Source organism: Sphingomonas sp. EC-HK361, assembly GCF_902498785.1.
In the GTDB taxonomy this organism is placed as follows: Bacteria; Pseudomonadota; Alphaproteobacteria; order Sphingomonadales; family Sphingomonadaceae; genus Sphingomonas.
On sequence record NZ_LR701493.1, the window covers coordinates 1,032,949 to 1,144,932 of the forward strand.

The 111,984-nt window shown below is 67.2% G+C and carries 111 protein-coding genes, 2 tRNA genes and 2 pseudogenes (2 of these 115 cut by a window edge); 39 read left to right on the forward strand and 76 right to left on the reverse strand.

Annotation, left to right across the window (positions count from 1 at the left end; translation table 11 throughout):
- The 3 genes in view from BOS5A_RS06365 to BOS5A_RS06375 are tightly spaced (each overlapping or abutting the next) and all read left to right on the forward strand, a layout consistent with a single transcriptional unit that may run on beyond the window.
- Positions 1–922, forward strand: the 3' portion of a protein-coding gene (locus BOS5A_RS06365; protein ID WP_151954309.1) for a TIGR03087 family PEP-CTERM/XrtA system glycosyltransferase. The gene continues 254 nt to the left of window position 1, outside the view; the window shows 922 of its 1,176 coding nt (coding positions 255–1,176); the start codon falls outside the window, past its left edge; its stop codon occupies positions 920–922.
- Entirely contained in the window at positions 919–2,448 is a 1,530-nt protein-coding gene (gene xrtA / locus BOS5A_RS06370) for an exosortase A (RefSeq protein ID WP_325058532.1), read from the forward strand. The genes BOS5A_RS06365 and xrtA overlap by 4 nt, the downstream gene beginning before the upstream one ends.
- Positions 2,449–4,341, forward strand: a complete 1,893-nt coding sequence (locus tag BOS5A_RS06375; RefSeq protein WP_151954310.1) for an XrtA/PEP-CTERM system amidotransferase — start codon at positions 2,449–2,451, stop codon at positions 4,339–4,341.
- Positions 4,342–4,482: 141 nt separating this feature from the next.
- Here BOS5A_RS06375 and dcd read toward each other — a convergent pair whose 3' ends face one another.
- From dcd to BOS5A_RS06405, 6 genes are all read right to left on the reverse strand, one after another.
- On the reverse strand, positions 4,483–5,037 hold the full coding sequence (gene dcd / locus BOS5A_RS06380; RefSeq protein ID WP_151954311.1) for a dCTP deaminase: 555 nt from the start codon (positions 5,035–5,037) through the stop codon (positions 4,483–4,485).
- Positions 5,038–5,073: 36 nt separating this feature from the next.
- On the reverse strand, positions 5,074–6,381 hold the full coding sequence (locus tag BOS5A_RS06385) for a sensor histidine kinase (RefSeq protein WP_151954551.1): 1,308 nt from the start codon (positions 6,379–6,381) through the stop codon (positions 5,074–5,076).
- A 32-nt stretch (positions 6,382–6,413) separates the two neighbouring features.
- On the reverse strand, positions 6,414–7,133 hold the full coding sequence (locus BOS5A_RS06390; protein WP_151954312.1) for a response regulator: 720 nt from the start codon (positions 7,131–7,133) through the stop codon (positions 6,414–6,416).
- Between the two features lie 102 nt (positions 7,134–7,235).
- Positions 7,236–7,574 carry a hypothetical protein gene (locus BOS5A_RS06395; RefSeq protein ID WP_151954313.1) on the reverse strand — a complete coding sequence of 113 codons (339 nt, stop codon included), beginning with the start codon at positions 7,572–7,574 and terminating at the stop codon, positions 7,236–7,238.
- Between the two features lie 127 nt (positions 7,575–7,701).
- Positions 7,702–8,478 (reverse strand): thioesterase family protein, encoded by a 777-nt coding sequence (locus BOS5A_RS06400; protein ID WP_151954314.1) that lies wholly within the window; start codon positions 8,476–8,478, stop codon positions 7,702–7,704.
- A complete protein-coding gene (locus tag BOS5A_RS06405) occupies positions 8,475–10,001 on the reverse strand; it encodes a class I adenylate-forming enzyme family protein (protein ID WP_151954552.1) in 1,527 nt (508 codons plus the stop codon). Before BOS5A_RS06405 ends, BOS5A_RS06400 begins: the two co-directional genes overlap by 4 nt.
- A 70-nt stretch (positions 10,002–10,071) precedes the next feature.
- Here BOS5A_RS06405 and BOS5A_RS06410 point away from each other — a divergent pair, with 70 nt between their 5' ends.
- On the forward strand, positions 10,072–10,857 hold the full coding sequence (locus BOS5A_RS06410; protein ID WP_151954315.1) for an SDR family NAD(P)-dependent oxidoreductase: 786 nt from the start codon (positions 10,072–10,074) through the stop codon (positions 10,855–10,857).
- On the opposite strand, the gene BOS5A_RS06415 is transcribed toward BOS5A_RS06410, so the two are convergent.
- Positions 10,831–12,069 carry an MFS transporter gene (locus BOS5A_RS06415; protein WP_199857236.1) on the reverse strand — a complete coding sequence of 413 codons (1,239 nt, stop codon included), beginning with the start codon at positions 12,067–12,069 and terminating at the stop codon, positions 10,831–10,833. The two genes, BOS5A_RS06410 and BOS5A_RS06415, sit on opposite strands and share 27 nt — an antisense overlap.
- 200 nt (positions 12,070–12,269) lie before the next feature.
- On the opposite strand from BOS5A_RS06415, the gene BOS5A_RS06420 reads away from it, so the two are divergent.
- The 4 genes from BOS5A_RS06420 to BOS5A_RS06435 all read left to right on the forward strand — a co-directional run bounded on the left by BOS5A_RS06420 (position 12,270) and on the right by BOS5A_RS06435 (position 19,030).
- Positions 12,270–13,484 (forward strand): acyl-CoA dehydrogenase family protein, encoded by a 1,215-nt coding sequence (locus BOS5A_RS06420; RefSeq protein ID WP_151954316.1) that lies wholly within the window; start codon positions 12,270–12,272, stop codon positions 13,482–13,484.
- 53 nt (positions 13,485–13,537) lie between these two features.
- Positions 13,538–14,605 carry an acyl-CoA dehydrogenase family protein gene (locus BOS5A_RS06425; protein ID WP_151954317.1) on the forward strand — a complete coding sequence of 356 codons (1,068 nt, stop codon included), beginning with the start codon at positions 13,538–13,540 and terminating at the stop codon, positions 14,603–14,605.
- Between the two features lie 140 nt (positions 14,606–14,745).
- Positions 14,746–17,559, forward strand: coding sequence for a TonB-dependent receptor (locus BOS5A_RS06430; protein WP_151954318.1), 2,814 nt, complete (start codon positions 14,746–14,748; stop codon positions 17,557–17,559).
- 175 nt (positions 17,560–17,734) lie between these two features.
- On the forward strand, positions 17,735–19,030 hold the full coding sequence (locus BOS5A_RS06435) for a spinster family MFS transporter (RefSeq protein WP_151954319.1): 1,296 nt from the start codon (positions 17,735–17,737) through the stop codon (positions 19,028–19,030).
- On the opposite strand, the gene BOS5A_RS06440 is transcribed toward BOS5A_RS06435, so the two are convergent.
- The 3 genes from BOS5A_RS06440 to BOS5A_RS06450 form a co-directional block, all read right to left on the reverse strand.
- Positions 19,027–19,608, reverse strand: coding sequence for a DUF1989 domain-containing protein (locus BOS5A_RS06440; protein WP_151954320.1), 582 nt, complete (start codon positions 19,606–19,608; stop codon positions 19,027–19,029). The genes BOS5A_RS06435 and BOS5A_RS06440 overlap by 4 nt on opposite strands.
- Positions 19,598–20,293: a guanitoxin biosynthesis heme-dependent pre-guanitoxin N-hydroxylase GntA gene (gntA, locus tag BOS5A_RS06445; protein ID WP_151954321.1), complete on the reverse strand. Its 696-nt coding sequence runs from the start codon at positions 20,291–20,293 to the stop codon at positions 19,598–19,600. The genes BOS5A_RS06440 and gntA overlap by 11 nt, the downstream gene beginning before the upstream one ends.
- 73 nt (positions 20,294–20,366) lie before the next feature.
- A complete protein-coding gene (locus tag BOS5A_RS06450) occupies positions 20,367–21,623 on the reverse strand; it encodes a TetR/AcrR family transcriptional regulator (RefSeq protein ID WP_151954322.1) in 1,257 nt (418 codons plus the stop codon).
- A 160-nt stretch (positions 21,624–21,783) separates the two neighbouring features.
- On the opposite strand from BOS5A_RS06450, the gene BOS5A_RS06455 reads away from it, so the two are divergent.
- From BOS5A_RS06455 to BOS5A_RS06485, 7 genes are all read left to right on the forward strand, one after another.
- Positions 21,784–23,067: an acyl-CoA dehydrogenase family protein gene (locus tag BOS5A_RS06455; protein WP_151954323.1), complete on the forward strand. Its 1,284-nt coding sequence runs from the start codon at positions 21,784–21,786 to the stop codon at positions 23,065–23,067.
- A gap of 103 nt (positions 23,068–23,170) precedes the next feature.
- Positions 23,171–24,253: a Zn-dependent alcohol dehydrogenase gene (locus BOS5A_RS06460; protein ID WP_151954324.1), complete on the forward strand. Its 1,083-nt coding sequence runs from the start codon at positions 23,171–23,173 to the stop codon at positions 24,251–24,253.
- Between the two features lie 40 nt (positions 24,254–24,293).
- On the forward strand, positions 24,294–25,340 hold the full coding sequence (locus BOS5A_RS06465; protein WP_151954554.1) for a phosphotransferase family protein: 1,047 nt from the start codon (positions 24,294–24,296) through the stop codon (positions 25,338–25,340).
- Positions 25,341–25,343: 3 nt separating this feature from the next.
- The gene (locus BOS5A_RS06470) at positions 25,344–26,108 is read left to right on the forward strand and encodes an SDR family NAD(P)-dependent oxidoreductase (protein WP_151954325.1); all 765 of its coding nucleotides are present in this window, start codon (positions 25,344–25,346) and stop codon (positions 26,106–26,108) included.
- A gap of 22 nt (positions 26,109–26,130) precedes the next feature.
- Positions 26,131–26,931 (forward strand): SDR family NAD(P)-dependent oxidoreductase, encoded by an 801-nt coding sequence (locus BOS5A_RS06475; protein ID WP_151954326.1) that lies wholly within the window; start codon positions 26,131–26,133, stop codon positions 26,929–26,931.
- Between the two features lie 71 nt (positions 26,932–27,002).
- Positions 27,003–27,671: a methyl-accepting chemotaxis protein gene (locus BOS5A_RS16240; protein ID WP_325058533.1), complete on the forward strand. Its 669-nt coding sequence runs from the start codon at positions 27,003–27,005 to the stop codon at positions 27,669–27,671.
- Positions 27,672–27,732: 61 nt separating this feature from the next.
- Positions 27,733–28,866, forward strand: coding sequence for a TonB family protein (locus tag BOS5A_RS06485; protein WP_234419227.1), 1,134 nt, complete (start codon positions 27,733–27,735; stop codon positions 28,864–28,866).
- Positions 28,867–29,059: 193 nt separating this feature from the next.
- Here BOS5A_RS06485 and BOS5A_RS06490 read toward each other — a convergent pair whose 3' ends face one another.
- The 7 genes from BOS5A_RS06490 to BOS5A_RS06520 all read right to left on the reverse strand — a co-directional run bounded on the left by BOS5A_RS06490 (position 29,060) and on the right by BOS5A_RS06520 (position 39,100).
- Positions 29,060–30,883 (reverse strand): DUF885 domain-containing protein, encoded by a 1,824-nt coding sequence (locus BOS5A_RS06490; RefSeq protein WP_151954327.1) that lies wholly within the window; start codon positions 30,881–30,883, stop codon positions 29,060–29,062.
- 11 nt (positions 30,884–30,894) lie between these two features.
- Positions 30,895–31,770, reverse strand: coding sequence for an acyl-CoA thioesterase (locus tag BOS5A_RS06495; RefSeq protein WP_151954328.1), 876 nt, complete (start codon positions 31,768–31,770; stop codon positions 30,895–30,897).
- Positions 31,771–31,917: 147 nt separating this feature from the next.
- On the reverse strand, positions 31,918–33,045 hold the full coding sequence (locus BOS5A_RS06500; protein WP_151954329.1) for an acyl-CoA dehydrogenase family protein: 1,128 nt from the start codon (positions 33,043–33,045) through the stop codon (positions 31,918–31,920).
- 103 nt (positions 33,046–33,148) lie between these two features.
- Positions 33,149–34,333 (reverse strand): acyl-CoA dehydrogenase family protein, encoded by a 1,185-nt coding sequence (locus BOS5A_RS06505; RefSeq protein ID WP_151954330.1) that lies wholly within the window; start codon positions 34,331–34,333, stop codon positions 33,149–33,151.
- On the reverse strand, positions 34,330–35,640 hold the full coding sequence (locus BOS5A_RS06510; RefSeq protein WP_151954331.1) for an amidase family protein: 1,311 nt from the start codon (positions 35,638–35,640) through the stop codon (positions 34,330–34,332). Before BOS5A_RS06510 ends, BOS5A_RS06505 begins: the two co-directional genes overlap by 4 nt.
- A 106-nt stretch (positions 35,641–35,746) precedes the next feature.
- Positions 35,747–37,780 carry a 3-hydroxyacyl-CoA dehydrogenase NAD-binding domain-containing protein gene (locus tag BOS5A_RS06515; protein ID WP_151954332.1) on the reverse strand — a complete coding sequence of 678 codons (2,034 nt, stop codon included), beginning with the start codon at positions 37,778–37,780 and terminating at the stop codon, positions 35,747–35,749.
- Positions 37,781–37,891: 111 nt separating this feature from the next.
- Positions 37,892–39,100: a serine hydrolase domain-containing protein gene (locus tag BOS5A_RS06520; protein WP_151954333.1), complete on the reverse strand. Its 1,209-nt coding sequence runs from the start codon at positions 39,098–39,100 to the stop codon at positions 37,892–37,894.
- Positions 39,101–39,292: 192 nt separating this feature from the next.
- On the opposite strand from BOS5A_RS06520, the gene BOS5A_RS06525 reads away from it, so the two are divergent.
- Entirely contained in the window at positions 39,293–40,999 is a 1,707-nt protein-coding gene (locus BOS5A_RS06525; RefSeq protein ID WP_151954557.1) for a class I adenylate-forming enzyme family protein, read from the forward strand.
- Between the two features lie 126 nt (positions 41,000–41,125).
- Here the strand turns inward: BOS5A_RS06525 and BOS5A_RS06530 are convergent, their stop codons facing one another.
- Both BOS5A_RS06530 and BOS5A_RS06535 read right to left on the reverse strand, forming a co-directional pair.
- On the reverse strand, positions 41,126–41,773 hold the full coding sequence (locus BOS5A_RS06530; RefSeq protein ID WP_442800503.1) for a 5'-methylthioadenosine/S-adenosylhomocysteine nucleosidase: 648 nt from the start codon (positions 41,771–41,773) through the stop codon (positions 41,126–41,128).
- Positions 41,737–43,194, reverse strand: a complete 1,458-nt coding sequence (locus tag BOS5A_RS06535; protein WP_151954334.1) for an FGGY family carbohydrate kinase — start codon at positions 43,192–43,194, stop codon at positions 41,737–41,739. Before BOS5A_RS06535 ends, BOS5A_RS06530 begins: the two co-directional genes overlap by 37 nt.
- A 73-nt stretch (positions 43,195–43,267) precedes the next feature.
- On the opposite strand from BOS5A_RS06535, the gene BOS5A_RS06540 reads away from it, so the two are divergent.
- Together BOS5A_RS06540 and BOS5A_RS06545 are read left to right on the forward strand one after the other, a co-directional pair.
- A complete protein-coding gene (locus tag BOS5A_RS06540) occupies positions 43,268–44,506 on the forward strand; it encodes an AI-2E family transporter (RefSeq protein WP_151954335.1) in 1,239 nt (412 codons plus the stop codon).
- 73 nt (positions 44,507–44,579) lie between these two features.
- Positions 44,580–44,656 (forward strand) — tRNA-Asp (locus BOS5A_RS06545).
- A 169-nt stretch (positions 44,657–44,825) separates the two neighbouring features.
- Here the strand turns inward: BOS5A_RS06545 and thiE are convergent.
- The 8 genes from thiE to gap all read right to left on the reverse strand — a co-directional run bounded on the left by thiE (position 44,826) and on the right by gap (position 50,491).
- Complete coding sequence (gene thiE / locus BOS5A_RS06550) at positions 44,826–45,512, reverse strand: thiamine phosphate synthase (RefSeq protein ID WP_151954336.1); 687 nt, start codon at positions 45,510–45,512, stop codon at positions 44,826–44,828.
- Positions 45,513–45,547: 35 nt separating this feature from the next.
- A complete protein-coding gene (locus tag BOS5A_RS06555) occupies positions 45,548–46,219 on the reverse strand; it encodes an O-methyltransferase (protein WP_199857238.1) in 672 nt (223 codons plus the stop codon).
- A 4-nt stretch (positions 46,220–46,223) separates the two neighbouring features.
- Entirely contained in the window at positions 46,224–47,132 is a 909-nt protein-coding gene (locus BOS5A_RS06560) for a class I fructose-bisphosphate aldolase (protein ID WP_151954338.1), read from the reverse strand.
- Positions 47,133–47,152: 20 nt separating this feature from the next.
- Positions 47,153–47,467, reverse strand: a complete 315-nt coding sequence (locus BOS5A_RS06565) for a type II toxin-antitoxin system PemK/MazF family toxin (protein WP_151954339.1) — start codon at positions 47,465–47,467, stop codon at positions 47,153–47,155.
- 8 nt (positions 47,468–47,475) lie between these two features.
- Positions 47,476–47,712: a ribbon-helix-helix protein, CopG family gene (locus BOS5A_RS06570; protein WP_151954340.1), complete on the reverse strand. Its 237-nt coding sequence runs from the start codon at positions 47,710–47,712 to the stop codon at positions 47,476–47,478.
- Positions 47,713–47,770: 58 nt separating this feature from the next.
- Complete coding sequence (locus BOS5A_RS06575; RefSeq protein WP_151954341.1) at positions 47,771–48,961, reverse strand: phosphoglycerate kinase; 1,191 nt, start codon at positions 48,959–48,961, stop codon at positions 47,771–47,773.
- Complete coding sequence (locus BOS5A_RS06580; RefSeq protein ID WP_199857261.1) at positions 48,958–49,368, reverse strand: MOSC domain-containing protein; 411 nt, start codon at positions 49,366–49,368, stop codon at positions 48,958–48,960. Before BOS5A_RS06580 ends, BOS5A_RS06575 begins: the two co-directional genes overlap by 4 nt.
- Before the next feature lie 112 nt (positions 49,369–49,480).
- Complete coding sequence (gene gap, locus BOS5A_RS06585) at positions 49,481–50,491, reverse strand: type I glyceraldehyde-3-phosphate dehydrogenase (protein WP_151954342.1); 1,011 nt, start codon at positions 50,489–50,491, stop codon at positions 49,481–49,483.
- A 191-nt stretch (positions 50,492–50,682) separates the two neighbouring features.
- Here gap and BOS5A_RS06590 point away from each other — a divergent pair, with 191 nt between their 5' ends.
- The 7 genes from BOS5A_RS06590 to efp all read left to right on the forward strand — a co-directional run bounded on the left by BOS5A_RS06590 (position 50,683) and on the right by efp (position 54,428).
- Positions 50,683–50,871 carry a hypothetical protein gene (locus BOS5A_RS06590; protein WP_151954343.1) on the forward strand — a complete coding sequence of 63 codons (189 nt, stop codon included), beginning with the start codon at positions 50,683–50,685 and terminating at the stop codon, positions 50,869–50,871.
- Positions 50,871–51,176 carry a cell division protein ZapA gene (locus BOS5A_RS06595; RefSeq protein WP_151954344.1) on the forward strand — a complete coding sequence of 102 codons (306 nt, stop codon included), beginning with the start codon at positions 50,871–50,873 and terminating at the stop codon, positions 51,174–51,176. Before BOS5A_RS06590 ends, BOS5A_RS06595 begins: the two co-directional genes overlap by 1 nt.
- Before the next feature lie 181 nt (positions 51,177–51,357).
- A complete protein-coding gene (locus BOS5A_RS06600) occupies positions 51,358–51,894 on the forward strand; it encodes a 5-formyltetrahydrofolate cyclo-ligase (protein WP_151954345.1) in 537 nt (178 codons plus the stop codon).
- The gene (locus BOS5A_RS06605) at positions 51,891–52,097 is read left to right on the forward strand and encodes a DUF2842 domain-containing protein (protein ID WP_151954346.1); all 207 of its coding nucleotides are present in this window, start codon (positions 51,891–51,893) and stop codon (positions 52,095–52,097) included. Before BOS5A_RS06600 ends, BOS5A_RS06605 begins: the two co-directional genes overlap by 4 nt.
- A 74-nt stretch (positions 52,098–52,171) precedes the next feature.
- A complete protein-coding gene (locus BOS5A_RS06610) occupies positions 52,172–53,179 on the forward strand; it encodes a L,D-transpeptidase family protein (RefSeq protein ID WP_151954347.1) in 1,008 nt (335 codons plus the stop codon).
- A gap of 19 nt (positions 53,180–53,198) precedes the next feature.
- On the forward strand, positions 53,199–53,792 hold the full coding sequence (locus tag BOS5A_RS06615; protein WP_151954348.1) for a M23 family metallopeptidase: 594 nt from the start codon (positions 53,199–53,201) through the stop codon (positions 53,790–53,792).
- Positions 53,793–53,864: 72 nt separating this feature from the next.
- Entirely contained in the window at positions 53,865–54,428 is a 564-nt protein-coding gene (efp, locus tag BOS5A_RS06620) for an elongation factor P (protein WP_151954349.1), read from the forward strand.
- On the opposite strand, the gene BOS5A_RS06625 is transcribed toward efp, so the two are convergent.
- The 7 genes and pseudogenes from BOS5A_RS06625 to BOS5A_RS06655 all read right to left on the reverse strand — a co-directional run bounded on the left by BOS5A_RS06625 (position 54,407) and on the right by BOS5A_RS06655 (position 60,918).
- A complete protein-coding gene (locus tag BOS5A_RS06625) occupies positions 54,407–54,964 on the reverse strand; it encodes a transporter (RefSeq protein ID WP_151954350.1) in 558 nt (185 codons plus the stop codon). The genes efp and BOS5A_RS06625 overlap by 22 nt on opposite strands.
- Positions 54,961–55,731: an exodeoxyribonuclease III gene (xth, locus tag BOS5A_RS06630; protein ID WP_151954351.1), complete on the reverse strand. Its 771-nt coding sequence runs from the start codon at positions 55,729–55,731 to the stop codon at positions 54,961–54,963. Before xth ends, BOS5A_RS06625 begins: the two co-directional genes overlap by 4 nt.
- Before the next feature lie 7 nt (positions 55,732–55,738).
- Positions 55,739–56,074 carry an iron-sulfur cluster insertion protein ErpA gene (gene erpA, locus BOS5A_RS06635; RefSeq protein WP_151954352.1) on the reverse strand — a complete coding sequence of 112 codons (336 nt, stop codon included), beginning with the start codon at positions 56,072–56,074 and terminating at the stop codon, positions 55,739–55,741.
- 62 nt (positions 56,075–56,136) lie between these two features.
- Positions 56,137–56,742: pseudogene (locus tag BOS5A_RS06640) on the reverse strand (M23 family metallopeptidase); the annotation flags it as partial.
- A gap of 239 nt (positions 56,743–56,981) precedes the next feature.
- Complete coding sequence (locus BOS5A_RS06645) at positions 56,982–57,776, reverse strand: ferritin-like domain-containing protein (protein WP_151954353.1); 795 nt, start codon at positions 57,774–57,776, stop codon at positions 56,982–56,984.
- Entirely contained in the window at positions 57,773–58,234 is a 462-nt protein-coding gene (locus BOS5A_RS06650) for a peroxiredoxin (protein WP_199857240.1), read from the reverse strand. Before BOS5A_RS06650 ends, BOS5A_RS06645 begins: the two co-directional genes overlap by 4 nt.
- On the reverse strand, positions 58,231–60,918 hold the full coding sequence (locus tag BOS5A_RS06655; protein WP_151954354.1) for a bifunctional [glutamine synthetase] adenylyltransferase/[glutamine synthetase]-adenylyl-L-tyrosine phosphorylase: 2,688 nt from the start codon (positions 60,916–60,918) through the stop codon (positions 58,231–58,233). The genes BOS5A_RS06650 and BOS5A_RS06655 overlap by 4 nt, the downstream gene beginning before the upstream one ends.
- 40 nt (positions 60,919–60,958) lie before the next feature.
- Between BOS5A_RS06655 and BOS5A_RS06660 the strand changes: the two genes are divergently transcribed.
- Positions 60,959–61,135 (forward strand): hypothetical protein, encoded by a 177-nt coding sequence (locus BOS5A_RS06660; RefSeq protein ID WP_199857241.1) that lies wholly within the window; start codon positions 60,959–60,961, stop codon positions 61,133–61,135.
- A 19-nt stretch (positions 61,136–61,154) separates the two neighbouring features.
- Here BOS5A_RS06660 and BOS5A_RS06665 read toward each other — a convergent pair whose 3' ends face one another.
- From BOS5A_RS06665 to BOS5A_RS06675, 3 genes are all read right to left on the reverse strand, one after another.
- Entirely contained in the window at positions 61,155–61,805 is a 651-nt protein-coding gene (locus BOS5A_RS06665) for a sigma-70 family RNA polymerase sigma factor (protein ID WP_151954562.1), read from the reverse strand.
- 115 nt (positions 61,806–61,920) lie between these two features.
- A complete protein-coding gene (locus BOS5A_RS06670; RefSeq protein WP_199857242.1) occupies positions 61,921–62,058 on the reverse strand; it encodes a hypothetical protein in 138 nt (45 codons plus the stop codon).
- 67 nt (positions 62,059–62,125) lie between these two features.
- Positions 62,126–62,926, reverse strand: coding sequence for a response regulator (locus BOS5A_RS06675; protein WP_151954355.1), 801 nt, complete (start codon positions 62,924–62,926; stop codon positions 62,126–62,128).
- 340 nt (positions 62,927–63,266) lie between these two features.
- Between BOS5A_RS06675 and BOS5A_RS06680 the strand changes: the two genes are divergently transcribed.
- The 3 genes from BOS5A_RS06680 (at position 63,267) to BOS5A_RS06690 (ending at position 65,342) form a co-directional block, all read left to right on the forward strand.
- On the forward strand, positions 63,267–63,356 hold the full coding sequence (locus BOS5A_RS06680; RefSeq protein WP_199857243.1) for a NepR family anti-sigma factor: 90 nt from the start codon (positions 63,267–63,269) through the stop codon (positions 63,354–63,356).
- Positions 63,357–63,365: 9 nt separating this feature from the next.
- Complete coding sequence (locus BOS5A_RS06685) at positions 63,366–64,952, forward strand: sensor histidine kinase (RefSeq protein ID WP_151954356.1); 1,587 nt, start codon at positions 63,366–63,368, stop codon at positions 64,950–64,952.
- A gap of 255 nt (positions 64,953–65,207) precedes the next feature.
- Positions 65,208–65,342 (forward strand): entericidin A/B family lipoprotein, encoded by a 135-nt coding sequence (locus BOS5A_RS06690; protein WP_151954357.1) that lies wholly within the window; start codon positions 65,208–65,210, stop codon positions 65,340–65,342.
- Between the two features lie 69 nt (positions 65,343–65,411).
- On the opposite strand, the gene tatC is transcribed toward BOS5A_RS06690, so the two are convergent.
- From tatC to BOS5A_RS06840, 31 genes are all read right to left on the reverse strand, one after another.
- Complete coding sequence (gene tatC / locus BOS5A_RS06695) at positions 65,412–66,206, reverse strand: twin-arginine translocase subunit TatC (RefSeq protein WP_151954358.1); 795 nt, start codon at positions 66,204–66,206, stop codon at positions 65,412–65,414.
- On the reverse strand, positions 66,203–66,652 hold the full coding sequence (gene tatB, locus BOS5A_RS06700; RefSeq protein ID WP_151954359.1) for a Sec-independent protein translocase protein TatB: 450 nt from the start codon (positions 66,650–66,652) through the stop codon (positions 66,203–66,205). Before tatB ends, tatC begins: the two co-directional genes overlap by 4 nt.
- A 106-nt stretch (positions 66,653–66,758) precedes the next feature.
- Complete coding sequence (locus tag BOS5A_RS06705) at positions 66,759–67,004, reverse strand: twin-arginine translocase TatA/TatE family subunit (RefSeq protein WP_151954360.1); 246 nt, start codon at positions 67,002–67,004, stop codon at positions 66,759–66,761.
- A gap of 29 nt (positions 67,005–67,033) precedes the next feature.
- Positions 67,034–67,621, reverse strand: a complete 588-nt coding sequence (gene scpB / locus BOS5A_RS06710) for an SMC-Scp complex subunit ScpB (RefSeq protein ID WP_151954361.1) — start codon at positions 67,619–67,621, stop codon at positions 67,034–67,036.
- A complete protein-coding gene (locus tag BOS5A_RS06715) occupies positions 67,618–68,346 on the reverse strand; it encodes a segregation and condensation protein A (protein WP_151954362.1) in 729 nt (242 codons plus the stop codon). Before BOS5A_RS06715 ends, scpB begins: the two co-directional genes overlap by 4 nt.
- Before the next feature lie 138 nt (positions 68,347–68,484).
- Positions 68,485–69,486 (reverse strand): glycoside hydrolase family 3 N-terminal domain-containing protein, encoded by a 1,002-nt coding sequence (locus tag BOS5A_RS06720; RefSeq protein WP_151954363.1) that lies wholly within the window; start codon positions 69,484–69,486, stop codon positions 68,485–68,487.
- A gap of 40 nt (positions 69,487–69,526) precedes the next feature.
- Positions 69,527–70,264 (reverse strand): SPOR domain-containing protein, encoded by a 738-nt coding sequence (locus BOS5A_RS06725; protein ID WP_151954563.1) that lies wholly within the window; start codon positions 70,262–70,264, stop codon positions 69,527–69,529.
- A 5-nt stretch (positions 70,265–70,269) separates the two neighbouring features.
- Positions 70,270–71,994, reverse strand: a complete 1,725-nt coding sequence (argS, locus tag BOS5A_RS06730) for an arginine--tRNA ligase (protein ID WP_151954364.1) — start codon at positions 71,992–71,994, stop codon at positions 70,270–70,272.
- A 249-nt stretch (positions 71,995–72,243) separates the two neighbouring features.
- Entirely contained in the window at positions 72,244–73,401 is a 1,158-nt protein-coding gene (locus tag BOS5A_RS06735; protein WP_151954365.1) for a DUF1501 domain-containing protein, read from the reverse strand.
- A gap of 5 nt (positions 73,402–73,406) precedes the next feature.
- Positions 73,407–74,924 (reverse strand): DUF1800 domain-containing protein, encoded by a 1,518-nt coding sequence (locus tag BOS5A_RS06740; RefSeq protein ID WP_151954366.1) that lies wholly within the window; start codon positions 74,922–74,924, stop codon positions 73,407–73,409.
- 219 nt (positions 74,925–75,143) lie between these two features.
- Positions 75,144–76,322, reverse strand: coding sequence for a deoxyguanosinetriphosphate triphosphohydrolase (locus tag BOS5A_RS06745; RefSeq protein WP_151954367.1), 1,179 nt, complete (start codon positions 76,320–76,322; stop codon positions 75,144–75,146).
- A gap of 22 nt (positions 76,323–76,344) precedes the next feature.
- Positions 76,345–78,369: an SPOR domain-containing protein gene (locus tag BOS5A_RS06750; protein WP_234419229.1), complete on the reverse strand. Its 2,025-nt coding sequence runs from the start codon at positions 78,367–78,369 to the stop codon at positions 76,345–76,347.
- Between the two features lie 189 nt (positions 78,370–78,558).
- Positions 78,559–80,028 (reverse strand): cell division protein FtsZ, encoded by a 1,470-nt coding sequence (ftsZ, locus tag BOS5A_RS06755; protein WP_151954369.1) that lies wholly within the window; start codon positions 80,026–80,028, stop codon positions 78,559–78,561.
- 120 nt (positions 80,029–80,148) lie between these two features.
- The gene (gene ftsA, locus BOS5A_RS06760) at positions 80,149–81,411 is read right to left on the reverse strand and encodes a cell division protein FtsA (protein ID WP_151954370.1); all 1,263 of its coding nucleotides are present in this window, start codon (positions 81,409–81,411) and stop codon (positions 80,149–80,151) included.
- A 13-nt stretch (positions 81,412–81,424) separates the two neighbouring features.
- Positions 81,425–82,375 (reverse strand): cell division protein FtsQ/DivIB, encoded by a 951-nt coding sequence (locus BOS5A_RS06765; protein WP_151954371.1) that lies wholly within the window; start codon positions 82,373–82,375, stop codon positions 81,425–81,427.
- Positions 82,372–83,322: a D-alanine--D-alanine ligase gene (locus BOS5A_RS06770; RefSeq protein WP_151954372.1), complete on the reverse strand. Its 951-nt coding sequence runs from the start codon at positions 83,320–83,322 to the stop codon at positions 82,372–82,374. Before BOS5A_RS06770 ends, BOS5A_RS06765 begins: the two co-directional genes overlap by 4 nt.
- Positions 83,323–83,452: 130 nt before the next feature.
- Positions 83,453–84,415, reverse strand: coding sequence for a UDP-N-acetylmuramate dehydrogenase (gene murB, locus BOS5A_RS06775; RefSeq protein WP_151954373.1), 963 nt, complete (start codon positions 84,413–84,415; stop codon positions 83,453–83,455).
- A complete protein-coding gene (gene murC / locus BOS5A_RS06780) occupies positions 84,412–85,842 on the reverse strand; it encodes a UDP-N-acetylmuramate--L-alanine ligase (RefSeq protein ID WP_151954374.1) in 1,431 nt (476 codons plus the stop codon). Before murC ends, murB begins: the two co-directional genes overlap by 4 nt.
- Positions 85,843–85,984: 142 nt before the next feature.
- Positions 85,985–87,130, reverse strand: coding sequence for an undecaprenyldiphospho-muramoylpentapeptide beta-N-acetylglucosaminyltransferase (murG, locus tag BOS5A_RS06785; RefSeq protein ID WP_151954375.1), 1,146 nt, complete (start codon positions 87,128–87,130; stop codon positions 85,985–85,987).
- On the reverse strand, positions 87,127–88,353 hold the full coding sequence (locus BOS5A_RS06790) for an FtsW/RodA/SpoVE family cell cycle protein (protein WP_151954376.1): 1,227 nt from the start codon (positions 88,351–88,353) through the stop codon (positions 87,127–87,129). Before BOS5A_RS06790 ends, murG begins: the two co-directional genes overlap by 4 nt.
- Entirely contained in the window at positions 88,350–89,651 is a 1,302-nt protein-coding gene (gene murD / locus BOS5A_RS06795; protein ID WP_151954377.1) for a UDP-N-acetylmuramoyl-L-alanine--D-glutamate ligase, read from the reverse strand. The genes BOS5A_RS06790 and murD overlap by 4 nt, the downstream gene beginning before the upstream one ends.
- A complete protein-coding gene (gene mraY, locus BOS5A_RS06800) occupies positions 89,648–90,718 on the reverse strand; it encodes a phospho-N-acetylmuramoyl-pentapeptide-transferase (protein ID WP_151954378.1) in 1,071 nt (356 codons plus the stop codon). The genes murD and mraY overlap by 4 nt, the downstream gene beginning before the upstream one ends.
- On the reverse strand, positions 90,718–92,094 hold the full coding sequence (locus BOS5A_RS06805) for a UDP-N-acetylmuramoyl-tripeptide--D-alanyl-D-alanine ligase (protein WP_151954379.1): 1,377 nt from the start codon (positions 92,092–92,094) through the stop codon (positions 90,718–90,720). The genes mraY and BOS5A_RS06805 overlap by 1 nt, the downstream gene beginning before the upstream one ends.
- A 1-nt stretch (position 92,095) precedes the next feature.
- A complete protein-coding gene (locus tag BOS5A_RS16225; protein ID WP_267903816.1) occupies positions 92,096–92,230 on the reverse strand; it encodes a hypothetical protein in 135 nt (44 codons plus the stop codon).
- Positions 92,227–93,642 (reverse strand): UDP-N-acetylmuramoyl-L-alanyl-D-glutamate--2,6-diaminopimelate ligase, encoded by a 1,416-nt coding sequence (locus BOS5A_RS06810; RefSeq protein ID WP_151954380.1) that lies wholly within the window; start codon positions 93,640–93,642, stop codon positions 92,227–92,229. The genes BOS5A_RS16225 and BOS5A_RS06810 overlap by 4 nt, the downstream gene beginning before the upstream one ends.
- Positions 93,643–93,652: 10 nt before the next feature.
- The gene (locus tag BOS5A_RS06815) at positions 93,653–95,368 is read right to left on the reverse strand and encodes a peptidoglycan D,D-transpeptidase FtsI family protein (protein ID WP_151954381.1); all 1,716 of its coding nucleotides are present in this window, start codon (positions 95,366–95,368) and stop codon (positions 93,653–93,655) included.
- Positions 95,365–96,051: a hypothetical protein gene (locus tag BOS5A_RS06820; protein WP_151954382.1), complete on the reverse strand. Its 687-nt coding sequence runs from the start codon at positions 96,049–96,051 to the stop codon at positions 95,365–95,367. The genes BOS5A_RS06815 and BOS5A_RS06820 overlap by 4 nt, the downstream gene beginning before the upstream one ends.
- Complete coding sequence (gene rsmH, locus BOS5A_RS06825; RefSeq protein ID WP_151954383.1) at positions 96,048–97,013, reverse strand: 16S rRNA (cytosine(1402)-N(4))-methyltransferase RsmH; 966 nt, start codon at positions 97,011–97,013, stop codon at positions 96,048–96,050. The genes BOS5A_RS06820 and rsmH overlap by 4 nt, the downstream gene beginning before the upstream one ends.
- Positions 97,010–97,513, reverse strand: coding sequence for a division/cell wall cluster transcriptional repressor MraZ (locus tag BOS5A_RS06830; RefSeq protein WP_151954384.1), 504 nt, complete (start codon positions 97,511–97,513; stop codon positions 97,010–97,012). The genes rsmH and BOS5A_RS06830 overlap by 4 nt, the downstream gene beginning before the upstream one ends.
- A 297-nt stretch (positions 97,514–97,810) precedes the next feature.
- Positions 97,811–98,149: a hypothetical protein gene (locus BOS5A_RS06835; RefSeq protein ID WP_151954385.1), complete on the reverse strand. Its 339-nt coding sequence runs from the start codon at positions 98,147–98,149 to the stop codon at positions 97,811–97,813.
- A 47-nt stretch (positions 98,150–98,196) separates the two neighbouring features.
- Positions 98,197–99,177, reverse strand: coding sequence for a cysteine synthase A (locus tag BOS5A_RS06840; protein WP_151954386.1), 981 nt, complete (start codon positions 99,175–99,177; stop codon positions 98,197–98,199).
- A 142-nt stretch (positions 99,178–99,319) separates the two neighbouring features.
- Here BOS5A_RS06840 and BOS5A_RS06845 point away from each other — a divergent pair, with 142 nt between their 5' ends.
- From BOS5A_RS06845 to aat, 3 genes are all read left to right on the forward strand, one after another.
- Positions 99,320–99,706, forward strand: coding sequence for a hypothetical protein (locus tag BOS5A_RS06845; RefSeq protein ID WP_151954387.1), 387 nt, complete (start codon positions 99,320–99,322; stop codon positions 99,704–99,706).
- Between the two features lie 106 nt (positions 99,707–99,812).
- Entirely contained in the window at positions 99,813–100,526 is a 714-nt protein-coding gene (locus BOS5A_RS06850; protein ID WP_151954388.1) for a ParA family protein, read from the forward strand.
- A gap of 71 nt (positions 100,527–100,597) precedes the next feature.
- Positions 100,598–101,281, forward strand: coding sequence for a leucyl/phenylalanyl-tRNA--protein transferase (gene aat / locus BOS5A_RS06855; RefSeq protein ID WP_234419258.1), 684 nt, complete (start codon positions 100,598–100,600; stop codon positions 101,279–101,281).
- Positions 101,282–101,316: 35 nt separating this feature from the next.
- On the opposite strand, the pseudogene BOS5A_RS16245 reads toward aat, so the two are convergent.
- The 5 genes and pseudogenes from BOS5A_RS16245 to BOS5A_RS06880 all read right to left on the reverse strand — a co-directional run.
- Positions 101,317–101,754, reverse strand: a pseudogene (locus BOS5A_RS16245) (DUF2155 domain-containing protein); the annotation flags it as partial.
- Positions 101,751–102,143, reverse strand: a complete 393-nt coding sequence (locus tag BOS5A_RS06865) for an NADH:ubiquinone oxidoreductase subunit NDUFA12 (RefSeq protein ID WP_151954390.1) — start codon at positions 102,141–102,143, stop codon at positions 101,751–101,753. The pseudogene BOS5A_RS16245 and the gene BOS5A_RS06865, both read right to left, overlap by 4 nt.
- Positions 102,144–102,216: 73 nt before the next feature.
- Positions 102,217–102,696, reverse strand: a complete 480-nt coding sequence (locus BOS5A_RS06870; protein ID WP_151954391.1) for a DUF192 domain-containing protein — start codon at positions 102,694–102,696, stop codon at positions 102,217–102,219.
- A 1-nt stretch (position 102,697) separates the two neighbouring features.
- Entirely contained in the window at positions 102,698–103,276 is a 579-nt protein-coding gene (locus tag BOS5A_RS06875) for a cold-shock protein (RefSeq protein ID WP_151954392.1), read from the reverse strand.
- A gap of 71 nt (positions 103,277–103,347) precedes the next feature.
- On the reverse strand, positions 103,348–103,899 hold the full coding sequence (locus tag BOS5A_RS06880; RefSeq protein WP_151954393.1) for a regulatory protein RecX: 552 nt from the start codon (positions 103,897–103,899) through the stop codon (positions 103,348–103,350).
- 134 nt (positions 103,900–104,033) lie between these two features.
- On the opposite strand from BOS5A_RS06880, the gene BOS5A_RS06885 reads away from it, so the two are divergent.
- The 6 genes from BOS5A_RS06885 to nusG all read left to right on the forward strand — a co-directional run bounded on the left by BOS5A_RS06885 (position 104,034) and on the right by nusG (position 109,955).
- Positions 104,034–105,788 (forward strand): fatty acyl-AMP ligase, encoded by a 1,755-nt coding sequence (locus tag BOS5A_RS06885; RefSeq protein WP_234419230.1) that lies wholly within the window; start codon positions 104,034–104,036, stop codon positions 105,786–105,788.
- Between the two features lie 239 nt (positions 105,789–106,027).
- On the forward strand, positions 106,028–108,403 hold the full coding sequence (locus BOS5A_RS06890) for a putative bifunctional diguanylate cyclase/phosphodiesterase (protein WP_442800504.1): 2,376 nt from the start codon (positions 106,028–106,030) through the stop codon (positions 108,401–108,403).
- 61 nt (positions 108,404–108,464) lie between these two features.
- Positions 108,465–108,541 (forward strand) — tRNA-Trp (locus BOS5A_RS06895).
- A 155-nt stretch (positions 108,542–108,696) separates the two neighbouring features.
- Positions 108,697–108,936 carry a hypothetical protein gene (locus BOS5A_RS06900; RefSeq protein ID WP_151954395.1) on the forward strand — a complete coding sequence of 80 codons (240 nt, stop codon included), beginning with the start codon at positions 108,697–108,699 and terminating at the stop codon, positions 108,934–108,936.
- A gap of 266 nt (positions 108,937–109,202) precedes the next feature.
- The gene (gene secE / locus BOS5A_RS06905; RefSeq protein WP_151954396.1) at positions 109,203–109,400 is read left to right on the forward strand and encodes a preprotein translocase subunit SecE; all 198 of its coding nucleotides are present in this window, start codon (positions 109,203–109,205) and stop codon (positions 109,398–109,400) included.
- Between the two features lie 18 nt (positions 109,401–109,418).
- A complete protein-coding gene (gene nusG / locus BOS5A_RS06910; protein WP_151954397.1) occupies positions 109,419–109,955 on the forward strand; it encodes a transcription termination/antitermination protein NusG in 537 nt (178 codons plus the stop codon).
- Positions 109,956–110,080: 125 nt separating this feature from the next.
- Here nusG and BOS5A_RS06915 read toward each other — a convergent pair whose 3' ends face one another.
- From BOS5A_RS06915 to BOS5A_RS06925, 3 genes are read right to left on the reverse strand one after another with little or no spacing between them, the layout of a single operon-like run.
- Positions 110,081–110,716: a heme exporter protein CcmB gene (locus tag BOS5A_RS06915; RefSeq protein ID WP_151954398.1), complete on the reverse strand. Its 636-nt coding sequence runs from the start codon at positions 110,714–110,716 to the stop codon at positions 110,081–110,083.
- Complete coding sequence (ccmA, locus tag BOS5A_RS06920; RefSeq protein ID WP_199857266.1) at positions 110,713–111,318, reverse strand: heme ABC exporter ATP-binding protein CcmA; 606 nt, start codon at positions 111,316–111,318, stop codon at positions 110,713–110,715. Before ccmA ends, BOS5A_RS06915 begins: the two co-directional genes overlap by 4 nt.
- Complete coding sequence (locus tag BOS5A_RS06925) at positions 111,315–111,728, reverse strand: metallopeptidase family protein (protein ID WP_234419231.1); 414 nt, start codon at positions 111,726–111,728, stop codon at positions 111,315–111,317. The genes ccmA and BOS5A_RS06925 overlap by 4 nt, the downstream gene beginning before the upstream one ends.
- 49 nt (positions 111,729–111,777) lie before the next feature.
- On the opposite strand from BOS5A_RS06925, the gene BOS5A_RS06930 reads away from it, so the two are divergent.
- Positions 111,778–111,984, forward strand: partial view of a 4a-hydroxytetrahydrobiopterin dehydratase gene (locus BOS5A_RS06930; protein WP_151954401.1) — the 5' portion only. Its footprint extends 99 nt past the window's final position; only the first 207 of its 306 coding nucleotides appear in the window; it begins with the start codon at positions 111,778–111,780; its stop codon lies off the right edge, out of view.

The window sequence follows — 111,984 nt, forward strand, 5'->3', positions numbered from 1 at the left end:
GATCGCCGCGTTCCGCGATGCCCGCGTTGCGGCGGCGGTTGCCGATATTCTCGCGCAACGACCGATCGACGCGATTTACGCCTTTTCGGGGCAGATGGCGCAGTATCTGCCTGCGGGAGGGCCGCGCGCGATCATGGATTTCGTCGATCGCGATTCCGCGAAGTTCGCGGCCTATGCGGACCGCGCGCATGGCCCGAAACGCTGGATGATGAAGCGGGAAGCGCGGTTGCTTCAGGCGTATGAGAATGACGTTGCGGCCCGAGTATCGCAGAGCCTCTTCGTCAGCGAGGCGGAGGCGGCGCTGCTGCCCGGCGCGAAGGCGATCGAGAACGGGATCGATTCCGCCCGGTTCGATCCGGCGGGTGCGTTCCCGCGCGTCGATCATCCGGAACCGCTGATCGTCTTCACCGGCCAGATGGATTACCGCCCCAATATCGAGGCGGTCGAGCATTTCACGCGGGATGTGCTCCCCGGCGTGTTGCGCGCGCATCCCGGCGCCCGCTTCGCCATCGTCGGTCGCGCCCCGGCGGCGGCGGTGCGTGCGCTGGCGAGCGACAGGGTGATCGTGACGGGCGAGGTTCCCGATGTGAGGGGCTGGATCGCGGTCGCGCGCGTGGTCGTGGCCCCGCTCGAACTCGCGCGCGGGGTGCAGAACAAGGTGCTCGAGGCGATGGCCATGGCGCGCCCGGTCGTCGCGTCACCCGCCGCAGCGGAAGGGATCGACCACGGCGGCACGATCCGCGTTGCGGGCGATGCCGAGGCGATGGCGGCGCAGATTTGTGCGCTGATCGCCGATCCTGCGACGGGTGACACGCTTGGAGAGGCGGCGCGTGCGCAGGTCATGCGCCGCTATGGCTGGGGTGCGCGGTTGGCACCGCTCGACGCGCTTCTCGGCCTGAACAGTGCAAAGGCGGCGGCGTGACGATCGCGGTGCCGAGCAGGTCCTTCGCCGGAACGTCGGTTCGCTGGAGCAGGCATCTTGTCGCGCTCGCGATCGTCGCGATAGTCCTGCTCGTAACGTTTCGCGGCGATTTCGCCGGGCTGGTCGATATCTGGTGGAACAGCACGACCTTCGGGCACTGCCTGTTCATCGCTCCCGTTATCGGATGGCTGGTGTGGACCCGGCGGCGCGAGCTTGCGCAGCTTCAGCCGGAAGCGTGGTGGCCGGGCCTGGCGCTCGTCGGTGCCGGTGCGGCTGCGTGGCTGGCCGGCGATGCGGCGAGCGTTGCGCTTGCACGGCACCTCGGGCTGGTGATGATGTTGCAGGGGGCGGTCGTGACATTGCTCGGCGCCAATGTGGCGCGCGGACTCATGTTCCCGCTCACCTACGCGCTCTTCCTCGTGCCGTTCGGGGACGGGATGGAGCCGTGGTTGCAGGGCGTGACCGTCGCGATCGTCATGCCGTTGCTGAACGCCGTCGGCGTTCACGCCTATGTCGATGGCGTGCTGATCCACACCGGCAGGCACGTCTTCGAGGTTGCAGAGGCGTGCTCCGGCGCGAAGTTCGTCATCGCGATGCTCGCTTATGGCGCGCTCGTCGCGAATGTCTGCTTCCGGTCGTGGCGGCGGCGCGCGATCTTCATGGGCGTCTCGTTCGTCGTGCCAATCCTCGCCAACGGCGTGCGGGCCTTTGCGACGATCTGGGCGGCGGAACTGACCTCGCTGGAGACGGCGACGGGGTTCGATCATATCGTCTATGGCTGGGTGTTCTTCGGGCTGGTGATGGCCGCCGTGATGGCAATCGGCTGGCGCTGGTTCGATCGTGCGCCCGACGATCCTGCGTTCGATCCGGAAGGGCTGCGAGGTCCGGTCGTTGGGCGCATCCCCGTCTGGCTCGCGGCGATCCTTGTGCTCGGCACCGCCAGCGTTGCGCCGGCGTGGAGCGCAGTCGTCGCGCGGCAGGTGCAGCCGATGAACGGCGCGGTCGCTTTGCCCCAAATTCCCGGCTGGACCCGCGCGCCGCTGAGCACCCGCGCGCCGTGGACGCCTTACTATCCCGGCGCGGATCATTTTCTGATCGGCCGTTATGTCGATGGGCAGGGCAATGCGGTGGACGTCGCGGTCGCCTTCTTCGCCGATCAGCATGAGGGCAAGGAACTGATCGCGTTCGGCACCGGGGTGCTGCGCGAGGAGGATGCGTGGGTGCGGGTCGCCGATCTCCCCCCGATCGCGGGCGGCGCGGCGATGCGGATCACGGCACCGGGGCCGGTGGAGCGCGTCGTCGCGACGTGGTACCGCGTCGGCGATATGGTGACCGATGACGATCTGGCGGTGAAGTTTGCGACGTTGAAGGCGCGGCTGTTGGGCGGCGATCAGCGGGCGGCGGCGGTGCATCTGTCGGCGGAGGCGGAAGCGGGGCATGACCCTCCGAGCGCGATCCGCCGGTTCGCCGCGGCGCTGGGGCCTATCGCGCCTGCGACAGACGCCATGATGCGGGCCGCGCGCTAGATGTGCGGGATCGCGGGGCTGTTCTACCCCGCCACGCCCAAGCCCGTGGATCCGGCGCGCGTCGCCGCGATGACGGACGTGATGGCGCACCGCGGCCCGGACGGATCGGGCGTGTGGACCGCGCCAGGCGTCGGGCTCGGCCATCGGCGCCTGTCGATCATCGACGTCGCGGGATCGCCGCAGCCGATGTCCTCCGCGGAGGGCGACGTCACCGTCGCCTACAATGGCGAAATCTATAATTTTGCCGAACTCCGCGCCGAATTGCAGGCCAAGGGCGCGATCTTCCGCACCTCCGGCGATACCGAGGTCCTGATCCACGGGTGGCGGCATTGGGGCGCGGCGATGCTCGACCGGCTGAACGGGATGTTTGCCTTCGCGCTCCACGATGCGCGGCGGCAATGCCTGGTCTTGGCGCGTGACCGGCTGGGCGTGAAACCGCTCCATTATGTCGAGCTTTCGGACGGCGCGTTCGCGTTTGCATCAGAGCTGAAAGGTCTGCTGGCGCACCCGCTGCTTCGCCGGGTGCCGGATTTGCGCGCGCTCGAGGACTATTTGGCGTTCGGTTATGTCCCCGACGATGCCTGCCTCGTCGCGGGGGTGAAGAAACTGCCCGCGGGGCATTTCCTGCTGATCGAGCGCGGGAAGCCGCTGCCCGCACCGACGAAGTGGTGGGACATTGACTTCTCGAGCCGCGCGCGAGGGTCTGCGAAGGCGCTGGAAGAGGAACTGGTCGAGCGGATGCGTGCCGCGGTTCGCTCGCGCATGGTCGCGGACGTGCCGCTGGGCGCGTTCCTGTCGGGCGGGGTCGACAGTTCCGCCGTCGTCGCGCTGATGGCGGAGGCGACCAAGGCGGCCGTGACGACCTGCACGATCGGCTTTGCCGAGGTCGGACATGACGAACGCGCTTATGCGGCGCAGATCGCCGAGCGCTTCGCCACCGATCACCGCACGCGAAGGGTCGCGAGCGACGATTTCGCGCTCATCGACACGCTCGTTGGCGCCTTTGACGAGCCGTTTGCGGATGCCTCTGCGCTCGCGACCTACCAGGTCTGTGCGCTGGCCCGCGAGCAGGTGACGGTCGCGCTTTCCGGCGACGGGGCGGACGAAGCGTTCGCGGGATATCGCCGCTACCGGTTCCAGGCGGCGGAAGAGCGCGTGCGCGGCCTGCTGCCCGCGGGTATGCGGCACAGTCTTTTCGGCACGCTGGGGCGGCTCTATCCCAAGGCCGACTGGGCGCCGCGGCCGCTGCGTGCGAAGACAACGTTGCTGGCGCTCGCCGAGGATGGGGCAGAAGCCTATGCCCGCTCGGTCGGGGTGACGATGCCGGCGACCCGTAGCGCGCTTTACTCGGACTCTGCGCGCACGGGTTTGCGCGGTTACCGGGCGGAGGATCGCTATGTCGAAATGATGCGGAATGCGCCGGCGCGCGACGCGATCGACCGGGCGCAATATGCCGACATGAAATTGTGGCTGCCCGGTGACATTCTGACGAAGATGGACCGCACCAGCATGGCGGTGAGCCTGGAAGCGCGCGAACCGCTGCTCGACCACCGGCTGATCGAATTCGCGGCCACGCTGCCCGCGTCGATGCGGCTGCGGCGGGGCGAGGGCAAGTGGCTGATGAAGAAGGCGATGGAGCGCTATCTGCCGCGCGATATCCTTTATCGGCCGAAAATGGGGTTCGTGACGCCGGTGAGCACGTGGTTTCGCGCGGCGCTTGCGGACGAGGCGGCAGGGTTGTCGCGGTCTCGGACGCTCGTGGATACTGGCTGGTTCGACATGGCCGCGATCGGGCGGCTCGCGGAGCAGCATCGTAGCGGACGCGCCGAGCATGGGCGGACGCTGTGGCAGCTGGTGATGCTGGAGCGGAGCGTGAAGCGGCTGTTCGCCTAGCGTGACATCCTCACTATGGCTTCACCACCTCCGTTTGCTTCGAGCGTAGTCGAGAAGCGTCTCCGAAAACGCCCTCAAATCCGTTTCTCGACTACGCTCGAAACAAGCGGGAAGGGTGCGTTCTGCCAAGCAAGAGCGGCGCTACAGCTTCGGCAGCGTCACGCCCTGCTGGCCCATATATTTGCCCGCCCGGTCGGCGTAGCTGACCTCGCACGGTTCATTGCCGGCCAGGAAAAGGAACTGGCACGCGCCCTCATTCGCGTAGATCTTGGCCGGCAGCGGGGTCGTGTTCGAAAACTCCAGCGTCACATGGCCTTCCCAGCCGGGTTCCAGCGGAGTGACGTTCACGATGATTCCGCACCGCGCATAGGTCGATTTGCCCAGGCAGATGACGAGGACGTCGCGCGGCACGCGGAAGTATTCGACCGTGCGGGCAAGCGCGAAGCTGTTGGGCGGGATGATGCACACATCGGTCTTGCGATCGACGAAGCTGTTCGCGGCGAAATCCTTTGGATCGACGACCGCGGAGTCGACGTTGGTGAAGATCTTGAACTCGTCCGCCACCCGCGCGTCATAGCCGTAAGAGGACAGGCCGTAACTGATACAGCCGTCGCGGCGTTGGCTCTCGACGAACGGTTCGATCATGCCCTGGTTGAGGGCGGCTTCGCGAATCCAGCGGTCTGACAATACGGGCATGACGTGGATGTTGCCGGGATCGCGCCGAAGGGCAACCTATTGCGCGCGCGGCAACACGATCTGCGCCTCAAGCCCGCCCTCGGCGCGGTTGGCGAGCGTGATGTCGCCGCCCGCTTCCCGCACGATCGCGCGGGCCAGCGCGAGCCCCAGCCCGATCCCGCCCGTCTCGCGATTGCGCGAGGTTTCTAGGCGGATGAACGGGTCGAACACATCCTCCAACCGATCGGCCGGGATACCGGGTCCGGAATCGGTCACGCAGATGACCACACGAGCCGCCTCGGCACGGATCGCGACTTCGGCCGAACCCGCATATTTTATCGCGTTCTCGATGAGGTTGCGGACCGCCCGGCGGACGAGCGTTGGCCGCAGCCGCATCAACACGCGTGGTGTCTCGGTGAAGGCGACATCGGCGTCGAGATCGCGGAAATCCTCGACCACCGCTTCGACCAGCGCGGAGAGATCGACCTGGGTCACCGCTTCGCTGGATCGGCCGAGCCGCGCGAGCGACAGGATGTCGTCGAGCGTGCGGTTCATCTCGTCGATCGTGCCGGCCATGCGTGTGCGATCATCCTCGTCCTCCACCGATTCGATGCGGACGCGCAGCGCGGCGAGCGGCGTGCGCAGATCGTGCCCGATCGCGCCGAGCATCCGGTCCTTCTCGTCGAGCATCGCCACCACGCGCAATTGCAGCGCATTGAATGCGTCGATGAGGACGCGGACGTCGTGCGGACCTTCGGCCTCCACCGGCGCCGTTTCAGCGCGTGGGTCGAACGCTGTCGCGGCCGCCGTAAGCGAGCGGAGCGGGCGCGAGATGCGGCGCGTGATCCAAAGAACCGGCAGAAGGATCATCGCGTAGATCAACAAGGTCTGGAACAGCAGCCGCCCGACGATCGGCACGCCGTTGCGCGGCCACGGCGTCGCGACGACGAGCCAGCCCTTGCCCGGCTGTTCTACCGCGATCAGCAATTCCAGCGCGCCGGGGCGCGGCTCGAACCGGCGGCGAAAGGCGCGCGGCAGATCGGACCGGTCGCCGAGCGCGTGCAGCCCGGTCACGATCCGGCCCGCCTTGAAGCCGGCGTCATCCAACGCATCGCGCAGACCGGCCTCGACTTCCGGACTGCGCGGGAGGTTCGAGGCAATTGGATTGGTCGTCATCCGTCGGACCCGCCCGCGGTCGGCCCTCAGCGCGCGCCCGGTCGAAATTTCGCGCTCGACACCATCGACGATGCGGGTGGCGGCCGGGTTGACCGCACTCGCCAGCCGAAAGGCGGTGCGTTCGCGCAGCAGCAGCCCCAGGTTGATCGCCTGCGCGACGAACAAAGCCATCGCGACAAGTAGCGCCATCTGGCCCGCAAGGCTGCGCGGCCACGGAAATCTCACAGGCGGGTCACCTCCGCCGCCAGCGTGTAGCCGCCGCCCCAGACGGTCTTCACCAGCTCCGGGTTCTTGGCGTCCGCCTCGATCTTGCGGCGCAGGCGGCTGACCTGATTGTCGATCGCGCGGTCGAAGGCGGCTGCCTCACGGCCCTGCGTCAGATCGAGCAGCTGATCGCGGGTCAGCACCTGACGCGGGCGGGTGACGAGCGCGAAGAGGAGGTTGTACTCGCCCGTCGACAGCGGCACCGACACGCCTTCGCGATCGACAAGCGTGCGCTCGCCCGTTTTCAGCACCCAGCCGGCGAAGGCGTAGCTGCCGCTTTCGGGGGCGTGCTGCCGCGTGCCGCCGGCCTGCATGCGGCGCAGCACCACCTTGATCCGCGCGGCGAGCTCGCGCGGCGAGAAGGGCTTCACGACATAGTCATCGGCGCCCATTTCGAGCCCTACGATCCGGTCGGTCTCCTCGCTGCGCGCGGTCAGCAGGATCACCGGCGTTTCGCTCGTCTCGCGGATGTGGCGGCAGAGCGACAGCCCGTCCTCGCCCGGCATCATGATATCGAGGATGACGAGATCGATCGCATAGGCCGACAGCCGCGTCCGCGCCGCCTCCGCATCGCCGACTTGCGTCACCCTGAAACCCTGTTTGGTGAGGTATTGCGCGAGCGGCTCGCGGATCGAGCGCTCGTCATCGACGAGCAGCAGGTGCGGTGTGTCTCCCATGTCGTCGGGGATAGGCATGATCGGTATCTCGCGCAAAGGGGTGCTGGCGCGCAAAAGGGCCGGGCGGGCGAGGAGGACACCCGCCCGGCCGCCCGACGACCGTTACTCGCCGTCGGGGCTACCAGCGGGCGGGGGTGTGTCGCCGCCGCGGCGGCCATAGGGGCCGCCGATGCCGCGCATCTGGCGCAGATCACGCATCGCCTTCATCTCGGCCGCATCGATCTTGCCGTCATGGTTGGTGTCCATGCGATCGAAGCGTTTCCCTGCGGCGTCGAGCGCCTCCTGGCGGGTGATGACGCCATCACGGTTGGCGTCCTGCCCCATGCCGCGATGCTTCATCGCGGGCGGCGGCGTGGCGGGGGCTGTCGGGGTGGTCTGTGCGGCAGCGATACCGGCAAGGCCGGTCGCGGCGAGAGCGGAGAGAATCAGCAGTTTCTTCATCGGGTAAGGCTCCACGGAGCGGCGGAACCGTCCGCCGACATGTGGCCTTATGCCGCCCGCCTGTCGCGCGGATGTGTCGGGTGGACGCGGGATTGTCGCAATTTGTATCGTCAGGCGAATTATAATGTCAGGCGAAGAGCGCGACCGATTGCATCTGCTCGGCAACCATCTCGCCATCGGCATTCCAGACGCCCATGACCTGGCTGGAACTGCCCGCGCGCGCGTAGTCTGCGTTGGAGCGCAGCAGCCACCAGCCGTCGGACGATCGCGGTTCGGGGCCGAGTATATTGAGGATCCAGGTCAGCGAGCTCATCGGCACGTTGCGGCCGAGCAGGCGGAGCGCCGCCGGGGGAAGGCAATCCGCCATCGCGACGAGTTCCACCATCGGGTCAAGCCCGTCGCGTTCCTTAAGGCGGGTCCAGCGCAGCCATTCGGCGGGCTGGAGATCAGCGCCTTCACGGCGATCGACGAACTCGAAGTGCTGGGTGAACGCGACGCCCACGCCGCTGAAGGTCCGGTCGCCAGGTTCGGGCCTGCGGAAATCGGGCAGCGTGGTGACCTGGTGATCGACCTCGCTGTCGATCCCTCGCATGAAGACGAAGGTCGCGCGCAGTCCTAGCCCTGCCTCGCTGACGACATCGGCCTGGATGAATGCGGCATTGCGCCCGCGGCGAAGCTTTTCGGTCTTGACCACGATCGGACCGGCGAGCGGGCCGATGAACGAAACCTGTGCGGAGCGGAGCGCGGGGAGGTCAGGCTCGGACAGCATCGCGGCATGGAGCGCAATGGCTGAGGACAGCCCACCATAGGCCGTGCGTCCCTGTAGCCAGTCGTCGGGGATAGCGCCGTGCCAGCCGTCCTCGCGGCGGTCGAGGCCGTCGAGAATCGCCTTCAACGCGGTCATGCAAACTCCCCCGCGGCGAGCCGGTCGCGCAACTCGCGTTTCAACACCTTCCCGATCGCGCTGCGTGGCAGTTCATCGGCGACATGAAGCGCCGATAGCCGCTGCGTCTTGCCGAGCTTCGCATTGGTGGCGGTGAGGATCGTTGCAGCATCTGACGCCCCCGCGCGCGACACATAGAAGGCGACCGGTGTCTCGCCCCAGGCTTCGCTCGGCACACCGATCACCGTGCAGTCGGCGACGTCGGGATGCTGTGCCAGCACCGCCTCGAGATCGGACGGATAGATATTGTAGCCGCCCGAGATGATGAGGTCCTTCTTGCGGTCCATGAGAATCAGGAAGCCGTCGGCGTCGAAGCGGCCGACATCGCCGTGGCGGATGAAGCGCTCGCCTTCGGGCGAATACCACTCCGCATCGCGCGTCGCGGCTTCGCGGCCGTGATAGGCGGTCATCATCGCTGGGGAGCGGCCGACGATCTCCCCCGTGTCACCGGGCGCGACTTCGTTGCCGTCATCGTCAATGAGCCGGATTTCATGGCCGGGCAGCGGCTGGCCGACGGTGTGGAGCTTGTCCGGATGGGCGCTGGCATTAAGCGCGCACGAAGCGCCGCCCTCGGTCATGCCGTAATATTCAACGAGTAGTCCGGGCCAGCGCGCCAGGACATCGGCTTTCAACTCGGCCTTGAATGGCGCCGAGGTGCAGGTCTTGAAGCGGAAGGCGGAAAGATCGAACGTATCGAAATCGGGAAGCGCCATGATCCGCTGGTATTGGACCGGGACCAGCATCGTGTGGGTCGCGCGATACTGCTGCGCCAGTTCGAGATAATGGCGCGCATCGAACTTGGGCAGCAGCACGACCGTTCCGCCCCAGCCGAGCGTCGGCAGGAAGCTGACGAGCGTGGTGTTCGAATAAAGTGGGGTCGCGATGAGGGTGACGGCCGTGTCGAAGCCCGCCGCGGCGTTGCGCGACAGATGCTGCCAGCGCATCGCGTGGCTCTGGACGATGCCCTTCGGCACGCCGGTCGTGCCCGAGGAATAGATGATGTTGAAGCCGTCGGTCGGGGCGATCTGGACGGGTAGTGGTTTCGCATCGTCGGTCGCCAGCCACTGCTCGAGCGCTTCGAGCATTACGACCCTGGCCGGTATCGTCTGCCCTTCGAGCGCCTCCGCATTCGCCGCATCTAGGAAGACGATCGGCGCCCCGCAATCCGCGATCATCGCGGCGATCTGTTCAGGCGTTGCGGAGGGTTGGATGGGAGCGGAGACGCAGCCGGCGCGGAGAGCGCCAAGATAGATGAGCGCTTGCGCCGTGCTGGGGTACGCGACGATTGCGACTGCCTGCCGAGCCGCGACCCCTTCGCGCTGGAGCGCGGCGGCGATGCGGTCCAGCGCGGTGTCGAGCGCCGCATAGCTTACCTCGCTTGCGCCATCGGTGATCGCCAGCTTGTCGGGACGGTCCGCCGCGTGTGCGCGGATGAGGTCGGATAGCGTCGCGAAGTCGGTCGCGAGGAGTTCGGCAGCGGTCATCGCGGCCACGGCTAGGCGAAGCGGGATGCGAATGCCATACGCGATCTTCGAAAAACGCATTGGAGGGCATATGGACGGTTCGGTTGCGATCGTGACGGGCGGCGGCACCGGAATCGGTGCGGCGGCGGTCAGGCGGCTCGTCGCGCGCGGGGTGCGTTGTGTCATCAACTATGCATCGAGCCGCGAGGATGCCGAGGCGCTGGCCGCCGAGGTCGGCAACGGATCAATCGCTGTTCAGGCCGATATTGCCGAAGACGCCGCCTGCCGCGCACTCGCCAAGGCAGCGACGGATGCGTTCGGACGGATCGATTTCCTGGTGAACAATGCAGGGCGGACAAAATTCGCCAATCACGAGGATCTGGACGCGCTGTCGGGTGAGGATTTCGTCGATATCTACCGGCTCAACACGGTCGCGGCCTTCCAGATGATCCGCGCCTGCGCGCCGGCGATGAAGGCGAGCCCGCACGGCGCGGTCGTCAATGTCGCGTCGGTCGCGGGAGTGTTCGGGATCGGGTCGTCGGTCGCTTATGCCGCGTCGAAGGGCGCGCTGATCACCATGTCGAAAAGCCTGGCGCGCGTGCTGGCGCCTGAAATCAGGGTGAATGCGGTGGCGCCGGGCTATGTCGGGACGGGCTGGTTCGAGAAGCGGCTGGGCGAGGCGGGCTTCGCGGCGCTGAACGACCGGATCGCGGGCGCGACGCCGCTGGCGATGGCGGCTGGGCCGGATGATATCGCGGGGCCGATCGTCATGCTGCTCGATCCGGCATCGAGGGTAATGACGGGAGAAGTGCTGCTGCTCGATGCAGGCGCGCATCTCGATATCGGTCTGTCACGGCGCCCCGGCCGGGAGATTTGAGGCATCGTCGACCGTGCTCACCTTGGGCACGAACGCGACGATGATGAGCGCGGCGAGCGCGATAAGCCCGCCCGCAACGAGGAATGCCGCGCCGTCGAACCCGCGCGCCGCGCCCCAGGCGAGCGATTGCGCGGCGATGAGCGGCCCGAAGATCTGCGCGACGCTGCCCATGCTGCCGATCCCGCCCTGCAGCGCCCCCTGCCGGGTCGCATCGACCATGCGGGTGAGCAGGCCGTTCAGCGCCGGATACCCCATCTGACCGAGCGCACCGATAAGAAAGAAGGCGTAGACCTGCCAGCCGTGCGTCGTGAAGGCGTAGGCAAAGAGGCAGGCCGAGGCACTGACCGCCGCGACGATCGCGGTGCGACGCTCGCCCAGCCTGGCGACGACACGCCCGGTCACGCCCAACTGCACCACGATCGTCACGAAGCCGACCCAGGCTAGGCTCCAGCCGATCGCCTTCGCGTCCCAGCCGAAGCGCAGCGTCGCCCAGAAGCTCCATACCGCAGGGTAGACGATCCCGCCCAACTGCCAGAAGAACCAGGCGAGCAGCAGGGGGCCGGCGGCACCCGCCGCGAACAGCGGGCGGAACGCCCCGACGATATGGGCATCGCGCAAGCGGAAGGGGCGCCGGTTTTCCTCGGCGAGGGTCTCGGGAAGGAGGATCAGCATCGCGACCGCGTTGCCAGCAGCGAGAATGGCGGCCGCGACGAAAGGCGCGCGCGGACCGATCGTCGCGAGCACACCGCCAAGCGCGGGGCCGATGATGAATCCGATGCCGAACGCTGCGCTCATATAGCCGAAGGCGGCTGCGCGTTTTTCCGGCGGAGTCACGTCCGCAATGACGGCACCTGCCGGTCCGAACGTCGCGCCGGCGATGCCGGCAATGATCCGCCCCACGAACAACCATGCGAGCGTCGGGGCCGCGGCGGTCAGCGCGTAATCGATCGCGAATGCGGCCATCGATGCGATCAACACCGGCCGCCGCCCGAACCGGTCCCCCAGATTGCCGAGCACTGGCCCGGCAAAGAACTGCGCGATCGCGAAGACCGCGAGCAGCCATCCAGCGATTCGCGTCGCCGCCGACAGATCGACGTGGCCAAGTTGCGTGATGAGGGTCGGCAGCACCGGCATGATGATTCCGAAGCCGATGACGTCGATGGTGACCGCCGCGAGGACGACCGGCACCGCGTAGCGATGCGCCATCGTCATGCTGGTGTGCCTTGCGGATATAACAACAAAATCGGTGTTCCACGGCAGGTCGGTCGGATCATGCGATCATTCTGCATGATCTGAGCACTTGACGACAGGGAGATTGGCGCGCGCACGCGATCCCCTTTGCGTCCCACGCGCATTTGTGCGATGCCTTGACCATACCCGATATTCAGAATCGATTGAGAGAGGATCCGTCGATGGCGACCGCCGCCGAACTCGAACGCCCCGCCGCGACCGACGCTTTCCGGGAGGAAGCGCGCGCCTGGCTTGCGGCGAATTTCCCGCCGAGTCTGAAGCACGCCGACAATGCGATGTCGGCGGTCGAGGGGCCGACCGAGGAAACGCCGGATCAGCGCAAATGGCGCGAGGCGATGGGCGCAAAGGGCTGGGGCGTGCCGACCTGGCCGAAGGAGTATGGCGGCGGCGGGCTCAGCCGCGCCGAGGCGCGGGTGCTGTCCGACGAGATGGCGCGGATCGGCGCGTGGAACCCGATCGGCGGGATGGGCGTGATGATGTTCGGGCCGACGCTGCTGGAATATGGCAGCGAGGCGCAGAAGCACGAACATATTCCCGCGATCGCAAAGGCTGAGGTGCGCTGGTGTCAGGGTTATTCGGAGCCGAGCGCCGGGTCCGACCTCGCCAACATTCAGACCTTCGCTGAGGACAAGGGCGATCATTATCTGGTGAATGGCCAGAAGACATGGACGTCCGGCGGGCAATGGGCGGACAAATGCTTCGCTCTCGTTCGCACCGACAAGACCCAGAAGCATGGCGGGATCAGCTTCCTGCTGATCGACATGACCGCACAAGGCGTGGAGACGAAGCCGATCAAGCTGATCTCCGGCGCGTCGCCCTTCTGCGAGACGTTCTTCACCAATGTGAAGGTGCCGAAGGAGAACCTCGTCGGGCGCGAGGGGCAGGGCTGGGAAATCGGCACGCGACTACTCCAGCATGAGCGCCAGAATCTGTCGGGCGGCGGCAGCATGGGCCGGATGATGGCGGGCAATCAGGTGAGCGATACCGCGAAGAAATATCGCGGCACCGACGATCAGGGGCGGCTGAACGACAGCGATCTGCGGATGCGGATCGTGCGGCATGAGATGGACGCGCGCGCTTTCGCGCTGACGCTGCGGCGTGCGGCGCTGGAGGCGAAATCGAACCAGGGGCCGTCGGCCGCGACCTCGATCATGAAGAATGTCGGCGCGCGGATCACGCAGGACCGCGCCGAACTGAACGTCGAGATCATGGGGATGCAGGGTCTCGGCTGGGAAGGCGAGGGGTTCAGCGAGGCGGAACTTCAGCAGACCCGCACGTGGCTGTGGGGCAAGGCGGTGTCGATCTATGGCGGATCGACCGAAATCCAGAACAACGTGATCGCAAAGCGCATCCTCGGGATGCTCGATCACCAATAACTGTCAGATATTGCGCCGGTGTTAGCCGGCGACGATTTTGAGAAGGGATCACCGTGGCAGTCCTCAACGAAGAACAGACGATGCTGCGCGACATGGCGCGTGAGTGGGCCGACAATGAATCGCCCGTCACCGCATTCCGCCGGTTGCGCGATGCGAAGACCGAGGGCGGCTATGACCCGCAGGCCTGGGGTGCGATCGGGCAGATGGGCTGGGCGGGGATCGTCGTGCCCGAACAGCATGGCGGGTCGGCGTTCGGATATCTGTCGCTAGGCCTCGTCGTCGAGCAACTCGGGCGCAACCTCGCGGCGTCGCCACTTGCTTCCACTGCTGTCGCGGCGAGCGCGATCGTGATGGGCGGTGACGCCGCCGCGAAGGCGCAGTGGCTGCCGAAGATCGCATCGGGGGAGGTCGTCGCGACGCTTGCGGTCGACGAAGGGCCGCTCCACGATCCCCGGCGTATCGCGACGACGGTCAGCGACGGCCAGCTGACCGGCACCAAGGCATTCGTCGCCGAGGGCGATACCGCGCAGCTGTTCATCGTGGCGGCCGAGGACGGGCTCTACCTCGTCGGTGGCGAGGAAGGCGTCACGCGTTCGACCCGCAAGATGGCGGATTCACGCTCCCACGCCGAAATCCGCTTCACCGCAGCGCCGGCGACGCGGCTGGGCGGCTTGGAGCTGACCGCGGCCATCTGCGATCGTGCTTCGGCGATCACGACCGCCGAGATGCTCGGCATGGCGGAACACGCGTTCGAGCAGATCAACGATTATCTCAAGCAGCGCGTCCAGTTCGGGCAGCCGCTATCGACCTTCCAGGCACTCCAGCACCGGATGGCGAAGATGTTCACAGAATTGCAGCTCATGCGATCGGTGGTGGAGGGCGCGCTGGAGGCGATCGACGCAGGGCGTTCCGATGTCGATCAGGCGGCGAGCCTCGCCAAGGCTGTGGCGGGTGAGACGCTTAAGCTCGTCAGCCGCGAGATGGTGCAGCTCTATGGCGGCGTCGGCATGACCGACGAATATGACCCGGGATTCTATATGAAACGCGCGGCGGTGCTGGAAGCAAGGTGGGGCAATGCTGCCTCGCACCGCGATCGATTTGCGGTGCTTAACGGCTATTGAGCCAAGACATCCTTGAATGTTCGGCCGATCTTTTCGAACGGATAGGACTGTACGGCTGACTTGACGCTTATCGCGTCACTCTATTTATTCGAACCCAAGGTACGGTGCGGGAGGAAGCACTGGCCTTGGGGGAGGATATCATGAAGAGGAAGTCGCTTCTCGCAGCCTGCGCGCTGCCGGCGCTCGTGATCGCGAGTGGAGCCAGTGCACAGGCAACCCAGACCGCGCCGGTCGAACAGACCGACACGACCGACCAGACCAGTGGCGACGACATCGTCATCACCGCGCAAGGTCGCGCACAGGCACTGGCCGATGTGCCGGTCGCAGTATCCGCAGTCACTGCGGAATCCCTTCAGAATTCGGGCGCGAACGACATTCGTCAGCTCAACCAGCTCGCTCCGTCGCTGCTCGTGTCCTCGACCGGCTCGGAAGCCAACGGTTCGGCGCGCATCCGCGGCATCGGCACGGTCGGCGACAACCCTGGCCTAGAAAGCTCGGTCGCGGTCTTCATCGACGGCGTCTATCGCTCGCGCTCGGGCATAGGGCTCAACGAGCTGGGCGAAATCGACCGGGTCGAGGTGCTGCGCGGGCCGCAGGGGACGCTTGGCGGGCGCAACTCGTCAGCGGGCCTCATCAGCATCATCAGCAAGGCGCCGTCGTTCAACGGCATCAGCGCCGGCGCCGAGGCGACCTACGGCAACTACGATTACTGGCGCTTTGCAGGCAATTTGAATTTGCCGCTGGGCAAGACGCTCGCGGCAAGGATCGACGGCGTCTATGTGAAGCGCGACGGCTTCTATTACGACCCGACGAACAAGACCGACGTCAACGACCGCGACCGCTATTTCGTGCGCGGGCAGCTGGCGTTCGAGCCGTCGAGCGATCTCAGCGTCCGCCTGATCGCCGACTTCACCCGGCGCAACGAGAAATGCTGCGCGGCGATATATGTCGATCGCAGCGTCAACGAAGCGGTCGGCAATCTCAACAATCCGGCGACTCCGCTCACGACCGGGTTGGCCACCGGCAACAACATCGTCAACGTCCTGCGTGACCTCGGCCAGCCTGTCTCGCGGATCACGAACGCAGGCTATGATCGCACCATCTCGGTCAGCCCGGGGCGCAGCTTCGCCGGGATCACCAAGGATTACGGATTTTCGGGCCAGGTCGATTATGATTTCGGCGGGGCGAAGCTCACCTCGATCACCGCCTATCGCGACTACAAGTCCGATCAGGGCTCCGATACCGATTATGACGCGGTCGATATCCTTTACCGCGCGGCCGACGGTAATTCCTCACGCCAGTTCAAGACGTTCACCCAGGAGCTGCGGCTTCAGGGCAGCGCGTTCGGCGACAAACTCGACTGGCTGATCGGCGGCTTCTACGCGGATGAGAAGCTGACCGTTCACGACAATCTCAAATTCGGCAGCCAATATGGCCGCTTCGCGACGTGCCGGATCATTTCGGGCGGCGGCCTGGCCGGGCTGTATTCGCCGACCAGCCCGGGCTGCGTGGTGCCCGGGGTAGGGCAGGCGACGCTCGCCGCGGTGACGGGCGCAAGCGGCCCGGATATCGTCGCTGGCTTCAGCCGGCTCGATTCGCTCAACAATCTCGGCTCGACGATCGATACCTATCGGCAGGACAGCAAGAACTATGCGTTCTTCACCCACAACATCGTGCATCTGGCCGACACGCTCGATCTGACGCTCGGCGCGCGCTACACGCATGAGCGCAAGAAATTCAACGCGACCTTCGGCAACAACAACACGGTCTGCACCGCGCTCGAATCCTCGCTCACCGACGATCTGGTCAGCACGAACGCCACCGCGCGCGCGCTGGCCGGCGCGCTGATCGGTCTTGGCTGCCAGGGCAATTCGACCGCCGAGCTGGACGGGGTGAGCATCAACGACAGCCGCAGCGAGCACAAGTTTACCGGCACCGCGATCCTGTCGTGGAAGCCGATCGACGACCTGCTGCTCTACGGCAGCTACTCGCGCGGCTACAAGGCCGGCGGGTTCAACCTCGACCGATCGGCACTGAAGCAGCCGATCCAGGTCGTGAACGGCGTGCCGACGACGACCTTCGCGGCCGTTGGCGGCGCGCAGGCCTTGACCCGCAACCTTCAGTTCGATCCGGAAACGGTCAACGCCTATGAGATCGGCGCGAAATACGGCACCGGGCCGTTTTCGCTCAGCGTCGCGGCGTTCATTCAGGATTTCAGCAACTTCCAGCTGAACACCTTCAACGGCACGGTCTTCCTCGTGCAGAACATCAATGGCTGCTCGTCGAGCCTTGCCGGCGGCGACCGTGACCAGAGCAAGTTTGCAGGTGCCGCAAACTACAACGCCGCGGCTTCCACGACGGGCGCGTGCCCTTCGGGCGATGTCGGATACGGGGTGCGGGCGAAGGGCGTCGAGCTTGAGGCCTCGCTCGTCCCGATCCGCGACTTCCGGGTGACGGCCGGACTGACGGTGACGGACACCAGCTACCGCGACCAGCTGGTCGGCAACAGTGCTGGCGCGCCGCTCGATCAGGCACTGCGCAGGCTGCCAGGGCAGACGCTGTCGAACTCCGCCGATATCGTCGCGACCTCGTCGGTCGCATGGACGCCCAAGCTCGGCAGCAGCGGATTGTCGGCCTTGTTCTACGTCGATGGCCGCATGACGAGCGATTACAACACCGGCTCGGACCTGTTTCCGCAGAAGGAGCAGGATGGCTATGTCCTGGTGAACGCGCGTGTCGGCCTGCGCGGGCGCGACGAACATTGGGGCATCGAATTGTGGGTCCAGAACGCGACCAATCAGAATTATGCGCAGGTCGCGTTCAACTCGCCGTTTCAGGAAGGCGCCGCGACCGCTGCGTTTCAGGACCCGCAATATCCCGGCGGCCGGCAGCTCTTCTCGCAGTTCCTCGCCGAGCCGCGGACCTACGGCGTGACGTTGCGGGGCAAGTTCTGATCCATCGACCGGGCGCGCGACGAACCGCTCGCCCGGTCATCGTTCGGCTTCGTCGCAAAGCGCATCGCGATGCGCCTCGGCTGGCGCATGGTCAGCCCGCGCCGCCGCCCGGCCCCAACCCGGACGTCGGCGTACTTTTTTGACTTCGCGTCCGGCACCATAGAGGGTCGCACCCATGTCGTCCGCCAGCCATCCCGAAATTGCCGACGCGCTCGCGATCCGGCGTCGCGGCCTTACCCTTGCGCTGCTGACCACGACCTATTTCTTCAGCTACATGGACCGGCAGATCCTCGCCATCCTGCAGGAGCGGATCAAGGCGGACCTGACGCTGACCGATACGCAGCTCGGGCTGCTGACGGGGGTGTTCTTCGCGATCTTCTATGCCGGGCTCGGCATCCCGGTGGCGCGGCTCGCCGACCGGACGAGCCGGCGCAACGTCATCGCGGTCAGCCTGGCGATCTGGAGCGCGATGACCGCGGCGTGCGGGCTTGCGCAGAACTTCGTCCAGTTGGCTGCAGCGCGTATCGGTGTGGGAATCGGCGAGGCCGGATCGAGCCCGCCGAGTCATTCGATCATCGCCGATCTCTATCCGCCCGAAAAACGGGCCGGGGCGATGGCGGTCTATTCGCTCGGCGTGGTGCTGGGTGCGGGGTTCGGGACGCTGATCGGCGGCGTCGTCGCGCATCATTATGGCTGGCGCGCGGCGCTGATGACGGTGGGCTTGCCGGGCGTGGCGCTGGCAATCCTGGTGCGGCTGTTCGTGGTCGAACCGCGGCGCGGACTGTCGGACGCTGCGCGGGTCGCGGATCAGTCTGCGATGCCGAGTGTCGGGCAGGGCTTCGCATCGATCTTGCGCAGCCGCCCGGCGGTGCATCTGGTGATGGGCGTCACGCTGACGTCGTTGATCGGCTATGCGCTGACCGGCTGGGGGCCGAGCTATATGCAGCGGTCGCTTGGCATGTCGATGCTCGATATCTCCAAATATGTCGCGCTGCCGGGCGCCATTCTCGGATCGATCTCTGCGATCGTCGGCGGCAGGATCGCGGACCGTGTGGCGCGCACGCGCGGTCTGCACGCGCAGAGCTGGGTCGTGGTGGTGATGAAGACGCTGGCGTGGCCGTTCCTGCTGGGCTTTTACCTCGTCGACAGCGCGGTGATCGGGATTGGCCTGTATTTCTGCTCGCTGCTGTTCGCGAATAGCTATCTCGGCCCCAGCTTCGCGCTGATCCAGCATCTGGCGCCGCTCCGGCTGCGCGCGATGTGGGCGGCGATCACGCTGCTGGTTATCAACATGATCGGGCTGGGGCTTGGCCCATTTTTCGTCGGAAGACTGAGCGACATGCTACGACCCGCTTACGGGGAAGAATCCCTGCGTTATGCGATGACCATCGTCGCATGCGGGACGCCGTGGGCGATCTTCCACTACTGGCGCGCCGGCGTGCTGCTGCGGCGAGAGGAACGGCGCGGCTAGGCGATTTCGTATTCGATCGGCTTGAAGCTTCCGTTGTTCGACTGGAGTGCCGAGCAGGCGGTGAGGCCGATGACGAGGTCCTCCTTCGCCTCGAAAACGATCCGGTCGCCGGCCTTGCTGAGCGGTGGATCGACCCGCAGTTCGCCGGTGGCCCCGTCGACGGGCACGTTCATGAAGCAGTTGAACGCGGTCGGGATCATGTCGTCGATCACGCCATAGGGCGCGAGCGCGGCGGCGAGGTTGCCGAAACAGCCGCGGTGGGGATCGGTATCGCCGTAGATGATCCGGAACGTGTCCTTCGAACACGGCGTCAGCAGGAAGTCGTGGCGCCCGACATCGTCCTCGACGATTTCGAGCAGGACATTCGATCGATTCGAATAGAGCTTGTCGCCGGTGGTGAGGTAGATGCGGCTCGCATAGTCGAGCGTGCGGCCCGACGAGATGACCTCGCGCACGTCTGCGCGGTTGAAGGCGAGGAGATCGGCCACCTGCTCGCCATGCGGATCGATGACGGTCAGCCGCTGGCCCTTGGCGAGGGTGAAGGCGGTGCCGGTGCGCGGCGCGATTTCAGAGCGCATTCTGGGTCTCCGGACGGCCGGCAAAGGGGCAGGCCCAGTCGCTGCCGACTGCGCGCCCGCTATATTGTCGCGCTTCGGACAGCGAGCCGTGGCGCGCGAGCATCGGATTTTCGGTTCCGGCCAGCGCGAGATCGCGGACGAGGATCGTCTCGCGCAGCTTTTCGTAGCGTCCCTGCGCGCGCAGCTGTTCGAACTGATCGTGGAGATTGAAGATCATCGCCGGCACCTCGAACCGCCGCGCGGGGCGGCTCGCGCGGGGATGAAGCCCGACGACGAAGAACGCCTCGCCGCCAAAGCTCAATGAGAAATGCGGGTTGGCGGGATCGTCACTTACCCGCGGGTCGGGCTGCTGGCCGAGCCAGGCATCCTTGTTCGTCAGCGACTGGATACGCCGCCACAAGTGGCGCTCAAACGTGGCCTCATCGCTTTGCGTGCTGTCGGTGAAGAGGACCGCGAGCGACTGGAAGAGCGTGGGCTGTCGCTTGTAGCCCGCCGCGAGATCGACGATGGCGGGCCAGATCGCGAGGTCGTCCCAGCTCGACGCAATGTCGCGCGCGAGGAGAACGCGCATCTGCCCCTTGGCGAGTGCGGATTTGGCCCCGACGCAGGGGAATGCGGGATCGCGGATGAAGGCGTGGAAACGGGCGGCGAGCGTGTGCTCGCGCTGGGATATGTCAGTCGGCATGGATGGGTAACGCGGTCTCATCATCGCGGTTGCCCAAGTTGAGCGAGATCAGCACGATTGCGGGCGGCGGCGCTCAGGCGTCGAGTGCGCGATCGTCGAACATTCCGAACAGCAACGTCGACGCATACATCGCGATCGCCTTTTCGCGCGGCATGGTCGACGCCCATTTGCGCATGTCGAACGCGGCGTTCTGGAGCGCCATGAGTGCCTGCGCCGCAATCAGCCCGTCGACCGGGCGGCACGATCCTTCCGCCACGCCGTCCATGATCGTGCCCGCGAAGCGCCGCGCGATGCGGTTCGACCGGTCGACCATCGCCTGGCGAACGCCGTGCGGCAGGCCGGAGAGTGCGGTCGTGCGCAGCAACGGACCCTGTTTCGAAAACTGGAAGTCGAGCAGCGTCGCGATGACGCTCGACAGGCGCTGCCAATGCGTGCCGCCGCCCTCGTCGGCCTGCACCTGCGCGTCCGCGATCGTGTCGAAGCTGCGCTTGTAGCAGGCGATGACCAGATCGTCCTTCGCATCGAGGTGATGATAGAAGCTGCCCTTGGTCACGTTCAGCTCTGACGCGATCCGCTGCACGCTGGCGCCGCGATAGCCGAGTTCGTTGATGAGGCGGGTGGCCGCGAGCAGGAAGGCGGCGCGACCCGGCTCCGCCTCGGGATGTGCCAGATCGATAAGCGCGGGTGCCCAGCCGTCGCCGGCGGTGGCGATGCCGTGCGCGAAGACGTCCATCAGCCGCGCCTCGACGCGGCCATACTGATCGGGCTCGTAGCGATTGAGCCAGACGGGAAGCCAGAAGGTGTTTTCCAGAAGCACATGCGCGCGCGCGCCATGAAGATCGGTCTCGGCGCGGTTCGCGGGCGGGCCCCACAGGCCGCGGGTCTGGCGAAAGACCCGCTGCCAGCCGGCCATGAGCCGCCCGCGGACCGGGTCCTCCGTGGCGCGCAGATCGGACAGAACGGCGAAGGCGCGCTCCTCGCCCCGGTCGATTTTGCCCAGCCGCGCGATGTTGAGCGCCAGGAAGCGGGCGACGCGGGCGTGGGGCGTCGGCTCGCGCTCCGCCTCGTCCAGCATCTCGGTCAGGCGATCGAGGGTGTTCTCGAACGCGGCGGCGGCGAGGTCTTCCTTGCGCTTGAAATAATAGGTTACGCTGGTGGTGTTGAGTCCCACGCGGCGTGCGACATCGGCGAAGGTCATGCCCTTTGCGCTCTGTTCGTTGATCGCGTCGGCAGCCGCTGCAAGGATCGCATCGCGCTTCGCACGGAAACGCAGCGTGCCCTGCTCGCCCGCGTCCTCTCCCTCGGATTCCAACGCCCCCGTCGTATTCATCGAGTCACTCTATCATCTTCGATTCGAAGAAACAGTGTTTTTTGCGGAGAGTCTGCAGATGTCGATTTAAAGCCTGCACGGGCATGATTCCGCTGCTTTACCGAAAACACGGTATGGTCTAAGCGATCGTGCGACTGGCGATATTCGATGGAGAGGTTCGATGGATTTCACGCTGAGCGAACGGGAGGGCTATTTCCGGGACCGGGTGCGCGATTTCATCGAGCAGAACATCCGGCCACGCAATGACGAATATCATGCGCAGGAGCATGAGGGCGAGCGCTGGAAGGTCGTCCCCGTCATCGAAGAGGTGAAGGCGAAGGCGAAGGCCGCGGGGCTATGGAACTTTTTCATGCCTCCGCATTCGGGACAGACCCATGTCGACGACAGTTTCGAATTCGAGGGGACGCAGCTGACGAACCTCGAATATGCGCTGTGCGCCGAGGAGATGGGCAAGGTGGGCTGGGCGAGCGAGTGCTTCAACTGCTCGGCGCCCGACACCGGCAATATGGAGGTCTTTCATCGTTACGGTACGCTGGAGCAGAAGGAGCAGTGGCTGCGGCCGCTGATGAACGGCGAAATCCGTTCCGCCTTCCTGATGACCGAGCCGGCGGTCGCCTCGTCCGACGCGACAAACATCCAGACCTCGATGGTGCGGGATGGCGATCACTATGTCATCAACGGCACGAAATGGTGGTCTTCGGGCGTTGGCGATCCGCGCTGCAAGGTCGCGATCGTCATGGGGAAGACAAACCCGGACAGCTCCCGTCATACCCAGCAAAGCCAGATCATCGTGCCTATGGATGCGCCCGGCGTGACGATCAAGCGGATGCTGTCGGTCTATGGTTACGACCACGCGCCGCACGGGCACGGCGAGGTCGAGTTGAAGGACGTGCGCGTGCCGGTCGAGAACGTCCTGCTCGGCGAGGGGCGCGGGTTCGAGATCGCTCAGGGTCGGCTCGGGCCGGGGCGCATTCACCACTGCATGCGGACGATCGGGGTCGCGGAGACGGGCATCGAGGCGATGGCGAAGCGGCTGCTGTCCCGCGTCGCGTTCGGCAAGCGGATCGCGGACTTCTCGGTGTGGGAAGAACGGATCGCGCGCGCGCGGATCGATATCGAGATGACCCGGCTGCTTTGTCTGAAGGCCGCCGACATGATGGACAAGGCCGGCAACAAGAGCGCGCAGCAGGAAATCGCGATGATAAAGGTGCAGGCGCCCAACATGGCGCTCAAGATCCTCGACGATGCGATCCAGGCGCATGGCGGCGGCGGTGTGTCGGGCGATTTCGGGCTCGCGCATTCTTGGGCGGCGATGCGGACGTTGCGCTTCGCCGACGGACCGGACGAAGTGCACAACCGCGCGATCGCGCGAAACGAGTTCGGGAAATACGCAGACTATAGAGCGGAGCGCGTGTCGAGCGGGGACGTGGGGGTCAGCCGCTAACCGAAGAAAACCGTCATCCCGGCGAAGGCCGGGATCCACTCATCCACTTGCGTTAACCTGCGCAGTGGATCCCGGCTTTCTCCGGGATGACGAAAGGACATAGATGAAAGCCGCCGTTCTGTTCGAAGCGAAGACGCCGCTCAGCATCGAAGACGTCACGATCGACAAGCCCGCCGCGCACGAGGTGCTGATCCGCACCGTGGCGTGCGGGGTATGCCGCAGCGACCTCCACTTCGTCGATGGCGCCTATCCGCATCCGCTGCCCGGCATTCCCGGGCATGAGGCGGCAGGGGTCGTCGAGGCTGTCGGCGAGGAGGTGCGCAGCGTGAAGGTCGGCGACCATGTCGTCACCTGCCTGTCGGCCTTTTGCGGCCACTGCGAGTTCTGCGTGACGGGACATATGTCGCTGTGCCTCGGCGCCGATACGAAGCGTGCGAAGGGCGCGCCGCCGCGGCTGAAGATCGGCGATCAGCCGATCGCGCAGATGCTGAACCTGTCCGCCTATGCCGAGATGATGCTGGTCCACGAACATGCCTGCGTGGCGATCGATCGCGAGATGCCGATGGACCGCGCGGCATTGATCGGCTGCGCGGTGACGACCGGGGCGGGCGCGATCTTTAATGCGGCCGAGCTGGTGCCGGGCGAGACGGTGTGCGTCGTCGGCTGCGGCGGGATCGGGCTGGCGGCGGTGAATGCCGCGAAGATCGCGGGCGCGGGCAAGATCATCGCGATCGATCCGGTCGCGGAGAAACGCGCGACGGCGGAGAAACTGGGCGCGACCCACACGATCGATGCATTGTCGGAGACGGCGGCGGACGAGGTGGTCGAGATCAGCCGCGGCGGCGTCCACCACGCGATCGAGGCAGTCGGGCGTCCGCAATCCGCCGCGACCGCGGTCAAGGTGCTGCGCCGGGGCGGGACAGCGACGATCCTCGGCATGATGCCGCTCAGTGAAAAGGTCGGCCTGTCCGCGCTCGATCTGCTCGCCGACAAGAAGGTGCAGGGCGCGCTCATGGGTCGTAACCATTTCCCCGTCGATATTCCGCGGCTCGTCGATTTCTATCAGCGCGGCTTGCTCGATCTCGACACGATCATCGCCGACCGGATGCCGCTGGAGCGGATCAACGACGCGTTCGACGAGCTGCGCAAGGGCGACACGACCCGAAGCGTCATAACCTTCGCGTGAGGAGCGGCGCGTGACCGAGACGAGCGACGCGCAGACGACGATGGTCGGCACGGTGCCGGTGCCGGCTGACGATCCGATCAACGTGAAGGCGCTGGAGCGCTGGATGCGCGAACGGATGCCGGGCTTCGAAGGCCCGATCGCGCTCGAGAAGTTCAAGGGCGGGCAATCGAATCCGACCTACCGCGTCGATACGCCGGGCCGCAACTACGTCCTGCGTCGCCAGCCATTCGGGACGCTGTTGCCTTCCGCCCATGCGGTGGACCGCGAATACCGCCTGATCGCGGCGCTGCACCCCACCGGTTTCCCGGTGCCCAAGCCCTATTTCGGCCTGTGCTCCGATGACTCCGTGATCGGATCGATGTTCTACATCATGGAACTGGTCGAGGGACGGAATTTGTGGGACGGCGCTCTCCCCGACCTCTCCCCGCCGGAGCGGACCGCGCATTACCATGCGATGGTCGATACGCTGGCCGCACTTCACAACACCGATTATGTCGCCGCGGGGCTGGGAGATTACGGAAAGCCCGGCAATTATTTCGAACGGCAGGTCGCGCGCTGGACCAAGCAATACAAGGCCGCCGAAACCGAGTTTATGGAACCTGTCGAGCGCCTGATCGAATGGCTGCCGCGCACGGTGCCCGAGCAGACGCGCACGTCGATCGTCCACGGCGATTTCCGCATCGACAACATGATCTTCGCGCCCACCGGGCCGAAGGTGATCGCGGTGCTCGACTGGGAGCTGTCCACCCTCGGCGACCCACTTGCGGACTTTTCCTATTTCCTGATGAGCTGGGTGACCCAGCCGGAGGGACGGTCGGGCGTCATGGGATTGACCGGGGCGGAGACGGGAATCCCGACGATCGACGAGGTGACCGCGCGCTATTGCGCCGCGACCGGTCGTGATGGCGTGCCCGATCTCAACTGGTATTTCGCCTACAATCTCTTCCGGCTGACCGGGATCGTCCAGGGGATCAAGAAGCGCATCCAGATCGGCACGGCGTCAAGCGCGCAGGCGGAGAAAGCCGTCGCGCGGGTGGGGGGGCTGGCGGATGCCGCATGGGGATTTGCGGTGAAGGCGGGAGCATAGGCGATGTCGCTGTTCGATGTGACGGGGAAGGTCGCGATCATCACGGGGTCGTCGCGCGGGATCGGCAGGGCCTCCGCCTTCGAACTCGCCGAACACGGAGCGAAGGTCGTCATTTCGAGCCGCAAGCAGGACGCGTGCGACGCGGTCGCGGCAGAGATCAACGGCAAATATGGCGAGAATACTGCGATCGCTGTCGCGGCCAATATCTCCGACAAGACGGGGCTCCAGAACCTTGTCGACGAAACCCGCAAGGCGTTCGGGAAGGTCGACGTGCTCGTCTGCAACGCGGCATCCAACCCCTATTACGGCCCGCAGGAAGCGATCGCGGACGAGCAGTTTCGCAAAATCCTCGACAACAACATCGTGTCGAACCACTGGCTGATCTCGATGGTCGTGCCGGAAATGCGCGAGCGCGGAGAGGGATCGATCGTCATCGTGTCGTCGATCGGCGGGCTTCGCGGATCGTCGATCATTGGGGCCTATTGCATCTCGAAGGCGGCGGACATGCAACTGGCGCGCAATCTGGCGCATGAATATGGCCAACACGGCATCCGCGTGAACTGCATCGCGCCGGGGCTGATCCGCACCGATTTCGCGCGCGCGTTGTGGGAGGACGAGGCTGCGGTCGCCGAGCGCAACCGCACGACGCCGTTGCGGCGCATCGGTGAGCCGCACGAAATCGCTGGCGCGGTCGTGTATCTCGCGTCGCCTGCCAGCACGTTCATGACCGGGCAGACGCTGGTGGTGGATGGCGGCGTCACGATCTGAACCGCGGAGACGGAGAGACAAGATGGGAAGGTTCACCGACAAATCGATCATCGTCACCGGCGCAGGCTCCGGCATCGGGCGTGCTGCGGCGATCCTCTTTGCAGCGGAAGGCGGACAGGTGCTCGTCGCCGACAAGACCGATGGCGCGGACGAAACCGCGGCGATGATCGGTGACGCCGGTGGCACCGCGGTTGCGCTGCGGATGGATGCGGGCGCTGAGGAGGACGTCGTTCGGGCGGTCGCCACTGCGTGCGAGCGGTTCGGCGGGCTGGATGTCATGTTCGCCAATGCCGGCATCTCGGGGGGGATGGCGAATATATTCGATACCGATGTGGCGCTCATTACCGAGGTTCTGCGCGTCAACCTGATCGGGCCGTATCTGGCGATCAAGCACGCCGCGCCGAAGATCGCGGAGCGCGGTGGCGGCGCGATCGTGCTGACCGCGAGCGTCGCGGGCATCCGCTCGGGCGCCGGGTCGCCCGCCTATTCCGCGTCGAAAGCCGGGGTCATCAACCTCGCGATGGTGTCCGCGCAGCAATTGGCGGGATCGAACGTGCGGGTGAACGCGATCTGCCCGGGGCTGACCGAAACCGGCATGACCAAGCCGACCTTCGACTATGCGCGCGAGGCGGGGAAGATGGACCGCGTCGGCCGCCTGAACCCTCTGCGCCGCGGCGCGCAGCCCGACGAGCTCGCGAAGGTCGCTTTGTTCCTCGCCTCCGACGATGCGAGCTATGTCAACGGGCAGGCCATTGCGGTCGATGGGGGCCTGTCGTCGAGCCACCCGGTTACCCGACAGGAATACGGCCGAACTGCGGTGTGATTTGACGAGGTGAACCCGCTCTTAAGTGCGCCATCGTATGACGGGTCGCCAACATATTGCGGATTAGCGCTGTGGACCCCGCCGGTAATCTTCGATCAGGATCGATCTGGGACGCCATCGACCGATCGCAGGCGGTCATCGAGTTCGCGATGGACGGACGGATCACCGAAGCCAACGCGATTTTCCTGAGCCTGCTCGGTTATTCCCGCGACGCGCTGATCGGCCGACATCACAGCGTGCTATGCGACCCCGCCTATGCCGCCAGTGCCGAATATCGCGACTTCTGGGCCGCGCTCAACCGCGGGCAGTACGAGGCGGGTCGGTTCTGCAGGATCGGCGGCGATGGCCGTCGCGTATGGATCCAGGCGACGTATACGCCTATTCTCGACGCCTCCGGCCAGCCGATGAAAGTGGTGAAGTTCGCGACCGACGTGACCGACGAGGTGCGGCTTGCAAACGAGGTCGCGTTGCGGTTGCGCGAGAGTCAGGTGCTGCAGGACATCGCAGCGTCCCGACAGCAGGAAATCGAGGCGATGGTTGTCAAGCTGTCCGGGGTGGTCGAGGTGATCGCGGGGATTGCAGCGCAAACCAATCTTCTCGCGCTCAACGCGACGATCGAGGCGGCGCGCGCCGGGGATGCCGGACGCGGTTTCGCGGTCGTCGCTGGCGAAGTGAAGAAGCTGGCGACCGATACGCGCAACGCGACGGAAGCTGCGCGGACGATGATCGGCGCGCGCTGATCCTCGAACCCTCGCGGCAAGCTGACTTGCGCGCGCAACAATTGCGCGGCAAGTTGCTCGCATGAAACGGGTTTTGCTGCTCGCTGGCGTGTTCGCGGCTTCCGGGGCTGCGGTTGCGCAGGTTCCTCCGCCGATCGTGTCGGCGCCATCGGCATCGGCTCCGCAGCAGGTGCTGCTCGCCTGGATGCCGGGCGAGGTGCGTTGCGGGAATTCGGTGATCGCCGCAACACCGATGCGGCGACCATGGACGTCGCTCTATTGGTCCGCGCCGTCGTCTGACGCGCCGAAGCCGCTTGCCTTTACGTTTCGCATCGATGCGGACGGCCGCGCTTTGTCGATCAAGCGCGACGGCGATGCCTATGCGCCGTTCAGCGACGATATCGCGCCCTCGCTCGCCGCGTCGCAATTCGCGCGCGGGGCCGAAAGGTCGGGATGCCGGGTGATCTACACCGCCAGCCGCACGCCGCTGGCCGAGGCGCCGATCGAGGATTTGATCTCCTATTCGCTCAACCCGATGTCCGGCGCGCTGCCAAAGGCCGGCTGGGACCGCATCCGCTCGCCGGCGGCGACCTGCATCGACGAGCCAAGGCCGCGACCCCTGACCCAGGTCTATCCCGATTTCCTGTCCTTCGCCGGTACGCCTGGCGTGAGGGACTGGTCGATGGTCGGCTACGATCAGGATGCCCGCGGCAAGCCGACGCATGTTCGCATCGATTACGGCACTGGCAACCGCGCGTTGGATACCGCGGCCATCAAGGCAGTCGCAGCATCGCGGTATACGGGCGGCGCGCGAACGGGGTGCCGCTTCCCCTTCTGGCGCGCGGCGGAGAAGCTGCCGGCACCGCCCATCCCCGACGACCCGGTCGCTCGCCCGGCGGGCGCGACGTGCCCGGAGGGACGCGACTGGGCAACCAGGCCGGTGCTCCGCTTTCCTGACGCCTATCGCCGCCGCTCGATCGAGGGGTGGGCGGTCGTGACCTACGATGTCGCGCCGTGGGGCGAGATCGGAAATGTGAAGGTCGTTGCCGCCGAACCCTCCGACGATTTTGGGAAGCAGGCGATTCAGGTCCTGCGCAGCGCAAAGCTTGCAGACGCGCCGCAGGGCGCCACAGGCTGCGTCGACCGCGTGCGCTTCGTTATGGGGCCGGTCGGCGGCGTCCTCTCGAACGAAGAGCCGCCACCACCGCCGTTCTAGCGCGCGTTGCGTTCAATCGGGCGAACCTTCCGTTCGTTTCGAGCGCAGTCGAGAAGCCGGAGCGGGATACCTTATGGCCGTTTCTCGACTTCGCTCGAAACGAACGGTTGAGGTGGCCTATGGCGTGGGACGCCGCAGCATGGGGCGGGTGCACAAGGGAATCCCGCGTGGTGGTGACGATTCGCTAGCCGCCTTATGCCGCCTGCCAACGCCCGACCACACCGCCGAGCACGCCGAGCGGTACGCCACCGGTCTGAACGACGAGATCATCAAATGCCTTGAGGTCGAACCGGGCGCCCATCGCCGCCTTGGCCGCCGTCCGAAGCCGATTGATCTCGTTATGCCCGGTCTTGTAGCCGAGCGCCTGGCCCGGCCAGGCGCAGTAGCGATTGAGTTCCGACCGCGCCTGGCTCGCGGTGAAGCCGGTGGTCGCCATGAACCAGGCCATCGCCTGCGGCATCGTCCAGCGCTTGTGATGAAGCCCGGTGTCCGCCACGAGCCGCGCGGCGCGGAAGTTCATCGACTGGAGATAACCGATCCGCCCCAGCGGATCGTCGTCGTAGAAACCGAGCTCGTCGCCAAGCTGCTCGGCATACAGCCCCCAGCCTTCCGAATAGGCATTGAACGACAGGAGCGTGCGGATCAGCGGCAGGCTGAACGTGTATTCGCCCTGCCAGATGTGCCCCGGAATGCCCTCGTGGAAGGTCAGCGTCGGCAGCGCGAAGCGTGGCCAGATGCCGACATCCTTCAGGTTGATGTAATAGGTGCCGGGCTTCTTGCCGTCGAGCGAGCCGGGGCCGGCATAGCCGTTGGGCGCGCCGTCCTGGATTTCGATCGGCACGCGGCGGATCTGGAGATTGCCGGGGACGATCTTGCCGAACGCGCGGGGCAAGCGCGGACGAATTTTCGCAACCACGCCGTTGAGATAGGCCAGAAGCTGGGCGCGGCCGGCGTCGCTGTCCGGAAACAGCAGGTCGGGGCGCTTGCCGAGGATCGTCAGCCGCGCGCCGACGGTCCCGCGGGTCAGACCTTGCGCGCGGAGCAGCGCGTCCATTTGCGCGGCGAGCGCCTTGCACTGATCGAGCCCGTCCTCATGGATCGCCTCGGCCGTGCGGGTCGTGGTCGTGCCGGCCTCGACGAGCCATTGATAGCGATCCGCAGCGCCCGGTATGCGCCACATTCCCGGCGTGTCGCTAGCCTTCGGGCGAACCCTCTTGAGTGCAGCGATCTGGCGCTGGAGCGCTGGTGCGACCTTGTCGGAAATGATGCGGGCGGCGCGGGCTTCCCAGTCCGCATCGAGTCCAGCGGCTTTCGTCTTTGCGCCGAGGCCCTTCACCAGGCCCCATTCCGCGGCGGGTTGCGCCGCCACGCCCTGCATCTGGCCGACCGTGATATCGTTCAGGAATGCCGGCAGGACGGTCCCCGCAGCAGCATCCGCACCGATCCGCGGCGTTTCCTGATCGAGCGCGGTGGCATAGGCCTCCAGCCGCGCGAGATAGGCTTCGGCATCTTCGCGCGCCTCTACGCCGTGCTTGGAATCGAGGAGGTCGGGCACCTCGGCATAGGCGCCGGACCCCTGCGACACGATATAGGGCGTGCTGCGATAGCTCACATTGTTGTTGAGGATCGCGACGTCACCCACCGGCAGTCGCTTCCACCCGTCGAGTGCGAGAACATGCGCAGCCTTCGTCACCTCGACATGCAGGCGCGTGTCAGGCGAAAGGCTTGCGAGATCGATCCGGTCGAGGTCGGTGAGGCGCGTGGCGGCGGCCGTGCGTCGGCGCTGGTCGCCCTCGACGCTCCGATCGTTGAGCTTGCCGCGCAGCCTCGAGCGCTTGCCGGAGTCGATGCCCAGATACAGCGCATTCTCGGGATATTCCGCAAGCAGCGCCTCGGCCGTCGCATCGAGCAGTGTCATCGCCGCGGCATCGGCAGGCGTTGCGGCGATAGCCGGCAACGCGCCGCTGACGCCAAGCGCGGCGGTGCCGCCGAGGAAATGACGACGGTCGAGCAACATGCGGTAACCCCTTATTCGCGCAGCCGGATCAGCCCTTCTTGTGCGACACTCGCGACCAGCCGTCCATCGCGCGCAAAGATTTGTCCGCGGTTGAAGCCCCGCGCATGGCCCGCCCAGGGGCTGTCGGTCGCGTAGAGCAGCCAGTCGTCGGCGCGGAAATCCTCGTGGAGCCACACCGCGTGGTCGAGGCTCGCGGTCTGCAGACGGTTCATCATCCAGTTAACGCCGTGGGGCAGCGTGCAGGTGCCGAGCAGCGACATGTCGGAGGCATAGGAGAGCACCGCCCGGTGCAGCGCGGCATCATCGCCGATCGGCGCGACCACGCGGAACCAGCTAAATTGCCGCGGCTCCTGCTTCACCGGGTGGAACCAGCTTCGCGGCTGGACCGGGCGTATCTCGATCATGCGGGGCCGGGTGAACTGATCGCGGAATTTCTCCGGGACCTCGTCGATCATCGCGCGGCGGAGATCGCGTTCGGCCTGCAGGTCTTCGGGCGGTGGCACGTCGGGCATCGCGTCCTGATGCGCGAGGCCGTCCTCGGGCACCTGGAGCGAGCAGGCCATGTTGAGGATCGGCCGCCCGCGCTGCATCGCGATCACGCGGCGGGTGGAAAAGCTCTTTCCGTCAAAATCGCGCACCACGCGGTAGATGATCGGATGCGCCTCATCTCCCGGCCGCATGAAATAGGCGTGCAGCGAATGCGCAGTCTTGGGCGATTCGGTCGATCGCTGCGCCGCCTGAAGCGCCTGCGCGATGACCTGCCCCCCGAACACGCGCCCGAATCCGTCATTCCCGCGCGGACCCCGGTAGAGATCGGTATCGATCTCCTCGACGTCGAGGAGATCGACAAGATTCTGCGCGAGTTGCGCGGGGGTAGGTTCTGTCATCTATTCATTCCTCCCCGACACGGGGAGGGGGACCAAGCGAAGCTTGGTGGAGGGGGCCCGCCACACGCGCATCGCATGGGGCAGGGCCCCCTCCACCACGCCCTGCGGTCGCGGTCCCCCTCCCCGTGCCGGGGAGGAACTGAAGTTTCAATACCCCGCCGCTGTCGCCAGCGCATCGGCATGAAAGTTCGCATCCCCGAACATCTCCGCGAGCACCCGCGCGCGCTTCATGTAGAAGCCGATGTCATACTCGTCGGTCATGCCGATGCCGCCGTGCATCTGGACGCCTTCCTGCACGCTGAGCGTCGTCGCCATCGCCGTCATCGCCTTGGCGACGGAGACGGCAGCATCTGCCTTCAGGTCGCCGCAATCGAGTAACTGCTGTGCCTTCAGCACCGCCGCGCGCGCAACCTCCATCTCCGAATAGAGATGCGCTGCGCGGTGCTGGAGTGCCTGGAAACTGCCGATCGCGGCGCCGAACTGCTTGCGCTCCTTGAGGTAGCTCACCGTCAAATCCATCGCCCCCCCGCCGACGCCGAGCAACTCCGCGGCTGCGCCGGTGCGCCCCGCGCGCAGTAGCCGGTTGAGCGGGTCGCGGCCGGCATCGACCTCGCCGATCACCGCATCCGCGTCTACGGCTACCCCATCGAACCGCATCCGCGCGGCCAGGCTCGAATCGGCAAGCCTTTCGGCCTCGGCTGTCAGCCCGGCCGCATCCCGCGGCACCGCGAACAGGGTCACGCCCCCCGTGTCGTCGGCACTGCCCGCGGTGCGCGCGGCGACGATCAGCAGGTCGGCGACATGGCCGTGGGTCACGAACTGCTTGGCGCCGGTAAGGCGGAAACCGTTGCCCGATCGCTCGGCCTTCATGGCGATCGACGCTCTGTGCTTCGCGCCCTCATCGATCGCCAGCGCCGCGACCGTTTCTCCGGCGAGAATGCTGGGGAACCAACGCTCGGCCTGCGCGGAGCCTTTCAGCGCCTCGACGGCTGCGACGGCGGTCGAGAGGAAGGGGGAGGGCGACAGGTTGCGTCCGATCTCCTCCAGCACGACGCCCGCCTCGACATGACCGAGGCCAAGGCCGCCCTGATCCTCGCCGATCAGGATGCCGGTGAAGCCCATCTCGGCGAACTGCTTCCAGAGATCGCGGGAGAAGCCGGTCGCGTCCTTCTCGTCGCGAAGCGCGCGCATATGGCTGACAGGTGCATGTTCGGCGACGAAGTCCTTCGCGGTGTCGCGGAGCATCGTCTGTTCGTCGTTGAGGTAGAGGGGCATTTCCTACTCCGTCACCCAAGCGAAGGCTGGGGTCCATGGCTCTCTCGGGTGGCACTTCATTCAGTGATAGACCCCAGCCTGGGCTGGGGTGACGTTCAACGGCTCAGGCTCCCGGCAACTCCAGGATCCGCTTGGCGATGATGTTGAGCTGCACCTCGCTCGTCCCGCCCTCGATCGAATTGGCCTTGGTTCGCAGCCACGCCCGAGCCGCCCCGCCGCCGCCCGATCGCTCGCTCTCCCATTCCAGCGCATCCGAACCGCCCGCCGCCATCGCCAGTTCATGCCGGCTCTTGTTCAGCTCGGTTCCATAATATTTCATCATGCTTGGCTGGGCCGGATGCGCACGTCCGGCCTTCAACTCGTCGATGAACCGCTCGGACATGGCCGCGAACGCCTTCGACCGCACCTCGAACTGCGCGATCTGCGCACGGAGCAGCGGGTCGGCGAGCTTGCCGTCGTGATCGACGCCAATCGTCGCGATCGCGCCGTCGATCAGCGGGTTGCCGCCAGTGCCGCCCAGGCCCATGCCGGAGATCATCTCGCGCTCATGGCCGAGGAGGTATTTGGCGACGTCCCAGCCCTTGTTCTCGTCATGGATGCGTTGCGATTTCGGCACCTTCACATTGTCGAAGAACGTCTCGCAAAAGGGCGAATACCCCGAAATCAGCAGGATCGGCTTCGTCGAGACGCCGGGAGACGCCATGTCGAAAAGGACGAAGCTGATCCCGCCCTGCTTCGACTCTTTCGACGTGCGCACGAGGCAGAAGATCCAGTCGGCCTTGTCGGCATAGCTCGTCCAGACCTTCTGTCCGTTGAGGACATAATGATCGCCCGCATCCTCGGCGGAAGTCGCAAGGCTGGCGAGATCGGAACCGGCATTGGGTTCCGAATAGCCCTGGCACCACCGGATTTCGCCGCGCGCGATCTTGGGCAGGTAATCGAGCTTCTGCTCCTCGGTCCCGTATTTCAGCAGCGCCGGCCCGAGCATTGAAATGCCAAAGCTGTTGAGCGGATTGCGCGCACGGATGCGGGCCATCTCCTCACGCAGCATCTTCGTCTCGGCTGGCGTGAGTCCGCCGCCGCCATAAGCCTTGGGCCAGTCCGGCACGGTCCAGCCGCGTGACGCCATCGCGTCCATCCATTCCTTCTGCCCCGGCTGGAAGTCGGGATGGCGCCCGCCCCAGCACGCGTCCTTTTCGGAACGGACGGGCTCGCGCATCTCTGGCGGGCAATTCAGCTCCAGCCAGGCGCGGGTTTCGGTGCGGAAGGTGTCGAGGTCGGTCATCACTGGCTCCGGACAAGATCGTGCGCCGCTCTGGCGACGGCGATGGCGGTATGGTCATGATAGCGGTCGGCGATCACCTGAACGCCGATCGGCAGGCCGTTGGGATCGACGGCGATTGGCACGCTGGTGGCGGGCAGCAGCGGGAAGGTCGCGAGGCCGGGATAGGCGATCTGGGCGCCGAAAGGGGTCGGCACCCCGTCGATTACCGCGATCCGCTCGGCGATCGGCGTGTCGTCATGTGCGAAGGCCGTCGTCCCCCAGGCCGGCGCGATCACCGCGTCATAGGATCGGAACAGCCGCCGCCAGGCGCGGCGGCAATCGGCCTGCCGATCGAGCAGGACCGGCATCGGCGTGGAGGGCGGGCCGCCCGGACCCGGTCGTCCCCGTGCCATCGCGACCGCGAGGATTCGCATGTAGTCGGCGTGTTGCGATTCCAGATCGGGAAGGAGGTCGCTCTGATGATCGACCGTCGCGCCGGCGGCTGCGAAGGCGGTCCCCACCTTTTCGACCGCGCCTGCCACATCCGCCGATGCAGCCGCGAGCGGGTGGCGTGCGAGAACCAGGATGCGCCAATCGCCAAGCCGGCGCGGGGCAGGCCTGGGTAGCGGGAGGTCGGCGGTCAGATCGAGCGCGAGCGCAAGGTCGTCGGGATCGCGCGCCAGCGGGCCGATCACGCTGAGATTGGGGGCGGCTCCTTTCGTGCGCGGGAAATAATGTCCCTCGGCATCTAGCATCCCGAAAGTCGGCTTATGGCCCCAGACGCCGCAAAAGGCCGCTGGCACGCGGATCGACCCGCCGATATCGGACCCCATTTCCAGCGGAATGAAACCCGCCGCGAGCGCTGCCGCCGATCCCCCCGACGATCCGCCGCTGACCCGGTCGGGATGATGCGGATTGCGGGTACGCCCGTAATTGGGGTTGTTCGACTGCAGATCGGCAAGACCGAGCGCGACATTGGTCTTGCCGAGGATGATCGCGCCCGCCGCCTTCAGTCGCTGGACAGCGACGGCATCCTCATCCGCCACATGATCGGCATGTTCGGCAAAGCCCCAACTCGTCGGCAGGCCGGCGACGTCGAAGCTCTCCTTCACCGTCATCGGCACGCCGAGCAGCGGCGCGTCGAAGCCATCCGAGATCCGCTGGTCCAGCGCCGCGGCGGCCGCGCGGGCGCGATCGAAATCGCGAACGACGACCGCGTTGAGCGCCCCGTCGCCCGCCTCGATCCGCGCGATGGCCGCTTCGGTTTCGGCGCGCGCGCTGGTCTCGCCGCTACGGACCGCGGCGGCCGTCTGGAGGGCGGAGCGTTCCATTACATCCCCGCCGTCACCCCGGCAAAGGCCGGGGTCCAGCGTTTCAGATGGCGCTGCTCAGGACACTGGGTCCCGGCCTGCGCCGGGATGACGCGCGAGGTAGGGTTCACTTCAGCCTACCACCGCTCGCGGCGGCGTCCTTCAGCGACCGCGCGACCGCGCACCCATGCTTCTCCAGCCCCGCGACGATCTTGGGCAGCCCTTCGGTCCCCGCCCAGAACATCGGCCCGCCGCGATAGACCGGCCAGCCATAGCCGTAGATCCACACCACATCGATGTCGGACGCGCGCTGCGCCTTGCCTTCCTCCAAAATCAGCGCGCCTTCGTTGACCATCGGATAAAGCGTGCGCTCGACGATCTCCTCGTCGCTGATCTCGCGCGGGGCGGGCGCGCCCGATTTCTGGCGGAACTCCTCGATGATCTCGGCGACGCGGGGGCTGGGGGAGGGGTTCCGCCTCTCGTCGTAGTCGTAGAAACCGGCCTGCGTCTTCTGCCCCCAGCGCTTCTCGGCGGCGAGCGCGTCGCGGATGCTTTCGATCCGGGTCGGGTCGCGGTGCCAGCCGATGTCGACGCCGGCGAGATCCGACATCTGGAACGGCCCCATCGGCATGCCGAAGGCGACATGGACCTTATCGACCTGTTCCGGCGTCGCGCCCTCCATCAGCAGCTTCATCGCCTCGATCTGGCGCGGCGCGAGCATGCGGTTGCCGATGAAGCCGTGGCAGACGCCCGCCACCACCGCCACCTTCCGGATTTTCTTGGCGAGTGCCATTACCGTGGCGAGGACGTCCTTCGCGGTCTTCTCCCCGCGCACGACCTCCAGCAGCTTCATGACGTTCGCGGGCGAGAAGAAGTGCATGCCGACCACATCCTCGGGTCGCCCGGTGCTCGCCGCGATCTCGTCGACGTTGAGGTAGCTGGTGTTCGAGGCGAGAATCGCGCCCTTCTTGACGATGGTGTCGAGCTTGCCGAACAGCTCCTTCTTCACGTCCATATTCTCGTAGACCGCCTCAATCACGAGGTCGCAGTCGGCGAGATCGTCGAGGCTCAGCGTCGGAGTCAGCGCACCCATCGCGGCCTCGACCGCCTCGGGTTTGATCCGGCCCTTGGCGGCGGTGGCTTCGTAATTCTTGCGGATCACGCCGGTGCCGCGATCGAGCGCGTCCTGCTGCATCTCGACGATCGTGACCGGGATGCCCGCCGACAGGAAGTTCATCGAAATCCCGCCGCCCATCGTGCCTGCGCCGATCACGCCGACCTTCTTGATCGGGCGCAGCGGCGTGTCGGCCGGCACGTCGTCGATCTTCGCGGCCTGACGCTCGGCGAAGAAGATGTGGCGCTGGGCGGCGGACTGGACGCCCATCATCAGCTTCATGAACTCTGCGCGTTCGAAGGCGATGCCGTCGGCGAACGAGGCGCCGGATGCGGCCTTCTCCACACAGGCGATGTTGGCGGCAGGCGCATCGAAGCCGCGGAAGCGGCGGGCGTTTTCCTTCCTGAACGCCTCGACCGCCTCCGGATCGGGCGTCACATTCTTCTCGCTGGCGCGCGGGAGCGGGCGGTTCGATGCAACCTCCCGGGCGAAGGCGATGGCGTCCGCCTCCAGGCTGTCCTCACCCGCCAAACGGTCGATCAACCCCGCATCCTTCGCGCGGCTCGCAGAGATCGGATCGCCCTTCGCCGTCATCTCCAGCGCCAGCTTCACGCCCGCGATGCGCGGGATGCGCTGCGTCCCGCCCGCACCGGGCAGCAGGCCGAGCTTCACCTCGGGCGTCCCGATCTTCGCCGACGGCACCGCGATCCTGTAATGACAGCCGAGCGCGACCTCGCACCCGCCGCCCAGCGCGGTGCCGTGGATCGCCGCAACCACCGGCTTGTCGGCCGCCTCGATCATGTCGATGACGGTCGGCAGCCCCGGCTCCTGCATCGGCTTGCCGAATTCGGTGATGTCCGCGCCAGCAAAGAAAGTGCGTCCATCGCAGCGGATGACCATCGCGGTGATGCTCGCATCCGCGACACCTTCCTTGACGCCCGCCTCCAGCCCCTGCCGGACGGCGGCGCCGAGCGCGTTGACGGGCGGACTGTCGGACACGATCACGAGGACATCGCCGTGGCGTTCGGTGCGGATGGGGGACGTCATGTCAGGCTCTCCAGAAAATCCGTTCGTTTCGAGCGAAGTCGAGAAACGGGGGCAGTGTTCCGTGAACGTATCTCGACTTCGCTCGATACAAACGGGAGGGGCGTAAGATCATCAGGTCATCGCGGCATAGATCATCGTCTTCAGCTCGCGCCGGATCGGATAGGTGCTGCTAGGCGATAGCTGGGTCATGAACACCATCGTCACGCGCTCGACCGGATCGACGAAGAACGCGGTCGAGAACATCCCGCCCCAATAATATTCGCCCTTCGATCCCGGGATCATCGTCTTCGCGACATCCTCGTTGATCGCGAACCCCAGCCCGAAGCCGGTCCCCGCATTCGCCGCCTCGCTGAACAGCGATTTCGACAGCGTCGCGAGATCGGATTTCCCGGGCAGGTGGTTCTGCGTCATCAGATCGAGGGTCTTGCGCCCGACGAGCCCTCCGCCGCCCGCCAGCAGCGCGGACGTGAACTTGTGATAGTCGATCGCGGTCGACACCAGCCCGCCACCGCCGGAGACCAGCTTCGGCATCCGGCTCCACGCGCTCGCCTCGCCGCGGTCATACATGATGCGGCCCTTGCCGGGCACTAAGGTGTAGCAGTCGGTCAGCCGATCGATCTTGTCCGCCGGCACCTGAAAGAAGGTGTCGTCCATCCCCAGCGGCGCGAAGATGCGCTCCGCGAAGAATCGGTCGAGCGGCATGTCCGACACCCGCTGCACAACCGCGCCGAGCACGTCGGTCGCCACCGAATAGTTCCAGCCATCGCCCGGCGAGAACTCGAGCGGCAGCTTGCCCAGCGCTGCCACGAATCCGTCGAGATCGAGATGGCCGTGCCAGTTCTCGATCTTCCCCTCGCGATAGGCGGCGTCCACGTTGCCGCGGTTCTGGAAGCCATAGGTCAGCCCCGAGGTATGCCGTAGCAGATCGACCATCCGCATCGGCTGCTCGCAGGGCTTCGTCAGGAACGGCACCCCGCCGCCGCCGCCACTGTAGACGCCGATCCCCTTGAACTCGGGCAGGACGTGGTGAACCGGCGTATCCACCGCGACCTTGCCTTCCTCGACCAGCATCATGAACGCGATCGAGGTGATCGGCTTGGTCATGCTGGCGATGCGGAACAGCGAGGATTCGTCGATCGTCTTCCCGCCTTCCCGGGCGGCGCCCTGATGCGAGAAATGGACGACCTCGCCCTCGCGCGCGATCAGCAACTGCGCGTGCGGCAGCAGCCCGGTGTCGAGATAGCGCGCCTTGACGAACGCATCGATCGCGGCGAGCCGATGCCCGTCGAAGCCGTGCGATCCGGGCTTGGCGATTGTCATGGGACGAGCATACCCCCGTTTCGAAACTTGCGCGACCCTATTGCCTTGAGTAGCGCAGGAATCAACACTAACCTCGCAAGTGACGTAACGTAAGCCAAACCCGACATTCCAATTGCCGCAATTGGCTGCTCCTGAGAGAGGATTGCCGTGACTACAGAACCGCTCGTCGCGCTCGACCCGTCCTGGCCGAAGATGACGCTGGCGCAGGTCACCGCCGCGCTGACCGCGCCGGGGGCGAAGTTCGAGATGGGGATGGCCGACATCCACGGCGTGCCGACCCGCGTGTGGAAGAACGCACCGCCGACGCTGGCCTGGCTCGCACAGGCCGCGCGTGCGCACGGCGACAAACTGTTCACGATCCATGAGGACGAACGCGTAACCTATGAGGCGGCCTACCGTGCGACGGCTGCGTTGGCCGCACATCTCGCGGCGCTAGGCGTGGCGAAGGGCGACCGCGTGGCGATCGCGATGCGCAACCTGCCCGAATGGCCAGTCGCCTTCTTCGCCGCGGCGAGCCTCGGCGCAATCGTCGTGCCGCTCAATGCGTGGTGGACCGGGGCCGAGCTGGAATATGGCCTCGCTGATTCGGGCGCGAAGATACTGATCGTGGATGGCGAGCGGCATCACCGGCTGGCGGCGCATTATGCTGCGCTCCCGGCGCTGGAGCATATCCTGGTCGCGCGCGCCTCGGCTCCGCTCGAAGGCGTGGCTGCACGGCTGGAAGACGCGATCGGTACGCCGCACGACTGGGCGACGCTGGCGGAGGTGGCGTTTCCCGCAATCGATATCGCGCCCGACGATGACGCGACGATCTTCTACACCAGCGGCACCACCGGCAATCCGAAGGGCGCGCTCGGCACGCACCGCAATCTCACCACCAATATCCTGTCGAGCGGCTATTCCGCCGCCCGCCAATTGCTCCGCCGCGGCGAGGTGCCGCCCGCCGCGCCGATCCCGAAGACGATGCTGACGGTGATCCCGCTGTTCCACGTCACCGCGTGTTCGGCGACGATGATGATGGCGATCGCCAGCGGATCGACGCTCATCTTCCTGCGCAAATGGGACACGGTGCGCGCGATGGAGATCATCGAGCGCGAGAAGGTGAACCTGACCGGCGGCGTCCCGACGATCGCGTGGCAGTTGCTCGAGCATCCGGATCGCGAGAAATATGATCTCTCCAGCCTGGAGGCGATCGCCTATGGCGGCGCGCCCTCCGCGCCCGAACTCGTCAAGCGCATCTACACCGAATTCGGCGCGCTGCCCGGCAATGGCTGGGGGATGACCGAGACGATGGCGACGGTCACCGCGCATTCGGGCGAGGACTATCTCGCCCGCCCGACAAGCGCCGGCCCGCCGGTCGCGGTCGCGGACCTGAGGATCATGGACGAGGCGGGCGAGCGTGAACGCGCCACGGGCGAGGTCGGCGAACTATGGGCGCGCGGCCCGATGATCGTGCGCGGTTACTGGAACAAGCCGGAGGCGACCGCCGAAACCTTCATCGATGGCTGGGTCCGCACCGGGGATCTCGCGCGGGTGGACGAAGACGGGTTCCTCTACGTCGTCGACCGCGCCAAGGACATGATCATCCGCGGCGGCGAGAACATCTATTCGACCGAGGTGGAAAACGTCCTCTACGCGCATCCCGCGGTCACGGACTGCGCGCTGATCGGCGTGCCACATCGCACGTTGGGGGAGGAGCCGGTCGCGGTCGTCCATCTCTGCCCCGGATGCAGCGCGACCGAGGCGGAGTTGCAGGGCTGGGTGCGCGAGCGGCTGGCGGCGTTCAAGGTCCCCGTCGCGATCCGCTTCGTCGACGAGACGCTGCCACGGAACGCGAACGGCAAGATCTTGAAGAAGGACCTGAAAGGCCTGTTCGAGGACCGCGCGGCTGCGGCCTGATTGTCTTGTAGCCGTCACCCCGGACTTTGTTCCGGGGTCTACTGCGCAGCGATGACGATGCCTTATTATGACGAGCTATGCGTGCGGGTGGGTAGACCCCGGAACAAGTCCGGGGTGACGGGTGGACTACGTCCGGCGCAGTAAATCCACCGCGTCAGCCAACCGCTCGTCGAGTAGCTCCAGCAATCCCGTCCAGTCGAGCAGCTTGCCCAGTTCGCCCGCCCCATCGGAAACGCCGCGCAGGCCTGCGAGCGGCACGCCAAAGCGCTGGCAGGCGCGCAGCACCGCGAAAGTCTCCATATCGACCATGTCGGCGTCGATCGCGGCATAGGCGTCGCCGCTGACGATATCGCTGCCGGTCGATAACGTAGCGGTCGGCACGCCGGTGAAGGGCGTGTCCAGCGGCTGGACCGGCGCCAGGTCGAGGAACGGCGTCACGCCTTTGGGGATGCCGAGCGCGCTGGCGTCGATGTCGCGCCACGATACGCTCGCGATCTGATAGACCGCGCCAAGCGTGCAGCGCCGCGACCCCGCCGAGCCGAGCGAAACCACGCGGTCGGGCAGGGCACTCTTGTCGGCGAGCGCCTGCAACGCCAGAGCCGTGCCGATCGCCGCCTCGATCGGGCCGACGCCGGTGATGAGCGGGTTGATCCGCGCGCGCAGGGCGGGGCCGTATTCGTGGGTCGTCGCCATGACGAACAGCGTGCGCCGCCCGCCGATCTCGGCGCAGTCCCAGGTCAATCCGGCAGCACCGCTGATACCGCCGCTTTCCACCCGGCAAGCCGTTCCTCTCGCACGCCAGCCTCGATCGTCGGCTCGAACATCTCGACCTTGCCGCGCATCGCCGCGGCCTCGCTCAGATCGCGGAACATGCCGCACCCGACACCCGCCAGCATCGCGGCGCCCAGCGCGGTCGTTTCGGCGAACTTCGGCCTTTCCACCGTCAGCCCCAGCATGTCGGCCATGTCCTGCGCCATCCAGTCGTTGGCGACCATGCCGCCGTCGATCCGCAGCTGCGACCAGTCCGCGCCGTCGGCGGCAAAGGCAGTCTTCAGGTCATGCGCCTGATGCGCCATCGCCTCCAGTGCGGCGCGCACGATGTGGGGCTTGCCGGTCGCGAAGCTGAGGCCGGAGATCGCCGCCCGCGCCTCAGGCTCCCACCACGGTGCGCCGAGACCGGACAGGGCCGGGACGAGATACACGCCGCCATTGTCATCGACGCTGCGGGCCAGCGCATCCGTTTCGCTCGCCGCCGCGATCAGCCCGACCGAATCGCGCAGCCATTTTATTAGGCTCCCGGCGACGAATACCGATCCTTCCAGTGCGTATTGGCGTTCGCCGTTCAGCTGCCATGCGACGGTCGCGAGCAGCCTGTGTGTGGATTTGGGCGGTGTCGTGCCCGCCTGGGTCAGCACGAACGCGCCGGTGCCGAACGTCGCCTTGGTGTCGCCCTCGCCGAGACAGGCCTGTCCGATCGTCGCGGCCTGCTGGTCGCCCGCAAGGCCGCACACCGGGATCGACCCGCCGAACAGTGTCGTCCGTCCGAACTCGCCCGCACAGTCGACGATCTCGGGGAGCGCACGGCGCGGCGCGCCGAACAGGTCCGCCAGCTCGTCATCCCAGCCGCCGTCGAGCGCCATCAGTGCGGTGCGGCTGGCGTTGGAGGCGTCGGTGACGTGCGCGCCGGTCAATTTCCAGACGAGCCAGCTCTCGATCGTGCCGACCGCCAGCCGGTCGCCCGCCTCGGCGAGTTGCGGCCATTCGCGCATCGCCCAGCCCATCTTGGAGCCGGAGAAGTAGGGATCGAGGATCAAGCCGGTCTTGGCTTGCACTGCATCCTCGTGGTCCGCATCCCTGAGCGCGCGGCAATCGGCGGCGGTGCGGCGGTCCTGCCAGACGATCGCGGGCGCCAGCGGCTCGCCGGTCGTCTTGTCCCAGAACACCACCGTCTCGCGCTGGTTGGTGATGCCGATCGCGGCGATATGCTGCGGCCCGCCCGCCTGCGCGACCATCGCGCCGGCGACCCGCAGCGTCTTGCGCCAGATTTCGGCGGCGTCATGCTCGACCCAGCCGGGGCGGGGATAATGCTGCTCCAGCTCGGTCTGCTCGCTCGCATGGCAGCGCCCGCCGGCGCCGAACAGCATCGCGCGGGTCGAGGTCGTGCCCTCGTCGATGACCAGAATCTTCTTATCCATGGGCGAACGCTAGCGCGGATTACATCGCGACCGAAACCCGCTAGTTTCAAATCCGTCGCTCGAAAGGATGTTGATGGCCGACCTACCCGATTCCGAACCCGTCGCCGCAGCATCGCCGACCGTGCCAGCGGCGGCGGGCGCCTTCGGGCTGCCGATCGGGGGGGATTCGCCGGAAGACATGCGCATCGCACTCCGGCGCGATAGGCTGCTCGCGGCGCTGACGCTGTTGGCCGGGGTCGGGGTCGCGCTCGGCACGCCGTTCGCGCTGAAGAGCGGGGCGGAGTTCTTCCTGCCGACGACGGCGGCGCTCGTCATCGGGATCGCGCTCATTCCGCTGCTGGAGTGGTTCGAGCGGCGCGGGTTGCCGTCCGCGCTTGCGGCGTTCATTTGCGTGATCCTGTTCGTCGCCGCGGCGAACATCGCGCTGGCCGCGATCGTGGTGCCAGCGACCGAGTTCTTTCGCCTGCTGCCGCTGCGGATCGGCCGGATCCAGCACAATCTCGCGCCGCTGCTCGATCTCTATTCGAACCTGGAAAAATACGCGAACCGGACGCTGCGCCAGATCGCATCGACTCCGCCCAGGGCGAGTCCGACGGCAGCGGTTTCGCCGCCAAGCTCGATTCTGGAGCTTGCGGCGACCTCGGCACCGGCGGCGATCATCCAGGTCTTCTACGGCATCCTCGTCGCGTTCTTCTTTCTCGCAAGCTGGACGAAGCTGCGCAAGCGCACGATCACCGGGCGGATGAGCTTCGGCGGTGCCATGGCGACCGCGCGGGTCATCCAGGATGTGGTCGATGACGTCTCGGCCTATCTCGGCACGATCACCGCGATCAACGTCCTGCTGGGCCTTATCGTCGCGGGCGCCTTCTACGCCATCGGCATGCCGTTTCCGCTGATGTGGGGCGGTCTGGTGACGCTGCTGAACTATATCCCCTATTTCGGGCCCGTCATTGCCGCGCTGCTGATGGCGATCGGCGGGCTGATGACCTTCACCGACGTGTGGATGGCGATGGTCCCGCCGGCGATCATGATCGGCTGCCATCTGGTCGAGGCGAACATCGTGACCCCGCTGATCGTCGGCCACCGACTTACCGTCAGCCCGATCCTGATCCTCATATCGATCAGCTTCTGGGGCTGGGTTTGGGGGACGACCGGCGCGCTGCTGGCGGTGCCGCTGCTCATCATCATCCAGACGGTGATCGGTGCGGCCGGCAAGCCCGATATTGCCGGCTTCCTGTTCGAGCACGGGACGCTCGTCCAGCAGCGCCCGAAGGGTGGCAAACGATGGCGGAATGCCGAGCCTGAAATCTGATTCCGAAAGAATGTCGTGGGCGCTGTTGACAGGTCCGGAAGGGTGCCATAGTGGGCGCGCCTCAACGCTTTCAGCGGGTGTAGCTCAGTTGGTTAGAGCGCCGGCCTGTCACGCCGGAGGTCGCGGGTTCGAGCCCCGTCACTCGCGCCATTCCTTCGCAAAGGATGGCGTAGCGAACACCGAAAAATTAGTCGTTTAAGTCAGGTCGCGACAGGCTTTGGCAAGCTTTTCAGGTGTCTTCAGCGGATGCGAGGGAGGGGCTGCGTCGATGCCCCGATGTCTCGACATACCTCGCCGCGAACGGGTTGGGTAGTCTCCTTCAGCCGCCCGTCATTGCACGCTCGAAGGCTTGAACCGCCGCCACCTCGTCGCCACCCCAGACCGCGTTCGAAACCGCGAGGAAATCGGCTCCAGCGGCCACAAGCGGCGCGGCATTGTCCGGCGTGATCCCGCCGATCGCGACCGAGGGCAGTTCGAACAGCGTCGACCACCAGGACAGGATCGACATTTCCGGCCGGTGCTTCGTCGCCTTGGTCGTCGTCGGGAAGAACGCTCCGAACGCGACATAGTCCGCCCCGGCCTCGCCCGCCTCCATCGCAAGGTGCCGGCTGTCGTGGCAGGTCACGCCGATCTGAACTTCTGGCCCCAGCACTGCGCGCGCGTCGCGCGGATCGCCGTCGTCCTGCCCCAGATGGACCCCGTCGGCGCCCAGCCGCTTGGCAAGGCTAACGCTGTCGTTGACGATAAAGGCCACCTCACGATCGCTGCAGATGCGCTGGAGCGGCTCTGCGAACGCGGCGGCGGCATGCTGGTCGATGTCCTTGGCGCGAAACTGGAAGGCGGCCACCGGACCGGCATCGAGCGCCCGGGCAAGGCGATCGGGAAAGGCGCCGCTCATGTCGAGCGGCGAGACGAGATAGAGCTGGCAGGGTGGCCTGCGCATGTCGCGCACGAACTTTTCAGCGAAATCGGGATCTAGCGGGCCGAGCGGGTCTTGGATGTCCATGCGGTTCCCTAGCGCGTCGGGTCCGCGCACGGAAGTTAGTCGACGATGGCGATCAGAAAGCCGTCCCATTTCTTGCTGCCGACCGTCTGGATCGCGGTGGCGGTCAGCCGCGGTTCGGCCGCGACCGCTTCGAACAGAGCGCGCGTGCCGATCACGCGGTCGTCAGCGGAGGCTGCGTCCAGGATTTCCCCCTCGCGCACCACATTGTCGACCATAATGGTCGTGCCGGGGCGCGACAGCCGCAGCGCGGCGTGGAGATAGGCGACGTTGGATGGCTTGTCCGCGTCGATGAAGATGAGGTCGAACGGGCCGCTAACGCTCGCGAGCGTTTCCACCGCTGGGCCGATGACGATCTCGACGCGTTCGCCGACACCTGCGCGGTCGAGATTGTCGCGCGCGACGGCCGCGTGATGCGGGTCGATCTCCAGCGTCACGACGCTGCCTGTCGGCCCCACGGCGCGAGCGAGCTCGATCGTCGAGTAGCCGCCGAGCGTTCCGACCTCCAGTACGCGCCGGGCGTTCGCCATGCGCACCAGCAGATGGAGCATCCGTCCCTGCGGTGGCGACACGTCGATATCGGGCAAGCCAGCGGCCGCATTGGCCGCGAGCGCACCTTCCAGCGCCGTATCGCGGCCGAGAAGATGTTCGGCGATGTAGCGGTCGACCGCCTCCCAGGCCGGATCGGGCGGGGAGAGGCGCTCGACCACCGCCTTATTCCTCGCCCTTGTAGATGCGCACGAGTTTGTCGAGCATCGCGAGCGCCTCGTCACGCGGACGCTGGAAGGTGTTGCGGCCGATGATCGACCCGTTGCCGCCGCCGTCGCGAATGTCGCGTGCGTCCTGAAAGACCGCATCGGCGCCCTTGGCCGCGCCGCCGGAAAAGACGTTGATCCGGCGCCCGGCAAAGCTCGCCTGGCGGACATGCGCGACGCGCTTGGCCATCGTCGACCAGTCGCCGCCCTCATACGCCTTTTTAGCGTCCTTCTGCTCGATATGGTCGGTCGGCAGCTTGGTCTTGATGATGTGCGCGCCGAGCAGCGCCGCCATGTGCGCGGCATAGGCGCCGACATCGAGCGCGAGTTCACCGTCCTTCGACAACTCGCCGCCGCGCGGGTAGGACCAGAGGACCGAGACGAGCCCGACCGCCTTCGCCTGCGCGGACAACTCGCGAAACTCCTCCATCATCTCGAAGATGTTGTCAGAGCCGGGATAGATGGTGAAGCCGATCGCGGCGCAGCCGAGGCGTAGCGCGTCGTCGACGCCGCCGGTCACGGCCTGATCGATCGAGGTCGCCCAGCTGTTCGAGCTGTTCACTTTCAGAATGGTCGGAATCTGGCCGGCAAATGTCTCGGCGCCCGCTTCCAGCATACCAAGCGGAGCGGCATAGGCGCTGAGCCCCGCATCGATCGCAAGCTGGTAATGGTAATGCGGATCATAGGCCGGCGGGTTGATCGCGAAGCTGCGCGCAGGGCCATGTTCGAACCCCTGGTCGACCGGCAGGATGATGAGCTTGCCTGTGCCGCCAAGCCGTCCCTGCATCAGGATGCGGGCGAGATTCGCCTTCGTGGCGGGGCTGTCCGATTCATATTTTTCCAGGATCGCACGTACGGCCGGGGTCATCGCATTTCCTTTTCGGTTAATTACAAAGTTAGCCAGCGGCGAAGCGCCTGATCGACCTGTTCCATCGCGGTCGGGGAGGCACGGCCGATCGCGCGGACTATTCTGGCCCGACGAAGTGACTGGACCTTGTCGATCTGCACTTCACTCTCCTCGCGCAAACCGGTGCCCGGTTCCGGCGCAAAAGCGATCCGAAACAGGGCATTGCCGGTAACGATACTGGTGATGGGGCAAAGCGTGAACGACCCGTGCGACGCATTGAACAGATCGGACTGGACGACGAGGAACGGACGGGGCTTGGCAGAATAGTCGCCGGGCCCCGCCGCCAGCACGATCATTCCGCGGCTTATTTCCAAGAGCCGTCCTCAGCTTCGATTGCCTCCCAGAAGGCGTAATCGTCTGCGGCATCGCCCTCGGTTGCGCGCAGCGACTGGCGCCGCGCTTCGGCCTTGAACGCCTCGTCGTGGAGATCGACATAGCGGCGAACCGCTTCGCGCGCGATATCGCTCTTGCTGCGCCCCTGCGTGCGCGCGACGGACGCGAGCCGCTGTTCCAGATCCGTGTCGAGTCGTACACCGAGCATACGCGCCTCCGTTTAACGCGTTAAACGCTAGGCTTCGAGCGTCGGCATTTCAACCGTTTTACGTGATGAGCGCCGCCACCCCCGGCAGCTCTCGCCCTTCCATCCATTCGAGGAACGCGCCGCCTGCGGTCGAGACGAAGGTGAAGGAGTCGGCGACGCCCGCATGGTTGAGCGCGGCGACGGTGTCGCCGCCGCCCGCGACCGAGACGAGGCTGCCGTCCTCGGTCAACGCCGCGGCGGTCTTTGCCAGCGCGACGGTTGCGGCGTCGAATGGTGGTGTCTCGAACGCGCCGAGCGGGCCGTTCCAGACGAGCGTGCGGCAATTCTTGAGGACATCACCAAGCGCCTCGACCGCGGCTGGTCCGATGTCGAGGATCATCTCCTCGGCTGCGACCTCGTGCACGTTGACGGTGCGCGTTTCGGGGTTTGGCTTGAACGCCTTTGCGACGACGACGTCATAGGGCAGGTGGACGGTGCAGCCGGCCCTGTCCGCCGCGTCCAGAATGTCGTCCGCCGTGCCGGTCAGATCGTGCTCGCACAGGCTCTTGCCGACGTTCACGCCGCGCGCCGCGAGGAAGGTGTTTGCCATGCCGCCGCCGATGATGAGGTGATCGACGCGAGTGACGAGGTGCTTCAGCACGTCGAGCTTGGACGAAACCTTGGCCCCGCCTACGACAGCGGCGACGGGATGTTCGGGGTTGCCGAGCGCCTTCTCCAGCGCATCGAGTTCCGCTTCCATCGCCCGTCCGGCGAAGGCGGGGAGGGCGTGCGCAAGGCCTTCGGTCGAGGCATGGGCGCGGTGGGCGGCGGAGAAGGCGTCGTTGACGTAGAGGTCGCCGAGCGCGACGAAGCGCTCGACCGTCGCCGCGTCGTTCTTCTCCTCGCCGCCGAAGAAGCGTGTGTTCTCGAGGACCGCGACATCGCCCTCGCGGAGCGCCGCCACACCAGCGGCATCGTTTTCCCAATCGATGTAGGCGACAGGTCGTCCAAGCACGGCTTCGTATGCGCTGCGGACTCGCGATAGCGACATGCCCGGGTTCGGTTGCCCCTTGGGACGGCCGAAATGCGCGAGGATCAGGACGATGGCGCCCTTGTCGGCGAGCTCGGTGACGGTCGGGAGCGTCGCGCGGAGCCGCGTGTCGTCCGTGACGGTATCGCCGTCCATCGGCACGTTCAGATCCTCGCGGACCAGCACGCGCTTGCCGCGAACATCGCCCATATCGTCGAGCGTCTTGAAAGGCTTGCTCATGATTCTTCGATCCTGATCTCATCGCCGACGGTGATGTGGCCGCCGACCTTCACGCGGGTGCAGACGCCGCCGCGCCAGTCGGACGACAGCGCCGCCCTGAGGCCCGGCGCAAGCGCTTCCATCCGTTCGCACGGATCGGTCTCGCGCGTGACTTCAAGGACTACATCACGGCCGATGCGCAGGCACATGCCGGGCGTTTGCGGCAGATCCATGTTATCGACCAGCAGGTTGGCACGCCGTTCCTGCCAGGGGATGGAGCGGCCAACATCGGCCATCGCCGCGGCCCAGTCGCGGCGTTCCATCAGCGTCACCTGACGGCGCCCGCGTCCGCCGGGTTTCACCGCCCCGCGAAAGTCACCCGTGACGCCCCCATCGATGGTGATCTCGACGGACTCGACGACCTCCATCGGCGCTTTCGGGAAAGCGTGGCGGGCGATGCCGGTCAAGACTCCGTTCGCGTCCGACGATGCCGATACCCGCATCGCGACTTCGCCAGATACGAACGGAGTCTGGCGCATTCTACAGAAACTTCGCCATCGCGGTTGCGGTATCGACCATGCGGTTGGAGAAGCCCCATTCATTGTCGTACCAGCTGACGACCCGCACGAGCTTGCCGTCGATGACTGCGGTTTCCAGGCTGTCGACGGTCGAGGACTGGGGGGTGTGCATGAGGTCGACCGACACTAGCGGCTCGTCCGAATAGACGAGCACGCCCTCGAGCGGCCCGCTTTCGGCAGCCGCCTTCAGGATCGCGTTCACCTCGTCGCGGGTCACGTCGCGCGCGGGCGTGAAGGTCAGATCGACGAGGCTGACGTCGGGCGTCGGCACGCGGATCGCCGAGCCGTCCAGCTTGCCCTTGAGTTCAGGGAGCACTTCGCCGACGGCGCGCGCGGCGCCGGTGGTCGTCGGAATCATCGACATACCCGCCGCGCGCGCACGGCGCAGATCGGGGTGGATCTGGTCGAGAATCTTCTGGTCGTTGGTGTAGGCGTGGACAGTCGTCATCAGCCCGCGTTCGATGCCGATCGCGTCGTTCAGCACCTTTGCAACGGGGGCCAGGCAGTTGGTTGTGCAGGACGCGTTCGAGACGATGGTGTGCTCGGCGGTCAGCTTGTCGTGGTTGACGCCGTAGACGACGGTCAGGTCGACGCCCTTGCCGGGGGCCGAGATCAGCACTTTCTTCGCACCCGCATCGATGTGCTTCTGGCAGGATGCCTTGTCGGTGAAGAACCCGGTGCATTCGAGGACGAGATCGACGCCGAGGTCCTTGTGCGGCAGGTTTGCCGGGTCGCGCTCGGCCGTGACGCGGATGCGCTTGCCGTCGATGACGAGATCGTCGCCATCGGCCGTCACGGTGCCGGGATATTTGCCGTGGACGCTGTCGCGGCTGAAGAGCCAGGCGTTCGACTTCGCATCGGCAAGGTCGTTGATCGCGACGAGTTCCAGATCACTGCCGCCGCGTTCGATCATGGCGCGTGCCACGAGCCGACCGATCCGGCCGAAGCCGTTGATCGCAACCTTCACCGTCATGCCGACATCTCCTGAAATGGCCCGGATCGGCGTGAGCGCGCATCGGGCGAGTCCGTTCGCGGGCGTCCTTGCGCGATGCGGCACGCGCGCGTCAACCACGCGTCAATTTCGGGGCCGCAATTGCCACGATGCGTGGCGCATCAGCGGTGAATCCGCTTGTCGCGGCAGGGCATCGTGGTAATCGAAATGTCATGCCCGATCATGACTCTCTGACCGCGATGGACCGGATCGACGCGGCGATCGCGCGGATCGACGCGGCCGTCGCGCGCCGCGCCGAAGCGACCGAACAGCTGCGCCAGCGCCACGGAACCCTGCGGGCGCGGATGCAGGACGCGGTGGATGCGCTCGATTCCGTCATCACGCGTGAAGGGCGGCGCTGATGGCCGAGGTCACGATCACCATTGGCGGCCGGCCCCACACGCTCGCCTGCCGCGCGGGGGAGGAGCAGCATCTGCTCAACCTCGGCAAGCGGCTGGACGCCGAATGGGCGACGGCGAACCGCGCCGCCGGCGGCCTGGACTCGGAACGTGCGATGTTGTTCCTCGCGCTCATCATGGCGGATTCGCTTGACGAGGCGGAGCGCCGTCCGCCCGGCGAGGGCGCGGGAGAGGCGACATTGATGCGCGTGGCTGACAAGCTGGAGAAACTTGCAGGTGCCCTTGAGCAGAACCCTGCGGGCGCCTAGATTGGATGCGGCGGGTTCTGCCCGGTACGAGCGACACGAACATCCCTGAGGCTATTCATCATCCTTGGGGGCTGTCCCTGCCCAGGCCCTGGCCTGACGCACATGGTTCCCACCTGACGTTACGGGCGTCAGAGGATATTCTCGCAAACGGCCATGGTGGTCCCGCCACCCACCATTTGCCATGACGGACAAGAGAGCCATCCGCGTCGCCGCGCGGCGCGCCCGCGCCGATTTCGCGCCAGCCGGCCCGATCGTCGTCGCGCACGCATTCCTGCATCGGCTACGGCCGGGGCTGGTCGTCGCTGCCTATCTGCCGATCGGCGGAGAAGCGGACCCGGCGCCGCTGGCGGATGCGGCCCGCGCACAGGGGTGCATGATGGCGCTGCCCGTCACGGTCGATCGCGCGACGCCGATCGCGTTTCTGCCGCATGACGACGAATGCGAGATCGTCGACGGTCCCTTCGGCCTCAGCCAACCCGCCGCGCGAGACAAGGGTGTCACCCCCGACATCATCCTGACACCGCTGGTCGCCTTCGATCGGCGCGGAAACCGGGTCGGGCAGGGGGCGGGGCATTACGACCGCGCATTTGCGGCCTATCCGCGAGCATGGCGCATCGGTATCGCCTGGTCGGTGCAGGAAATCGCGGCCTGTCCGGCGGACGCATGGGACGTGCCGCTCCAGGCAATCGCGACCGAAAAGGAATGGATCACGCCATGACGCCAAGCTGGCGCAAACCCGCAGGCGCGCTCGCGATCCTCGTGCTCATCGCGGCGTGGTGCGTGCTTGTCGTCAGCTTGTCTGCGCAGGTTGCGACCTGGCATCCGGTGGTGCAGCTCGTATTCTACATCGGCACCGGAATCGTGTGGATCACACCGCTGAAACCGTTGCTGCGCTGGATGGAAACAGGGCGCTGGCGTTGAGCGCCGCTATTTCGTTGCAGTAGGGAAATAATTTCCGGCGGTCGCGTTCTGAGGGCAAAGGAGGAGTATTTCCTATGCGTATCGCAACTGCCCTCAACATACTGGTCCTTGCCTGCGCGGCACCTGCTCTCGCGCAGCCGGCCCCCGCGACACCTTCGCCAGCCGGTGTCGTCGACCGAGACGTTTTGCACGTGCAGGTGATCCTCGATCATCTCGGCTTCGGTCCCGGCGTGCTGGACGGGAAGGGCGGGCAATCGCTGGTCGCGGCGCTCAAGGGATTCCAGGAAGCGAACGGCCTGCCGAAAACGGGAAAAGCCGATGCCGCGACGCTGCGCGCGCTCTACCCGCACCGCGCCACCCGCCCGACGGTGACGATCGCGCTGACGCCCGCCATGCTCGCCGGCCCGTTCTACACGATTCCGAAGGGCGAGGATGAGCAGGCGAAGCTGCCCGCGCTTGGCTACCGCAACGTCATGGAAAAGCTGGGCGAGATGTTCCACACGACGCCTGCGACCCTCATTGCGCTCAACAGCCCCGACACGCGGCTGGCGCCGGGGGTGAAGGTGATCTTTCCCAACGCACTGCCGACGTCGCGCGACTATGACGCCAAGCTGACGCCCGAATGGCGCGGCACGCTCGCGATGCTGAACGTCGATGCGAACCAGCCGCAGGGCGACAAGGTGGTGGTCGACAAGTCGGACGGCGTGCTGCGTGTTCTCGACAAGCGGGGCAGGCTCATCGCGCAGTTCTCGGCGACGATGGGATCGAGCCACGATCCGCTGCCGATCGGTACCTGGAAGATCAAGGGCGCGGATTACAATCCCAAATTCCATTACAATCCGGCACTGTTCTGGGATGCGAAAAAGGGTGACGAGAAGGCGATGCTCCCGGCGGGGCCGAACGGCCCGGTGGGCGTCGTGTGGCTCGACCTGTCGAAGCCGCATTACGGCATCCACGGCACACCCGAGCCGCAACTGATCGGTCGCACCGAAAGTCATGGCTGCATCCGCCTGACGAACTGGGACGTCGCCCGGCTGTCGATGATGGTGAAGCCCGGCACCGTCGCGGTCTTCCAGAAATGACGAACGCAGGCTGCCGCGCGTGACGAAGCTCGGCTGGTCGATCCTCGCGATCATCCTGATCGGGCTGGCGGCGTTCGGATCAATGCTGTCCTTCGGGTCCGGCGAACACCGTGCATCGGCGGTCGCACGGGTGCAGGCGAAGCTCGAGCAGTCGGCGCCCGATAATGCGGGGGTGCTGGTTGTGCCGGTCGCCGGCGTGCAGCGCGCCGCGCTCATCGATAGCTGGGGCGATGCGCGCGGCGGCGGGACGCGGGCGCATCACGGGATCGACATCATGGCGCCGGGCGGAACACCGGTGGTCGCGGCGGCTGCCGGTGCGGTGGAAAAGCTGTTCCATAGCAATCTTGGCGGCACCACGATCTATGTGCGCTCGCCGCGCCGGGGCTGGATCTACTATTACGCGCACCTTTCCGGCTATGCGCCCGGCCTGCACGAGGGACAGGTGGTTCGCGCCGGACAGACGATCGGCTATGTCGGCGATACCGGCGATGCGGGGCCGGGCAACACCCACCTGCATTTCAGTATGACGCGCACCGGGGCTGCGGACGGTTGGTGGCAGGGCCAGGACGTCAATCCGTTTCCCGTGCTTGCCGGAAAAGCCGCCGGTCGCTAAGGCCACGCCAACGGTTTCCCGACGGGCGTGGCTCGGCGGGACACTTTTACGCTCTTTCCAGCAGGTACATCCATGAAGATCAGCGGCGTCGAGATTCGTCCCGGCAACATCATCGAATATGAAGGCGGCATCTGGCGCGCGGTGAAGATCCAGCACACCCAGCCCGGCAAGGGCGGCGCCTATATGCAGGTCGAACTGAAGAACCTGATCGACGGCCGCAAGAACAACGTCCGCTTCCGCTCCGCCGAAAGCGTAGAGCGGGTGCGGCTCGACACCAAGGATTTCCAGTTCCTGTTCCGCGACGGCGACGCACTGACCTTCATGGACAAGGAAAGCTACGAGCAGATCACCCTCGATGCGGGAATTCTGGGCGACGCCGCGGCGTTCCTGCAGGACGGCATGGACGTCGTGCTCGAACTCTATGACGAGCGGCCGATCTCGGTCGAGCTGCCGAGCACGATCGAGGCGATGATCGTCGAGGCCGACGCGGTGGTGAAGGGGCAGACCGCCTCGTCCAGCTACAAGCCCGCGATCCTCGACAACGGTGTGCGCGTGATGGTGCCGCCGCATATCGGTTCGGGCACCCGGATCGTCGTCGATGTGTACGAGCAGACCTATGTGAGGCGCGCGGACTGACCTGATCGACTCCCCTCCCTGCAAGGGAGGGGCTGGGGGTGGGTCGGTGTCGGGGGCACCGGTCGGCAAGCCCCATGCCCACCGCCCCAATCCCCCGCCCCGACCGGCGTGCGACCCACCGGCAGGGATACATACGGCAGCAGCGCAATCGCCAGACCGTCTCCGTCGGGATGAAGGAAATTCGCCTTCATCCCGAGCGTCACGTCGCCGACGCGCCCTGCGCTATCGATCGCACCGGTCGCCTTGTCGCGGGTACGGACATGGCCATAAGGCGTCCAGCCGATCCTCGCCTCGATCGCTTCGGCCAAACCGACACGCACCACGGTATCGCCGATCAGCACCGTGTCGGTGCGCGAATCCGGCTGATTGTCGAGCGTCCAGTCGGCGATCGAGGTTTCGACCGACACCTTGCCGGGCGCGATCGTGCAGGCCGGGGTGTTGAGGCCGGGTCGGTCGGGACAATACTCGCGGTCTTCCGCCTGCGCCGCGACGGGCAGGAGCGCGAGACAGGCGGCGATCGCCCGGCCATATCTCACCGCAGGCGCACCCAGGTGGGGGCATGGTCGCTCGCCTTCTCGCGACCGCGATATGCCTTGTCCACGCCGGCATCGACCAGCCGGTCGGCGGCCTGCGGGCTGAGCAACAGATGGTCGATCCGAAACCCCGCATCGCGCGCCCAGGCGCCGGCCTGATAATCCCAGAAGGTCCACACGCCGCCCGCAGGATGCCGCGTGCGCAGCGAATCGGTCCAGCCCTGCGCCAGAAGCGCCCGGTAGCCGCTGCGGCTCTCCGGCTGCATCAGCGCATCGTCCTGCATCGCGCGCACGGAATAGGTGTCATCGTCATTGGGAATGACGTTGTAATCCCCCGCGAGCACGGCCGGCACTTCCTGCGCCAGCAGCGCGGCGGCGCGCGCGCGCAGCCGGTCGATCCAGCGCAGCTTGTAGTCGAATTTCGGCCCCGGCCGCGGATTGCCGTTAGGCAGATAGATCGATGCGACGACAAGATCGCCGACCGCGCATTCGAGATAGCGGCTGTGATCGTCCTCGGGCTCTCCGCCGAGGCCGCGCTGGCGCTCCACCGGATCGATGCCCCTGGCGAGCACCGCGACACCGTTCCAGCTTTTCTGCCCGTGCCATACCGCGCCATAGCCCGCCGCGCGGATTTCGCTCTCGGGAAAGGTCTCGTCCGAGGCCTTCAGCTCCTGCAGACACACGATGTCAGGGCCGTCTTCCTCGAGATATTCGAGGAGCCGTGGCAGGCGCGCCTTGATGCCGTTGACGTTGTAGGTGGTGATCTTCACGCGCGGGTCAGATCGCGAAGCTGGAGCCGCAGCCGCAGCCGCTCGCCGCGTTCGGATTGTCGACCTTGAAGGCAGCCCCGCCAAGCGATTCGACATAATCGACCGCGCAGCCGCGGACGAGATCAAGACTGATGCTGTCGACGACGAGGCGCACGCCGTCGGTTTCGGCGACCGTATCGTCGGCGTCCGGCGCATCCGCGAACCCGAAGCGATACTGGAAACCGGAACAGCCGCCGCCATCGACCGAAAGCCGCAGGATCGCCGGCTTGCCCTGGCGTTCCGCGATCGCCGCGACACGCGCGGCGGCGGATGGGGTCAGCGTGATGTCACGTGCGGTCGCCATGTGCGGGAGATAGGCGTTGCCGCGCACGGCGGCAACGCCCTCCCCTCCCAAGGACTCGAGATTCAGTCGAGCGGCGCCGGGCCCGTCGAAACAGGGATCGCGCTGACCGAACGGTCCTGCGCGGCGAGCAGATAGTCGCCCGTGGTCAGGAACGGCACCGGGTTCACCGCATGGCCATCGATGCGGACCTCGTAATGGAGGTGCGGCCCGGTGGAACGGCCGGTCGAACCCATCAGCGCGATCAGCTGCCCGCGCTTTACCCGCGTGTTGTCGGCGACGAGGATCTTGGACAGATGGCCGTAACGGGTCGCGATGCCCTTGCCGTGGTTGATTTCCACCATGTTGCCGTACCCACCCAGCCGCGCAGCATGGTCGACGATGCCGTCTGCGGTCGCATAGACGGGGGTGCCGGTCGGGCCGGGGATATCGACGCCGGCGTGCATCGCGGAGGTGCCGCGGAACGGATCGCTGCGGATGCCGAAATTGCTGGTGAAGGACAGATGCTGGACCGGCTGGACCGATGGGATCGCAATCGCGCCGCCCATCGACTGCGAACCGTCCAGCTTCTTCCAGGTCTGGAACAGCGTGCGAAACTGAACGTCGGCCTTCAGATCGGCGCTGGCCTCGGCGCTCGCCGCGTCGATCAACGGACCGCCTTCAGCGGCCTTGACCGCGGGGACTCGCGTCGTCGTCTGTGCCGATGCGGCTACGCTCGCGAGGCCAAGGATACAGGCGGCGACCGAAAAGATGCCTTGCCGGAAGACTGACGATACCGGCACGTTGGAAGATTTGGTCATTGAACCCCGACGATCCCGTGCGCGAGCTGCCGGAGCGGCGCCCGCATCGTTGTGTTCCCTGATCGCAGCCCCACCCGCGTCCTTGGACGGATGGTTACTGACCGGAATGGTCACGCTTCGGCAAGAGCGCCGTAATATTCCCGCGTCAGACCGGCAGACGCACGCGCCGAGTCGTTGAATGGTGGCTTTAACAGCCCGCGAAAATGCGCGGAGATGAGCGCACGCCAATGCTCTGCGGGGTCCAGCGCCGCCTCGGCACAGCCATGTTTGAACCATGTCGTGCCGACCGACACATGCCGTATCTCGTCGGTGTAGATACGCAGCAGGATCCGCGCGCTCGCATGGTCGCCCGCTGCATCGAACCGTGCAACCGTCGTCGGCGTAACGTCCAGACCGCGCGCTTCCAGCACCATCGGCACGACGGCCAGCCGGGCCAGCGGATCGTGCGCGGTCTTGGCGGCGGCCTCCCACAGTCCGGCGTGCGCGGGCAGGTCGCCATAGGCGCAGCCAAGCGTGCGCAACCGCCGGTCGAGGATCGCGAAGTGCATCGCCTCGTCGGCCCCAACCCCGATCCAGTCATCGACGAAGCTGCGCGCAGACCGGTCGCCGAAGCGCCCCGCCATGTCGAAGGCGAGGTCGATCGCGGCGAATTCGATATGCGCCAGCGCATGGAGCAGCGCGATCCGCCCGCGTTCCGATCCGCCGCGCCCGCGTTTTGGCATGCGGTTCGGCGGCAGCAATTCGGGTCTAGTCGGCCGTGCCGGACTCTCCGGCATCGGCACGTCGAACACGTGCAACAGATCGCCCCGCCGCCACGCCCGCGCGACCGAGCGTGCCGCGCGCACCTTCGCCGCCGGCTCCGCCGTCAGCAGCACGTCGCGGATGGCGCGCGCGATGCTCGTCACAGCGCGGCTGCCGCCTCCAGGACCTTGCGCGCATGCCCCGCGACCCGCACCTTGCGCCACATCTGCGCCAGCGTGCCGTCCGCGCCGAACAGAAAGGTCGACCGCTCGATCCCCATCGAGGTGCGGCCGTAGAGTGTCTTCTCCACCCACACCCCGAACGCCTCGGTCACCGACCCGTCGGTGTCGCTGGCGAGGCGCACGGTCAGGTCGTGTTTCTTCGCGAACTTCGCGTGCGCCGCAGGCGTGTCGCGCGAGATGCCGATCACGCCGATCCCGGCGGCGGCGAATTCGTCACCCAGCGCGGAAAAATCGATCGCTTCGGTCGTGCAGCCCGGCGTGTCGTCGCGCGGGTAGAAATAGACGACCAGCGGCCCCTTTGCCGCCTCGCGCAGCGCAAAAATGCTGCCGTCCGGCGCGGTCGGCGTCACGTCGGGAATGCCTTCGCCAATATCCATCATGCCTCTTCCTGCCAGATCGCGGCCACCTCCTGCCGCGCGGCGTCGAGCGAGGCAACCACCGCGTCCCAGTCCGCACAGTGAAGCGCCCGCGCAATGAGCGCGCGCGTCGGCTCGGCCGGCGGCGCGGCGTCGGGCGCGACGAGGCGGAGCGTCACCAGCAACCGGGTCAGCACATCATGCGCGTGGCGTGCGCCCGCCGGCATGAGCCCCTCGGCCAAGAGCGCGTCGATCGCGCGGCCGAGATCGGGGTCGAACCCCGTCTTGTGGATCAGCTGCGCGCGGTGAACGGCGAACTCCAGATCGACCAGCCCGCCGGGAAGCAGCTTCGCATCGAGCGGACCCTGCGAAGGCTTGTGTGCGGCCATCTCGGCGCGCATCGCCTCCGCGTCGGCCGCGATATCGCGCGGCTTGCGATTGCCGCGCAGCACATCGTCGATGACCGCCTGAAGGTCCGCCCGCGCCACTCCCGACCCGAAGACCGGCCGCGCGCGGGTCAGCGCCATATGCTCCCAGGTCCACGCTTCCTCGCGCTGGTAGCGCGCGAACGAATCGAGGCTGACGACGAGCGGACCCTGCGTGCCCGACGGGCGCAGCCGCGTGTCGATCTCGTAGAGCGGCCCCGCAGCCGTCGCGACCGACAGCGCCGCAGTCACCCGCTGCGCGAGGCGGTTGTAGTAGAGCGTCGCGCCGAGCGGCTTCGCGCCGTCCGACTCCGCGGCGAAATCGCCGGTGAAGAGGTAGATGAGGTCGAGGTCGGAGGCATGGGTCAACGCCCCGCCGCCCATCCGCCCGAGCGCGAGGATCACGAACTCGCTGTCGGGCACGCGGCCGTGCGCGGCGGTGAATTCGGCGATGGCGGCGTCAGCGAGAACGTCGATCGCCGCCTCCGCGACGCGCGCATAGCTGGCAGACACCGCGAGCGGATCGGCCGCGCCTGCGACGATCTGCGCACCCAGCGCGAACCGCTTCTCGCCGACGATGCGGCGCACAAGGTCGAGCCGCGCCTGATAGTCCGGCGCGTCCCCGCCGCGCATCTCGGCCGACAGGTCCGCGACGGAGCCCAAATCGTCGAAAGCGCTCGCGTCGATCAGCCCGTCGAGCAGCGTCGCGCGGCGGGCCAGCGCATCGGCCAGCGGCGGTGCATGGCTCAGGATCACGGCGAGCAGCGTCGCGAGGCCCGGCCGCGCTTCGAGCAGGCGGAAGACGTTGATCGCACTCGACAGCCGCTCGAACAGCGAATCGAGTCGCAGCATCGCCTTGTCGGGCGCGGGCGCCGCCGCGATCGCGCGGACGAGGATCGGCAGCACCGTCTCCAGCGCCGCGCGCGCGGCGGGGCTGCGCAGCGACGGATAGCTCCCCCCACGCCACGCCGCGATCCGCTGCATGGCCGGGTCGGGATCGGCGAACCCGGCCTCCGAAAGCTGAACTGCAAGCTGGACCGGATCGATCGACAGCCCGCTCTCGCTGTCCCCCGACAGCGTGTCGTAGATATGCGCCACGGCCTCGACATGCGGGCGGAGCATCGCGACGAGCGCGGCGCCGTCCTCCAGCCCGTGGAGCCGCGCCACGCGATCGAGCGCATCTCCGGTCGGCAGATGATGCGTCTGCCGGTCGTCGATCATCTGCACGCGGTGCTCGATCGTGCGCAGAACCTCGTAGGCCGCGCTCAGCGTCTCCGCTTCCTCCGCGCCGATCCGCCCCGCCGCCGCGAGCGCGGCGAGCGCACCGCGCGTGTCCGCCACCCGCATCGACCGGTCCCGCCCGCCATGGATCAACTGGTGAACCTGCGCGAAGAACTCGATTTCGCGGATTCCGCCCCGCCCCCGCTTCAGATCATAGCCGGGGCCGAACGCCTGCCCCTGCGCGTGATGGTCGCGAATCCGCCGCGTGATGTCGACGATCTCCGCAATCGCGCCGAAATCGAGGCTGCGGCGCCATACGAAAGGGCGGATTGCGTCGAGGAAGCGCTGGCCAAGCGCGACGTCCCCCGCTGCGGCGCGCGCGCGGATGAAGGCGGCACGCTCCCACGCCAGTGCCTGCGACTCATAATAGCTGATCGCGGCATCGATCGGGATCGCGATCGGCGTGACTTCCGGCGAAGGGCGCAGGCGCAGATCGACGCGCAGCACATAGCCGTCGCCGTCACGCGCCTGAAGCAGTTCGACGACGCGCCGGGCGATCCGCACAGCCGCCTCCTCCACATCCTCGCGCTCGCGGTGCGGCAGCGTGTCGGGATCGTAGATCAGGATCGGGTCGATATCGGACGAATAGTTGAGTTCGCCGCTGCCCTGCTTGCCGAGCGCGATCGCTGCGAAGCCCAATGGCTCGGAATTGGGGGTGCGCTCGAGGATGGCGGTACGAATGGCGAGATCGAGCGCGCGGTCGGCAAAACCGGTCAGCGCCGTCGTGACACCCCTCAGGTCCAGCTCGCCTGCCAGATCGCCGATCGCGACGCCAAGCGCCACGCGTCGCCGCGCGAGCCGCAACGCCCGCGCCGGCGGGAGTTCGCGATCGATCGCGCCCACCGGCACCGAAGCCCCCTCTTCGAGCGCGCACGCCATCTCGGGTTCGCGTTCGAGCAGCATCGCAAGGAACGGCGCGTGCGCCCGAGCGCGCTCCACCGAGGCCTTTACCGCCTGTTTACGATGTGTGTCCGCGGTGCAACGCGTATCGGCGTTAGTCATGTCGGCGCAACCTCTACGCCGATCGGCCGTTCTTGACACCATGACTCGCACACTTGCCACGATCGATCAGGCCGACCCGAAGGGTGGCTATGTCGTGCGCACCCCGCGCGAGAACGATGCGACGGGGGCCGTGCTGCGTCACGCGTTCGGCGAGGATACGCGTCTTCCGCAGGACATGACTGCGTTGCTCAAGGCTATCAGCGAACGCGCGCACTGAGCGCCTGTCCAGATTGCCCTCATCGCTCGCGGCTGAGCGTGTCCACCTCGTCCATGATGCTGTCGAGCGCCGTCACATCGCGGTCCGACTTGTGGCTACGCCGCGAAGGCAGCGATCCGTCATTGAGGATCGTCTCCAGAGCGACTCGCCCGCGTGCGACGCGACTCTTGATCGTGCCGACCGCGACGTTGCAGATCTCGGCTGCTTCTTCATAGGCGAAGCCGCCCGCGCCGACGAGGATGAGCGCCTCGCGCTGCGGCTGCGGCAGGTGGAGCAATGCGCGCTGCATATCGCCCAGCTCGACGTGACGATCCTGGCTGGCGGGCGCCGCCAGCAGGCGATCGGCGACGAGATCATCCCATTCGCCCTTGAATCGGGCGCGGCGCATCTGCGACAGATAAAGGTTGCGCAGGATGATGAAGGTCCACGCGCGCATGTTGGTGCCCGCCTGGAAGCGCTTGCGGGCCGCCCATGCCTTCAGCAGCGTTTCCTGCACCAGATCGTCGGCCAGATCGCGGCTGCCCGACAGCGAACGGCCGAACGCGCGCAGGTGCGGGATGACCTGCGCCAGCTCCGTCTTGAACTCCGGATCGGACAGCGAGACATGCTCGACGGGCGGGGCATCGTCCTGCTCGTCGTCATGGTCCGTATCGGCACCGGCGGCACGCATGGGGGATTGGGTCATCAGGCTCCCTGGGATCGCCACAGGCCGAGACGACATGCTCCGGCCCCCCATAGATAGGAGGCTTCCGGCACGATTGCCACCCGCCCAAGCGTCGTGAAAATCAGCGTAAAAGCAGAACCGCGAAGATCACGATCACCAGCACCAGCGAAATCGCCAGAATATACCGGGTCATGTGCGGGGTCGCCCCCGCGCGCGCATCCTCGGCATCGAGGTGGATGGGTTGTTCGTCGTTCGCCATGACCCATCAACCCCCCAACACCGTTTTGGCTCCGTATCGACCTGTCGAAAACCGCTCTGGCGGCGAATTATGCCGCGGGTACGGTGGACTGGTCGAAGAACAGCGCCTGGCTGATCGCAGCTTTCACCGTGGACCGCTGGAACGGCTTGGTGATGAGGAAGGTCGGCTCCGGCCGTTCGCCCGTCAGCAGCCGCTCCGGAAAGGCGGTGATGAAGATCACCGGCACGTCGAACTCGGCCAGAATGTCCTTCACGGCATCGATTCCCGAGCTGTCGTCGGCAAGCTGGATGTCGGCGAGGACAAGGCCGGGACGGTCCTCCATCGCCAGCGCGACCGCCTCGTCGCGCGTCACCGCGACGCCGGTCACGTCATGGCCGAGATCGCGCACGATCGTCTCGATATCCATCGCGATGATCGGCTCGTCCTCGATGATCAGCACGCGCGCGCGGGTCTGCTTCTCGATCTCCGCCATCGCCTCGGCGACCAGCGCGTCGACCTCGGACGGCTCGACCTCGATCAGATATGCGGTGTCCTCGGGCGTGAAGCCCTCCATCGCGGTCAGCAGCAGCGCCTGCCGCGACAATGGAGTCATCCGCGCGAGGCGCGCACGCGCGATCGACTCCTGATCGTCGCTGCGCAGATCGTGATCGTCGAAATCGTCGTGGTTCGCCGACCCCCAGATCGCCTGGAACATCCGGTAGAGGCCAAGGCGCGGATCGACGCCCTTGGGAAACTCGTCTGGTGCCGCGACGATCGCCTCCAGCGTCGCGCGCACATATTTGTCACCATGGCTCTGGCTGCCGGTCAGCGCCCGGCCGTAGCGCCGCAGGAAAGGAAGGTGCGGTGCGAGTTGTTGTCCAAGCGACATGAGCGTGACGGTCTCCCCTTGGCACGGACGGCTGCCGACCGCGCGTGCCCTTGCAAATCAGAACTCTGAACGATCCCCCGGCGTTCGCCGGATACGTTCCGGCGCAGTGTCGATATTTCGTCAGCAAGCGTTGGAACAAACGAAGCGCTATTTGGTTTCATCCGCTCAAAGCAAGAATGCGCAGCCGTCGCCACGGTAGCAACCGGGCGATTTGTATCTAGGATTCACCAAGCCCGCTCGGGCCGTCTGGGGGAATGCGTTGCAGTCGGGTAAGGGACCAGACACGCCATCGGCCAAGGGGAAGGCCGGCAAGGCAAAGGTTCACAGCAAGGATCACGATATGGGTGCCGCGCTCCGCACCGTCTATCAGAAGACGGTGGAGGAAACGGTTCCCGACGACCTGCTCGCACTCCTTGGGAAGCTCGATTAGCGACATTCTATGGCCAAAGACGTTTCCCTGCCCGGCGCACGGCACGACCGCGCGGGGATCGGTGCCCATTGGCCGACCGGTGCGAAGCTTTTCCTGATTCTCAGCGCAGCGCTGCTGCCGCTCGCCCTTTTCGCCGTTTACGCGACCCTGCAGACGACGCGCGTCGCCGCGCAGGAGGCGCGCGCGCGGCTTCGCGTGGCCTCGGCGGAAGCGTCGCGCACGCTGGCGATCGAACTGGTCGGCGACACGCGCGCACTAGGCGCTGCGCTCAAGGCGCTTGCCCGGGACCCGAACGACTCGCCGAGCTGCGCGCGCGCGCAGGGTGTTTTCGCCCAGCAGGCGGCAACCGGCGCGCGCTTCCTGATCGCGGCGCGCGACGGTCGCGTGCTGTGCGGCGGCGCGTTCGACGGCATGGCGACGGCGCGTCGCCCCGAATTGACCAGCACGCCGACGGCGCGGTTGTTGCCCGGCAAGGGACTGGCGATCGACATGGCGGCGCCCGGTGGCTCGAGCTACGCGTCCGCGCTGTTCCCGGTCGATTTTCTCCACGCGATCAGCAGGCCGAGCGGCTTCGGTCAGCCCTATGCCGCCACCCTGACCGACGGCGACGCCGCGCTCTCGCTCGCCGAGCTTGAGACGGCAAGTCCGCTCGAACGGCGCGACACGATCCGCAACGATCTCGGCATCGCCGGCCTCTCGCTGGAAATGCAGGCGCGCGGCGCGCCGATTTCCTCCCCCACCATCGTCGCGCTGATGCTGCCGCTGATGATGTGGGCCGCGGCCGCCAGCATCGCCTGGCTCGTCGTCGATCATCTGCTGATCCGCCCCTTGCGCGCGCTACGGCAAAGCGTCGCGACCTATGCGCCGGGCGAGGAGATCGACGCGCGGATCGTTCGCGGCCTCCCCGCGCAGGAAATCCGGGAGCTGGGCGATACCTTTCGCGCGATAAGCCGCACCGTCGCGATCCACGAAGCGGGGCTCGCCGAAGGACTCGTCAAGCAGCAGAAGCTGACCCGCGAGGTGCATCACCGGGTGAAGAACAACCTGCAGGTCATCTCCAGCCTCATCAATTTCCATGCGCGCGGGGCGGTGAGCGCGGAGGCCATCCGCGCCTATGCCTCGATCCAGCGCCGGGTCGATGCGCTCGCCGTCGTCCACCGCAACCATTTCGCCGAGATGGAGGAGAATCGCGGTCTCGGTCTCCGGTCGGTGATCGGCGAGCTTGCATCGAACATCCGCGCGACCGCCCCGGAGGGCAGTTCGATCGGGATCACGATCGATATCGATCCCGTGCTCGTGTCGCAGGACACCGCGGTCGCGGTCGCGTTCCTGCTGACCGAGGCGATCGAGCTGGCAAGCAGCGTCGATCCAGCCGCGCAGCTGCGCATCGCGGTGAAGCCCGCCGAGGACCCGGCGCGCGCCGTCCTTCGAATCACCGCGCGCGCGCTGGTCGAGAGCGACGTGCTTCGCGAAGGCATGACCCGCCGATACGGCCGCGTCATGGACGGCCTGGCCCGCCAGCTGCGTGCGCCGCTCCACCACGATCCCCTTTCCGGTGCATTCGAGATTACCGTCGCGATCACCGGGCGCGAGTAGGATTTTTCGCAGGCAACGCGAATTTTTTACAAGCCGAGCGGAACCAGCGGTTCGGTGCGTCGTTCTGCAATGCGGATGGCGACCTTATGCCCCCCCGCTCTCGCCATCCAAGCCATAGGCCCGGAAATGTCCCCCTCCCCCCCGGTGACATTTTCGGGCCTTTTCCTTTGAGCGAAAAAAGATCACGCGTCCGGAACGATCCGATGCGTTGCGCATTTCAGCGATCGAGATGTGTTCGTTCAGTGGAGAAAGTCGATGCGTAAACTTCTTGGACTCATGATCGTCGCCGGCGCGCTTGCGGTGAGCGCATGCAACACCATCGAAGGTGCAGGCAAGGACGTTTCCTCGGCCGGCCAGACGGTCGCCAAGACGGCTGACGACGCGAAGTAGGATCGCTTCGGTCAGCGCCGCAGCGCTAAGCAGGACGGGCCGGGTTGCACATGCAGCCCGGCCCGTTTTCTATTCCGCGACCTCGATCACGTCCGCTTCGCGCGCGCGGCGCTTTTCGGTGAACCAGATGCCGATGATCGCGAGTTCGTAGAGGATGATCAGCGGCACCGCGAGCAGCACCTGGCTCATCAGATCGGGCGGTGTCAGCACCGCGGCGATCGCCGTCGCCGCGACGATCGCATAGCGGCGCGCGCCGATCAGCTGCTTGCGGGTCACGATCCCGGCACGCTCCAGCAGCATCAGCAGCACCGGCAGCAGAAACGCGAAGCCGAAGCCGAACATGAACTGCATGATGAACGACAGATAGTTGCCGATCGCGGGAAGCGCCTCCTGGTGCACCCCGCCGACATTGCCCTGGAAGCTCAGCAGGAAATGCAGCGCCAGCGGCACCGCGACGAAATAGGCCATCGCCGCCCCGGCGGTGAACAACACCGGCGTCGCGAGCAGGAACGGCAGCAGCGCACGCCGCTCCTTGCGATAGAGTCCCGGCGCCACGAACTGCCACAGCTGCATCGCGATGACGGGGAACGCGATCATCATCGCGGCAAAGAACGCGACCTTCACCTTGACGAAGAAGGCTTCGAAAATCTGGGTGTAGATCAGCGTCTTCTGCCCCGCGGCCAGCAGCGGCTTGGCGAGAAAGGCGAAGATACCTTCGGCGAAGTAGTAACTGATCCCAAACGCGATCACCATCGCGACGATGCAGTAGAGCAGCCGCCGGCGAAGCTCGATCAGATGATCGAGCAGCGGCGCCTTCGACGCTTCCAGCTCGTCGCCGTCTTCGATCCGTTCTGGCGTGGTCATGGCTTGGCCGGGGGCGCGGGCGGCATCGGCAGATCGAGCATCGGCGCGCGATCGTTCTGCTGCGGTTCGGGATCAGGCGAAGCCGTCGGCACCTCCTCGACAAGCCCGCCGATCACATCGGGCTTGGGCGTCATCGCGGGCGGCGCCTCGCTGCCCTCGTCTAACGATGCCGGTGTTCCGGCCGTCGATGCTTCGGTTACGGCCGGCTCGGCGGGATGCTCGCGCATGATCCGCTCATTTTCTTCCTTCCAGCGCTTCTCCATTTCCTCGAGCTCGGCCTCGCGGACCATCGCGTCGAAGCCGGAACGGAACTGGCGGCCCACCGCGCGCGCCTTGCCGACCCACTGGCCGACGAAGCGCATCGCCTTGGGCAGATCCTTCGGCCCGATGACCACCAGCGCGACGATCGCGACCAGCAGCAGTTCGGAAGGATTGAAATCGAGCATCGAGAAACGGATCCGATCAGATCATCGCGCCATCGCCGCGGCGGATCGCCCCGCCACAGGGCACCCGGTCGTTGAGCACCCTGTCATCGGGGCACCGCAGCTACGATCAACGATCGTCGCGGACGCCCTCGCGAATCTTGTTGCCGTCGCGGTCGAACGCCGGGTCGGCAGCCGACTGCGCCTCGATCCGCGCCGCCGGGCGCTTGGCCTCGTCTTCCTCGGCCATGCCCTTCTTGAAGTTCTTCACGCCCTTGGCGACATCGCCCATCAGGTTCGAGAAACGCCCGCCGCCGAGCAGAAGGATCGCGACGACCGCGAGCACGAGCAGATGGATGGGGCTGAAACCGCCCATGACTGGTCTCCTGGATACAGACCCCTGATCTAGGCGTCTTCTTCGCCCTTTTCCACCTCATCCTGCGCTTCGAGCGATTCAAATGCGAGATCGACCGGATCGAGCAGCCCCGCGGCACGCAGATCGTCGATTCCGGGCAGATCGCGGCGGCTCTGCAGGCCGAAATGGACGAGGAACTCCGCCGTCGTCGCGAACATCAGCGGTCGCCCCGGCACTTCGCGGCGGCCGGCCGGGCGCACCCAGCCCGCCTCCATCAGCACATCGATCGTGCCCTTGGAGATTTGCACGCCGCGAATCGCCTCGATCTCGGCGCGCGTCACCGGCTCGTGATAGGCAATGATCGCCAGCGTCTCGATGCCCGCGCGGCTCAGCTTTCGCATTTCCTCTCTATCGCGGCGAAGCAGATGCGCCAGATCGGCCCCGGTGCGAAAATGCCAGCGGCCGCCATTTTCGACGAGCTCGATGCCCCGCCCCGCATAAGCCTGTGTCAATTCGCGCAGCGCGCCGCGGACATCGCCCGCACCGACATGCGCCGCGATTCCCTCGACGGTGAGCGGCTCGACCGCGGCGAAGAGCACCGCCTCCACCGCGCGCGCGAAGTCGTCGGGCGGGGTCATGCGGGCGCCTTGAGGTAGAGCGGCGCGAAGGGTGAGGCCTGGCGCAATTCCACCCGCCCCTGACGCGCCAGTTCCAAGGCAGCGAGGAAACTGGAGGCGAGCGCCGACTTCGCATAGGCCGGGTCGGCGCCGTCAGGCAGGAAATCGCGGATCGATCGCCAGTCGATGGCGCTGCCGACGAACCGCGCCACCCGCTCGATCGCGACCTCCAGCGTCATTACCGGGCGATCATGGACGACATGGAACACCGGACGATTGCGCGCCGAGACTCGTCCGTAAGCGGCGATCAGATCGTAGATGTCCGCCTGCCAGCGCGCCTTGCGCACCGTCCGCAGTCCCTCCGGCGCACCCCGCAGGAAAACGTCGCGCCCAAGCCGGTCGCGCGCCATCAGCCGGGCGCCGGCATCACGCATTGCATTCAGCCGTTCGAGGCGGAGTTGCAGCCGCAGCGCCAGCTCCTCCGGGCTGGGTTCCACCTCCGGATCGCGCGGCAGGAGCAGCGCCGATTTCAGATAGGCGAGCCACGCCGCCATCACGAGATAGTCAGCCGCGACCTCCAGCTTCAGCGCGCGCGCTTCCTCGATGAAGGCGAGATATTGCTCGACGAGCGCGAGAATCGAGATTTCGCGCAAGTCGACCTTCTGCCCGCGCGCCAGCGACAGCAGCAGGTCGAGAGGCCCTTCCCAAGCGCCCAGTTCCAGCGTCAGTGTTTCGTCGTCCCCCATGACGCGCAGGTTACAGGGTTGGACGGACGGGGGAAGCCTTTCAACCAATGTCCGTCATCCCTGCGGAGGCAGGGATCCATGTCTCCCGGTCACGCGCACCACGAGCAGACAGGGGCCCCTGCCTCCGCAGGGGCGACGCTAAACCAGCGCCAGCAGCGCATCCCGCTTCGCGAGCGCCGCCGCCATATCGCCCTCGCTCGCACCGCACAACGCCATCGCCCGCGCCAATCGCTCCCGAGCCCGGTGGGTCATCGCCGGCAGCGCCGCGGCGACGGCCTGCATCACCGCAAGGTCGCCCGAGCACTCGAGCACCACATCCACCCCGGCCGTCAGCGCCGCAACGGCCCGATCCGCAACGCGCCCCGACAGCGCGCCCATGCCGATATCGTCGGTCATCAGCAGCCCGTCGAAGCCGATCTCGCCGCGAATCACGCGGTCGATCACGATCGGCGAGAGCGTTGCCGGCCGCTCGGCGTCGAACGCGGTGAAGACGATGTGCGCGGTCATCCCCATCGGCGCATTCGCGAGCGACCGGAACGGCGCCATATCGCCGGCAAGCTCCTCTGCGCTCGCCGTCACGGTCGGCAGCGACAGATGCGTGTCCGCGACCGCGCGGCCATGGCCTGGCATATGCTTGATGACGCCAGCGACGCCCCCTTCGGCCAGCCCGTCGAGCATCGCGCGGCCAAGCGCCGCGACCCGCATCGGCTCGCGTCCCAGCGCGCGGGGCAGCACCGCGCTCGTCGTCTCGGGCCGCCCCAGATCGAGCATCGGCGCACAATCGACGGTTATCCCGGCCTCGCGCAGCATCAGCGCGAGCGCGAGGGCGTTGGCGCGCATCGCCTCGATCGCCGACATCGGCGCGATCTCGTAGAGCGCATCGAAGGCCGGGCCGGCCGGAAACGCGGGCCAGACCGGCGGCTTCATCCGCACCACCGGCCCACCCTCCTGATCGATCAGCACCGGCAGGTCGTCGCGCCCGGTCAGATCGCGCAGCGAATCGGTGAGCGCGCGAAGCTGCGCTTTCGTCTCGACGTTGCGGCCGAACAGGATGAACCCGGCCGGCACGACTTCCGCGAAGAAGGCACGCTCGGCATCGGTCAGGACAGGGCCGGAAAGCCCGAAGAATGCGGGTGTCATGGCCGCGCGGTCTACGCCCCCCGCGGACCCGCGCAACCCGTCAGTTGGCGACCACGAAGCAGGTTTCGCCTGCAACCTTCAACCGTCCGCACACATCGGACGCTGCACCCGCGCTGCCGGCATTGACGCGCAGGCGGTAAACCTTGCGGCCGCCCACTTCGGCGGTCTGCACCGATTTGCCGAGCGTGGCGATATAGGCGAAGCGCTTCGCCATCGCGCTCCACGCGCCGTTCGCCGCAGCCTCGCTGGGGAAGGCGCCGAGCTGGACGAGCGATCCGCCGGTCGCGGCGCCGGGCACGTTGGTCCTGGGCGCACTCATCGGCGGCGCCGCTGTCAGCTTGCCCCCCGATTGCGGAACCGAGCTCACCGCCTTGTCGCCCGCCGCTGTCGCCGGCGCATTGCCCTGGCCACTACCGGACTTTGTCGCGGTGACGGGCTTTTCGGGCACCGCGTTCAGATCGATCCGCCCGCCGTCCGCGCCCTTGCCGGCGCTCGTCGCGATCGCGGCATCGCCCTCGCCATTGACCTTCATTCCGCCGGGATCGTCGGGGCGCACCTTGTAGTCGCCCTCCTGCGCGGCGATCAGATCGCCGTTACCGGCCGGTGCCGAAGGGCGTTGCAGGCGGTAGACGCCGAGCACGATCGCCGCGAGCACGACCAGCCCCAGAACGACGAGCGCGATCGTCCGCGCGACCGTCGGCCCCTCCTGCTCATCGGCCTCGACCGTCTCCAGCCACGGCAGACGGTCCTCGTCGCGAAGATCGATCTCGTCCGCCATCGCCATCAGTGCATCTCCTCGACCGCCTCGACACCCATGATGGCGAGACCATTGCGGATAATCTGCGCGACCGCGCTCGCCAAGAAGAGTCGCGCGGCGGTCGCGGCCGGGTCCTCGACCACTAGGAAGCGCCGGTCGGGACGGTCGTTGCCGACATTCCACAACGCGTGGAAGGCTGCTGCCAAGTCATAGAGATAAAAGGCGATTCGGTGCGGCTCGCGCGCCGCGGCCGCAGTCTCGACGATGCGCGGGAACTGCGCGGCGAGCTGCACCAGCGCCAGCTCTTCCGTATCAAGCCGGGACAGATCGGGATTCTCTGCCGAAATCCCCGCCTCCGCCGCACGCCGGTGGAGCGAGGCGACGCGGGCGTGCGCATAGTTCACGTAGAAGACGGGGTTGTCCTTCGACGCCTCGACCACCTTGGCGAAGTCGAAATCCATCTGCGCATCGCTGCGCCGGGTCAGCATCGTGAAGCGCACGACGTCCTTGCCGACTTCGCGCACGACATCGGCGAGCGTCACGAAATGGCCCGATCGCTTCGACATCTTCACCGGCTCGCCGTCGCGCAGTAGGCGCACCATCTGGACGAGCTTCACGTCGAAGCGCTTATTTCCTCCGGTCAGCGCGGCGACCGCGGCCTGGATGCGCTTCACCGTGCCGGCATGGTCGGCGCCCCAGATGTCGATCAGCTCGTCGGCGCTCTGGCTTTTCTGGAAATGATAGGCGAGATCGGCGCCGAAATAGGTCCAGCTGCCGTTCGATTTCCGGATCGGGCGATCCTGGTCGTCGCCGAATTGCGTCGAGCGGAAGAGCGGCAGCTCGACCGGTTCCCAATCCTCGGGTGTCTCGCCCTTCGGCGCCTCGAGCACGCCGTCATAGACGAGCCCGCGCGACCGGAGCTCGGCCTCGGCCGCTTCGGGCTTGCCAGCCGCCTGCAATTCGGCCTCGGACGAGAAGAGCGCGTGATGGATGCCGAGCAAGGCGAGATCGGCCTTGATGAGCGCGAGCATCGCCGCGACCGCGCGCGTGCGGAACAGCGCCAGCCATTCGCCTTCCGGCGCCTCGGCATAGCGATCGCCGAACTCCGCCGCGAGCGCCTGGCCTACGGGTATGAGGTAATCGCCCGGGTACAGTCCTTCGGGAATTTCGATCGTCGCGCCCAGCGCCTCACGATACCGCAGGTGCACCGAGCGCGCGAGGACATCGACCTGCCCGCCCGCATCGTTGACATAGTATTCGCGGATGACCGTGTGGCCGGCGAATTCGAGCAGGCTGGCGAGCGCGTCGCCCACCACCGCGCCGCGGCAATGCCCCATGTGCATCGGCCCCGTCGGGTTGGCGGAGACATATTCGATGTTGACCGTCCGGCCCGCGCCCATCTGCGAACGGCCATAGTCGTCCGCGGCTCCGACGATCGCGGCGAGCTCGGCGCGCCAGCTGTCGTCGGTAAGCTTCAGGTTGATGAAGCCCGGCCCGGCGACCGAGACGTCGGCCACCTCGTCCAGCTTGCGCAGTTCACTCGCGAGCGCGTCGGCGAGCGCACGCGGGTTCATCCCCGCCGGCTTGGCGAGCACCATCGCGGCGTTGGTCGCCAGATCGCCGTGCGCCGTATCGCGCGGCGGCTCGACCGTGATCGCACGCCGCTCCATCCCCGCCGGCAGGTTGCCTGCCGCCACCAGCATGTCGAGCGCCGCATCGACATGCGCGGCAAAGCGGGAATAGAGCGTCATCGGACTTGTCCACCAAGCGAAAGCGCGCGCCTTAGCGGCTGACGCCCGCTTCGTCACGTGGCGATGCTTCGCGGCGAAATGGAAACGACCCACACACGCTCCATACCGTCATCCCCGCGCAGGCGGGGATCCATGTCTCTATCGTGTGGCATACCCGCCAGAGATGGACCCCAGCCTTCGGCCGATGGCCGAAGTTCATCCTGAGCGCCTGCCTTGCAGGCAGTCGAAGGGCTGGGGTGACAGACGTCGCTAGACCCGAACCAATCCCTCCACCGCCGCGGTCTTCGCGCCCGTCGGGAACAAGGCCGCCATCGCGCGCGCCGGCTCGACCCCGAAATGCCCCGCCACCGCACCGCCGATGAACGCGTCGAGGTTCGTCGTCGGCTTCAGGTCGCGGCCTTCATACAGCGCCGCCTGCGCCAGTCCCGGCCAGTCGGCGACGACCCGCCCGCCCTTGACCGCGCCGCCGAACAGCATCGCCGACGATCCGGTCCCGTGATCGGTCCCGCCGGTGCCGTTGACCGCGACCGTCCGCCCGAACTCGGTCGCGACCAGCACGACGGTATCGCTCCACAGCGGCCCAAGCCCGGTCTTGAGCGCGCCGACCATCGCATCGAGCCCCTTCAGCTGTGCCGCCAGCCGGCCGCGCTGGCCGGCATGGGTGTCCCAGCCGCCGGTCTCGATCATCGCGATCCGCGCGCCGTCCGCAGGCGCGAGCAGTTTTGCCGCCAGCGCCCCGGTCGCCGCGGCGTTGCGGCCATTGTCCTGCGCCAGATCGCTCGTCAGCCCGCGGGTCTGCAGCGCTTCCGACCACAGACCGTGGAGCTGCTGGTCGCCCTGATACAGCATCGTCACGCGCTGGAGCAGGTCGTCCGACGCATCGGGCAGCGCCGACGGCGCGTAGGAGGCGACGTCATGCGGCCCGCGCAGCGCCATCGGGATCGCTGCCGCGATCGCGATCGCCTTCGCATCACCGGCCGGCACCAGACCCATCATCCGGTTCATCCAGCCGTCCTTGACCTGATAGGCCCCCGTGCCTCCGGTCTCGAGCACGTTCTGCCCGTCGAAATGCGACCGGTCGCGATAGGGCGAGGCGACCGCATGCGCGAACAGCGCCTCCCCCGATTTGAACATCGCGAGGCCGTTCACCATCGCCGGGTGCAGCGCGAACATCGCGTCGAGCTTCGGTGCGCTGGCGAAATCGGCGGCTAGATCGCCGCGTGCGCCCGCAAAGGCGGGATCACCCACCGGTGCGACGGTGCCGAGTCCATCGGCCGCGCCGCGCTGGATGATGAAGACGAAGCGACGCTCGGTTGCGGCCTTGGCGAAGGCCATGCGCGGGCACAGGCCCGCGCCCGCGAGCCCCAAGGCGCCGGTGACGAGCAGCGAACGACGATCGACGATCATGACACTTACCTCCGCATCGCTTCGGGAGAGACGAGCAGCAGCGCGAGCGCCTGCCCGGGACTTTCGGCGCGCGACAGCGCCTGGGTGGTCGCCGGCGTCACCGCCGCCGGATAAAGCTTCGCGGCGAGCGCGCGGGCGTCGATCGTCGATGGCGCGCGGGTGGCGAAGCGCTCTGCCGCCTCCACCCGGCGCATCACCGCGTCGGGCCCGGCCCAGCTGCCCGCGATATCGTCATACCCGATCGGCTGCCCCGGCTTCCACATCGGCTGGCCGAGCTGGTTGAGCAAACCTGTCATCACCGGGCCGTCGACCGTCTTCATGCCAAGCGCGCGCATCGACGACACCGACCATTCCCACGGCGTCTTGAACTTCACCGGCGCCGCCACCCACGCCTCGGGCGAGGCGATGACCGCGCGGTAGACCATCGGCAGGTCGCCGCCCGACTGTAGAAACGCATCGCGCACCCGCGCCACCATCGCCGGCGGCGGGGTATCGCCCGCAAAATGCCGCGACAGCTTCGTCGCGATATGCGTCGCGGTCGCGGGATCGACCGCGAGGTCCGCAAGCACCGCGCTGGCCTGCGCCACGCCGCCCGCCGGATAGCGCTTGCCGCGGATCGTCCGGTCGCCCGGTTCGTGCAGCGCGTCCGCGAAGACGAAGTCTCCGGGTATCCCGTCGGTCCCCGCGGCGCGCGCGCCCGGGCCCTGTCCGATCCCCGCGACCGTCCACCCCGTCATCGCCCGCGCGAACTCGGTTACGTCGGCCTGCGTGTAGCCCGTCCGCACGCCGAGCGTGTGCAGTTCCATGATCTCGCGCGCGAGGTTTTCGTTGAGGCCGATCTTGCGATTGCCACGCGCCGCGATCCGGCTGCCGAGCGGACTCGTCGGGCCGACCGACACCGCCTGATCGAGATAGAGCAGCATCGCCGGGTGCTGCTCGACCGCCATCAGCATGTCGGAGAATTTGCCGAGCACATGCGGGCGGATCGCCTCGAACTCGAAGGGGCCAGCGAGGCCGACCACCTGCAGCTTGTCCGCCGAGACCGCGAAGTGGTTCGACCAGAAATGCACCATCCGCTCCATGAACGGCGTGTCGCTGGCCAGCGTCGTCGCCGCGCGCGCACCGACCCCGGCCGCGTAGTCGAGCCGATTGGCGCGCGCCGCGAACTGGCGGGCCTGCTTCATCTCGTCGCTGCGTGCCGGTTTCGCCGGGCGCGCGCCGAGGGCCAAGGCTGCCATGTCGGGCGCGGGGACCATCGCTTGCGGTTGCGGTTGAGCCGGGGTTTGCGGCGGCTGTCCGCCCATCCCCTGCCGGTTCGCGCGGCGCATCGCCTGCTGCTCGCGGAAATAAGCGGCGAGATCGGCCGCCACGCCAGCGGTGGTCGGCGCGTTCGCGATCGCGTCCGGCTTCGGGTCATAGCGCGCGAACTGGCCGAGCAGCCACGCCTTGCCATCCGACGGCGCAGCCTCGCCGCTACGCAATCCGTAGCCGAAGCGGTTGAGAGCAATGCTGATTTCGCTCATGCGACTCGTCCTTCGTGGCCTGTCGCAAACGATGGACGCGACTTGTCGCAGAACTATGCCAGGCCAGCGGCTCGTCGCCAAAAAGGGCTCAATTCGTCGCGCTTGGAGCGTGATAAGCTGATGATGAATCGTCACCCCGGACTTGATCCGGGGTCCCGCTTCTCACCACCGTCCCGAACAGCGGGACCCCGGATCAAGTCCGGGGTGACGGTGTGGGCCTCAAAACCCCTCGGGCAGGTCGATCGGCCCGACAGCCTGCCGATACGACGTCACCGCATAACGATCGGTCATTCCCGCGATGAAATCCGCGATATGCCGGCTGCGGTGCGGCTCGGCGACCGGCAGCCGCTCGCGCCAGTCCTCGGGCAGCAGCCGCGGATCGTTACGATACGCAGCGAACAGCCCCGCGACGATGCCATGCGCCGCCTCCGCCGCGGCGAGCTGGCGCGGGTGGTGATAGAGGTTCGCATACATGAACCGCTTCAGGTCGCGCTCCTCGGCGCGCATCGCGTCGGAAAAGCCGACGAGCGGGCGTCCGGCGACCCGCACGTCTTCGGCCGAGGCGACGCCGCTTTCCGCGATCCGCCGCCGCGTCTGCGCGATCAGATCGTTCGCCATCGCGCCGATCTGGCTGCGGACGAGTTCGCGCTCCAGCCGTTTCGCCGGCACGTCGGGGAACCGCGCGCACGCCGCCTCCCATTCCCGCCGGACCAACGGCACCTCGAGCAGCTGATCCAGCGTCAGCAGCCCTGCGCGCAAGCCATCGTCGATATCGTGATTGTCATAGGCGATATCGTCCGCGATCGCCGCGACCTGCGCCTCAAGGCTCGGCCATGCCGCCAGATCGAGGTCGAACGCCCGGTTCGCCTCGGCGAGCGCCCAGCCGGGATGGCGCACCGGGCCGTTATGCTTCGCCAGCCCCTCCAGCGTTTCCCAGCTGAGATTGAGACCGTGGAAGCGCGGATACACGCGCTCGATCTCGGTCAGCGTGCGCAACGTGTGCCCATTGTGATCGAACCCGCCCGCCTCCTTCAGCGCCGCCTTCAGCGCATCCTCGCCGGCATGGCCGAACGGCGGGTGGCCGATGTCGTGCGCAAGGCACAGCGCCTCGGTCAGATCCTCGTTCAGTCCCAGCGTCCGCGCGATCGTCCGCCCGATCTGCGCGACCTCGAGACTGTGGGTCAGCCGGACGCGAAAATGATCGCCATCGGGGGCGAGGAACACCTGCGTCTTGTGGCGCAGCCGGCGGAAGCTGATCGAATGGACGATTCGGTCGCGGTCGCGCTGGAAGGCGTCGCGCGGCCCCCGGGGCACATCGGGCGCGGACCCGCTTTGTTCTTCGTGAAGCCGGCCTCTGCTACGCTCCGGGTCCGAGGCCCACGGAGCGTGGCGCGTCACGCAGCTGCGCTCGCGCGGCGGCTCACTTGCCGCCGACGGGCGTCATCTTCTGGCCCTTCGTGCTCGTGAAAGTGAAGGCCGACACGCCCTGCTTCGCCAGCGTGTTGACGAACGCCTGCGCCTCGTCGTCGCTCTTGAACGGGCCGGTGACCAGCCGGTTGGTCGCGCGCAGCGGGGTGGAATAGGCCGACTTGCCCTTCAGCGCGGCAGACTTGCCCTGCACGCCCTTCCACGCCTTCGCCAAATCGTTTTCGTTCGCACCGCCGGCGACCTGCACCCAAACCCGCGGCGGGTCGGCCTTGGCCAGCTTCTCCTCCGCCGCCTTCTTGTCGGCAGCGGCCTTCTTGTCCGCGGCGGCCTTCGCGTCGGCGAGCTTCTTCGCGGCCGCCGCCTTCCGGTCGGCCGTCGCTTGCGCGGCCGCCTCGCGCTTCACGGTGGCGGCTCTGGCAGCCGCGGCGCGCTCGGCCGCGGTGTCGGTTGGCGGTCGAGCCGGCACGGGCGCCGCCGCGAGTTCGCTGTCCGGCACCTTGATGTTCGCGATGATCCTGGCGAGGATCGAATCGCCCTCGCCGGCCGGTGGTGTTGCGACCGGAGAGGCCGCTGCTGCGACCGGCGTCGCCGGGCGGGATACGGGCGGCTCGGCGAGCGGCTGACGAACAGTCGCGGGGCCGGGGGTGACCGTCGCGACCCGCGGGGCGGGCTGGGCGGTCGCGGTCGAAGCGGGCTCTGCGGCGCGCGCCTGCAGCTGCGAAGCGGCATCGGCATTGGCGAGCGCGACCGCCGATGTCTTGCCCGCCACCGGCGCCGGGGTCGCCGCGGCGCGCACCGATGCCGCCGCGGCGCGGCGTTCCTCTGCGCGCTTCTCGGCCTCCCAGCGCGCCTGGTTCTGCGCGAAGGTCGCGCTGAACTGGCTGACCTGCGGCAGGTTGGGCACGCTGGCGGCAGCGACCTGAGCCGGCGCGGTGACGCGCGGCTGCGCAGCGGGCGTTGCGGCCGGGGGCAGCGCGACGCTCGCTGTCGCCGTCGTTGCGGGCTGGATCACTGCCGGCGCGGGAATCGGGACCGGAACGGGCTGTGTGGGCGCCGGCGTCGGCGCCGTCTTGCCCGGAAGCGACTGCACCATCTGCAACGCATAGGCCGGCGGCTTCGGCTTCGCGGCCGCGACCTGCTTCCCGCCGCGCCGGGCTTCGCGCTTCGTCTTGCGGCCATCGTCCTTCGCCGCGACCTGGACGGGTGCGGTCGGTTGCGACGCGACCATCACCGGCGCCGTCGGATCGGGGCCGAGCGCGGGCAGCGCCGGCACCATGCGCGCATCGGCGAGCCGTTCGGGGGTCGCGCGGACCTCGCCGAAATGCACCGCGAAGGCGCGGTCGGCGGCGGGCAGGCTGGGCAGGCGTTCGAAAAAGGGTTGCAGCCCGCTCGCCATGCCGGGGGGCATCATCGTCGTCGCGATCTTGCTCGCGCCCGCCACGTCGCCCGCCATCGCCAGGATGAAGGCGCGCGCGCGCCACGCGCTCCGGTCATTTTGCCGGAGCAGCGGATCGAGCAGTTGCAACGCAAGGTCGCGCTTGCCCGAGATGCCGAGCGACAGCGCGTAGCGCCGCGTAACCTCGGGATTGTCGCCCCCGGTCCGCAGCGCCACGCGGTAATCCCGCTGCGCACGATCGGATTCGCCGATCAGATCATAGGCGAGTCCCCGCTCCGCCGCGAACCGTGCGGGGTCCAAGCCGAACCCGACCGCCTGATCGAAATAGCGCAGCGCCTCGCCGGGGCGCTCCTCATGCACCAGCAGCGCCGCCTCGCCCGCCTTTACCCGGCCGTTGCGCGGATCGACCTTTTCGGCGCGCGCGAAGAATGCCGCCGCGGCACTCGCATCGCCGAGCCGCATCGAAAGCTCGCCCGCGGTCACCAGCGCGTCAATGTTCTTCGGGTTGGCGCCGAGCGTGCGCACCGCCGCTGCCAGCGCGTCGGCATCGGACTGCGGTTGCGGCAGGGTGGAGTAGGTCTGGGCGAATGCGGCGGCGGGCAGAGCCGCGGCGGTCGCCATCAACAGGGGGATTAGCGGGAGTCGGGACATGCGCATGGCTGACAAAAGCTAAGACCCCGGCGGCAATGAACGGACAATGACGCCGCCGCAGGCGCGCGACGAGCCGTGGGAGGAACGCGGCGATGCACGCGCGCGCATGATGCCAACCGCGGCGACGTCCAGATTGGACGGGCGCCGCCGCGGCGGATGTTACTGGTTGTTCTGGCGGTGAAGGAAACGCGGAATGTCGAGCGAGTCCTTGCCCTCGGCATCGTCTTCCGGCTTGGCGGCGCCGCGTGAGGCGTTCTGCATCCGCTCGAACAGCGTGCCACCCAGCTTCATGCGCGGCTGGGGCGCGGCGGGCTCGGCCGGCTCTTCGCTCGCGCTCGACAGCCACCGGCGGCGCGACGGCTCGGGCGCGGCGGGCACATCGTCGCCGAACACGCGGGGCGCCTCGAGGGCGGGCTCCGCTTCGGGCACGATCGTTTCCGAACCCAGCACCAGTTCCTCGTCGGCAACCGCATCGGTCGCGCCGAGTTCGAGCGTGTCGTCCGATGCTTCGGCCGCGACCGGCGTGGCGGTGTCGGCTTCGGGTGCCTCCTCGACGACGGGTGCAGCCGCGACCGGCGCCGGCTCGGGCGCTGCCGCCTTGCGCGGGGCGGAGAAGGTGAAGGCGCGTGCCGGCTCGGGCGCGGGCGCCGCGTCGGTGCGCACGTCCGCCTCGATCCCGGTCGCGACGACCGAGACGCGGATCTTGCCTTCCAGCTCGGAATTGAACGCCGAACCCCAGATGATGTTCGCATCCTCGTCGACCAGTTCGCGGATGTGGTTCGCCGCCTCGTCGACCTCGAGCAGGCGCATATCCTCGCCGCCGGTGATCGAAATGATGACGCCCTTCGCGCCCTTCATCGACACGCCGTCGAGGAGCGGGTTGGCGATCGCCTTCTGCGCCGCCTCGATCGCGCGGTTGTCGCCCGAGCTTTCGCCCGTGCCCATCATCGCCTTGCCCATTTCCTGCATCACGCTGCGCACGTCGGCGAAGTCGAGGTTGATGAGGCCGGGCATGACCATCAGGTCGGTGATCCCGCGCACGCCCTGCTGCAGCACCTCGTCGGCCATCTCGAACGCTTCCTTGAAGGTCGTGTTCGCATTGGCGATGAGGAACAGGTTCTGGTTCGGAATGACGATCAGCGTATCGACGAACTTCTGGAGTTCCTCGATGCCCTGCTCGGCCGACTTCGACCGGCGGCTGCCCTCGAACGAGAAGGGTTTGGTCACCACGCCGACGGTCAGGATGCCCATGTCGCGCGCCGCCTTGGCGATGACCGGCGCCGCGCCCGTGCCGGTGCCGCCGCCCATGCCGGCGGCGATGAAGCACATATGCGCGCCCTCGAGGCGCTTCGACAGGTCGTCGATCGTCTCTTCCGCCGCGGCGCGCCCGATCTCGGGTCGGCTGCCCGCGCCCAGGCCTTGCGTGATCTTCGCGCCAAGCTGGATCTTGTGCGGCGCGATCGACTGTTTCAGCGCCTGCGCGTCGGTGTTCGCGACGAGGAAATCCACCCCCTGGACCTCCGCGCGCATCATGTTGGCAATCGCGTTTCCGCCCGCCCCGCCGACGCCGATCACCGCGATGCGCGGGCTCAGCTCGTCGACCTCCGGAGTAATGAATTCGATGCTCATCGCCAAAAATCTCCGCCCTCGCCCCGGATGAAACGCTACGGCCGGGCCCCGTTGATTAACCGTTGTGCACTATCGATTCACGCCGTTCCAGCCGAAAACTCGCCCGCACGGCCCGATTTGTTAATAATTTGCCCGCGCTGCATGAATGAGTCGCCGGATCGCCTTGAAGCCCTTGGGCCGGTGGACGGTCTGCTGTGTCGGCGCGAGCCCGCGCAGGTCGATCGGATCGTTCGCCGCATAGAAGGCCAGCCCCGCCAGCGTCGCGAACGCCGGTCCGGCATGTGCGTCAGGCAGCGCGGTCAGTCCGCGCGGACGCCCGACCCGCACCTGCCGCCCGAGCGCCTGCTGCGCATAATCGGCAATGCCCTTCAACTCCGCCCCGCCGCCGGTCAGCACGACCTGTCGCCCGACCGGCCCTTCGAACTTCAGCTCGGCCAGCGCGGTGCGGATTTCTCCCATCATATGTTCCAGCCGCGTGCGGATCACCGCGATCAGCGCCGCCTTGGTGATCTGCACCGAATCCCCGCCTTCATCCTCACTCGACAGCGGCATGACCGGTATCATCTCGTGATTGTCGCGCGGGGATGCGTTGGCGGAGCCGTGGAAGCACTTCATCCGCTCCGCCTGGCTGCGCCTGGTGCCGAACGCCGAGGCGATATCGTCGGTGATGTCGGCCGCGCCCATCGCGATCGACTTCAGCCCGACGAGCATCCCGCCCGCGAACAGCGACACGTTCGTGATCCCGGCGCCCATCTCGACGAGCGCGACGCCCAGGTCGCGCTCTTCTTCCGACAGGCAAGCGAGTCCGGTTGCGACCGGCGAGGCGATGATCGATTTCACCTCGAGATGCGCCAGCCGCACGCACAGATCGAGATTGCGCACCGGCGATCCGTCGGCGGCGACGACATGGATGTGGACACCGAGCCGGTCGGCGTGGAGCCCGATCGGCTTCTTCACCCCCGTAAGCCCGTCGAGCGTGTAGAGCGCCGGCTGCGCGTGAAGCACCATCCGCCCCTGCGGATCGATCGCCGAGCGGCCCTCGTGCAGCAGCGCCTCGATATCGCCCTGCTCGATCCGGTGGCCGCCAAGCTCGATCTCGATGAACGCCTCGTCGCTGACGAGCCCGCCGGCCGAAAAGCCCGCCCAGACATTCTCGATGCTGAGGCCAGCGATCCGCTCCGCCTGCTCCACCGCCTCCCGCACCGCCGCTTCGGTCGCCTGCATGTCGGCGATATAGCCACGCTTGACGCCGCGGCTCTCGCGCTGGCCGGTGCCCAGCACGATCAGCTCGCCGCCATCGCCTTTCTGCGCGATCATCGCCGACACCTTCGACGATCCGATGTCGAGCGCGGTAATCAGTCCTTCCGGTGCCGCCTTGGCCACGTCATTTCCCCTATTAGCCCTCTTGCGGGCTGTTCCCCGCCCCCGCCGTCATCGACGGCGCGCCGTTCGTTCCCGTGCCGATGCTCGCCCCGTCATCGGGGATCCTGTGCTGCGTGTCCTGCCCCGGCTTGCGCGCGACGAGCCGGGTCGGATCGCGCAGGTCGAAACGCAGCCAACCCTTGCCGAGCAGCGGCCGCGCGCCATCGAGCTGCGCGAACTTGACGAGCGCCGCCTCCGCGCCGTCCTGCGGCAGCGCCAGCGTCTCGCCGGTGTCGAAGGTCAGATCCCAGCGCCGATCCCCGACCCATGCCGCCGCCTTCACGCGCGGCTTGAGCGCAGGCGCTGCGGCGAGCAGCTTCTGATACCCCGCCTCCTGCTTGTCGGCGCCGGGGCCGATGACGAGCGGCAGGTTCGGCATCGACGCCGCATCGACCGGCGCCAGCAGCACGCCTTCCTTGTCGATCAGCGTCAACTGCCCCTCATTCTGCCAGATCGCCGCCGGCTGGCGCTCGACGATATCGACCAGCAGCTTGTCGGGCAGCCGGCGCGACACATGCGCATCGGCGATCCAGCCATAGCGCAGCAGATTCTGCCGCACGCCTTCCAGATCGACGAGCGGCATCGCGCGGCTCTGTTGATCCAGCGCGACGGCATAGACCGTCATCCGGTCCATCCGCTTCAGCCCGGTGATCTCGATCTGCTCGACCCGGAAGCCGGCGCGGCCGACGCCTTCCGCAACCGCGGTCCCGGCCATGCCCGGTATCCCGACCCAAGCCGCCGCGGCCACGACCGCGACCCCACCCGCACCCAGCAACGTCCACGTCACCGCGCGTTTGAGACCCGTCTCGGTGATCGGCAGCTTCGCCAGGATGCGGTCGCCGAGCGACGCCTTCTTCACCTTGCGGCGCGGGCGCTGGTTGGCGGGGCGTCGGGGCGGCGCGCCGCGGCGGATCGTCCGGCTCATCCGCGCGCCCTCGTCATCGCGCCGTCGCGCAGCGCCTCGTCGACGATTTGCCGGACCAATTCTGGATAGCTCATCCCCGTATGTCGCGCCTGTTCGGGGACGAGGCTGAGCGGCGTCATCCCCGGCTGGGTGTTGACCTCCAGCAGGAACAGCCCGTCCACGCCGCGCTCGTCATCCCAGCGGAAATCGGCGCGGCTGCAACCTTTACACCCCAACAGCCGGTGCGCCTCGACCGCATAGGCCATGCACGCCTGGGTGATCGCATCGGGAATTTCTGCCGGAAAGATGTGGTCGGTCATCCCTTCGGTATATTTGGCGTCATAGTCGTAGAAGCCGCTCTTCGGTCGGAGTTCGGTGACGCCCAACGCGTGGTCCCCGAGCACCGCCGTCGTCAGCTCGCGCCCGCGGACATAGGGCTCGGCCAGCAACTCCTCGAACTCCTGCCACGGCCCCACCACGTCGCGCCCGATCGGCGACCCGTAATTGCCGTCCGCGGTGACGATCGCGATGCCGACCGAGGACCCTTCGTTCACAGGCTTCAGCACATAGGGCCGCGCCATCGGATCGCCCTCGAACAGGTCGGCCGACCTGACGACGCGCCCGCCGGGCATCGGGATGCCGTGGGGGACGAGCGCCTGCTTGGTCAGCACCTTGTCGATCGCGATGACCGACGCGACCATGCCCGAATGGGTGTAGGGCACGCCCATCAGGTCGAGCATCCCCTGCACCGAACCGTCCTCCCCGGGGGTGCCGTGGAGCGCGTTGAAGACGAGATCGGGCTTTGCCTCCGCCAGCCGCGACGCGACGTCATGCCCCATGTCGATCCGCGTGACCTGATGGCCGAGCGACGCCAGCGCATCGGCGACGCCGGCGCCCGACATCAGCGAGACTTCGCGTTCGGCGGACCAGCCGCCCATCAGCACGGCGATGTTGAGGGTATCCGTCATAGAGCCGCCCCTACCCCGGCGAAGGCCGGGGTCCAGCCCAAAGCAGAAAATGCGCACGAAAGTGCGCTGATCGACGCTTCGCGTCGAGTCTGGACCCCGGCCTTCGCCGGGGTAGGCGAGGGGAAAGACGTCACTTGGCCGCCCCCACGCGCTGGATTTCCCATTCGAGCGTCACCCCCGAATGCGCCTTCACCTTCGCCCGCACCTCTTCGCCCAGTGCCTCGATATCCGCGCTCGTCGCGCCCCCAAGGTTCAGCAGGAAATTGCAATGTTTTTCACTGACCTGCGCATCGCCGCGCCGCAGACCGCGGCACCCGGCGGCGTCGATCAGCGCCCAGGCCTTGTACCCGTCCGGGTTCTTGAAGGTCGATCCGCCGGTGCGCGAACGCAGCGGCTGCGACGCCTCGCGCTCGGCCGCGATCCGGTCCATTTCCGCCTTGATCACCGCCGGCTCGCCCGGCTGCCCGCGAAACGTCGCGCTGACGACGATCGCCCCCTCCGGCAGTTCGCTGTGGCGATAGGTGTAGTTCAGATCGCTCGCCGCCAGCACCCGCCGCTTGCCGGAGCGCAGCACGACCTCGCACTCGACCAGGATCTCGGCAGTCTCGCGGCCATAAGCGCCGCCGTTCATGCGCACGAACCCGCCGACCGTGCCGGGAATCGAGCGCAGGAACTCGACCCCCGCAATCCCCGCATCGCGCGCGGTCGAGGACACGAGAATGCCGCTCGCCCCGCCGCCGCAGCGCAGCGTCACCGCATCGATCGCCTCGACCCTCGCAAACGCCTTTCCCAGCCGAACGATAACGCCGGGCACGCCCCCATCGCGGACGATGAGGTTCGAGCCGAGTCCCAGCGCCATCACCGGCACCGTCGGGTCGAGATCACGCAGGAAGGCGGCGAGGTCTTCGGCGTCCTTGGGCTCGAACAGCCACTCAGCCGCACCGCCGGCCTTGAACCAGACGAGCGGCGCGAGGGGGGCTTGCGGGGTAAGCCGGCCTTCAGGACGCGAACCCGCGTTGTGCTCCCGCGAAGGCGGGAGCCCAGACTGGGTCCCCGCCTTCGCGGGGACACAATTGGTGGCCTCAAGGCTCACGGTGCCCGGCTCCGGATCGCGTCGGCAAGCCCCGCCGCCCACTTCGTAATGTCGCCCGCCCCCAGGCACACGACCTGATCGCCAGCGCGCAAGCCTCCCGCCAGCGCATCTGCAAGCGCTTCGGCACTGTCGATCGTCGCCGCCGATCGATGCCCACGCCGCTTCAATCCCTCGACCAGCGCGTCGGCATCGATACCCTCGACCGGCGTCTCCCCCGCGGCATAGACTGGCGTCACATAGACCACATCCGCGTCGTTGAACGCGGTCTGGAACTCCTCCATCAGATTGCCCAGTCGCGAATAGCGGTGCGGCTGGACGACCGCGATCACGCGACCTGCCGCGCTTTCCCGCGCCGCCGCCAGCACCGCGCGGACCTCCACCGGGTGGTGGCCGTAATCGTCGATGATCGTGGCCGAACCACCCCCAAGATCTTGAGCCACCGCGACCTCGCCGACCTTGGTGAAGCGCCGTTTCACCCCGCCGAACTGGCCGAAACCCTTCTGGATCGTGGCATCGTCGATGCCGAGCTCCAGCGCCACGCCGATCGCGGCGAGCGCATTCTGTACGTTGTGCCGCCCCGGCATCGGCAGCTCGATTCCCTCGATCGACCGCACCGTCCCGTCGCGGCTCCGCACGATCGTCTCGAACCGGTTGCCCCCCGCGACCGGGGTCACATTCACCCCGCGCACGTCGGCCTGCGCCGAAAAGCCATAGGTCACGACCCGCCGGTCGCGCACCCGCGGCAGGATCGACTGCACCTCGGCGTGATCGAGACACAGCAGCGCCGCGCCGTAGAAGGGCACGTTCTCGACAAACTCGACGAACGCATCCTTCACCCGCTCGAAGCTGCCGTAATGATCGAGATGTTCGGGATCGATATTGGTGACGACCGCGATCGTGCCGTCGAGCCGCAGGAAGCTGCCGTCGCTCTCGTCCGCCTCGACGACCATCCAGTCGCTGTCGCCCAGCCGCGCGTTCGAGCCATACTGGTTGATGATCCCGCCATTGATGACGGTCGGATCGACCCCGCCCGCATCGAGCAGCGCCGCGACCATCGACGTCGTCGTCGTCTTCCCGTGCGTGCCCGCCACCGCGACGGTCGATTTCAGCCGCATCAGCTCCGCAAGCATCTCGGCGCGGCGGACGACGGGAATACGCCGTTCGAGCGCCGCCTCGACCTCCGGATTGCCGCGCTTGATCGCGGTCGAGGTGACGACGACCGCGGCTTCGCTGAGGTTCGCCGCGTCGTGCCCGATCGCGACGGGAATGCCCTTCGCGCGCAGCCCCTCGACGACATAGCCTTCCGCCACGTCGGAGCCCTGCACGCTATAGCCGAGATTCTTCATCACCTCGGCGATGCCGGACATGCCGATCCCGCCGATGCCGATGAAGTGAATCGTCCCGATATCCGTCGCGACGCCTTTCACAGTCTTTTCCTCCCCTGGAAGGGGAGGTGGCAGGCCGGAAGCCTGACGGAGGGGTGTCGTCCTATCGATAAGGGAGACACCCCACCACCATTGCTGCGCAATGGTCCCCCTCCCCTTACAGGGGAGGAATTAGCGCCCCCCCTCACGCGAACGCCTCCTTTACCTGTGGCACGCCGACCGGCAGCCGCGCGAGGGGCGCGTCCAGGCTTTCGACCAGATCGGCAAGATCGCTCGCGGCATTCGGCCGACCGCACGCCTTCGCCCGTCCTGCGGCATTTTCCAGCGCCGCCGGGTCGAGCCCAAGCTTCTGCATTTGCTTCGCCAGCTCGCCGGGGGTGAATTGTCCTTGTGCGATCGTCCGCGCCCCGCCCGCCTGCGTCATCTCGCGCGCGTTCGCGGTCTGGTGATCGTCGGTCGCAGACGGCAGCGGCACGAGGATCGCGGGACGCCCCGCCGCGGTCAGTTCCGCAATTGTCGATGCACCTGCACGCGCGATGACGATATGCGCCCAGCCCAGCTGCTCGGGCAGATCGGGCAGATAGGTCGCAAGGTCGGCAGCGATATCCAGCTCGGCATATTTGGCGCGCGCGGCGTCGATATCCTCGATCCGCGCCTGATGCGTCACCTGCAAGCGCCGGCGAAACGCGACCGGCAGCATCGACAGACCTTCGGGCACCACCTGGCTCAACACGCTAGCGCCCTGGCTGCCGCCGGTGACGAGGACGCGAAAGATGCCCTCTTCCTCAAGCAGCGGATAGGGCTTGGCTCGCAACGCCAGCACCGCCGCGCGCACCGGGTTGCCGATCAGATGCGCCTTGTCGGCATGCGCGGGCTTCAGCCGCTGCGTCTCGGCATAGGAGGTCGCGATCGCGTCGACCTTGCCCGCGACGAGCCGGTTGACACGGCCGAGCACGGCGTTCTGCTCGTGGATCGCGGTCGGGATCTTCTCGGCAAACGCCGCCGACAGCGCGGGATAGGCGGGGTAGCCGCCGAAGCCGATGACCGCCGCCGGCTTGAACGTGCGATACAGCTCGCGCGCCATCGCGCGTCCGCGCCGCATCTCGCGTGCGGCACGCAGCCAGCCGAGCGGACCGCCGGCGAAGCGCTCGGCCGGCAGGACATGCGTCTGGATATCGTCGAACAGGCCCGGAAAGCGCACCCCGCGCGCATCCGACACCAAAGCGACACGGTGGCCGCGCCTGGTCAGCTCCGCGGCAAGCGCGGCGGCGGGCACCATGTGACCGCCGGTGCCCCCGGCGGCGAGAACGAAGTGACGGGCGCGCGTCATGCAGACGGGCTCCAGCGGGCGACATAGGGACTGCGCATGAGGAACGGATTGCGCCGGGTGAACGCCAGCAGCAACCCCATTCCGATCGACAGCGCGATCATCGACGATCCGCCATAGCTGATGAACGGCAGCGTCATCCCCTTGGACGGCGCAAGGCCGGTGTTGACCGCCATCGAGATCAGCGCCTGCGCGCCGAACTGGGTGGCGAGGCCCGCGGCGGCGAGGAGCTTGAACGGGTCCTCTTCATCGAGCAGCTTCACGAAGACCCGCACGACGATGGCGAGGAACACGCACGCGATGACCCCGCAGGCGATGAGTCCGAACTCCTCGCCGATCACCGAATAGATATAGTCGGTATGCGCTTCCGGCAGACCGAACTTCGCGACCCCGCCGCCCGGCCCCGTCCCCGTCCAGCCGCCCGCAGTCAGCGTCGCGTGCGCGGCGTTGGTCTGGAAATGGTCGGACGCGCCCTCACCCTCGATACCGGGAAAGAGAAACGCATCGATCCGGTTCCGCGCCGTCGAATAGAAGAGATACGCCGCGATCAGCCCGGCGGGCGCGAGGCTCAACAGCCCCACGATCGTGCGCACCGGCGTGCCCGCGATCGCAACGAGCACCATCCACACCGTCGCGAAGACGATCGTCTGCCCGAAATCGGGCTGGAGCATCATCAGGCACGCGACGAGCCCGGTCAGCCCAAAGGTGATCGTCGTGACCGGCAGATTCTCGTCCTGCGCGCGCAGCGACAAGAGCCACGCCGTCGTCACGATGAAGAAGGGTTTGAGGAACTCGGACGGCTGGAACTGCGCAAAGCCGAAGCCGATCCACCGCTTCGCGCCGTTCACCTGCACCCCGATCGCGGGAACCAGCATCAGCAGGAAAATGCACACGCACGCCCCCACCAGCGCCATGCGCTTGGCGACGTTGACGGGGAGCATGGAAACGCCGAAGAGCACGGGCAGCGAGAGTCCGACCCACACGACCTGACGCCAGAAATAATAGAGCGGGGTGAATTTCAGATGCTCCCCCGAATAGCGCACCGCGCTCGCCGGGCTTGCCGCTGCGACCGCGATCAGCCCGATCGCGATGAGGAACAGCGTCAGGACGAGGAGCACCCGGTCGATATCCCAGAACCAGGTGCCCAATGGCGACCGGTCGCCGCGCCCGCCACGGGCCTTGATCTTGGCGGTGATGCCCCGGCGTTCGGCCGCCATGTCGTTCATGCCAGTGCCCCCACGGCCGCGCGGAAGGCCGCACCCCGATGCTCGTAATCGCGAAACTGGTCGAAGGACGCCGCCGCTGGCGACAGCAGCACGACGTCGCCGGGCGCAGCGGCCCTTGCCGCTTGCGTCACCGCCGCCTCCAGCGTCCCCACTTCCTCGACAGCAACATCATGGCGCAGGATCGCGGCGAAACGCGGCCCCGCCTCGCCGATGGTGTAGGCGCACACGACATGCCCGAAGCCCGGGCGGCACGCGTCGAGATCGTCGCCCTTCGCCCGTCCGCCGACGATCCAGTGGACGCGCGGGAACGCCATCAGCGCCGGCGCAGTGCTCTCCGGGTTGGTCGCCTTGCTGTCATCCACGAACGCGACGCCGCCGATCTCGCCGACCTTTTCCATGCGGTGCGGCAGGCCGGTGAAGCTTTCCAGCCCCCGGTCGATATCGGCTTCACCCACGCCGAGCGCCTTGGCGACCGCAATCGCGGCGAGCGCGTTCTGCGCATTGTGCGGGCCTTGCAGCGCGGGCCAGCGCGACTGGTCCATGCACACGCCCGGCGCGATCTTCGTCAGATGCTCGCCCCGCGTCGACAGGCTCCGCGCGATCGCCGCCGACGCTGCCTCGCCGATGCCGATCACCGCGTCATGCCCGGCCGACTGCATCGCGAACAACCGCGCCTTCGACGCCGCGTAGCCCGCGAAACCGTCATAACGATCGAGGTGATCGGGGGTCAGGTTCAGCAGCACCGCGACCTCGCAGTCCAACGTCTGGGTCAGGTCGATCTGGTAGCTCGACAATTCCAGCACATAGACGCCGCCCTCTGGTAGCGGGTCCTGGGCGAGGATCGGGAGCCCGATATTGCCGCCCATCAGCGCGGGCACGCCGGAGGTCTTCAGGATGTGAGTGACGAGTGCCGTCGTCGTCGACTTGCCGTTAGTGCCGGTGATGCCGACGACCTTGTGTGCGGGGAGTTCGGCGCGGGCCTCTGCAAAGAGCTGAATATCGCCGATGATCGGTACGCCGGCCGCACGCGCGGCATGGGCTAGCGGGTGGGTGTTGAGCGGTACGCCGGGGGACACAACGAGTGCATCGATTTCGTCAAGGTTGTGCCACGTCCCAACATCTTCGATCGTCAGCCAACGGGCATCCGGATCGCGGATTTCGTCACGTCTGGCGTCATCCGTGTCCCAGGCGACCACCTCTACATCAGCCGCAAGCAAGGCGCGCACCGTCGCCGCGCCGGAACGCGCCAGCCCCAGCACCGCATAGCGCTCTCCCGCCCAAGCGCGTGCGACGATCACCGCAGCTTCAACGTCGAAAGCCCGGCCAGCGCCAGCACCAGCGCGATGATCCAGAAGCGGATCACGACGGTCGGCTCGCTCCAGCCGAGCTGTTCGAAATGGTGGTGGATCGGCGCCATGCGGAACACGCGTTTGCCGGTGCGTTTGTAGAAAAACACTTGGATGATGACGCTCATCGCCTCGACCACGAACAACCCGCCGATGATGCCCAGCACGATCTCATGGTGCGCGACGACCGCGATCGTGCCGAGCGCCCCGCCGAGCGCGAGGCTGCCGGTATCGCCCATGAACACCGCGGCCGGCGGCGCATTATACCACAGGAAACCGAGCCCCGCGCCGACCACCGCGCCGCAGAAAATCGCCAGCTCGCCCGCCCGCGGCACATGCGGGATGCCGAGATAATCGGCGAACTTCACATTGCCGGCGAGGTAGACGATCAGCATGAACGCGACGCTGGCGATAATGACCGGCATCGTCGCCAGCCCGTCGAGGCCATCGGTCAGGTTCACCGCATTGCCGAACGCCACGATCGTGAAGGCGGCGAATACCGGGAAGAACCAGCCGAGCTCCAGATACATCCGGTTGGTGAACGGCAGATAGAGGTGCGTGCCGTTCTCCTGGCAGATGATCCACGCCGCGATTCCCGCGATCAGGAATTCCAGAAGGAGGCGGGTGCGGCCCGAAACCCCAGCGGTCGAGGCTTTGCGGACCTTGTCATAATCGTCGAGGAAGCCGATCGCGCCGAAGCCGAGCGTCACGAACATGCACGCCCAGACGAACGGGTTCGACAGGTCCATCCAGATCAGGATCGACAGCGACATGCTCGTCAGGATCATGAGGCCGCCCATCGTCGGTGTGCCGACCTTGGCGAGGTGCGTCTGCGGGCCGTCCGCACGGATCGGCTGGCCCTTGCCCTGCCGGATGCGCAGCCAGCCGATGAACTTCGGCCCGATGATGAGGCCGATCAGGAGCGCCGTCGCCACCGCCGAGCCGGTACGGAACGACTGGTAGCGGATGAGATTGAGAAGGCCGGGAAAGCCGAGATGGGCGGCCAGCAGGTAAAGCATTATGAATTCCCCGCCAGTCCCGCGACAACACGCGCGAGCCCGACTCCGTTCGATCCCTTGACGAGCACCGCGTCGCCTGGCGCCAGCAGGGTCCTTGCCTGCTCCAGCGCCGCCGCGGCGTCGGCCACATGGACGAAATCGACGCGCCCCTCAAGCGCGGTGGCAAGCGCCGCCATCGGTTCGCCGACCAGCAGCGCCAGCTCGACGCGTGCTGCAAGGATCGGCTCGGCGAGATCAGCGTGGAAGGCGGCGCTCTGCGTGCCCAGCTCCTTCATTTCACCGAGAATGGCGACGTGGCGCCCCTGCTCCTCGCCAAGGACGGAAAGCGTCGCACGCATCGATGCCGGATTGGCGTTGTAGCTTTCGTCGATCAGCAGCGCCTCGCCGCCGCCAGCAAGCGTAATCGTGCGCCGCGCGCCGCGCCCCGCAAGCCCGCCGAGATCGGCGAGCGCAAGGCCGGCAAGCGCCAGATCGCCGCCCGCCGCCTCGACCGCGGCCAGCACCGCCAGCGCGTTCGACACCCAGTGATCGCCCGGATGCGCGATGGTGAAGCTCAGCTCCGCGGTGCGCAGCCTTGCGGTGACGAACGTGCCGCCGCGCGCGTGGCGCATCGTCTCGACCGCGCGGACATCGGCGCCCTTGCCGAGTCCGAACGTTACCGTGCGTGCCGCATGGGGTGCCGCCGCGGCGATCAGCCGGTCGCGGTGCGGGCTGTCGAACGGCACGATCGCGGTGCCGCCCGGCTCCAGGCCGCGGAAGATTTCGCCCTTGGCATCGGCGATCGCGCTTTCGTCGGGAAAGAATTCGGTATGCGCCGGCGCGATCGTGGTCACGACGGCGACATGCGGGCGGACCAGCGTCGTCAGATGCGCGAGTTCGCCGGCATGGTTCATTCCCATTTCGAACACGCCGAAGCGGGTATCCGCCGGCATCCGTGCGAGGCTCAGCGGCACGCCCGTATGGTTGTTGTAGCTCTTGACCGACCGGTGCACGCGGTCGTGCGCGCCGCGCTCCAGCGCCGCATACAGCGCTTCCTTCGTCCCGGTCTTGCCGACCGAGCCCGTTACCCCGATGATCGTCGCGTCAGTGCGCGTCCGAGCGGCTCGGCCCAGCGCCTCGAGGGCCGCAAACGTGTCTACGACCAGCACATGCGGGCCATCGACCTGGCGCGAGACGAGCGCGCCGGCGGCTCCCGCAGCGAACGCCTGTTCGACGAAGCGGTGGCCGTCGGTCGCCTCCCCCGTCATCGCGACGAACAGATCGCCCGCGTCGACCTCGCGCGAATCGAAGGTGACGCCGGACGCTTCGAACGCGCCCGACGCCACCCCGCCCACCGCCCGGGCGATTTCGTCAGAGGTCCAGAGCGCGCGCGTCACCTCAATGCCCCGCGGCTCCCTGTGCGGTCGCTGCGCCGCCGCCGAAATTGAGGCTCAGCTTCTTGCGTTCGCGCGGCCGCTGGGTTGCATCCGTCGCGGCGATCGGCCGGTTCGGGATCGTGATCTTACGCTTCACGCTGCCATCTCCCTTGCTACAGTCACGTCATCGAAGGGCAGCACCAGCTCGCCCACGATCTGTCCCTGCTCATGGCCCTTGCCGGCCACCAGCACGATATCTTCTGCACCCGCCATCGCGATCGCTGCCCCGATCGCCGCGCGCCGGTCTCCGATCTCGGTTGCACCGACAGCGCCTTCCATCACCGTGGCGCGGATCGCGGCGGCATCCTCGGTCCGCGGGTTGTCGTCCGTCACGATGACCACGTCCGCCTGCCCGGCCGCGACCTTGCCCATCGGCGCGCGTTTACCGGTGTCGCGGTCGCCGCCTGCGCCGAAGACCAGGATCAGCCGCCCCGCGACATGCGGCTTCAGCGCCGCGATCGCCGCCTCCAGCGCGTCGGGGGTGTGCGCGTAATCGACATAGACCGGCGCGCCCGTTTTCGTGATGACCGCGCGTTCCAGCCGCCCGCGGACCGGCTGCAACCGCGCCAGATTGGCGAGCGTCTGGGCCGTATCGCCGCCCGTGGCGATGACGAGTGCGGCTGAAACCAGCGCGTTCGCTGCCTGATACGCGCCGATCAGCGGCAGTGTGACCCTGTGGGTTTGGCCGTCCGCCTCAATAGTCAGCCCCTGCCCCAGCAGCGTCGGATCGCGCCCGACAAGACGCAGCGCCTCGCCATGCTCGCCCACCGTCATCAGCCGGTTGCCACGCGCGTGCGCGAGATCGATCACGCGGTCGGCCTGCGGATCGTCCGCCCACACCACCGACACGCCGTCATCGGCGAGCACCTCGGAGAACAGCCGCAGCTTCGCGGTGAAATACGCCGCCATGTCGCCGTGATAGTCGAGATGATCGCGGCTGAGGTTGGTGAACGCTGCCGCCTGCACCCGGATGCCCTCGGTGCGGTATTGGCTCAGCCCGTGGCTCGACGCCTCGAACGCCAGATGGGTCACGCCCTCACGCGCAAGACCGGCGGCGTTCGACAAAAAGGTCACGACATCGGGGGTGGTTAGCCCGGTCGACACCCGGTCGTCCGCCGTCGTCACGCCGAGCGTGCCAACGGAAGCGGCATGGAACCCCGCCATCCGCCACAGCTGGCGCGTCATCTCAACGGTGGACGTCTTGCCGTTAGTGCCCGTGACCGCGACCGACGTCGCCGGGAATGGTGCGAAGAACCTCGCCGCGAGCTTTGCGAAACACTCGCGCGGATTGCTGTCGGCGATGTGGACGGCGCCCGTCACGCGCGCACCGGGCCGCGCCACGACGGCGACCGCGCCGCTGGCGACCGCGGCGTCGATATAATCCTCGCCGTTGACGCGCAGCCCTTCGAAGGCGCCGAAGATCGTGCCCGGCGCGACCTTTCGGTGATCGATCGCAAACCCGGTCACCTGGACCGCCTCGCCGCCGCCGGTGAGCGCGCCCAGCCTCATGCTGCCTCGCTCATTGCCCGTCGACCGGCTCGGCGCCGCCCTCTTCATACAGCGTCGGGGTCAGGTCCGACACGTCGATGTCGCGGTTCGCATCGGGCACGACGCCCAGCATCGCGCCGACCCGCGCGATCGTGCGGCCGACGACCGGCGCGGCGTTCCACGCGGCGGTCTTCCACCCGCCGGTTTCCTTCGTTCCTTGCGGTGAATCGAGCATCGCGAGAACGACATAGCGCGGCGCGTCCATGGGGAAGGCGGCGGCAAAGGTCGCGACGTTGCGCGAATGGTCATAGCCGCCGGCGACCGCCGCCTCCGCCGTGCCCGTCTTGCCGCCAACGCGGTAGCCCGGCGCATCGCCCTTGCGACCAGTGCCGCGCAGCACGATCAGCCGCAGGAACTGCCGCATCCGCGCGCTCGTCGCCGGGCTGATGACGCGGCGCCCGGCAGGCGCGTGCCCGGGCTGCAGCTTCATCAGCGTCGCCGGCCGCCAGATGCCGCCATTGACGAGCGCGGCATAGGCGCTTGCCAGATGGAGCGGCGTCACCGCGATGCCGTGGCCGTACGCCGTCGTCATCGTCGTCGTGCGCGCCCAATAGGTCGGCCAGAGCGGACGGCCCTTTTCGCGAAGCTCGATATCGGGCTTCGTCCCGAAGCCCAACTTGTTGAACATGGCCTGCATCCGCTGCGGCCCGATCTCGTCGGCGACGCGCGCGGTCGCGACGTTGGAGGAGTAGATGAGCGTTTCCGCCATGTTGAGCCAGCGCTTCGGGTCGCCGCGCTCGTCATGGATGGTGAACCGCCCGACCTGGAGCGGATGCGTCGCATCGAAGCGCCGGGTCATCGACGTGACGACGCCGGTGTCGAGCGCGGTCGCCATCGTGATCGGCTTGAAGGTCGAGCCGAGCTCGAACACGCTTTGCGTCGTGATGTTGCGCAGCTGCTCGGTGCCCGACTTGCCGACCCGGTTGGGGTTGAAATTGGGCAGCGAAACCATCGCGATGACCTCGCCCGTCGCCACGTCGAGGATGATCCCGCCGCCGCCGCGCGCCGAAAAGGTCGTCATCGCGCGGCCGAGCTCGCTCTCCATCGCCGCCTGGACGCGGGTGTCGATCGACAGCGCGACCGGCTGACCCGTCGATGCGGGATCGCGCAGCCGCTCGTCGAGCACGCGCTCCATCCCGCTCATCCCCCGCCCGTCGGTGGACAGAAACCCCAGCGCGTGCGCCGCCATCGTCGATTGCGGATAGAGCCGCTGCGTCTCGCGCTCGAACACGATCCCCGGCTCGCCGATCGCGTTCACCGCTTCGACAAGCGACGGCGACGCACGGCGCTGGAGATAGGTGAACGGCACCTTCTTCGTGAGCTGGCTATAGAACCAAGCCTGGTCGCGGTGCTCGGGCATCAGGTCGGCGAGTTTCTGCGCGATGTCGCTTGGGTCGCCGATCAGCTTCTCCGGATGGACGCCGATCGTCCACGCATCGATCGTGCGCGCGAGCGGCTGGCCGTTGCGATCGACGATATCGCCGCGCGGCACCGCGCCCAGCAAATTGCTCCGCGCGCCCGGCGCATCGAAGATCGCCAGCATCGCCAGCCGCCCGACGACGACGGTCACGCCGGCGGCGAACAGCAGCATCAGGATCATCAGGCGCATGTGCGCCGTCGCCAGCAGGGATTGGCGCTTCTCGTTCAGCCGCTGGACGCGGACGGGACGGGCGACGAGCGCGGTCAACGCGAGCGGCGCTCCGTGCGCGCACCGCTCAGCAGATCGCCCAGCGTCGAATCGCTGAGCAGGCTGCGGTCGAGCATCGCCATCGCCTCGGCCTTGCGCAGTTCGACGCGGCGCTTGGACGCCGCTCCGCTTCCGGGCATCGCAGCCGCCGCCGGCTTCGTGATCGCCGCGATCCGCGTCAGCGCGGGTGTCGTGGCGGGCCGGTCTTGCGGCGCGTGCTCTTCCTTTGCCTTCGCGACCTGAAGGACTGCCGGAGCTGGTGAACGCGTGGTGGAGGCGGTTTCGATGACGGCCGGGGTGATCGCCGCCAGTGCGTAGCCGGACAGCGAGGGAACGATCAGCTGCGCGGTCTGGACCTGACCGGCGGAGCCTGCGGTTGCCGGCGTGCCGTCGAAGCTGATCGCGGCGAGCTGCGCCTCGTCACGCACGAACTGGCCGGCGGTCGGCGCGACGAGCGCCAGCGTATCGCCGTTCCACCGCTCGAGCTGCGCGAGGTTCGCGCGCGTATCGAACTCCGTTTCCAGCGCGCGAATGTCGCGCTGGGCGCCGGCGATCTGGCGGTTCATGCTTTCCAGATGCTTGCGCTCCGAGGCGACCTGCAACGACACGAGGTAGAAGGCCAGCGCGACCATCGTCACGCCGCCCATCCAGCCCAGACCCTTCAACCGATAGGCCGCCGTCATCGTAACGCCTCCACTGCCGCAACTGTTGACCAGGCCGGCGCTGCGGTGCGCCTGGCCGTTCTGAGCGTCGCCGAGCGCGCCCGCGGGTTGGCCGCGATCTCCGCCTCGCTCGCACGCACCGCGCGGCCCAAGATTTCGAAGCTCGGCTCGCGCACGTCGTTCGCCGCCGGCCGGTGGCGCGATCCTGCAGGGACGTTCCCCGACCGCTCGCGCAGGAACCGCTTCACCATCCGGTCCTCGAGGCTGTGGAAAGTGACGACCGCCAGCCGCCCGCCGGGCTTCAGCACGCGCTCCGCCGCTTCCAGCCCTTGCGCCAGCTCGTCCAGCTCGCGGTTCACATGGATGCGGATCGCCTGGAAGGTCCGCGTCGCCGGGTCCTTCTTGTCGTGCGGCTTGTGGCCCAGCGCCTTGCGCACCACCGTTGCCAGTTCCCCGGTGCGCGACAGCGGGCGCGCCGCGACGATCGCCTTGGCGACCCGGCGCGAACGCGGCTCCTCGCCATATTGGTAGAGCACGTCGGCGATCGCGGCTTCATCGGCGGTATTGAGGAAGTCCGCCGCGCTCTCGCCCGACTGGCTCATCCGCATGTCGAGCGGGCCGTCACCCTGAAACGAGAAGCCGCGCTCCGCCTGGTCGAGCTGCATCGACGACACGCCGATATCCATCGTCACGCCGTCGACGGGGACGGCGCCCCGCGCCTCGAGTTCCGGCGCCATGGCGGAAAAGTCGGCGGCGACCAGCGTCAGACCGGCTTCCGCGTCTTCGAGCGCACGGCCGTTCGCAATCGCATCCGGATCACGATCGAAGGCGACGACGCGCGCGCCTTTCGCCAGCATCGCCCGCGTGTAGCCGCCCGCGCCGAAGGTCGCGTCGATATGGCATTCGCCGGGGGCAATGGCGAGCGCGTCGATCACTTCGCCCAGCAGGACGGGGACATGCGGGGATTTCGCGCCGCCGCTCACAGCACCACCTTCTTTTCGGCGAGGTGATAGCGGCAGGCCGAGACCATCACGGCGGGGATGCCCGGCGTTTCGAACAGGATCGCCGGGTTCCAGATCTCGATCGTGTCGACCGCGCCCCAGAAGAAGGCGTAGCCGGCGATCTCGGCATGAAAGCGCGGGAAGCCGGGCATGATGAAGCGCCCGCTCGCATCGAACGGCGTCGCCTCCGCGCCCAGGCCGCCCTTGCGCTTGATGTTGTAGTCGAACTCGCCGTCGTCGGCGGGGTGCGCCTTTTCGCGCGCATCGAGATCGTCCGCCAACCGGTCGAGATAACCCGGATCGAACGCGACCAGGCAGCGCTCCTTCTGGTGCGCACCAATGATGATGGTGCCGCCGCCCTTGCCTTCGCTGACCGGGGAATTGGCGATGAGGGTGGAACGAAGCGGCGCAGGGATGGCGACGCGGCCCTTGTCGTCGACAAGGCCGATGCCACTCCCGAGATACCGTCCTCTGTTCGACACGCCAACCTCGCACTGCGGCGCGCACGACTCAACACTCCCCGAAAGCGACTTGCGTCACCTCGGACTGCCCGGATTCGGGAAATGGCGAGTCTGCCCCTCTACGTCCGCTGATTAGGTATCAGGGGCGCATCGGGGATGCAAAGGGATTTTTGGGGAAATTAGGGGATAGGCCCTTAGATCGGGGGTCCTGATCCGGCGAACCGCCACAGCCGGACGCCCGCGCCGGCGCCGAAACCGGCGCGCGCAACGTTTGGCACGGGGAATTTCGGGGAAATCATGGTGTGAGTCGCGGCGCGATCAGCGGTGCACGGTCGGGCGGACGGGCGGCGGCGTGATCGGGGCGGCCGCATTGGCCTCTACCGCCGCCGCATCAACCGCGGGGGCCACGCCCAGCTCGGCAAGCGGCTCGTTCGTGCCCGTCGTCGGCGCGGTATCATTCTCGGCGACGAGGTTCGCGACGACATCGGATCGCGAAGCCCCCACCGCGGTGACCGGGCGTTCGGTATTCACGGTCGAGAAGATCGCGCTGGCGAGTCCGATGAGCAGCATCACCGCCGCAAGGCCGACCATGCCGACCTTGACGCGCTGCGTCGCCTGTTCACGCGACCGTTCCTTCGGGGGTGCGACTGTCTTCATCCCGTCGGGCGTCTGTAGCGCTTCGTCGCGATGTTGTCGAATTTCGCTCAATCCGTCGCCGGTCCAAGCCCCTTCGTCGCACGCCACTGTGGGTTGTGAAGCGTTGAAAGATAACGGAATCCCGTGTCGCACAGGATCGTCGCGACACGGCTGCCCCCGCCGATCTGCCGCCCCAGCGCGATGGCACCCGCGACGTTGATCCCGGACGACAGACCCAGGCACAGCCCCTCCTCGCGAAGCAGCCGCTCGACCCAGTACCAGCCTTCGTCGTCGGAAATCCGGAACTGGGTATCGATCGGCGCACCGTCCAGATTGGCGGTGATCCGCCCCTGCCCGATCCCTTCCGCGACCGACGACCCTTCCGATTTCAGCTCGCCATGCGCGTAATACTCATAAAGCGCCGCGCCGTGCGGATCAGTGAGCGCGATGGTCACGCGCTCGTCATGCGCCTTCAGCCCGAGCCCCACCCCCGCCAGCGTTCCCCCGGTGCCGACCGCGCAGGTGAAGCCATCGATCCGCCCTTCCATCTGCTGCCAGATCTCCTCGGCCGTGCCGACGATATGCGCACGGCGGTTCGCGATATTGTCGAACTGGTTCGCCCAGACCGCCCCCGGCGTCTCCTCCGCGATCCGGCGCGAGGTGTGGACGAAGTGGCAGGGGTTCGAATAGGCCGCCGCCGGCACGAGGACGAGCTCCGCGCCGAGTGCGCGCAGCGTATCCATCTTCTCGCGGCTCTGCGTCTCGGGCATCACGATGACGGTGCGATAGCCCTTGGCGTTGGCGACGAGCGCAAGGCCAATGCCGGTATTGCCCGCCGTCCCCTCGACGATCGTCCCGCCGGGCTGCAACGCGCCCCGCGCCTCGGCATCCTCGACGATGAACAGCGCCGCGCGGTCCTTCACCGACGCGCCCGGATTGGCATATTCGCACTTGCCGAAAATCTCGCAGCAGGCCGCAGCACTCGGCCCGTTCAGCCGGACGAGCGGCGTGTTGCCAATGAGCGATAGCGTGTCGGGGGTGATCTGCATGGCCCAAAGATAGGGATACCGCGGCGCTGGCGGCAAGCGACCATCGCTTGGCCGCGCGCAAGTTTCACCACACGCCGCTGGAACACCGGCCTGCGGATCGCGCTTGACGGAACCTTGTGCATGCGCGAAGCGTCAGGGCGCTATGAAGAGCCCCCTGTTCCTCGCCCCCGCCGCCCTGCTGTTCGCACTTGCGGCATGCAACTCACAACCCAAAAGCCCCGAGGTCGTGGACAGCAATCCCGATCCGATGGCGACCCAGCTCGCCAACGCAGCCCCTGTCGAGCTGCCGCCCGCGATCAAGGCCGACAAGACGATGCGTTGCAAGGACAACAGCCTCGTCTACGTCACCTTCTTCGACGGCGACAAGCAGGTCTTCGTGAAGACGAAGAAGGACGGCACGCCGACGACGCTGAAGGCGCCAGCCGCCGGCGAAGCCTATGTCGCCGATGGCGGCTGGAAGCTGACCGGCAACACCAGCAACATCACGCTCGAACAGCCGGGCAAGGACTCGCTCACCTGCAAGGCGTGATCGCAGCCTGACGACATTCCAACGACGGCCGGCGAGACGCTCGCCGGCCGTTTTTCTTTGCCCGCGGCTTGCCACCCCGCGCCGCACAGGCCAGATTCCGCGCGTCATGGCGACCATCGCGATCTACAGTCTGAAGGGCGGCGTCGGGAAGACGACGCTTGCGGTCAACCTCGCCTGGTGCGCCGCATCGCTGTCGGCGCGCCGCACCTTGCTCTGGGACCTCGATGCGCAAGGGGCGGCAAGCTGGATGCTCCACGCCGGCCCCGCCCGCCAGCCGGCAAGCGCGCTGTTCCAGAAAGACGTCGATCCGGCCAAGCTCGTCCAGCCCACCGCCGTCGCGCGGCTCGATCTCATCGCGGCTGACGCGTCGCTGCGTGATCTCGACCGGCAGTTTCACGAACTCGATCGCAAGAAGCGGCTGCGCAAGCTCGTCGAATCGGCCGCGCGCGATCATGATCGCGTCATTCTCGATTGCCCCCCCGGACTCGGCGACACCGCCGATCAGGCGATCCGCAGCGCCGACCTGATCGTCGTCCCCGTCATCCCGTCGCCGCTGTCCGCGCGCGCCTATGCCGCGGTCACCGATCATGTCGGCGCGCGGCGCCCGATCCTGCCGGTCTTCGTCATGGTCGATCGCAGGCGTGCATTGCACCGCGCCGCGCTCACCGCGCATCCGGCCTGGCCGGTCATCCCGATGGCGAGCGCGGTCGAGCAGATGGCGGATCGCCGGGCGCCGATCGGCACTTACGCGCGGGCCAGCCCCGCCGCGACCGCCTTTGCCGATCTGTGGCGCCATATCGAGCAGCGGCTCGCCGGGTGAGAGCCCCCGTCGCGCCCGAGACGCTCGATCCCGCCCTGGTGCTCGGCGCCTATGCGGTGGGGGTGTTCCCGATGGCGGACAGCCGCGATGCGGGCGGCGTCTATTGGGTCGAGCCGCGCCGCCGCGCCGTCCTGCCGCTCGGCGGCTTCCACCTCTCACGCAGCCTTGCGAAGCGGATCGCCTCGGATCGCTTCCGGGTGACCGCCGACACCGCCTTTGCCGACGTGATCGCGCTGTGCGCCGAATCCGCCGAGGACCGGCCGGAGACGTGGATCAACACGACGATCGAGCAGGTCTTCCTCGATCTCCATGCGCGCGGCTTTGCGCATTCGGTGGAATGCTGGGACGGCGACCGGCTCGTCGGCGGGCTTTACGGCCTGGCGCTCGGGCGGGCCTTTTTCGGGGAAAGCATGGTCAGCCGCGCGACCGATGCGTCCAAGGTCGCGCTCGCCTGGCTCGTCGCGCGATTGAAGGTCGGCGGCTTCTCGCTGCTCGATTGCCAGTTCATGACCGAACACCTCGCGACGCTCGGCGCCGTCGAGGTTTCGCGCGAAGACTACAAGGCGTTGCTCGGTTCCGCCGTATCGGGGATCGACGGCGTCGCGGTCGCGGCCGGCGCGGTCGCATCCGCATCGTCGGGCGCCGCCGCATTCGGCGCGCTCGACCGGCTCGGCGCCGGCGACACGCCGACCTGCTCGGTATCGGGGCCGGTCTCGGGGAATTTCATCGTGCAGCTCTTGACCCAGACGTCATAGACCGCGTTCTGCACGACGTTGAGCGACGGGCGTTCCTTGTAGAGCCAGCCCGAGAAGACCCGCCGCCAGTGCTGGTCGATCCCGTGCACGTCGAGCTGGACGAACGCGCCGGTCAGTTGCTGCTGCTCCCACGGCGCGGTGCGCTCGCAGGCGCGCAGCCGTATGATCGTATCGCCCATCCGCACCGCCTGCCCGACCTTCATCGGCACGTTGCGCGAGACGCCGTTGCGCTTGTTGAGCCAGCCGATCACCGCGGTGCGCTCGGCCATCGGCGTCGTCCCGGCATCGACGACCGGGTTGTCGCTATCGACCGACACGACATCGCCAGCGGGCGCTGCGGGCTGCGCGTCGGGGACAGCCTGGCTGGATGCGGCCGTGCGCGGCGCGGGCGAGTCGGTGCGGGTGGCGATCCAGGTGCCGACCCCGGCGGCCGCGACCACCGCGGCGACGCCGATCGCCAGGGCGCGGTTCATGCGTCGGGCGTCCACGCCTCGTAATCGCCTGTCGCGGCGGCGCGCCTGCCGCCCTTTTCGAGCGCACCGGCCGGCCGATAGGCGAGCGCGGTGCCGGTCATGTTGGGGACCGCAGGCTTCTGCCAAGTGCGGCGCGGCGGCATCGACCGGTCGGGCACCTCATCGACCTGATGGTGCATCCAGCTGAACCATTCGGGCGCGATCCGGCTCGCGTCGTTGGAGCCGGCATAGATCACCCAGCGGCGCGGACGCCCCGCGGTGTCGCTGCCGCCTTCGTAATACAGGTTGCCGAGATCGTCCGAGCCGACCTGACGCTTGCCGCGCAGGCCCATCCAGGTGCCGAAGGTGGCGCCGGTCCACCAGGTGAACGGATTGAGGTTGAGTGCCATTGTGGCCCAGCGCTTAGCCGCAAGCCGCGGCGGCTTCAACCGCTCGTCACGCCGCGCACCCTCGCCGCGCCGCCTACTTCCCCCAGGCCACCTTGTCGCCTTCCGCGATGCCGAGTTCGGCGGCGCGACCGCCATTGATCTCGAGCACCGCCGCCACCGGCTCGCCCGACGGGATCGGCGTTTCCGAAAACGGCACGGTATTCTCGGCGATGCGCGCGATCGTGCGGTCGGCGCGGATGAAGAGGATGTCGAGCGGACTCGGCGTGTTCTTCATCCAGAAGCTCGCCTCGCGCAGCCCACCGCCAGCGGGCGGATAGGGGTGGAACAGCATCCCGCCATCCTTCGGGATGTCGGTGCGATACATCAGCCCCCTGGCCTGCGCCGCCTCCGTCTTCGCGACCTCGACGTGGAACACATGCGCGCCGTTGCTGCTCGTGATCGTCAGCGCGATGGTGCCCGCCGGCGCGTCGGCCGCCGTCGCGTCGCCCCCGCGCGCGCAGGCCGCCGGGATCGCAAGCACCGCCAGCGCCAGCGTCAGCCACGCCGTCCTCATGTCAGAGCACCTCCTCGACCTGCACCGCCAGCGGCCCCTTGTTGCCGTCGACGATCCGCGCGCGCAGCGGCTGTTCGGGCTCGACCTCCATCACGCCGCCGCGCCGCAGCGTTTCCATATGCACGAAGACGTCGCCCGAATCATCGGGGCGGACGAGGAAGCCATAACCTTTCAGCCGGTTGAACCACTTCACCGCGACCGGCTCCCACGGGCCGGCCTGGTCGATCAGCGCGGATGGATCGTTGCGCTGCGCACGCTCGCGCTCCGGCGGCGCTGCGACCGCGGTCGTCAGATCGAGGTCGAGGACGCTGCGCGCCTGGTAGCCCCGGTCCCGCCGCACCGCATCGACGACCATGCGCGCACCCTCGGGCAGGCTGCGCCGGCCAAGTGGCTGGAGGATCGAGAAATGCACCAGCACGTCGCCGATATCGCCGGTATCGGGAACAAGGAAGCCGAAGCCGCGGGTCACGTCGAACCACTTCAGCGTGCCCTCCACGCGAAAGCCATCCTCGACCGGTGCCTGCCCGGTCGCGGTCGCCTCCTCACGTAATTCCGCGTCACGCTGCGGATCGGCACGCATACCTAATTCCCCCGGAAGGCGGGAACGCTAGCAAAACTGACGCGCCGCACAAGGGTTATGGGGCACAATAGTCAGGCGGCGAATTCGGCCGCGATGTCTTCGGTCGACGCACCGGGCGGCGCATCGACGATCGCGCGGGCGATCGCGAAGCCGTGGCCGGCACGCAGCATCGCGGCGAGCTGCTTTTCCCGCCGCGGGCGATCGGATGCTGCAAGCGCGAACGGCCCGATCCGCTTGCGCCGGGCAAAGGCGAGCGCGGTCTCGGCGGCGCGCTCGTCGACGTCCGGGCGGATCGCCGCGGTATCCTGCGCCTCGATTCCTGCCTGCCGCCACGCGTCCTGCACCCGCCGCGCGCCCAGTCCGCGCCGCCCGAGACTGCGCGCGCGCGCTTCGGCAAAGGCGCGGTCGTCGATATAGCCCAGTTCCGCCAGCCGCGCGGCGAGCGCATCGGGATCGGCGGCCTCGCCCTCCCATCCCCGCTCGCGGATCTTGCGGCGCAGATAGTCGGCCAGCTTCGCGCGGCTCGTCGCGAACCGCTCGACATAGCGCAGCGCCAGCCGCTCCAGCGCCGCCGCGTCGAGCGGCGGTGGGGCCGCGCGGCCGGGCTTGCGGTTTCGTGTCATCGCGCCATCCCGATCGTTACGCCATCATTGTGCCACACTGGGATCGGATTTTGAACGCCAGGATCGGGCAGAGCTGTATCTCTGACCTCAGGCGGGGCCAACCCGCGACGATGAAGAACGGGAAGCGAAGAACGATGACGAGCGACACCCAGATGGCCGCGACGCCCAGCGTCGATGCGCTGCCGCGTCGGTTCGCCGATTTCGACACGCTCGGCGAGGCGCTGGATTATGCCGCACGCGGGGAGCGCGGGCTGAATTTCCACGACGCGCGCGGCAACCTCGCGCGACCCTATCCCTTTGCCGAACTGCGCGGCGACGCGCTGGCCGCCGCCTACCGGCTGATCGCGTCCGGGGTAAAGCCCGAGGACCGCGTCGCGCTGGTCGCCGAGACGAGCGCCGAGTTCGCCGCGCTGTTCTTCGGCGTCGTCTATGCCGGCGCCTGGCCCGTGCCGCTGCCGCTGCCGACCTCGTTCGGCGGGCGCGACAGCTATATCGAGCAGCTGCGCGTCCAGCTTTCCAGCTGCGACCCGACGATGCTCATCTATCCGCCCGAACTCGGCGAGATGGCCGGCGCCGCCGCGCAGGCGGTCGGCGCGCAAGGCATCGACTGGGCCGATCTGCTCTCGCGCCCTGCGCTTGAGACGCCGCTGCCGCAGGCGACCGCCGACGATATCGCCTATCTGCAATATTCCAGCGGATCGACGCGCTTCCCCCACGGCGTCGCGATCACCCACCGCGCGCTCCTCAACAACCTCGCGGCGCACAGCCACGGGATGGAGATCGACGGCACCGATCGCTGCGTTTCCTGGCTTCCGTGGTATCACGACATGGGGCTGGTCGGCTGCTTCCTGTCGCCGGTCGCCAACCAGGTTTCGACCGATTATCTCAAGACCGAGGATTTCGCGCGGCGCCCGCTCGCGTGGCTCGACATGATTTCGCGAAATCCGGGCACGACGCTCAGCTATTCGCCGACCTTCGGCTACGACATCTGCGCGCGCCGCATCTCGTCGGTGACCAAGGCGTCCGACCGGTTCGACCTCTCGCGCTGGCGGGTGGCCGGCAACGGCGCCGACATGATTCGCCCCGATGTGATGCAGGCGTTCGTCGACGCCTTTGCCGAGGCCGGGTTCAAGGCGTCCGCGTTCCTGCCGAGCTACGGCCTGGCCGAGGCGACGCTTGCGGTGACGATCATGCCCCCAGGCGAAGGCATCCGCGTCGAGCTGGTCGAGGAAACGCAGCTTTCTGGCGTCGAAGCGGGGCAGGATCGCCCGCAGCGCTTCCGCGCGATCGTCAATTGCGGCAAGCCCGTCCGTGATATGAAGGTCGAAATCCGCGAGGAGGACGGCACGCCGCTCCCCGAACGCGCGATCGGCAAGGTCTGGTGCGCGGGGCCGTCGGTGATGGTCGGCTATTTCCGCGACGACGCGGCGACCGCGGCCTGCATGGCCCCCGATCCCGCCGGCGCCGGCACCTGGCTCGATACCGGCGACATGGGCTATATGTCGGACGGCTATCTCTACATCGTCGGCCGCGCCAAGGACATGATCATCGTCAACGGCCGCAACCACTGGCCGCAGGACATCGAATGGGCGGTCGAGCAGCTGCCCGGCTTCAAGGCGGGCGATATCGCAGCCTTTGCGATCACCACGCCCGGCGGCGAGGAAACCCCCGCCGTCCTCGTCCAGTGCCGCAGTTCCGACGAGGCCGAGCGCGTTCGCCTGCGCGACGAGATTCGCGAGCGCGTCCGCTCCGTCACCGGCATGAACTGCGTGATCGAGCTGATCCCGCCGCGCACCCTGCCGCGCACCTCTTCGGGCAAGCTCAGCCGGGCAAAGGCACGCAACCTCTATCTCGCGGGCGAGATCAAGCCGTACGATCTAGCCGCGTAAGGTTAGAACGTTTTCGAACTAATTTGATCTTCCCGTTCGTTTCGAGCGCAGTCGAGAAACGTTTCCAGGCGCAGTCCAGCGTTTCGCGACTTCGCTCGAAACGACGGAGGCGGTGATTCCAGCCAGCTGTCCTTCGCTCCAAGGCAGCGCGGCACCTAGCACGACATTTTGCGATTTCGGACGCGAATCGCGGCGGTTGGCAACCAACCGCTAACGACTTGCCGGCTATCCACCCGGCCGTGTCGCAGAAACTCGTCAGCAAGCCCAACGCCCCCGTCAGCGAGGGTCCGATCCTCGTCGATTTCCCGACCGCGATCGGGGTCCGCGAAGGCGAGGACCGGCTGGAATGGAGCCGGATTCGCGCGAGCCAGCTGCACGCCGCGCGCCAGTCGGCGCTTTTCCTGCTCGCCGCGAATCTTGCCGCCGGCGCCACCACGATCGTGCTCGCGTCCCCGTATCTGCCGCGCTGGGAGCTCGGCATGTGGGGCGCCGCGCTGACGCTGGTCGCGACACTCTTTGCGATTCGCCGCCTCGCTTCTCCCCACCGCGCCGATACCTATGCGCAGGTCGATGACGTGCGCCGCACCGCGATCGACGGCGCGGCGCTTGGCGGCGTGTGGTCGGTGGTGCCGCTCTTCATCTGCCCGCATCTCCCGGCTAATGCGACCGGCGGGGTTGGCCTCGTCCTCGCGATTCTCGGCATTACGACCGCGTTGACCCTTGCGCCGCTGGCGTTCGCGACGCTGATCGCGATCGGCGGCGTCGGCCTCTCGGTGGTCGTGCACCTCATTCTGGAAGGTCACTATACCGCGGCCGGCGGCGTCGCGCTGTTCACCGGTCTGCTGATCGTCACCTGCCTGACCCGCGCCCGCGCGCTGATCCTGCTGCGCGCCAGCGACATCGCGCTTGGCGAGCGGAACGAGACGGTCAGCCTGTTGCTGCGCGAGTTCGAGGACAAGGCCGCTGACTGGCTCTGGGAAACCGATGCCGCGCGCCGGGTCGTGCGCGCATCGCCGCGCTTCGCCTATGCGTTGGGGCTCGATCCGGTTTCGATCGAGGGCATGGCCTTCCTTCAGGTCCTTGCCGGCCCCAGCTGGGAAAGCGGCGAGGTGTCGGACGGGCTGCGCGATCTTGCCGAACGACTGAAGCAGCGCGAGAGCTTTCGCGACCTCACGCTTCCCGTCACCGTCCAGGGCGAGCAGCGCTGGTGGCAGATCGCCGCATCGCCGCGCCATGACGACGACGGCGTGTTTATCGGGTTTCGCGGGGTCGGCTCCGACGTGACGGAACAGCGCGAATCCACCGACAAGATCAATCGCATGGCGCGGTTCGACACGCTGACCGGTCTGCCCAACCGTCTCCATATCAACGAAACGCTCGCCCGCGCGCTCGACGATGCGGAGGCGTGGAACTCGCGCTGTGCGTTCATGATGATCGACCTCGACCGGTTCAAGGCGGTCAACGACACGCTCGGCCACCCGATCGGTGACCGGCTGCTCGGCCGCGTCTCCGAACGGCTCGGCCAGCTGATGACCGAAACCGAGATCATCGGGCGGCTGGGCGGCGACGAATTCGCGGTCGTCGTGCGCGACGCGAGCGATGCGGGCCGCGTCGAGCATCTGGCGCGCCGCATCATCGAAGTGCTGTCACGCCCCTATGAGCTCGATCACCACACGCTGCACATCGGCTGCTCGGTCGGCATCGCGACGAGCCCGCGTGACGGGCGCACCGCGGAAACGCTCGTCCGCTCCGCCGATCTTGCGCTTTACCGGTCGAAGGACGCCGGCGGCGGGGTCGCGCATGCCTATGAGCCGCAGCTTCACGTCGAGGCGGAGGAGCGCCGTGTCCTCGAAATGGCGCTCCGCCAGGCGTTGCAGAACGGCGAGATGCACCTCGCCTACCAGCCCGTCGTCGATGGCAACACCGGCAAGCTGACCGGGTTCGAGGCGCTGCTCCGCTGGACCCACCCCGAGCTCGGGCCGATCTCGCCTGCGAAATTCGTCCCGCTGGCGGAAGAAGCGCGGTTGATCGGCGCGATCGGCGAATGGGTCCTGCGCACGGCCTGCGCGGAGGCCGCGTGCTGGCCGGGACACATTCGCATCGCGGTGAACATCTCGCCCGAACAGCTTCATCATGCGAATTTCCTGGCCATCGTCACCTCCGCGCTCAGCCAGACCGGACTCGCTCCCGGACGGCTTGAGCTGGAGGTCACCGAATCGGTCTTCATGCGCGAAGGGCCTGCCGCCACGCGCACGCTGGAGCGCGTGCTTGACCTTGGCGTGCGGCTCAGCCTCGATGATTTCGGCACCGGCTATTCCTCGCTCGGCTACCTCTCGCGCACGCGCTTTTCGACGATCAAGGTCGATCGCAGCTTCGTGCAGGCGGCCTCGAAGGGCGTGCGCGAGGCGGTGGCGATCATCCGCGCGGTCGTCGCGCTCGCCTCCAGCCTCGGCATGAAAACCACCGCCGAAGGCGTCGAAAACGAGGCGGAACTGGCGATGATCCGCGATCTCGGCTGCGACAAGGTGCAGGGGTATTATTTCGGCCGCCCCCTCCCCGTCGAAGAAGCCCGTGCGATCGCGGTGCGCAGCGCCGCCGAATCGGTTGCGGCCTGAGCCACGACGAACGCCCCTTGTGGCGCCCCGCGCACGGCGTTAAGAGCGCCGTCACCGCGATAGGGGTGTAGCTCAGCTGGTTAGAGCGTCGGTCTCCAAAACCGAAGGCCCTCGGTTCGAATCCGAGCTCCCCTGCCATCCTTTCACCCCGATTGCATCTTGCCCCGGCCGTCAGCGCGTTGGCGGACGGTTGCAGCCACTTTCGCACCGATTTTTTTCGGGCTATGGAACTTAAGTTACATCAATATGTTGGACGCGCTGAATACCGTCCATCTGTCACAGGGAGTTTACCTATGTCCTTCAAGTCCATCCTCGCCGCCGCCGCCATTGCCTCGATGGCGACCGCCCCCGCGATGGCCGCATCCAATCCGGCACAGTCGCTCTCGATCGCGCCGTCCGCGCGTACCGCGGCGCCGGTCGGCAAGACCAACAAGGCCGTGGGCGGCGGTGTCATTGCTGCGCTGATCGCAGCGGGCGTCGTCGCGATCGTCGTGATCGCGGCGTCGAAGGACGACAATTCTTCGAGCAACTGATCCGATAATCGTCGCGCCAGCCGCGACAGGTCATCCGGGAAGCCCCGTCGATCGCGGTCGACGGGGCTTTTCGCGTTTCAGGTCGGTGGGGATATGTCGGCTGTCGCGATGCGCACGCGCCATGACCGCACCGCTTGTGTTTTGCAGGACCGGCCGCTATCTGCCTTGGCCAATCCGGTAGCGAGATTGAACGCCCACCGTTTTCCCGGCGTCGGGGGGCGGCAGACGGTTCATGTCCCGCTGGTGGCATTTCGAGGTAAGAGCACGTGGCGAAGACGTCCCCAGTCGAGTTCATCCAGCAGGTTCGGGCGGAAACCAAGAAGGTCGTCTGGCCGACCCGTCGCGAAACCGTGATGACCGGCATCATGGTGGTCATCATGACCACGATCCTCGCGATCTTCTTCCTGGGCGTCGATACGCTTCTGGAAACGATCGTGAAGGGCCTTCTGAGCTTGGCGAAATAAGGGCCTGACAGACACATTATGGCACGCTGGTACATCATCCACGCCTATTCGGGGTTCGAGGGCAAGGTTCGCGACGCGATCATGGCGGAAGCCACGCGCATGGGCCTGGAGCGCTTGGTCGAGCAGATCGAGGTTCCGACCGAAACCGTGACCGAGGCGCGTCGCGGCAAGAAGATCGCGGTCGAGCGCAAGTTCATGCCGGGCTATGTCCTCGCCAAGCTCGAGATGAACGACGACGTCTATCACCTTGTCAAGAATACCCCGAAGGTCACCGGCTTCCTCGGCAGCATGGGCAAGCCCCAGGCGATCAGTGAGGCGGAAGCGGCGCGGATGTTGAATTCGAAGGAGGAAGCCGCTGCCGCGCCGAAGCAGAAGGTCAAGGTCGATTACGAAATCGGCGATTCGGTGAAGGTTCTCGACGGTCCGTTCGCCAGCTTCAACGGCGTGGTCGAGGAACTCGATTTCGACAAGTCGAAGGTCAAGGTGTCGGTGTCGATCTTCGGCCGCGCGACCCCGGTCGAACTCGATTTCGAGCAGGTCGAACGAAGCAAGTAAACCGCGAGGCTTACGGCCGCACGCAAATAGCGCAGCTATTTTCGAGACGGTGCCCGCCGGGCGGCGGGTCGGGGTAGCCGAACCCGACCGACGACGCGGGATCTACGCCCGCGTCGAGCCTTCCCTCAATCCATCCCGGCCCGCATCGCCGCGCCCGCCACGAACGGCGCGCCCGCGACCAGCAACAGACTGACCGCGGCGAGCAGCTTGAACGCCGCCGCTCCTCCTTCGATCGCCCCCGCCCCGAAGATGAGCAACGGCACCGCGAGCGGCAGCATCACCAGACCCGCGACCGCACTCCCGCCGCGCGACGACGCGACCAGCGCGCCCGTCGTGACCGCAAGCGCGGCCAGCCCCGGCGTGCCGATCGCCAGCCCGATCTCGACCGTCGCCAGCGTCGCCGCCGACAGATCGAGCAGACCCGCCGCGATTAACGCGGCCAGCATGAGCGGCGGCGCGAACGCCAGCCAGTGCGCCATCATCTTGGCGGCCGCGACCGCGCTCATCGCAAGCCCCCGCACCGCGAGTTGATCGAGCACGCCGCTCTCCAGATCGGGCGCGACAAGGCGCTCGACGGGGAGAAGCGCCGCGAGCAACGCCGCTGCCCAGATCACGCCGCCGCCGACGCGTGCGAGCAGGGCCGCATCCGGCCCGATCGCGAAGGGAAAGAGTGTCGTCACGAGGAGGAAGAACGCGACCACGAGCGTTGCCCCACCGCCCGCATAGCCGCGCCGGACATCGCGGAGGATCAGCGCGATCATGCCGCCGCGTCCGCAAGCGACGACACAAGCGCAATCTCGACCGCCCCCGGCAGCGCGATGGGCTGGTGCGTGGCGACAATCGCCATCCCGCCGCCGGCACGGTGCCGTGCTATCAGCGCCTCCAGCCGCTCGACCGCGTCCGCATCAAGTCCGTTCGCCGGCTCGTCGAGCAGCCACAGCTCTGCGCCAGCCGCGAGCACACGGGCCATCGCGATCCGCCGGCGCTGCCCGGTCGACAGAATCCGCACGGGAACGTCAGCGAGGTGATCGAGCGCCAGATCGCGAAGCGCCGCCGCCACCGCTGCGTGCGGGTCCGCAATCCGGTCGAGCATCGCCCAGAAGCCGAGCGCCTGCGCGACGCTACGCTCCGGATCAAGCGCCGCGGCCTCGGTCAGCAGCGCGGTGCTCGGCGCGGACACCACCCGCCCCGCCGCCGGCCGCAGCAACCCGCCCGCGATGCGGAGGAGGCTCGATTTGCCGACGCCGTTCGGCCCGGTAACGCGCGCGGCATCCCCGGGTACCAAGCGCAGCGACAGGCGCGCGAACAGCAGCCGCCCTGCGCGCACCCCGGTCACGTCCTCGAGCGCGAAGCCGCCGCTCACGGATCGACCACCGAATCTTCCAGCGCATGCATGTCCGCGTCGGAGAGCCCGAAATGATGGCCGATCTCGTGAATCGTCACATGCGCGACGAGATCGTCGAGCCGCTCGCCACTCTCGCACCATTCGGCGAGGATCGCCTGCCGGTAGAGGTGGATTCGGTCGGGCATCGCAGCGCTGTCGAAGGCCGATTTCTCGCCGATCGGGCGGCCGTGATAGAGGCCGGTCAGGTCCAGCGGGTGGTCCAGCCCGAGCGCCGCCAGCGTCTCGTCATCGGCATACTCCTCGACCCGCAGCACGACGTCGCCAAGATGCGCCGCGAACGGCGCGGGCAGCTTGGCGATGGTCGCGCGCGCGATCGCCTCGATCGCGTCGGCATCGGGCGGTGGTCCGAAAGGCGCTTGCTCCCCCATGGCCCCACGCATACCGCTTGGTTTCCGCAACCGGCAAGGAACTTGAGCGATGGCCGAACCCAAGGTCGAACAGTTGAGCGAAGCCGAACGCGCCGACGCGCTGGATGGCCTGCCCGACTGGGATTATGACGAGGCGCGCGACGCGATCACCCGCGGCATCGTGTTCACCGATTTCGCCGAGGCGTTCGGCTTCATGACCCAGGTCGCGCTGATCGCCGAAAAGGCCGACCATCACCCCGAATGGACGAATGTGTGG

Excerpts from the sequence above, each read along its gene's own strand:
- BOS5A_RS06665 (WP_151954562.1), bottom strand. The coding sequence starts at position 61,805 with ATGCGTGCCGCCGGTGCCGATACGGACCATGACGACGAGCAGGACGAT.
- BOS5A_RS06570 (WP_151954340.1), bottom strand. The coding sequence starts at position 47,712 with ATGCTCGGTGTACGACTCGACACGGATCTGGAACAGCGGCTCGCGTCC.
- BOS5A_RS06475 (WP_151954326.1), top strand. The coding sequence starts at position 26,131 with ATGGGAAGGTTCACCGACAAATCGATCATCGTCACCGGCGCAGGCTCC.
- BOS5A_RS06400 (WP_151954314.1), bottom strand. The coding sequence starts at position 8,478 with ATGACCGCGTTGAAGGCGATTCTCGACGGCCTCGACCGCCGCGAGGAC.
- BOS5A_RS06395 (WP_151954313.1), bottom strand. The coding sequence starts at position 7,574 with ATGAAGAAACTGCTGATTCTCTCCGCTCTCGCCGCGACCGGCCTTGCC.
- gntA (WP_151954321.1), bottom strand. The coding sequence starts at position 20,293 with ATGCCGACTGACATATCCCAGCGCGAGCACACGCTCGCCGCCCGTTTC.
- BOS5A_RS06560 (WP_151954338.1), bottom strand. The coding sequence starts at position 47,132 with ATGACCCCGGCCGTACGTGCGATCCTGGAAAAATATGAATCGGACAGC.
- BOS5A_RS06925 (WP_234419231.1), bottom strand. The coding sequence starts at position 111,728 with ATGGGGGAGCAAGCGCCTTTCGGACCACCGCCCGATGCCGACGCGATC.
- ftsZ (WP_151954369.1), bottom strand. The coding sequence starts at position 80,028 with ATGAGCATCGAATTCATTACTCCGGAGGTCGACGAGCTGAGCCCGCGC.
- argS (WP_151954364.1), bottom strand. The coding sequence starts at position 71,994 with ATGACGCTCTATTCCCGCTTTGCCGCGCATGTCGATGCGGCGCTCGAC.
- BOS5A_RS06735 (WP_151954365.1), bottom strand. The coding sequence starts at position 73,401 with ATGATCGTCGATCGTCGTTCGCTGCTCGTCACCGGCGCCTTGGGGCTC.
- BOS5A_RS06650 (WP_199857240.1), bottom strand. The coding sequence starts at position 58,234 with ATGATGGATATTGGCGAAGGCATTCCCGACGTGACGCCGACCGCGCCG.
- murG (WP_151954375.1), bottom strand. The coding sequence starts at position 87,130 with ATGACGCGCGCCCGTCACTTCGTTCTCGCCGCCGGGGGCACCGGCGGT.
- BOS5A_RS06790 (WP_151954376.1), bottom strand. The coding sequence starts at position 88,353 with ATGAACGACATGGCGGCCGAACGCCGGGGCATCACCGCCAAGATCAAG.
- BOS5A_RS06740 (WP_151954366.1), bottom strand. The coding sequence starts at position 74,924 with ATGAGCGAAATCAGCATTGCTCTCAACCGCTTCGGCTACGGATTGCGT.
- BOS5A_RS06715 (WP_151954362.1), bottom strand. The coding sequence starts at position 68,346 with ATGGGGGACGACGAAACACTGACGCTGGAACTGGGCGCTTGGGAAGGG.
- BOS5A_RS06670 (WP_199857242.1), bottom strand. The coding sequence starts at position 62,058 with ATGGCGAACGACGAACAACCCATCCACCTCGATGCCGAGGATGCGCGC.
- BOS5A_RS06490 (WP_151954327.1), bottom strand. The coding sequence starts at position 30,883 with ATGTTGCTCGACCGTCGTCATTTCCTCGGCGGCACCGCCGCGCTTGGC.
- BOS5A_RS06680 (WP_199857243.1), top strand. The coding sequence starts at position 63,267 with ATGGGTGCCGCGCTCCGCACCGTCTATCAGAAGACGGTGGAGGAAACG.
- BOS5A_RS06485 (WP_234419227.1), top strand. The coding sequence starts at position 27,733 with ATGAAACGGGTTTTGCTGCTCGCTGGCGTGTTCGCGGCTTCCGGGGCT.
- erpA (WP_151954352.1), bottom strand. The coding sequence starts at position 56,074 with ATGGCGACCGCACGTGACATCACGCTGACCCCATCCGCCGCCGCGCGT.
- BOS5A_RS06835 (WP_151954385.1), bottom strand. The coding sequence starts at position 98,149 with ATGAAGACAGTCGCACCCCCGAAGGAACGGTCGCGTGAACAGGCGACG.
- scpB (WP_151954361.1), bottom strand. The coding sequence starts at position 67,621 with ATGACCCCGCCCGACGACTTCGCGCGCGCGGTGGAGGCGGTGCTCTTC.
- BOS5A_RS06880 (WP_151954393.1), bottom strand. The coding sequence starts at position 103,899 with ATGACACGAAACCGCAAGCCCGGCCGCGCGGCCCCACCGCCGCTCGAC.
- BOS5A_RS06595 (WP_151954344.1), top strand. The coding sequence starts at position 50,871 with ATGGCCGAGGTCACGATCACCATTGGCGGCCGGCCCCACACGCTCGCC.
- BOS5A_RS06535 (WP_151954334.1), bottom strand. The coding sequence starts at position 43,194 with ATGGATAAGAAGATTCTGGTCATCGACGAGGGCACGACCTCGACCCGC.
- BOS5A_RS06840 (WP_151954386.1), bottom strand. The coding sequence starts at position 99,177 with ATGCAGATCACCCCCGACACGCTATCGCTCATTGGCAACACGCCGCTC.
- BOS5A_RS06440 (WP_151954320.1), bottom strand. The coding sequence starts at position 19,608 with ATGCGCTCTGAAATCGCGCCGCGCACCGGCACCGCCTTCACCCTCGCC.
- BOS5A_RS06515 (WP_151954332.1), bottom strand. The coding sequence starts at position 37,780 with ATGACGTCCCCCATCCGCACCGAACGCCACGGCGATGTCCTCGTGATC.
- BOS5A_RS06675 (WP_151954355.1), bottom strand. The coding sequence starts at position 62,926 with ATGTCGCTTGGACAACAACTCGCACCGCACCTTCCTTTCCTGCGGCGC.
- BOS5A_RS06610 (WP_151954347.1), top strand. The coding sequence starts at position 52,172 with ATGCGTATCGCAACTGCCCTCAACATACTGGTCCTTGCCTGCGCGGCA.
- BOS5A_RS06375 (WP_151954310.1), top strand. The coding sequence starts at position 2,449 with ATGTGCGGGATCGCGGGGCTGTTCTACCCCGCCACGCCCAAGCCCGTG.
- BOS5A_RS06465 (WP_151954554.1), top strand. The coding sequence starts at position 24,294 with ATGGTCGGCACGGTGCCGGTGCCGGCTGACGATCCGATCAACGTGAAG.
- BOS5A_RS06460 (WP_151954324.1), top strand. The coding sequence starts at position 23,171 with ATGAAAGCCGCCGTTCTGTTCGAAGCGAAGACGCCGCTCAGCATCGAA.
- BOS5A_RS06750 (WP_234419229.1), bottom strand. The coding sequence starts at position 78,369 with ATGGCGACCGCCGCGGCTCTGCCCGCCGCCGCATTCGCCCAGACCTAC.
- BOS5A_RS06455 (WP_151954323.1), top strand. The coding sequence starts at position 21,784 with ATGGATTTCACGCTGAGCGAACGGGAGGGCTATTTCCGGGACCGGGTG.
- BOS5A_RS06765 (WP_151954371.1), bottom strand. The coding sequence starts at position 82,375 with ATGAGCCGGACGATCCGCCGCGGCGCGCCGCCCCGACGCCCCGCCAAC.
- BOS5A_RS06850 (WP_151954388.1), top strand. The coding sequence starts at position 99,813 with ATGGCGACCATCGCGATCTACAGTCTGAAGGGCGGCGTCGGGAAGACG.
- BOS5A_RS06420 (WP_151954316.1), top strand. The coding sequence starts at position 12,270 with ATGGCGACCGCCGCCGAACTCGAACGCCCCGCCGCGACCGACGCTTTC.
- tatC (WP_151954358.1), bottom strand. The coding sequence starts at position 66,206 with ATGACCACGCCAGAACGGATCGAAGACGGCGACGAGCTGGAAGCGTCG.
- BOS5A_RS06725 (WP_151954563.1), bottom strand. The coding sequence starts at position 70,264 with ATGGCGGACGAGATCGATCTTCGCGACGAGGACCGTCTGCCGTGGCTG.
- BOS5A_RS06865 (WP_151954390.1), bottom strand. The coding sequence starts at position 102,143 with ATGGCACTCAACCTCAATCCGTTCACCTGGTGGACCGGCGCCACCTTC.
- BOS5A_RS06540 (WP_151954335.1), top strand. The coding sequence starts at position 43,268 with ATGGCCGACCTACCCGATTCCGAACCCGTCGCCGCAGCATCGCCGACC.
- BOS5A_RS06510 (WP_151954331.1), bottom strand. The coding sequence starts at position 35,640 with ATGGAACGCTCCGCCCTCCAGACGGCCGCCGCGGTCCGTAGCGGCGAG.
- BOS5A_RS06885 (WP_234419230.1), top strand. The coding sequence starts at position 104,034 with ATGACGAGCGACACCCAGATGGCCGCGACGCCCAGCGTCGATGCGCTG.
- BOS5A_RS06520 (WP_151954333.1), bottom strand. The coding sequence starts at position 39,100 with ATGACAATCGCCAAGCCCGGATCGCACGGCTTCGACGGGCATCGGCTC.
- BOS5A_RS06500 (WP_151954329.1), bottom strand. The coding sequence starts at position 33,045 with ATGCCCCTCTACCTCAACGACGAACAGACGATGCTCCGCGACACCGCG.
- BOS5A_RS06875 (WP_151954392.1), bottom strand. The coding sequence starts at position 103,276 with ATGCGTGCCGATCCGCAGCGTGACGCGGAATTACGTGAGGAGGCGACC.
- tatB (WP_151954359.1), bottom strand. The coding sequence starts at position 66,652 with ATGCTCGATTTCAATCCTTCCGAACTGCTGCTGGTCGCGATCGTCGCG.
- BOS5A_RS06565 (WP_151954339.1), bottom strand. The coding sequence starts at position 47,467 with ATGATCGTGCTGGCGGCGGGGCCCGGCGACTATTCTGCCAAGCCCCGT.
- BOS5A_RS06810 (WP_151954380.1), bottom strand. The coding sequence starts at position 93,642 with ATGAGGCTGGGCGCGCTCACCGGCGGCGGCGAGGCGGTCCAGGTGACC.
- BOS5A_RS06410 (WP_151954315.1), top strand. The coding sequence starts at position 10,072 with ATGGACGGTTCGGTTGCGATCGTGACGGGCGGCGGCACCGGAATCGGT.
- BOS5A_RS06705 (WP_151954360.1), bottom strand. The coding sequence starts at position 67,004 with ATGGGCGGTTTCAGCCCCATCCATCTGCTCGTGCTCGCGGTCGTCGCG.
- BOS5A_RS06600 (WP_151954345.1), top strand. The coding sequence starts at position 51,358 with ATGACGGACAAGAGAGCCATCCGCGTCGCCGCGCGGCGCGCCCGCGCC.
- BOS5A_RS06435 (WP_151954319.1), top strand. The coding sequence starts at position 17,735 with ATGTCGTCCGCCAGCCATCCCGAAATTGCCGACGCGCTCGCGATCCGG.
- BOS5A_RS06385 (WP_151954551.1), bottom strand. The coding sequence starts at position 6,381 with ATGGCGCTACTTGTCGCGATGGCTTTGTTCGTCGCGCAGGCGATCAAC.
- BOS5A_RS06900 (WP_151954395.1), top strand. The coding sequence starts at position 108,697 with ATGTCCTTCAAGTCCATCCTCGCCGCCGCCGCCATTGCCTCGATGGCG.
- BOS5A_RS06820 (WP_151954382.1), bottom strand. The coding sequence starts at position 96,051 with ATGACGGCGGCCTATCGGTTGAAGGGTCTGGGCTGGATGGGCGGCGTG.
- aat (WP_234419258.1), top strand. The coding sequence starts at position 100,598 with ATGGCGGACAGCCGCGATGCGGGCGGCGTCTATTGGGTCGAGCCGCGC.
- BOS5A_RS06430 (WP_151954318.1), top strand. The coding sequence starts at position 14,746 with ATGAAGAGGAAGTCGCTTCTCGCAGCCTGCGCGCTGCCGGCGCTCGTG.
- BOS5A_RS06915 (WP_151954398.1), bottom strand. The coding sequence starts at position 110,716 with ATGATCGCGCTGATCCTCCGCGATGTCCGGCGCGGCTATGCGGGCGGT.
- BOS5A_RS06605 (WP_151954346.1), top strand. The coding sequence starts at position 51,891 with ATGACGCCAAGCTGGCGCAAACCCGCAGGCGCGCTCGCGATCCTCGTG.
- BOS5A_RS06405 (WP_151954552.1), bottom strand. The coding sequence starts at position 10,001 with ATGACCGCTGCCGAACTCCTCGCGACCGACTTCGCGACGCTATCCGAC.
- nusG (WP_151954397.1), top strand. The coding sequence starts at position 109,419 with ATGGCACGCTGGTACATCATCCACGCCTATTCGGGGTTCGAGGGCAAG.
- BOS5A_RS06575 (WP_151954341.1), bottom strand. The coding sequence starts at position 48,961 with ATGAGCAAGCCTTTCAAGACGCTCGACGATATGGGCGATGTTCGCGGC.
- BOS5A_RS06450 (WP_151954322.1), bottom strand. The coding sequence starts at position 21,623 with ATGAATACGACGGGGGCGTTGGAATCCGAGGGAGAGGACGCGGGCGAG.
- mraY (WP_151954378.1), bottom strand. The coding sequence starts at position 90,718 with ATGCTTTACCTGCTGGCCGCCCATCTCGGCTTTCCCGGCCTTCTCAAT.
- BOS5A_RS06685 (WP_151954356.1), top strand. The coding sequence starts at position 63,366 with ATGGCCAAAGACGTTTCCCTGCCCGGCGCACGGCACGACCGCGCGGGG.
- BOS5A_RS06415 (WP_199857236.1), bottom strand. The coding sequence starts at position 12,069 with ATGACGATGGCGCATCGCTACGCGGTGCCGGTCGTCCTCGCGGCGGTC.
- BOS5A_RS06495 (WP_151954328.1), bottom strand. The coding sequence starts at position 31,770 with ATGACAGAACCTACCCCCGCGCAACTCGCGCAGAATCTTGTCGATCTC.
- BOS5A_RS06580 (WP_199857261.1), bottom strand. The coding sequence starts at position 49,368 with ATGGAGGTCGTCGAGTCCGTCGAGATCACCATCGATGGGGGCGTCACG.
- BOS5A_RS06720 (WP_151954363.1), bottom strand. The coding sequence starts at position 69,486 with ATGACACCCGCATTCTTCGGGCTTTCCGGCCCTGTCCTGACCGATGCC.
- BOS5A_RS06770 (WP_151954372.1), bottom strand. The coding sequence starts at position 83,322 with ATGACGGATACCCTCAACATCGCCGTGCTGATGGGCGGCTGGTCCGCC.
- BOS5A_RS06590 (WP_151954343.1), top strand. The coding sequence starts at position 50,683 with ATGCCCGATCATGACTCTCTGACCGCGATGGACCGGATCGACGCGGCG.
- BOS5A_RS06690 (WP_151954357.1), top strand. The coding sequence starts at position 65,208 with ATGCGTAAACTTCTTGGACTCATGATCGTCGCCGGCGCGCTTGCGGTG.
- BOS5A_RS06870 (WP_151954391.1), bottom strand. The coding sequence starts at position 102,696 with ATGAGGACGGCGTGGCTGACGCTGGCGCTGGCGGTGCTTGCGATCCCG.
- thiE (WP_151954336.1), bottom strand. The coding sequence starts at position 45,512 with ATGGACATCCAAGACCCGCTCGGCCCGCTAGATCCCGATTTCGCTGAA.
- BOS5A_RS06390 (WP_151954312.1), bottom strand. The coding sequence starts at position 7,133 with ATGGGAGACACACCGCACCTGCTGCTCGTCGATGACGAGCGCTCGATC.
- dcd (WP_151954311.1), bottom strand. The coding sequence starts at position 5,037 with ATGCCCGTATTGTCAGACCGCTGGATTCGCGAAGCCGCCCTCAACCAG.
- BOS5A_RS06845 (WP_151954387.1), top strand. The coding sequence starts at position 99,320 with ATGAAGAGCCCCCTGTTCCTCGCCCCCGCCGCCCTGCTGTTCGCACTT.
- BOS5A_RS06655 (WP_151954354.1), bottom strand. The coding sequence starts at position 60,918 with ATGACTAACGCCGATACGCGTTGCACCGCGGACACACATCGTAAACAG.
- BOS5A_RS06470 (WP_151954325.1), top strand. The coding sequence starts at position 25,344 with ATGTCGCTGTTCGATGTGACGGGGAAGGTCGCGATCATCACGGGGTCG.
- efp (WP_151954349.1), top strand. The coding sequence starts at position 53,865 with ATGAAGATCAGCGGCGTCGAGATTCGTCCCGGCAACATCATCGAATAT.
- gap (WP_151954342.1), bottom strand. The coding sequence starts at position 50,491 with ATGACGGTGAAGGTTGCGATCAACGGCTTCGGCCGGATCGGTCGGCTC.
- BOS5A_RS06525 (WP_151954557.1), top strand. The coding sequence starts at position 39,293 with ATGACGCTGGCGCAGGTCACCGCCGCGCTGACCGCGCCGGGGGCGAAG.
- BOS5A_RS06660 (WP_199857241.1), top strand. The coding sequence starts at position 60,959 with ATGACTCGCACACTTGCCACGATCGATCAGGCCGACCCGAAGGGTGGC.